An 86,916-nucleotide genomic window follows, 5' to 3' on the forward strand; every position below is an offset into this window, starting at 1 on the left:
TTGTTGCGTCGCCGCCTTCGAAAAGGTTGGCGTAGATCGACGCGGTGAAGGGTGGATCGTCGAGTCAAGGAGATGACGTGGCAAAGCAAAGTGCTGATCAGGTGGGTGACTGGAATGGTCAAAGCGGGGAGCGCTGGGTCGCCAACCAGGCCCGGCTCGACGCGCTGGTGGCGGTGTTCGGCCAGGCCGCGATAGAAGTCGCCGCGCCCGCGACGGGTGAGCGCGTGCTGGACATCGGCTGCGGCGCAGGCGCGTCGAGTCTGGCTTTGGCCGCCCGTGTCGGCGCGGGGGGCCAAGTGCTGGGCGTGGACATATCCGAACCCCTGATCGACCGAGCGCGCGCGCTTGCGCGACACGATACGCCGGCCCTGTTTCAGGTGGCCGACGCCAGCAGCGCAGAGCTGCCCGAGGGCGCGTTCGATATCCTGTTCTCGCGTTTCGGCGTGATGTTCTTCGACGATCCGACAGCGGCGTTCACCCATATGCGACGCGCACTCCGGCCGGGCGGCCGGGTCGCCTTCGTCTGCTGGCGCGGTGCGGCTGAGAACGATTGGATGCGCCTGCCGGTGGGCGCGCTCGAGGGCATCCTCCCGCCGAGTGCGCTGCCCGATCCCGAAGCGCCCGGCCCGTTTTCGTTCGGCGACCGGGAGCGCGTGGCACGCATCCTGACGACGGCCGGCTTTACCGATATCGCTATCTCGCCCTTCGACGCGGTCGTCCCATTCGGCGAGGGCGAAACGCGGGACGCTGCGATCGACGACGCAGTGAAGATGACGCTTGAGGTCGGCCCGCTCTCGCGTGCGCTCGCTGAGCAGCCCGACGACATCCGCGCCCGCGCCTCGGCCGCGGTTCGTGCCGCCTTCGCGGGCCTCCCCGGCGACCGGTCGGTGATGATCAAAGGCGCGGCGTGGATCGTCATGGCACGCAATCCGGCAAGCTGACAGGTTACGTCGACCAATGTGTCAGAACCGGCAACTCCTCGTGTCTCGGGGAGGGTCTACCTTGAGCGCCGAACGGCCGGAACGCGGCGCTGATTGGCCATTGAGGGCGAAAAGAGCAGTGGCTCTTGATGGCCGAACGCCGACGTTCCTCCCCGGCGTTCCCCGGAATTCCGCGATGAACCTCTTTTTTGAGGTCTACGACTGTTCCGAATGGCTGACGTCGCCGCTCGAGTCGCAATTCTCGTATCGTCAGTGCGATGGATCTCGGATGGCCGGTGGCAACGCCACATGTGATACAAGTGCGAAGAAAATTTGCATCATGCGGCACGTTCGCCGGACGAGTACGGCATGCTGGATGGACCTCAATCCCCATCGGTTCAAACCGCTCGGATGGCGTCATCGCGCTGTACTAAAGTGTCCCCGGATCGGACGACCAACTCGCTGAGGAGGTGCTCCAGCTTTGTGTGGCATCGTGCGAAGAGCCCCGACGATATACCGCCAAGCTGGCTGTTGTAGATACAAACGATTTTCTCGAGAATGCACCTGGCTTTCTCACTGAGCGTCCACGGCCCGCCACTTGCGTGACCAGCCGCGATAGCCTCTATCTCGCGCTCAGCGTCACAGTAAAGCTGATAGTTGCCGCCGCCCAATCCTTCGTTCCACATCAAATATGAGAGATACGTCGTTCGGATCAGTTGATATACCAGATGCTGGCTACCATGACCGGATTGAAACGAAGCGAGGGCGAGGTGCGAAACCGGTGACCACTCTTTGACGAACGATAACGGAAGCGGGAGAAGCATCTGTCGCGACTGCGTTGGCCCGTGCCGTGTTTTTTTGAGATTCCGTTTTGTCGTTACCATCGCGAATACCAACGCCCGTCGAATTTCATTGAGACATATGCTGTGAGTCCATGACTGTCAGGAGGGGTAGACAATTCTGAGAAGATTGCTGACGCCGGGCGTGCCAAACGGGACCCCTGCGGCGATCAATAGCGGTTTGTGGCGGGCGACACCGATCCGATGCGCCGCAGCTATAGCTTTCGTGACCATATCTTCGATGTTGTCCGCGCCGTCGACACGCAGAGGACAGACGCCCCACGTCAACGCAAGTTGACGCGCAACGACCTCATCAGGCGTGAGTGACAGAATGCGAGAGCCGGGACGCTCGCGAGCAATTCTCGCTGCGGTTGCGCCGGAAGTGGTATAGGCAACGATCGCTGAAACCGACAACATCGAGGTAATGGTAAAAATCGCTGCACTGATCGCTTCTGGTGTGTCGGCGGTGGCAGGCGGTGCCACCGCTTTCAGCAATTGACGATATGTCGGTGCATTCTCCGTGTGCTCGATGATTCTATTCATCATCGAAACCGCTTCGAGGGGAAAGGCACCGGACGCGGATTCCGCGGACAGCATGACGGCATCGGCACCGTCAAAAACGGCGGTCGCGACATCGGACGTCTCTGCTCGGGTGGGCATGGCAGAACTAACCATCGACTCCAGCATTTGCGTCGCCACAACGACTGGTTTTCCTGCCTCCCGACATAGACTCACGATTCGCTTCTGGATGACAGGGACTTCCTCCGGTGGCAACTCAACACCCATATCGCCACGCGCGATCATGATTCCGTCGGAGGCCTCGATAATCTCTTCGATCGAATCGACAGCGGATGGCTTCTCGATTTTCGCCATGATCTTCGCCCGGCCTCTAATCAGATTACGCGCATCGCGCACATCGTCCGGCCGCTGTACAAATGACAGTGCGATCCACTCTACGCCTTGCTCAAGGCCAAATTGCAGATCTTGCCTGTCCTTATCGGTCAGTGCCGGAATGGGGAGGACGACGCTCGGAACATTGACTCCTTTTCGGTCCGAGAGGACTCCACCGACAACGACTTCGGTCGTAATGCGGGTGAGCGACGTGTCGACAATCCTGAACGTCAGCAGGCCGTCGTTGGCGAGTAGAGTATCGCCATTCGCGGCGACTGCGAAGATTTCCGGGTGCGGCAGGCAGACCCGCGACGCGTCGCCTGAGGCGCTATCAAGGTCGAAGCTGAAAGTCTGTCCTGGCCGCAGCTCGACTTTCCCATCTTTGAATCGCGCCACACGTAGCTTTGGTCCTTGCAGATCGAGCAGTACGCCGACCGGCCGCCCATGTCGGGCCTCGATGCGTCGAATTGCAAGCAGTCGTTGAGCCTGCTCCGCGTGGCTGCCGTGACTCATGTTCAACCGGAAGACATCGGCGCCGGAGATATAGAGGCTCTCAATCAAGCTTTCGGACGAGCTAGACGGTCCGAGCGTCGCCACGATTTTCGTGGAGCGGTTTCTATTCATCGATGAAAATCTTTACGTTGAGGTGAGACTTTCTGCGGGAGAGGCGAGACGAGATGTTCGCGCAAGCAGAGATGAGGCTACTCGGCATTGCGAGCAGCCTTCTAACTTCGAGATGCGACGCGATATTGCAACTGGTCCATATCCGTACGGTAAGAGGGCCGACCGACGTGGTGCAGCGCCTAGGTCCTGCTGCTTTCAATCACCGTAAGGTCGACCGTCTTCCCACATTTCTGGGTGATGCAGTGGGGGCATGCTTTCCGTGGCGGTTCCCGATGTGAGGCTCCACTTTACGGAGCAAGCAATGTTGCAGCATCGCGCCGGAGTCATCTCGTGATGCCATCGCGTGCGATGACAAAAAAGTTTTGGTCGCCCATTTGCCCACCTTTCAGAGCAAGCTGAAGGTTTCGCAAATGAGGCTTTTCGGAAATTACACGGCACAGCGGTGCGCCCACGGCCAGGCGACCGGCAATCTCAAGCGCGTCAGGGCCAAGGACTTGTGTGACCTGGCTGGACGTATCTCCGCCTGAGAGAACCAGTCGTTGCAGGTGAGTGGCTTCGAGGACATCATTCGCAATTGCGCCAAGCCGTTGCCCAAGCAATCGACCACCTTGATGCCGAGCGTCGTCCTGGGTCAGTCCGCGAGCGGTAAAGTACTCGAGCATTTCGACGATGCGTGCATCGCTCGGGCCACGGGCGGTATGCAAAATGACGCTGCGCCCTTCACTGAGCAGCGCAATCGCGCGGACGGCGATATCTTGAGCTGTCCGTTGCCAAGAATCTTCTCGAACGAGCGCTTTTGCGTCGATGGCGATTTCGGCGAAGCCTGCAGTGATCGCCGCGTCGATCTGTGCGGACGACAGCGGTGAGGCGCTCCCGGAAATGGCAAGGATCTGATTCGTCGGCGCAATACGGTCATAACACCGCTGCGTTTCGGGAAGGCTACCGAGTTCCCGCCACCATTGAGTCAGCGCATATTCGACACCAGACGAGCCGATTGTAAATACGGAGCCGACCGCCGTAGCGTAGTTGTCGAGGAGCCGGCCGACTTCGGTTAGATGACGTGGAGTCACTGAATCGAGCAAGATTCCCGAGTCGCCCGTTGAAATTGCTTTCGACCATGCCAGGTCGACTTCTTCGCGAGTACCTTCCAGATTCGGCAGCTGGAAGCCGGAGAGAGGCAAAGCGGTCTGCAGGGCCAGATGACGCAGAAGATCTCCCTCGGCCATCGGTGTGACCGGGTGGGCGCTCATAATTGGATGGCGATCGATTCGATAAGTCTTGTTGTCGGTACCGGACCGAGCGAACAAGTTGCCAAATGCGCAGTAGCGCTTCAATGCCGGCGTACCGGCAACAATCGGAACTGGATTCCGAGTGATGCCCGCCCGGGCTATCTCCAAGACTCTTCCGATGCTTCCTATCGTCGGGCCGCTATCGAAAGTCGAACAGACTTTGTAGTGAAGGATCGGAGCATCGAGGGCGTGCAGAGCTTCGAAAAGCGGTGGAAGAGACCGGTCCATTTCGGACGGACTCATGCCTCGGCTGTCGCCTGCGACACCGATGGCGTCGAATCCGCCGAGTTGCGATAGTTTTTCGGACGAAGGCGCTTTCAAAAAAAGCGCGCACCTAAGCCCCGCGAAGGCCAGGACCTCGAGAGCGTCCGTCGATCCGGTAAAGTCGTCGCCGTAGAAAGCCAGCCTCAGTGCCGCAGCTGATTGTTCGGATTTTGCGCTCATCCGGGTCACGCCGATTGAAAGTGAGACAGCGCAGCACGCAGCGCAGGTCGGGACTCCGCGAAGGTGTTCAGGTCGATCCCTTCGACAGCTGCTTCCCACCCTTCCCGCATACTTGCAACGCCCGCGGCAATTCCATGCGGATGTCCGATGATTCCGCCGCCCGCCAAATGCATAAGGTCTACGGAACCCAACTGAGCATAAAGATCAGGGGCTTGCGACGCCCACTGGCCAGATGAAAAAACGGGCATCAACGGCTGCACGCCCGCGAATGGTGTCAGGCAGGCACGGGCCGATTCGATGACGGACGCGTCTGGTTCCCAGAACTTGCTGCGAATGCCGTTGACGTGCAGTTGATCCACCCCAGCAAGTCGCCACAGCTTCTGATACGCCTTAAAGGAGAACCCGAGTTGCGGATAGCGGGTGAGTGCGCCCCAACCATTGCGGTGACCGTGGATGGGCAGCTGGGCATGCTTGCGAAGGTGCTCGACGCCAGCAAAGCCGACCCAATTAATGCAAACCATCACGCATGTACCGCCCGCCCGTACCACCGCATCGTGTCGCTGGAGCATCTCGTCGATTGTGCCCGAGATGTTGATTGCGTACATGGGCATACGTCCCATGCGGTCGGCGTGCCGATGCAGGACGGGCATGACGGCTGCGAGACGCTCGTCGAAGCTCGCGTATGTGGGATCAGCGAGAAGCTCGTCGTCCTTGATGAAATCGATGTCTGCGGCACAGAGACTGTCGACGATCTCCGCCGTCTGTGCAGGAAGCAAGCCAATGCTCGGCTTAATGATGGTGCCGATCATTGGTCTGTCGTAGACCTTAGCGAAGTCGCGGGTTCCGCTAATGCCGAATTGAGGGCCGGGGAACTGGGCGGCGTAGGTTACTGGCAGATCGATATCGAGCAAGCGTAGCCCTGTCACTTCTCCCAACTCAAACAGATTACCCGCGACCGTTGACAGGAGGGTCGGCAAGTTAGGACCAATGTTGTCGACCGGAAACGCGATCTCGATCTCACCCCGGAAATAGACACTCGGGGATCCCTTGCGTTCGACATGAGCACTGTACAGGGAGGGCTCCAGAACAGGAGAGTGCGAATCCACCTTCACTACGCGGGCCCTGGCACGGTTCTTCAGCGCATCAGTCTCCCCGGGCAGCGCAAGAAACGTCCCGCTGGACTGTTCGCCTGCGATTACCTCTGCGGCTTTTGCAATCGGTACTGAACTCTCGACGAAATAGCGCGCAGTGAATTCGGCTCTTCGATGGGGGATTTCGACCATGTTTGTCTCTTCGTACTAGGTATTCGAGCTGAAACCGGGCACATGAGGCCTGCGTGGCCGCGTGCGCTTTAGCCGGGGGATGAGCAGAATATAGATTTGACGTCTCGCGACATCAAACGATATGATTTCTTGACCCTGAGCGAAAAACTCACAATAGGCAGCTTCCGCAAGCAGTGGGCTTCGGGCCCAACAGGAGTCCAGGTGCCTCGTCTTTCATTGAATGCGCTGCGAGCTTTTGAAGCCACGGCGCGCCTGCGAAGTTTCGGTGCTGCCGCTGAAGAACTCAACGTGACTCACGGCGCGGTGAGCAGACACATACGCGCACTTGAAGACCAACTGGGTGTCCTGCTGCTGTCACGCAATGCACACTCGACGGAGCCGACGCCCGAAGGTGCCCAGATGGCGGAAGGCCTGAGCGTAGCGTTCAACCTCATCCAAAAGACCGTCGATCAGTTGAAGCCGGGTCCGTTGACGCTCTCGTGCTCGGCTTCGATCATGATGTACTGGTTGCTGCCACGCCTCTCAAAGCTGAAGAATGCGATCCCGTCGCTTGACCTGAGTTTCAACACCGGTCATGGTGAAATCGACTTCACGCGGGACAAGATAACGGTAGCGATACGGCTGTCCTCCATCCCTGTACCCAAAGGCGTAACCCCTGTTCCGTTGATTGAGGAATGGATCGGCGCGGTTTGCTCCCCGGAATACATGCGCACGAACCGGATCGAAAAACCGGGCGACCTGGCGCGCGCGCGGCTTTTGGCAACCAATACACGACCGTCCGCGTGGGCCGACTGGTACAAAGCGACCTCGACCGTACTCGAGCCTCCGCCCGATATAGCTGAATCGTTTGATCATTTCTATCTTCAGATTCAGGCCGCCAAGTGCGGGTTGGGGGTTGCGGCAGTGCCGAGAATGCTCGTCCGAGACGAACTGGACTCAGCTGGTCTTGTCGCGCCGTTCGGTTTCGTCCCGGGACCGGTGCACCTTGTGCTCTGGGTTGCTCCTCATGCCGAAAATCAGCCGAAGACAGTCGCCCTAGTTGAATGGCTGAGGAACGAGTTGCGTGAGATGGAGACATGAAGCCAGCTGCGGCGTGCTTTCTTGCAGACGAAATCTCTGCATCCTGGCTGTGACTTTTTCTCACTGCCTGCTGCTTTATTATCCTTTGACCTAGCCCGCTGCGGCTTCAATAATCTGCTCATGAGATGGCGCGTAGCGCCATCATTCGATCCGCTTCCAGGCATCGGAATCGAAGCCTGCAGCGGTCTTACGCTAAAGGAGACAGCGTGGAGCAGATGAAGCAAAGCGACGCGAGCCGCGTTGCAGTGGTTACAGGTGGCGCGATGGGCATCGGGGCCGATTCGGCGGAACAGCTCGCGAAACGTGGCTATCACGTTGTTCTTGCCGATATCAATAAGAGCGCGGCTGAAGAGGCGGCGTCGAGATTTCAGCGCGCGGGCCTGTCAGTGTCGGCCATTGAGATGGACGTTTCAAATTCAGAGTCGATTGCCGCTGCGTTTGGTGAACTTGACAAAAGACATGGGCGTTGCGACGTGTTGGTCAACGGCGCCGGTATTGCGAAGCTGGTGCCGTTCATCGACTACCCACTGGACACGTTTCTTAAAACGATGCAGGTCAATGTAACGGGGGCGTTCTTGTGCTCCCAGCACGCCGCACGTCTGATGGTAAAGAATCGCTGGGGCCGCATAATCAATATCGCCTCGGTGGCAGGCATGCGAGCGGTCGGTAAAGGCCGCACGGCATACGGCACCTCGAAAGGGGCCGTTATTGCTTTAACCCGCCAGATGGCAGTGGAGCTCTGCGATTACGGCATTACAGCTAACGCAATCGCGCCAGGCCCAGTCGATACGCCGATGACCAAGGCGCTGCATAGTGAAGAGTTCCGCGCCGAATATTCAAATGCGATTCCTATGAAGCGCTACGGCACGACGTCGGAAATCGCTGCGGCGGTGTGCTATCTGGCGTCGGAGGAGGCGGGGTATACGAACGGAATTGTGCTTCCGGTGGACGGCGGATTCCTTGCGTGGGGAGCGGGTGCGGTTTGAACGGGACATGACGACGCTGGCTCGAAGCGCGTCGGAACAATCTGCTGGTTGTGACGTGGTTGTCGCTCGCCAATCACCTTCAGCCGTCTCCGATATCAAGGCTCTGTGAATAATTTGCCCACCGAACGAATGCTCGATGACGATCATTCGACAATCGTCTTTCCGAGCACGCGAGGCGGTGGCATCTTTTAGCCGTGGTTCCCGAGAAGAACCTTTGTTAGCTTCCGGCTGCGGCTATAAGGTCTCGGGATGGATTTGTAACGGAGGAGCGCGTTCCAATAGAGCACGTGAGGCGATGAGGACGCGTCCTACATTTTCTCGGCCAGCACGGCCTTTTGCCGTCGCAAGTGCGCTAGAAAAAGGGCCTGATAATCTACAGAAACGGCGCCGATCACACTAGCTCTTCCTCGGAGATTTCTACGCCAGGCGTTGATGTTGGGAACGTCCGCGAAAATTGACGCGACACCATCTATCTCTAAGGTGTCGAAGTAGCGAAAGATGGGGGCAAAGACCGCGTCTACCATGCCAAAGGTCTCACCGTCGAAGTACGGACCGAGGCCTGGGACGTTTTCGAGTTGGACCAGCCGTTCTTTGAACGACGTGGCTTTTACTTCGGCGCTGGCATGGTCCTTGGCGTTCAAGTACCCCCACGCCTCGCCCAGGGTCGCTGAGCCAAATTCGATCCAGGCTCGATGCTTGGCGCGTGCCAATGGATTGGCCGGGTAGAGATGTGGGCCGGGTTGCGTTTCGTCCAGATATTCGCAAATCGCCATACTTTCACACAAGATATCTTCTTCGCCGTCGGGCTGCTGGATTTGGAGCAAAGGGACCTTGGCAGTCGGTGACAGTGCCAAAAACCAAGCCGGCTTGGCGTTGAGATCCACGTTGATACGCTCGAACGCAACTTGCTTTTCAAGCAAAACGATGGCGGCCCGCTGGACGAACGGGCACAGAGGGTGACTGATCAGAGTAAGCGAGGGCATTGTCATGTAAGGCTCGAATGGTCTGTATGCAGCGGGCAGTGCACCAGGATGTTTTCCGTGTTTCTGCTCTCTTTGCTTCGCGGGAGGGGAAAGCGTGATGCCGAGCGCAGCACCTGCCACTCGTGCGCGAACAGAAGACGCATTCCCCGGCTTCGGCGTTGCTCGATCAGCGGTTGAGCATGCGGCCCCCATCCACGACGATTTCCGATCCGACCGTCCAACGGGACTCGTCGGAGGCCAGGTACAGCACGGCTTTGGCCACCTCCTCCGGAGTACCGAAGCGGCCGAGTGGGATGGTGGCGGCAATATCCCTGTTGACTTGTTCGCGGTAGGCGTCGGGGATGCCGAGCTTGTCGTACAGCGGCGTGTCGACCGGGCCGGGGCTGACCGCATTGACGCGGACGCCGCGTCCAAGCAGTTCCGCCGAAAGCGTCTTCGACATATTCAGCACCGCAGCCTTGGTGGCCGCATAAACGGAGGAGCGCTCTGCGCCAACATGCGCACTGACGGACGTGTTGAGCACGACCGACGCCGGGCGAGCGAATACCGGCAGCAACGCCTGGAGCAAGAAGTACGGTCCCTTGACATTGACATCGAACGAGCGATCGAACATCTCTTCCGTCCATTCCTCGATCGGCAACCAGACGGATACACCAGCATTGAGAAAGGCAACGTCTAGTTGGCCATAGTGGTCCTTGACGGCTTGTGCCAGTTCCTTTTGGGCAGCGACGCTGGCCGAGTCGGCCCGTAGAACCGGAACCTCGGGTCCAAGTTCGGCTTGCGCCTTGGCGATCGAATCGGGATTGACTCCCGTGACGACGACGCGGGCGCCCTCGGCCAAAAACTGCTTCGCGGTTTCCAGACCGATGCCGCTGGTGCCGCCGGTGATAAGGGTGCGTTTACCTTGCAAGCGCGACATTGACTTCTCCTGTAAGTGACAACCAACCGTGGTCGACAGGGAGAAATGTGCACCTATGCCGATGTGGCGATAAGATGTCTGCTTTGAATATATTTCATGCTTCCGTTGCATGAATTGGGGGCCGCGTGGACCGATTTCTCTTGATGACGTGCTTCGCACGGGCCGTCGAGACGGGGAGTTTTTCTGCTGCAGGGCGAGATTTGGGATTGGGCCAACCCAACGTCAGCCGCTATGTAGCCGCGCTGGAGGACCATCTCCAAACGCGGCTGCTGCACCGATCCACACGAAAGCTTGCCCTGACGCCCGAGGGTGAACGCTACTATGCAGATATCCGCCGGATTCTTGACGCGGTGGACGAATCTGAATCGTCTTTCAGGAACAGTGTCGATCCATCGGGACTCTTGCGCGTGGCCTGTCCCACGGCGTTAGCGCATGCATATGTGTTGCCTCAGGTCCCGGTCTTTCTGGAGCGGTATCCCAGATTGACGCTGGATCTTCAGATCAGCGATCGCTACGTGAACCTTGTAGACGAGGGAGTCGAGCTCGCGATTCGCATTGGACATCTGGAGGACAGTGCGCTACGCGCCAGGCGCATAGGAATGTACGAGCGTGTGGCCGTGGCCAGCAAGGACTATCTGGCGAAACGCGGAGTTCCGGACACACCTGATGACCTGCGCGAACATGATTGCGTGGTCTACACTTTGCTGTCGTCCGGTGCGACATGGCGCTTTCGTGACGCCGATATTCCGGTCTCTGGGAGATTGCGGGTCAACTCACCCGAGGCCGTTCGAGCAGCGGTCACAGCTGGGTTAGGGGTCGGGCATGGGCCGGAATGGCTGTTCGAGGAAGGGTTAAAAAGCGGTCGTTTGCAGTTAATTCTGACCGGGCACTTTGCTCCGGCCGTCCCTGTTCAGATTGTCTATGTTGCAAACAGGTTGCTTCCAACACGGGCCATAGTGTTTATTGAATTCATTTCCGACGTATTTTCAAGGATTTCGGCTTTCAACAAAATCGCATTTCCGAAGCCTTAGGGGATTGATTGCGGCCAATCTGGGAGCATCCAGCAAAACCGAAGCCCGCGAAGCTGCGTCCAGCATATGGCGGTCGTGGATTCCGGGATAGATGAAGGCAGCTTCGTTATGCCGACAGTCGATGGAAGCGTGGCTTTCGCTCGGAATTCCAGAAACCTGATCAGTGTGTACCGTATCGGGGCAAACTACTCTCGAAGTCGCCGGCAAGCGAGGCGAATCAGCCTATTCATACTACGAGCTCGACCTCGGCGACACATGGATCGAAGGTCAACGTGACGACGGCGAATATTACTGGTAACCCGTTCATCCAGACGGTCAGCAGAAAAGGGGTTGTCAGACACTTCGTGTTCGGGGCGGGTCGAAAATCACACCGTTGGCCCGACGACACGGGATGGTCGGCTCCGATCACATCAGCAGCCTGCCGGAAAAATCGCCGCATCACATGCCGCAGACGGGTAATCTCTCATACCATTCTGCAGCAAGCAGGATCAGCTGCGGCGGACGCTATCAGATACTCGGCTTCTTCCTGCACGACGGACCATCCCTCGCGCAGCATCCGCACGACTTCGTCGACCACGTCATAGCTCAGTCCGCAGCGCTCGATGTCCGTGACGCCCTTGAGCGCGAGATCGGAGGCCGATGCTTCTCCACAGGAAATTTTGAGGAACAGGGAATCCGCCATAGCGCCGGTATCCTCCGTCTCACCGCTCGGGATTTCTTCGACCAACAGGCCAGACATGCCGACGAGCATTTTCCAGTTCGCAGGTAGCTCGGGAACTGCAAACCCATGTTTCAACGCCACCTTGTGCCTCTCCTCGGGGCAGGTGCGAGGACGGAACTGGCCGAGCCACGCGCACTCTTCGGAATTGCCACTCTCGTTTTTCCACACGACTGCGTCGCCAGCGCCGCCGAAGCGCTCGTAGAGCAACTTGTGGCCCGCTTCGTGGTATGCGGTGTTTCGGAGTTCTCTGGCAGCTATCCACATCTAATCGAAAGTCGTATCCGCATCTAATCGAAGGCTACATCTGGCCTCCGCCCCCCGTATTAACCCTGATTAATAAATCTTATCGCGGTGAAAAATTCCGCATCTTATTGAACCGATATCGGCTCGCTATAGTGGCTCGCTTTCCCGCACGCAACCGTTCGCGTGCGGCTGACACGCTGACGATCAGCAGGAGCCGCTTGATGACCACCGACGTCCGATTCACCGAAATCGAGGATCTGATGCCCGCCGCCGGCGGGCTGCGCGAGATTCGCCATCACATTCACCATCATCCGGAGCTCGCGTACGAGGAGCACGAGACGGCCGCGCTCGTCGCGGACAAGCTCGAGCAATGGGGCTGGCAAGTGACGCGCGGGGTCGGCAAGACGGGGGTGGTCGGCACGCTGCGCGTCGGCGGCGGCACGCGCAGCATCGGCATCCGTGCGGACATGGACGCGCTGCCGATCCTGGAGGCGACCGGCCTGCCGTACGCGAGCGGCACGCACGGCAAGATGCACGCATGCGGCCACGACGGCCACACGACGATGCTGCTCGGCGCCGCGCAACACCTCGCGAAGACGCGCAACTTCTCCGGCACCGTGCACCTGTATTTCCAGCCGGCGGAGGAGCACGGCGTCGACAGCGGCGCGAAAAAGATGATCGACGACGGCCTGTTCGAGCGCTTTCCGTGCGATGCGGTGTTCGGCATGCACAACCATCCGGGCGCGGCGCCCGGCGTGTTCCTCACGCGGCGCGGCCCGTTCATGTCGGCCGGCGACAAGGCGATCATCTCGATCGAGGGCGTCGGCGGCCACGCGGCGCGGCCGCACCTGACGGTCGACCCGGTGGTCGTCGCGGCGAGCATCGTGATGGCGCTGCAGACGATCGTCGCGCGCAACGTCGACCCGTCGCAGCCGGCGGTCGTCACGGTCGGCTCGATGCACGCGGGCACCGCGAACAACGTGATCCCGAACGGCGCGCGCCTCGAACTCAGCGTGCGGTCGTTCAGCCCCGACGTGCGCGCGCTGCTCAAGCGCCGCATCGTCGAGCTCGCCGAGTCGCAGGCCGCGAGTTACGGTGCGACCGCGCACGTCGAGTACATCGAGGGCTATCCGGTCGTCGTCAATACGGATGCCGAAACGGATTTCGCTGCGCAGGTCGCGCGCGAGCTGGTCGGCGACGCGCACGTGATCGAGCAGGCCGACCTGCTGATGGGCAGCGAGGATTTCGCGTTCATGCTGCAGCAGCGGCCGGGCTCGTTCGTGCGGCTCGGCAACGGCGAAGGCGAGGACGGCTGCATGGTGCACAACCCGAAGTACGACTTCAACGATCGCAACCTGCCGATCGGCGCGGCGTTCTGGACGCGTCTGGTCGAGCGATACCTCGGGCAGTAACCCCGGCGGCGGCGCGCGGCCGGCGCTTCCGGCCGCATTGAGAGGAGAAACGAACGATGCAGAAAGACCATCTCGCGCTGCACCCCGCGTCAACGGGGGCTGCCGAAACCGATGCGCGCGGCGCACCGGCCGTCACGAAGCGCGGCGCGATCGCGGCGGCCGTGATCGGCAACTGGCTGGAGTTCTTCGATTTCACCGTGTACGGCTTTTTCGCGGTGCTGATCGGCACGCTGTTCTTCCCGTCGAGCGATCCGACCACGTCGCTGCTGCTGTCGGTCGCGACGTTCGCCGCCGGCTTCTTCACGCGGCCGCTCGGCAGCGTCGTGCTCGGCGTCTACGCGGACCGCAAGGGCCGCAAGGCCGCGCTGAACCTGACGATCATGCTGATGGCGCTCGGCACCGGCCTGATCGCGATCGCGCCGACCTACGCGCAGGTCGGCGTGGCCGCGCCGCTGCTGGTCGTCTGCGCGCGGCTGATGCAGGGCTTCTCGCAGGGCGGCGAGTTCGGCGCGGCGACGTCCACGCTGATCGAGCAGGGCGGCACGTCGCACCGCGCGTTCCGCGCGAGCTGGCAGCTGGCGACGCAGGGCGGCGCGGCGCTGATGGGGTCGGGCTTCGCGGCGCTGCTGTCGAACACGCTGACGAAGGACGCGCTCGAGGGCTGGGGCTGGCGCCTGCCGTTCCTCGTGGGCGTGCTGATCGCGCCGGTCGGCATGTATCTGCGCCGCCGGCTCGCGGACGATGCGCCCGGCGACAGCCATCACGGGATCGAACGCGGTGTGCTGCGCGAGCTGTTCTCGCAGCACACGCGCACGGTGCTGCTGCTGATGCTGACGGTAATGGGCGGCACGGTGTCGACCTACATCCTGACGTTCTACATGCCGACCTATGCGATCCATACGCTCGGGCTGCCGATGAAGCTGTCGATGTTCGTCGGCGTGGCGTCGGGTTGCGTGATGCTGGTGACGTGTCCGCTGTTCGGCTGGCTGTCGGACCGCCTCGGCAGCCGGCGCCTGCCGATCTTCGTCGGACGCGGCGTGCTGGTCCTGCTGCTGTTCCCGGCGTTCTGGCTGATGAACCATCATCCGACGCTGCCGGTGATCCTGCCGCTGACCGCGCTGATGCTGCTGTTCTATTCGCTCGGTTCGGCATCCGAAATGGCGCTGATGTGCGAATCGCTGCCGCGCCACGTGCGCGCGACGGGCATCTCGATCGCGTATGCGCTCGCGGTGACGATCTTCGGCGGCACCGCGCAGCTGATCGCGACCTGGCTCGTGAAGACGACGGGCAGCAAGCTCGCGCCGGCCGGCTACGTGGCCGCATGCGTGGTGCTGTCGCTGATCGCGGTCGCGATGCTGCGCGAGACGGCGCGGGATTCGATGGACTGACGCACAGCATGGCGCAGCACGACGGGCGACAAGCGGCGATACGCGCTTACCGCCCGCGCACCACCCTCAGGTACGACGCGCGCCCCTTCGCTCATCCGCGCCGTGCCACCAGCTCCGACACCGTCTGCGCGGCCTGCTGCAGCGGCCCGAGAAACTCCTTCACCATCTGCTTCGCGGTGTGCCGCTGCGCGTTGCCGCTGATGTTCATCGCGGCGATCACCTGCCCGCGCCGGTTGCGGATCGGCGCCGAGATCGACATCAAGCCCACTTCGAGTTCCTGGTCGACCACGGCCCAGCCTTGTTGGCGCACCTGTGCGATCGTCGCCTTCAGCTCGCCGATGTCGGTGATCGTGCGCGGCGTGTGCGCGCGGATGCCGCTCTGCGCGAGCGTTTCGTCGAGCGCCGCGTCGTCGAGCGCGGACAGCAGCACACGGCCCATCGACGTGCAGTATGCGGGCAGGCGGCTGCCAATCGACAGGTTGATCGTCATGATCTTGCGGGTCGGCACGCGCAGCACGTAGACGATCTCGGTGCGGTCGAGCACGGCGGCCGAGCAGCTTTCGTGGATCTGCGCGGACAGCTGCTCCATGACCGGATCGGCGAGATTCCAGAACGGCATCGACGTGAGATACGCGAAGCCGAGTTCGAGGATCTTCGGCGTGAGCCGGAACAGCCGGCCGTCGGCCTCGACATAGCCGAGCGTCTGCAGCGTCAGCAGGATCCGGCGCGCGCCGGCGCGCGTGAGCCCGGTGGCCGAGGCGACCTCGGTGAGCGTCTGCTCCGGGCGCTGGGCGTCGAATGCGCGGATCACCGCGAGGCCGCGCGCGAACGACTGCACATAGGAGTCGCCCGGTTTCGTCTGGATGTCTTCGGTTGTCATGAACGGTCGGATTGTCGTGCAGCCGAGAAGATAGCGCATGGGGCCTGACACGCCAACCGCACTGCGGACCGGGCGCTTGACAGGTCGTCCCCGCACTCCCTATGATGCTCTGAACGTTCGATACACGATCTTATGTTCGTATATAGAACATTTAAGCGCATCCCGGCGGGCAATGCAAGGGGCGCGTTTCATTCACTTCCCAGCCTTGCATGAGACCGGAGACACTGATGACCGAAGCTTTTCTGTGTGATGCGATTCGTACCCCGATCGGCCGTTACGGCGGCGCGTTGTCCGGCGTGCGCGCCGACGACCTCGGCGCGGTGCCGCTCAAGGCACTCGTCGAGCGTAACCGCGACGTCGACTGGACGGCGATCGACGACGTAATCTACGGCTGCGCGAACCAGGCCGGCGAGGACAACCGCAACGTCGCGCGCATGTCCGCGCTGCTCGCGGGTCTGCCGGAGGGCGTGCCGGGTTCGACGATCAACCGCCTGTGCGGTTCCGGGATGGACGCGGTCGGTGTGGCCGCGCGTGCGATCAAATCGGGCGAAGCCGCGCTGATGGTGGCCGGCGGCGTCGAAAGCATGACGCGCGCGCCGTTCGTGATGGGCAAGGCTGCCAGCGCATTTGCGCGTCAGGCCGACATCTACGACACGACGATCGGCTGGCGCTTCGTCAATCCGCTGATGAAACAACTGCATGGCGTCGATTCGATGCCGGAGACGGCCGAGAACGTCGCGGTCGATTACAACATCAGCCGTGCCGACCAGGACCTGTTCGCGCTGCGCAGCCAGCAGAAGGCCGCGCGAGCGCAGCAGGACGGCACGCTCGCCGAGGAAATCGTCCCGGTGACGATTCCGCAGAAGAAGGGCGATCCGGTCGTTTTTTCGCGTGACGAGCATCCGCGCGAAACGTCGCTCGAAACGCTCGCGAAGCTGAAGGGCGTCGTGCGTCCGGACGGCTCGGTGACGGCCGGCAACGCGTCGGGTGTCAACGACGGCGCCGCCGCGCTGCTGCTCGCGAACGAAGCCACTGCGAAGCGCTTCGGCCTGACGCCGCGCGCACGCGTGCTCGGCATCGCGACGGCCGGCGTCGCGCCGCGCGTGATGGGTATCGGCCCCGCGCCGGCCACGCAGAAGCTGCTCGCACGGCTCGGGATGACGATCGACCAGTTCGACGTGATCGAGCTGAACGAAGCGTTCGCGTCGCAGGGCCTCGCGGTGCTGCGCATGCTGGGCGTCGCCGACGACGATCCTCGCGTGAACCCGAACGGCGGCGCGATCGCGCTCGGCCATCCGCTCGGCGCCTCGGGCGCGCGCCTCGTGACGACCGCGATGTATCAGCTGCATCGCACCAACGGCCGCTTCGCGCTGTGCACGATGTGCATCGGCGTCGGCCAGGGCATCGCGATCGCGATCGAGCGCGTCTGATCGCGTCACCCGGTCACGCGGCGAGGTTCACGCCGCTTGACCGGGTTTCCTCTCCAAACGATGTGGCTGGCACGCGATCATCGTGCCGGCCACATCGTCATTCAGCTTGCGATCGTTGCGCGAGGCGTGCGACGAGCGCGTCGATCTCGGTGTCCGCGAACACCTCGATGCCATGCTCGCGCAGCAGCGCCGCCGTCACACCGGCGCCGGCATGCCGCCGGCCCGCAAAACTCCCGTCGTAAATGAAACTGCTTCCGCACGACGGACTTCCGTCCGCCAGGATCGCGTAGCGGCAGTCGTGCGCGCGTGCCAGCGCGAGCGCGGTGCGCGCGCCGTCGACGAACGGCGCCGTCACGTCGGTGCCGTGCACGTCGACGATGCGTGCGGCACCCGACAGAACGCGTTGCCCTGATTCCCCGTCTGCGATTTCGGCGGGCGGACGCGGCACGCTCAATCCCCCTGCCAGTTCCGGACACACGGGCACCAGGCGCCCTTCGCGCTGCCATCGTGCGAGCGTTTCGTGCGCGGCGGTCTTCGCCGAGCCGTTGTAACGGACGGGGTGACCGAGCACGCACATGCTGACGAGGATCTTCGGCGAGGCGAGTGGCGGCGACGCGTTCTGCAATGTCGTTCTCCGAGCGGGCGGTGGTGGTGAGCGAGCGGAAATTCTACGCACGGGTTGCGTTCGCGCGCGTACGGATGACGGATGATCTCGCGCCGAGCGGCATGTCCGCCACCGCATTCCGACACGACCGATTCCATTGATCGCCGGATTATTGCTTCGAATTCATATGCCGGTTGAATGGAGCCGATCAGGCCGAATCGTTTCGCTGTGTGCAATGGTTGTCTGAACCGATGCGTCGCGTGACGTAATCCCACCAAGCATCGGGCTGTATCCGCGAAGCGCTGGACGCGATTATCGCTGGAATACTTGATCGAAATCATGTCGATGACGGAATCCGATATTTCATCCGCGTTCGGACTAAGGATTTTCCGGTGGTTGCCGACAGTAAGGACGAGACCGTCGTAAAGCGATAAACCGTTTTTCGGCTACTGAGCGTGATTTTCGCGCCGCGCGGATCCCGCAGACGGATCCGCCTTTCGGAGCCTTGCATGCGCAACAACCAACCTGTTACCCAACAAGAATTCGAATTTCCCGATGACGTCACGCTGATGTCGACCACTGATGCCGACAGCATCATCACCTACGCGAACACGACGTTCGAATACGTGAGCGGCTTCTCGAACGACGAACTCGTCGGTCAGCCGCACAACGTCGTGCGGCACCCGGATATGCCGAAGGAGGCATTCGCCGACATGTGGGCGACGCTGAAAAACGGCGAACCGTGGACCGCGCTCGTGAAGAACCGCCGCAGGAACGGCGACCACTACTGGGTGCGCGCGAACGCGGTGCCGGTGATGCGCGACGGCGTGCCGCGCGGCTACCTGTCGGTGCGCACCAAGGCGCCGCGCGACGAGATCGCCGCGGCCGACGCGTTGTATCGCGCGTTTCGCGAAGGCAAGGCGGGCAATCGCCGGTTCCACAGGGGGCTGATCGTCCGGACCGGGTTGATGCGGATCCTGTCGCTGCCGCAGACGATGTCGGTGCGCGCACGCGTGCATTCGACGCTGTGCGTGCTGGCGTCGGCCGTCGTCGGCGCGGGCTGGGCATGCGGGTTGGCCGGCGGCGAGCTCGCGGCGTTTGCCGCCGCGACGGCCGGCGTGTCGGTGGCCGCTGGCCTGTGGCTCGATGCGCAGATCGTGCGTCCGCTGAAACGGCTGCACGACCAGGCGCTGAACGTCGCGACCGGCGAAAGCCGCCGCGGCGTGCGGATGAACCGCGTCGACGAGATCGGCATGACGCTGCGCACGATCAACCAGCTCGGGCTGATGTTCCGCTGGCTCGTCGACGACGTCAGCGAGCAGGTGCACAACGTGCAGCGCGCGAGCAACGAGATCGCGCAGGGCAACAACGACCTGAGCGCGCGTACCGAGCAGGCGGCGTCGAGCGTGCAGGAAACCGCCGCGTCGATGGCCGAGATGACGGCCACCGTCGACAGCAATGCCGAGACCGCGCTGCAGGCGAACCAGCTCGCCGTGTCCGCGAGCGAAGCGGCCGAGCGAGGCGGGCAGGCGGTGAGCGAGGTCGTGACGACGATGCACGACATCACGGCGAGTTCGCGCAAGATTTCCGACATCATCGGCGTGATCGACGGCATCGCGTTCCAGACCAACATTCTCGCGCTGAACGCGGCGGTCGAGGCGGCGCGCGCGGGCGAACAGGGGCGCGGCTTCGCGGTGGTCGCGGGCGAAGTGCGGGCGCTCGCGCAGCGCAGCGCGAACGCGGCAAAGGAGATCAAGACGCTGATCGGCGCGAGCGTCGAGCGGGTCGAGTCGGGCGCGCGGCGGGTCGACGATGCGGGCAGGACGATGGAGGACATCGTCACGCAGGTGAAGCGTGTGTCGGACCTGATCGCGGAGATCAGTTCGTCGACGGCCGAGCAGAGCACGGGCGTCGCGCAGGTCGACCAGGCGGTCGTGCATCTGGACAACATCACGCAGCAGAACGCGGCGCTGGTCGAGCAGAGCGCGGCGGCGTCGGAAAGCCTGAAGCAGCAGGCGACGCGGCTCGTCGATGCGGTGAACGTGTTTCGATAATCGGCGGGGGGCGGCCGCCTGCGCGTTTCGTCGCGGCGAGCTGGTTAAATCCCGGCGTTCCGATTCGATTCGAATATATAGAACGAGAAGAATTCTCATCTTCGAGCCCGGATTTATTCGCTGATCCGGGCGGAGGATATGTTTACATTAATCAGGCAATTCGCGGCCAAGTATTTGATAAGACGGTTTTTTTGATTCACCTGTAAACAAAATTTTCGGCTGAATCAAGATGATGCGAAATTAATGCATATTTACCCGTGGTCGGCATAATGTTTTCGTCAGATTTGCCGAAAGCGCAGGAGTGTGATCGAACGCATGCGGGACGACCGCGATGCGTACGGTTTCGATCCAATCCACAAGCGGACGCAAGATCCGCAACCGGGAACTCCACACCATGCGCAATAACCAGCCTGTCACGCAACGCGAATTCGAATTCCCCGATGACGCGACGCTGATGTCGACCACCGACGCGGACAGTTACATCAAATACGCGAATGCCGCGTTCATCCAGGTCAGCGGATTTTCCCCCGAGGAGATCGAAGGCCAGCCGCACAACGTCGTGCGGCACCCGGATATGCCGAAGGAGGCGTTCGCCGACATGTGGGCGACGCTGAAGAACGGCGAACCGTGGACCGCGCTTGTTAAGAATCGCCGCAAGAACGGCGATCACTACTGGGTCCGTTCGAATACGGTGCCGGTGATGCGCAACGGGCAGCCGACCGGCTACATGTCGGTGCGCACGAAGGCGTCGCGTGACGAGATCGCCGCGGCCGACGCGCTGTATCGCGCGTTCCGCGAAGGCAAGGCGGGCAATCGCCGGTTCCACAAGGGGCTGATCGTCCGGACCGGCTTGATGCGCGTCGCGTCGCTGTTCCAGACGATGTCGGTGCGCGCGCGTCTGCATTCGACGCTGTGCGTGCTGGCGCCGGCCGTCGTCGGCGCGGGCTGGGCATGCGGGCTGGCCGGCGGCGGGCTCGCGGCGTTTGCCGCCGCGACGGCCGGCGTGTCGGTGGCCGCTGGCCTGTGGCTCGATGCGCAGATCGCGCGTCCACTGATGCAACTGCGCGACCAGGCGTTGCGCGTCGCGTCCGGCGAGAGCCGTACCGGCGTGGCGATGAACCGCGTCGACGAGATCGGCATGACGCTGCGCACGATCAATCAGCTCGGGCTGATGTTCCGCTGGCTCGTCGACGACGTCAGCGAGCAGGTGCACAACGTGCAGCGCGCGAGCAACGAGATCGCGCAGGGCAACAACGACCTGAGCGCACGCACCGAGCAGGCGTCGACCAGCGTGCAGCAGACGGCCGCGTCGATGGCCGAGATGACGGCCACGGTGTCGAGCAATGCGGAGACGGCGCTGCAGGCCAACCAGTTGTCGGTTTCCGCGAGCGAGGCGGCCGAGCGAGGTGGGCAGGCGGTGAGCGAGGTCGTGACGACGATGAACGACATCACGGCCAGTTCACGCAAGATTTCCGACATCATCGGCGTGATCGACGGCATCGCGTTCCAGACCAACATCCTCGCGCTGAACGCGGCGGTCGAGGCGGCGCGCGCGGGCGATCAGGGGCGAGGCTTCGCGGTGGTCGCCGGCGAGGTGCGGGCGCTCGCGCAGCGCAGCGCGAACGCGGCAAAGGAGATCAAGACGCTGATCGGCGCGAGCGTCGAGCGGGTCGAGTCGGGCGCCCGGATCGTCGACGGCGCGGGCAGGACGATGGAGGACATCGTCACGCAGGTGAAGCGTGTGTCGGACCTGATCGCGGAGATCAGCTCGTCGACGGCCGAGCAGAGCACGGGCGTCGCGCAGGTCGATCAGGCGGTCGTGCATCTGGACAACATCACGCAGCAGAACGCGGCGCTGGTCGAGCAGAGCGCGGCGGCGTCGGAAAGCCTGAAGCAGCAGGCGACGCGACTCGTCGATGCGGTGAACGTGTTTCGTTGAAGGCGGCGGAGGGAGGTGACGCGGGCGCGGCGGAGAGGGGCACCGGCCCGCGTCGTGACCGCCCGGCTCCGGCCGGGCGGTCAGGGCCGGTCACGGACGCGACCGGCCCCGAACCGTCAGACGGCGAGACAGAGGTACTTGATCACGACGTAATCGTCGATGCCGTAGTGCGAGCCTTCGCGGCCGAGGCCGGACTGCTTGACGCCGCCGAACGGCGCGACTTCATTCGAGATCAGGCCCGTGTTGACGCCGACCATCCCGTATTCGAGCGCCTCGGCGACCTTCCACACGCGGCCGATGTCGCGGCTGTAGAAATACGCGGCGAGACCGAACTCGGTGTCGTTCGCGAGGCGGATCACCTCGTCGTCGCTGCCGAACTTGAACAGCGGCGCGAGCGGCCCGAACGTCTCTTCCTTCGCGACCTTCATCGCCGGCGTGACGCCCGTCAGCACGGTCGGCTCGAAGAAGCCGTGGCCGAGCGCGTGGCGCTTGCCGCCCGTCACGACGGTCGCGCCCTTCGCGAGCGCGTCCTCGATGTGCGCCTCGACCTTCAGCACGGCCGCTTCGTTGATCAGCGGGCCTTGCGTGACGCCCGGCTCCGTGCCGCGACCGACCTTCAGCTGGCCGACCGCCGCCGCGAGCTTCTGCGCGAACTGGTCGTACACGGCTTCATGCACGTAGAAGCGGTTCGTGCACACGCACGTCTGGCCGCTGTTGCGGTACTTCGACGCGATCGCGCCCTGCACGGCCGCGTCGAGATCGGCATCGTCGAACACGATGAACGGTGCGTTGCCGCCGAGCTCCAGCGACACCTTCTTGACCGTCGCCGCGCATTGCGACATCAGCAGGCGGCCGACCGGCGTCGAGCCGGTAAACGACAGCTTGCGCACGATCGGGTTCGACGTCAGTTCGCCGCCGATCGCCTTCGGGTCGCCCGTGACGACGCTGAACACGCCGGCCGGCACGCCCGCGCGCTCGGCCAGCACGGCCATCGCGAGCGCCGAGAACGGCGTGGCTTCCGCCGGCTTCACGACGATCGGGCAGCCTGCCGCGAGCGCCGGGCCGACCTTGCGGGTGATCATTGCCGCCGGGAAGTTCCACGGCGTGATCGCCGCGCACACGCCGATTGCTTCCTTCGTCACGACGATGCGCTTGTCGCTCGCCGGCGTCGGGATCGTGTCGCCGTACACGCGCTTGCCTTCCTCCGCGAACCACTCGAGGAACGATGCCGCGTAGCCGATCTCGCCTTTCGCTTCGGCCAGCGACTTGCCCTGCTCGGTGGTCAGGATCAGCGCGAGGTCGTCGGCGTTTTCCATCATCAGGTCGTGCCACTTGCGCAGGATCGCCGCGCGTTCCTTCGCGGTCTTCTTGCGCCATGCCGGCCATGCGGCGTTCGCTGCTTCGATCGCGTGGCGCGTCTCGGCCGCGCCCATCGCCGGCACGGTGCCGAGCAGGCCGCCGGTTGCCGGGTTGCGGACCTCGAACGACTCGCCGTTCGCCGCGCCTTGCCATTCGCCGTTGACGTACGCCTGCTGACGGAACAGCGACGGGTCTTTCAGTGCCAGGGTTTCCTGAACAGTGCTCATATGCTTCGCCTGCTTTGAAAAGGACGGATAAGGACGGATGAAAATGACCGCCGCCGTCTTCACGACGGCGGCGGCACGTTCAGTTGAAGCGGACGGGCACTCAGGCCGGCACGCCGACCGTTTCCTTCAGCACTTCCTCGAGGATCACGAGCGCTTCGTCGAACACGGCCTGCGGGATCGTCAGCGGGAACAGGAAGCGCACGACGTTCGAGTACACGCCGCACACGAGCAGCAGCAGCCCGCGCTCGAGCGCACGCGCCTGCACGCGCTTCGTGAATTCCGCGTCCGGCTCGCCCGAACCCGGCTTCAGGAACTCGACCGCGATCATCGCGCCCGGGCCGCGCACGTCGGCGATCTGCGGCACGTCGGCCTGCAGCGAATTCAGCTTCGCCTTCAGCACGTCGCCGAGCTGCGTCGCGCGTTCGCACAGCTTCTCTTCGTCGATGATCTCGAGCACCGCGTGCGCCGAAGCGACGGCCAGCGGGTTGCCCGCGTACGTGCCGCCGAGGCCGCCGGGGGCTGCCGCGTCCATCACGTCGGCACGGCCGACGACGCCCGACAGCGGCATGCCGCCCGCGAGGCTCTTCGCCATCGTGATCAGGTCGGCCAGCACGTCGTAGTGCTGCATCGCGAACAGCTTGCCGGTACGCGCGAAGCCCGTCTGGACTTCGTCGGCGATCAGCAGGATGCCGTGCTCGTTACAGATCTTGCGCAGCGCGCGCACGAACTCGGCCGGCGCCGGGTTGAAGCCGCCTTCGCCCTGGACCGGTTCGAAGATGATCGCGGCGACGCGCTTCGGATCGATGTCGGCCTTGAACAGCATCTCGATCGCCTTGATCGAGTCGGCCGTCGTCACGCCGTGCAGCGCGTTCGGGTACGGTGCGTGGAACACGTCGCCCGGGAACGGACCGAAGTTCAGCTTGTACGGGGCGACCTTGCCGGTCAGCGCCATGCCCATCATCGTGCGGCCGTGGAAGCCGCCCGAGAACGCGATGACGCCCGGACGGCCGGTCGCCGCGCGCGCGATCTTGATCGCGTTTTCGACGGCTTCGGCGCCGGTCGTGAAGAACGCGGTCTTCTTCGGGAAGTCGCCCGGTGCGCGCGCGTTGATCTTTTCGGCCAGCTCGACGTACGACGCGTACGGGACGATCTGGTAAGCGGTGTGCGTGAAGCTGTTCAGCTGATCCGCGATCGCCTTGACGATCTTCGGGTGGCGGTGGCCCGTGTTCAGCACCGCGATGCCGGCGGCGAAATCGATGAAGCGGCGGCCTTCGACATCCCACAGCTCCGCGTTTTCGGCGCGGGCTGCGTAGAAATCGCACATCACGCCGACGCCGCGCGGGGTGGCGGCGTTCTTGCGGGCCTGCAGGTCGGCATTCTTCACGGTCATCTCCTTGATGTTCTGTCCGGTGGGATAAAAAACGGCCGCGTTGGCAGCCCATGGAGGCGACTATAATCACATTTGGCTCTGGCAATCAGAGCCATTTCAATAAATATTCAGGAGCCAATCATGCGCGCAAGCGTGTTGTCGGACTGGCTGGCGCAGCGCCTCGTGCGCGGCGGCGAACAGCCGATCTACCGGCAGCTGCACCGGCTGCTGCAGCAGGCGATCCTGTCGCGCGAACTGCCGGCCGGCACGCGCGTGCCGTCGTCGCGGCTGCTCGCGGCCGAGCTGGGGATCGCCCGCAACACGGTTACGCAGGTTTACGAACAGCTTGCGCTCGAAGGCTATGTGAACTCGGCGACGGGGCGCGGCACCTTCGTCGCCGACAGCGCGCCGGACGAGATCGTCGGCGCGCCGGCTGACGCGGGTGCCGGGCCGGCGGTGGCGCCTTCTTCCGCGCGCCGGCTGTCCTCGCGCGGCACGCGGCTCGTCGAAGGCGCGGGCGTGTCGAAGCGCCAGGGCGGCGCGTTCATGCCGGGCGTGCCCGATGTGTCGCGCTTTCCGGCGCGCGTGTGGACGCGGCTGCACAACAAGTATTGGCGGCGCCTACGCCCGGACCTGCTGACCTACGCGCCGGGCGGCGGGCTCGCGCTGTTGCGCGAGGCGCTGGCCGACTACCTGCGCACGTCGCGCTCGGTGCGCTGCACGCCCGAGCAGATCGTGATCACGACCGGGATCCACCAGTCGATCGACCTCGCGGTGCGGCTGCTGACCGATCCGGGCGATGCGATCTGGACCGAGGATCCGTGCTACTGGGGCGTGCGCAGCGTGCTGAACGTGTCGGGGCTCACCACGCGGCCGATTCCGGTCGACGAAGAAGGGATCGCGCCGTCGGCCGCCGATCTCGCCGAGCCGCCGAAGCTGATGCTCGTCACGCCGTCGCACCAGTATCCGCTCGGGATGGTGATGAGCCTCGCGCGGCGCCGGATGCTGCTCGAATACGCGCGCCAGCACGGCTGCTGGATCATCGAGGACGACTACGACAGCGAATTCCGTTACGGCAGCCGCCCGCTCGCGTCGCTGCAGGGGCTCGATACGGCCGGGCAGGTGATCTACGTCGGCAGCTTCGGCAAGACGCTGTTCCCGGGGCTGCGGGTCGGGTATCTCGTCGCGCCGGAGCCGCTCGCGGAGAGCTTCGCGACCGCGAGCGCCGAGCTGTATCGCGAAGGTCAGCTGCTGCAGCAGGCGGTGCTCGCGGAGTTCATCGCGGAAGGGCACTTCGTGTCGCATATCCGCAAGATGCGCACGCTGTACGGGCAGCGCCGCGAGGTGCTGCTCGACGCGGTCGCGCGCCGCTACGGCGACACGCTTCAGGCGCTCGGCAGCGACGCGGGACTGCATCTCGTCACGCGGCTGCCGGACGGTGTCGACGATCGCGCGGTCGCGCAGGCCGCGCTCGAACGCAACATCGTCGTGCGGCCGTTGTCCGGTTATTACGCGCAGCGCGAACGTGCGGCATCGGGCTTGCTGCTCGGTTATGCGTGCGTGCCGGAGGACGAGATCGCGACGGCGTTCGCGACGCTGGCCGAGGCGATCGACGAGCGGGCGTTCGACCAGGTCGTCGCGACGGTCTGACGAGAACGGGACGGCGGCATGCGCGTGTTGCGGGGCGGGGCGTCGGCAGATTGGCCAATGAGTGTCTCCGCCGTACCGGCCCGTCGTTTCCGCACGTCAAAGCCGAATCAACGCCGCGCCCGCGACCACCAGCACGCACGCGGCGAGCCGCTGCGCGCCTGGCCGCTCGCGCATCACGAACCAGCCGATCGCGACCGCGAAGATCGAGCTCGTCTCGCGCAGCGCCGACACCGTCGCGACCGGCAGGTGCCGGTACGCGAGGATCACGATCGCATACGCGGCGAGCGAGATCGTGCCGGCGATCGCGCCCTGCGTGAGCGCGGTGCGCGAGCCGAGCACCGCGCGCGGGCCGCCGCGCAGCACGCAGACGAGCACGAGCTGCGGCACGCTCCACAGCAGGTACACCCATGCGATGTAGCCGAGCGCGCTGCCGGACACGCGCGAGCCGATCCCGTCGCAGATCGAATACGCGGCGATGAACACGCCCGTGAGCAGCGCGTACGGCACGCCTTCGCCGGAGAACCGGAAGCCGCGCCGCAGCGCGAGCGACATGATGCCGAACGACACGAGCGAGATGCCCGCGAAGCCGAACGGCGTCGGCCGCTCGTGCAGCATCGTGAGCGCCAGCACCGACACGAGCAGCGGCGAGATCCCGCGCGCGATCGGATAGATTTGCCCGAACTCGCCGTTGCGGTACGCACGCGCCAGCGTGAAGCAGTACGCGACCTCGAGCACCGCCGACGCCGCGACATACGGCCAGGCGGCGGGCGCCGGCGCGGGCAGCAGCACGGCGCCTGCGATGCCGAACGCGAGATACGGCAGCGACATCGTGCCGAGCTGGACGAGCCGGTCTTCGCTGACGTGGAGGAAGGCATTCCAGATCGCGTGCAGCAACGCGGAGCACAGCACGAGGCCGATGAACAGGTGATCCATGAACGAAGGTGCGGACGGGAGGGGGAGCGGCAAGCGCCGTCAATTATGTGGGTATCCGGCGCGCTCGCGCGGAATTGTCGATAATGGAGCGTTGTTATTCACCGGATGCCGACGATGACCGAAGCCACCCTCACCCCGCCCGCTGTTCCGCGCCTCACGAGCCTGTCCCACGGCGGCGGCTGCGGCTGCAAGATCGCGCCGGGCGTGCTGTCCGAACTGCTGAAGCGGGCCACGCCGCCAGCGCTGTTCCCGGACCTGCTGGTCGGCACCGAGACCTCCGACGACGCAGCCGTCTACCGGCTGAACGACGAACAGGCGATCGTCGCGACCACGGACTTCTTCATGCCGATCGTCGACGACCCGTTCGACTTCGGCCGCATCGCGGCCACCAACGCGCTGTCCGACGTCTACGCGATGGGCGGCAAGCCGATTCTCGCGCTCGCGCTGGTCGGGATGCCGATCAACGTGCTGCCGCACGAGACGATCGCAGCCGTGCTGCGCGGCGGCGAATCGGTGTGCGCGGATGCCGGTATTCCGGTCGCGGGCGGCCACTCGATCGATTCGGTCGAGCCGATCTACGGGCTCGCGGCGATCGGTGTCGTGCATCCGTCGCGCGTGAAGCGCAACGCGGCCGCGCGCGCGGGCGACGTGCTCGTGCTCGGCAAGCCGCTCGGCGTCGGCGTGCTGTCGGCCGCGCTGAAGAAGAACCAGCTCGACGACGCGGGCTACGCCCAGATGGTTGCGACGACCACCAAGCTGAACCGGCCGGGCGCCGAACTCGCCGCGCTGCCGGGCGTGCATGCGCTGACCGACGTCACGGGCTTCGGGCTGCTCGGCCACACACTCGAACTGGCGCGCGGCGCGCACCTCACCGCGCGCGTGCATTACGCGTCGCTGCCGTGGCTGGCGGGCGTCGAGGCGTTCGTCGCCGACGGCGTGTTCACCGGCGCATCGGGCCGCAACTGGGCCGCGTATGGCGCCGACGTGCGGCTCGCCGACGGGCTGCCGCCGGTCGCGCAGGCGCTGCTGACCGACCCGCAGACGTCCGGCGGCCTGCTGGTCGCGTGCGCGCCGGACGCGGTCGACGACGTGCTCGCGTGCTTCCGCGCCGACGGTTTCGACCGCGCGGCGGTGATCGGCGAGATGGTGGACGGCCCCGCGCGCGTCGACGTCGCCTGACGCGTTTCCTCACTGCGGATCGCTTTCGGTCGCTAGAATCGAGACCTTCCCTCGAAGGCATCGACGACCGATGAACGATTTCCTGTTCGGGCTGACGATCGCGCTGTCGGTCGGGCCTGTCGCGCTGATGATCGCGAACCACGGGATGCGCGCCGGCATCGCGAGCGGCGTTCGCGCGGCGGTCGGCGTGGCGTCGGCCGACGGCTGCTATGCGCTCGTCGCGTTCACGATCGGGGCGTTGCTCGCGAGCACGCTCGCGTCGTACCTGCTGCTGTTTCGCGTCGTCGGCGCGCTCGTGTTGCTCGCAATGGGCGCACGCATGCTGTGGCAGGCGTTGAAGGATCGGCGCCGCACGCTGGATGGCGCCACCCCGCCGCCGGGCACGCGCCCGTTCACGTCGATGTTCCTCGTCACGCTCGCGAATCCGCTGACCATCCTGCTGTTCTATGGCTATGCCACTGCCGCGGCCGGCGCGCATCGGCACTGGCTGCTCGGCGCCATGTGCGTGTTTGCCGGCAGTCTCGTCGGACAACTCGTGTTCGCGTTCGGCGGCAGCGCGATCGGGCGCATCGTGAAGTCGCCGCGATGGCTCGTGGCGAGCCATGTACTGGCGGCGCTGGTCGTGCTCGGTTATGGCGTCGCGGGGATGCTACGCGTTTATCTTTAGCGAATCGGGTGCCGTCGTCCGTCACGATCGGTAGCGGCAATGTCTCGTCGCTCAATCGAATGGCATTCCTGATTTTTTGTCGGATATCGTTCGAACCACGCGCTCAAGAACCGCGTGACCAAACACCGCAGCCCGTTTCGTAGCCGGGTTCCTCCTCGCGCACGCGCGTTCTATACTCCCTCGCGCAGTCTCCGAGAGCCGTTCTCACCCAACATCCCCGAAACAAGGAACGCCGATGCTGACTCGCTCCATCCTTTCCGCCGCTGCATTCTCGCTTGCCGCCTGTGCGACCGCGCCGTCGATCGCGCAGGACAACCAGGGCAACGACGCGGGCAACGCTGCATTCGCCGAGACCGGTGCACAGGGCCGCCCGGTCAAGGTCATGATCATCACGATGTTCGGTCCGGAAGGCCAGGCATGGCTCGACCGGCTCGGCCCGTGGCGCGACATCACCGTGCCCGGCCTGTCGCCCGACTATCCGGCCGTTCACTGCAACAAGCAGGACGTGTGCGTGGTGACGACCGGCATGGGCTATGCGAACGCCTCCGCGACGATCATGGCGCTCACGTTCTCGCAGCGCTTCGACCTGCGCCGCACGTACTTCCTCGTGTCGGGCATCGCGGGCGTCGACCCCGTGCAAGGCACGGTCGGTTCCGCCGCATGGTCGAAATATCTGGTCGACTTCAGCCTGCAGTGGGAACTCGATGCGCGCGAGATTCCGGCCGGCTGGAACACCGGCTTTCTCGGCATCAATACCAAGAGCCCGAACGACAAGCCGCCGCTCGACTATCGCACCGAAGTATTCCAGCTCAACCCGCAGCTGACGGACGCCGCCTATGCGCTGTCGCGCAACGTCGTGCTTGCCGACAGCGCGCAGGCCCAGGCCGCGCGCGCGAAGTTCACGTATGCGCCGGCGAACCGGCCGCCGACGGTGATCCAGTGCGACACCTCATCGGGCAATACGTGGTTCTCGGGCACGCTGATCGGCGAGCGCGCGCGTCAGTGGACGAAGATCCTCACCGACGGCAAGGGCACCTACTGCATGACCGCGCAGGAAGACAACGCGACGTACGAAGCGCTCAAGCGCGCGGCGAGCGTGAAGCGGGTCGACCTGTCGCGCGTCGCGGTGCTGCGCACAGGCTCCGATTTCGACCGGCCGTATGCGGGGCAGACGAGCGCGGACAACCTGCTGAACTACGCGGACCAGGGCGGCTTCGCGCCGGCGACCGAAAACCTGTATCGCGCCGGCAACCCGCTCGTGCAGGACATCGTTACGCACTGGGGCGAATGGCGCGACGGTGTGCCGCGCCGTTGACGGCCGGACGCTGTCGACGGGACGTCGGCGCGACGGTCAATGCGATTGCGGCGTGGAACGGAACGGCGTCCACACCGGCGTGGTGTCGTCCCAATGATCGAGCGGCGAAGGAAGTTGATCGTTCATCACAGACTCCTGCAACTAACTGACTAATCGAGTGTTCGACGGCGGTATCGCGACGCCGCGCGGCGGCTCATCCGCTGCGCGGCGTTGCACGTTGACCGACGTTTAGCGGCCCCCGCCTGCGAGCTGGTTGCTTTCCGGCATCGGGCGATACGGGCCTTCCGCGAGTTCAAGCCCTTGCGGATACGAATTCGCCTTGCGCAGCCAGGCCAGCGTGCCGTCGCGGCGAGCCTGCACGACTTCGGCGCTGACTTCTGCGCGCGTGCGCGGGCCGTTGTCGTGCTGCGTGTACCACGACGTGTTGCCGTAGTCGCCGGCGTGCGGGGTGTTCGTATCGGCGAAGGCCGGTGCGGACACGGCGAGTGCGAGGGCAACGGCGGAGAGAAGATGGCGGCGGTTCATGACGTAACTCCTGTGTTGGTCGGAGTTGGCGCCTGAGCGCTCGCTCCGGCCCCGTCAAACGGGGCTGTTCGATGCGCATCGAGGTGCGCGACAGGGTTTACTCTAGGTATCTGTTCGGACGCGATAAATGCGGCAGACGCGAATTGATTTGTCGTGTTCGAGGAACAATCGTGATTCGCAATGTCGTCAGGGCGATGCCGAAATCGCCCGAAGCCGCCTGCAGCGGGCCTCGCGGCGGTATGCCGCCGCTCGCGCGATGACGTGCGCGGACGATTGCCGCACGCGGCGCAAAGGTGTGATGCGGATTCGGAAAAGGCGAGGTGCGCGGCGAGGAAGGTGGCACGAAGGTGACGCCGAAGCGGCACGAAGGCGGGACGGCGCGCGGGCCGGACAGCCCGCGCGCCGCGGTTCAGGCGATTACGCGACCCACTCGTTGATGACCGGCGTGTCGAGCGCCGGTGCACGCTCGGCTTCCTCGAACGTGCGTTTGCTGCACGTCGCGTCGAGGCTGCCCTTGCCGCTCAGCAGCGGGCAGCGGTCGAACACTTCGGCGATCCAGTCGACGAACACGCGCACCTTCGGCGACAGGTGCCGGCTGTGCGGATACACGACCGAGATCGGCATCGGCAGCGGTTTCAGGCCGGGCAGCACTTCCTTGAGCCGGCCGTCGCGTAGGTGCGGCAGCACCATGAACAACGGCGGCTGGATCAGGCCGAAGCCTTCGAGCCCGCAGGTCACGTATGCATCGGCGTCGTTGACCGACACGATCGAGTTCATCTTGACCTCGACTTCCTTGCCGTCCGTGAGGAAGGTCCAGTCGATCGTGCGGCCCGTGCGGCTCGAGAAGTAGTTGACGGCCCTGTGGTCGCTCAGGTCCTCGATCGCTTGCGGCTCGCCGTGCTTCTCGAGATACGCGGGCGACGCCACCGACACGCATTCGAACAGGCCGACGCGGCGCGCGACGAGCGACGAGTCCTGCAGCGCACCGACGCGGATCACGCAGTCGACGCCTTCCTGCAGCAGGTCGACTGGCCGGTCGGACAGGCCGAGCTGCAGGTCGATGTCCGGATAGCGCGTGTGGAATTCGCACAACGACGGGATCACGAGCAGCCGCCCGATCGAGCCCGGCATGTCGATACGCAACTTTCCGTGCGGCTTCCGGTTGTTGTTCTGGAAGCTTGCTTCGGTTTCCTCGACGTCGGCGAGGATCCGCACGCAGCGTTCGTAGTATGCGGCGCCGTCAGGCGTCAGCGACAGCCGGCGCGTGGTCCGGTGCATCAGGCGCACGCCGAGGAATGCTTCGAGATTCTGGATGATCGTCGTGACGGACGCCCGCGGCAGGCTGAGCGTTTCTGCTGCCTTGGTGAAGCTGCTCGTATCGACGACGCGCGTAAACACCTGCATGGCCTGAAGCCGGTCCATCACAACCTCCGCAATCTAATTTGCCGCCGGAACAACAAGGCTGCGCCGCTTTGTAGGCGGAGCAGCCTGGGATTGTTCGGGGGTGTTGAATTGTGTTGCCGGATTATAGGCATTTATCCCGATGTCTGCCGGACCCAGAATTCGTTCCATCTCGAAATGGATGCTGCATCGTCATGGACGCTTCTGAATTCAGCAAATTCCTGAAAGCCGCATTGCCTGCCGAAGCCAGAGCCGGCGCGGCATTGACGGTCGCTGAGGTGGAAATCCCCGGCTACGCGCAGGACATCGTTCTGCGCCTCTACCGCCGCCCGGACAAGACCGGGCTGCCAGTAGTGCTTTATTTCCACGGCGGCGGTTTCGTGCGCGGCACGCTCGACGACGCCGACTTCGCCGCGCGCTTTTTAGCAGAACGCTTACCAGCTCTCGTAGTGTCGGTCGATTATTCGCTCGCGCCGGCCTTTCCTTTTCCGGCCGCGCCGGAGGATGCGTATCGCGCCGCCGTATGGGCCGCGACGCGCGCCCGTGCGTTCGGCGGCAATCCGAAGAAGATCGGCGTCGCGGGGCACGACGCGGGCGGCCAGCTCGCGAACTGTCTCGCGTTCATCGCGCGCGATCGCGGTGAAGTGTCGATCGCCGCGCAGGCGCTGTTCGGGCCGATGCTCGACCCGAGCATGACGCGCATCGGCGACGCCGAACGCCTTTCGTCGGACATCACCGCGCGCGAATGCGCGGCCTGTTATCGCGCCTATCTGCCGCAGGCGGCGCAGCGCATGCACCCGTACGCGGCACCGCTCGAATCGGTGCGCCTTGCGGGCCTGCCGCCCACGCTCGTCGTCACCGCGCAGAACGACGTGCTGCACGTCGAAGCGGAGAAATATGCGGGCTGCCTGATTTCATCGGGCGTGCTCACGCAGGTGATCCGCTACCCGGACGTCACGCACGCGGCGCTCGCGATGCACGAAGCCGCGCTCGAGGAAGCAGTGCGCTTCTTCCAGTGCCGCTTCCAGGCGCGCCAGCCGAATCGTTCCGAATAACCACACCAATCCACGCTTATTGGAGATCCACATGGCCATCCTACGCACCTCCCGTTCCCGAATCGCGACAGCGGCGATCGTGACGCTCGCCGTCGTCGGCCTCGGCACGTTCGGCGCGATGCGCGTGAACGCGAACGCACCCGAGAAAGCGGCGGCGCCGCTGCCGGAAGTCGACGTCGCGACCGTCGTGCCGCAGACCGTCACTGATTGGCAAAGCTATTCGGGCCGCCTCGAGGCGGTCGAGAAAGTCGACGTGCGCCCGCAGGTGTCGGGCACGATCGTCGCGGTGAACTTCAAGGACGGCGCGCTCGTGAAGAAGGGCGACGTGCTGTTCGTGATCGACCCGCGCCCGTATCAGGCCGAAACCGACCGCGCGGCCGCGCAGCTCGCCGCCGCGCAGGCCCGCAACGGCTACGCGCAGAGCGACTGGCAGCGCGCGCAGCGGCTGATCGGCGACAACGCGATCGCGAAGCGCGACTACGACGAGAAGCAGAACGCTGCGCGCGAGGCGAGTGCGAACCTGAAGGCCGCCGAAGCCGCGCTGGAAACGGCGCGCATCAACCTTGGCTATACGCGCATCACCGCACCTGTGTCGGGCCGCGTGTCGCGCGCGGAAATCACGCTCGGCAACGTCGTGTCGGCCGGTGCATCGGCCGCGCCGCTGACGACGCTGGTGTCGGTGTCGCCGATCTACGCATCGTTCGACGCGGACGAGCAGACCTACCTGCAATACATCAACGGCGCGCGTAACGGCCGCAAGGTGCCGGTCGAGCTCGGCCTCGCGAATGAAACCGGCTACTCGCGCAGCGGCGAGATCGACTCGGTCGACAACCGGCTCGACACGTCGTCCGGCACGATCCGCGTGCGCGCGCGTTTCGACAACGCGGACGGCGCGCTCGTCCCGGGCCTCTACGCACGCGTGAAGGTGGGCGGCAGCGCGCCGCACCAGGCACTGCTCGTCGACGACGCGGCGATCAACACCGACCAGGACAAGAAGTTCGTGTTCGTCGTCGACCAGCAGGGCCGCGTGTCGTATCGCGAAGTGCAGCAGGGCCTGCAGCACGGCAACCGGCGCGTGATCGTGAGCGGCCTGTCCGCCGGCGACCGCGTGATCGTGAACGGTACGCAGCGCGTGCGGCCGGGCGAGCAGGTGAAACCGCACATGGTCCCGATGACGGGCGGCGATGCACCGTCCGCGCCGCTCGCGGATAACGCGAAGCCGGCCGCACCGGCGAAGGCGGAATCGTAAGCGGCCCGCCGCTACGGTTTCCGCGTTCAACCAGACAGAGCCACACATGAACATTTCCAAATTCTTTATCGACCGGCCGATCTTTGCAGGAGTCCTATCGGTGATCATCCTGCTCGGCGGGGTGATCGCGATGTTCCTGCTGCCGATTTCGGAATATCCGGAAGTCGTGCCGCCTTCCGTGATCGTGAAGGCGCAGTACCCCGGCGCCAACCCGAAAGTGATCGCCGAGACGGTCGCGTCGCCGCTCGAGGAGCAGATCAACGGCGTCGAGGACATGCTCTACATGCAGTCGCAGGCGAACAGCGACGGCAACATGACGATCACCGTCACGTTCAAGCTGGGCACCGATCCGGACAAGGCCACGCAGCTCGTGCAGAACCGCGTGAACCAGGCGCTGCCGCGCCTGCCGGAAGACGTGCAGCGGCTCGGCATCACGACGGTGAAGAGCTCGCCGACGCTGACGATGGTGGTCCACCTGATCTCGCCGGACAACCGCTACGACATGACCTACCTGCGCAACTACGCGCTGATCAACGTGAAGGATCGCCTGTCGCGGATCCAGGGCGTCGGTCAGGTGCAGCTGTGGGGCTCGGGCGACTACGCGATGCGCGTGTGGCTCGATCCGCAGAAGGTCGCGCAGCGCGGGCTGTCCGCCGAGGACGTCGTGCAGGCGATCCGCGAGCAGAACGTGCAGGTCGCGGCCGGCGTGATCGGCGCGTCGCCGTCGCTGCCCGGCACGCCGCTGCAGCTGTCGGTGAACGCGCGCGGCCGTCTGCAGACGGAAGACGAGTTCGGCGACATCGTCGTGAAGACGACGCCGGACGGCGGCGTCACGCACCTGCGCGATATTGCACGCATCGAACTGGATGCGTCCGAGTACGGGCTTCGCTCGCTGCTCGACAACAAGCCGGCCGTCGCGATGGCGATCAACCAGTCGCCGGGCGCGAACTCGCTGCAGATCTCCGACGAAGTGCGCAAGACGATGGCCGAGCTGAAGCAGGACATGCCGGCCGGCGTCGACTACAAGATCGTCTATGACCCGACGCAGTTCGTGCGCTCGTCGATCAAGGCCGTGGTGCACACGCTGCTCGAAGCGATCGCGCTGGTCGTGCTCGTCGTGATCGTGTTCCTGCAGACCTGGCGCGCATCGCTCATTCCGCTGATCGCGGTGCCGGTGTCGATCATCGGCACGTTCTCGCTGCTGCTCGGTTTCGGTTATTCGATCAACGCGCTGTCGCTGTTCGGGATGGTGCTCGCGATCGGTATCGTGGTCGACGATGCGATCGTGGTCGTCGAGAACGTCGAGCGCAACATCGAAAGCGGGATGAACGCGCGGCAGGCGACCTACAAGGCGATGCAGGAAGTGAGCGGGCCGATCATCGCGATCGCGCTGACGCTCGTCGCCGTGTTCGTGCCGCTCGCGTTCATGTCGGGCCTGACCGGCCAGTTCTACAAGCAGTTCGCGATGACGATCGCGATCTCGACGGTGATCTCGGCGTTCAACTCGCTGACGCTGTCGCCGGCGCTGTCCGCGATCCTGCTGAAGGGCCATGGCGACAAGGAGGACTGGCTCACGCGCGTGATGAACCGCGTGCTCGGCGGTTTCTTCAAGCGCTTCAACAAGGTGTTCCATCGCGGCGCGGAGAACTACGGCCGCGGCGTGCGCGGCGTGCTGTCGCGCAAGACGCTGATGCTCGGCGTGTACCTCGTGCTGGTGGGCGCGACCGTGCTCGTGTCGAAGATCGTGCCGGGCGGCTTCGTGCCCGCGCAGGACAAGGAATACCTGATCGCGTTCGCGCAGCTGCCGAACGGCGCGTCGCTCGATCGCACCGAGAAGGTGATCCGCGACATGGGCTCGATCGCGCTGAAGCAGCCGGGCGTCGAGAGCGCGGTCGCGTTCCCGGGGCTGTCGGTGAACGGCTTCACCAACAGTTCGAGCGCGGGCATCGTGTTCGTCACGCTCAAGCCGTTCTCGGAGCGGCACGGCAAGGCGCTGTCGGCCGGTGCGATCGCCGGTGCGCTGAACCAGCAGTACGGTGCGATCAAGGACTCGTTCGTCGCGGTGTTCCCGCCGCCGCCGGTGCTGGGCCTCGGTACGCTCGGCGGGTTCAAGATGCAGATCGAGGATCGCGGCGCGGTCGGCTACGCGAAGCTGTCGGATGCGACCAACGACTTCATCAAGCGCGCGCAGCAGGCGCCTGAACTCGGCCCGTTGTTCACGAGCTACCAGATCAACGTGCCGCAGCTCAACGTCGATCTCGACCGCGTGAAGGCGAAGCAGCTCGGCGTGCCGGTCACCGACGTGTTCAACACGATGCAGGTGTATCTCGGCTCGCTGTACGTGAACGACTTCAACCGCTTCGGGCGTGTGTACCAGGTGCGCGTGCAGGCCGATGCGCCGTTCCGCCAGCGCGCGGACGATATCCTGCAGTTGAAGACGCGTAACGACCGTGGCGAGATGGTGCCGCTGTCGTCGCTCGTCACGGTGACGCCGACGTTCGGCCCGGAAATGGTCGTGCGCTACAACGGCTACACGGCGGCCGACATCAACGGCGGCCCGGCGCCGGGCTTCTCGTCGGGTCAGGCGCAGGCCGCGATCGAGCGCATCGCGCATGAAACGCTGCCGCGTGGCGTGCGGTTCGAGTGGACCGACCTCACGTACCAGCAGATTCTTGCCGGCGATTCGGCGATGTATGTGTTCCCGATCAGCGTGCTGCTCGTGTTCCTCGTGCTCGCCGCACTGTATGAAAGCCTGACGCTGCCGCTCGCGGTGATCCTGATCGTGCCGATGAGCATTCTGTCGGCGCTGACGGGCGTGTGGCTCACGCAGGGCGACAACAACATCTTCACGCAGATCGGCTTGATGGTGCTGGTGGGGTTGTCGGCGAAGAACGCGATCCTGATCGTCGAATTCGCACGCGAACTGGAGCATGACGGCAGGACGCCGCTCGAGGCCGCGATCGAGGCCAGCCGGCTGCGGCTGCGCCCGATCCTGATGACGTCGATCGCGTTCATCATGGGCGTCGTGCCGCTCGTCATGTCGACGGGCGCGGGCTCCGAGATGCGGCATGCGATGGGTGTCGCGGTGTTCTTCGGGATGCTCGGCGTGACGCTGTTCGGGCTGATGCTGACGCCGGTGTTCTACGTCGTGCTGCGCACGCTCGCGGGCGGCAAGATCCACGTCGCGGGCAAGGACTCGGCCGGTTACGGCGTGACGGCCCCGGGCGTGCCGGCATCGGATGCTTGAGGAAAACAAGATGGACAACATGCACAACACGAATGGCCTGATGCGCTTCGCGAAGGTGGCGGCCGCGAGCACCCTGCTCGCGACGCTGCTCGCCGCGTGCGCGGTGGGGCCCGACTACAAGCGCCCGGACGTGTCGACGCCCGCGGCGTTCAAGGAAGCGCCGACGCTCGCGGCCGGCGAACAGGCCGGCACGTGGAAGACCGCCGAACCGGCGGACGGCGAGCATCGCGGCGAATGGTGGAAGGTGTTCGGCGATCCGGTGCTCGACTCGCTCGAGTCGCAGGCGCTCGCCGCGAACCAGAACCTGAAGGCCGCGGCGGCGCGAGTCGAGGAAGCGCGCGCGGCGACCCGCACCGCGCGCTCGCAGTGGTTCCCGCAGGTCGGCGCCGGGTTCGGGCCGACGCGGGAAGGGCTGTCGTCGGCGTCGCAGTTCCAGCCGCAGGGCACGGGCCCGGCCAACGCGACGCTGTGGCGCGCGCAGGGCACGGTGTCGTACGAGGCCGACCTGTTCGGCCGCGTGAGCCGCAACGTCGAGGCGTCGCGTGCCGACCAGGCGCAGAGCGAAGCGCTGTTCCGTTCGGTGCAGCTCGCGCTGCAGGCGGACGTCGCGCAGAACTACTTCGAACTGCGCCAGCTCGACGCGGATCAGGACCTGTACCGCCGCACGGTCGAACTGCGCGACCAGGCGTTGAAGCTCGTGCAGCGCCGCTTCAACGAAGGCGACATCAGCGAGCTCGACGTGTCGCGCGCGAAGAACGAACTGGCGAGCGCGCAGGCCGATGCGGTCGGCGTCGCGCGCCGGCGCGCGGCGTCCGAGCATGCGCTTGCGATCCTGCTCGGCAAGGCGCCTGCGGACTTCGCGTTCAAGGAGACGCCGATCGTGCCGGTCGCGGTGAAGGTCCCCGCGGGCCTGCCGTCCGCGCTGCTCGAACGCCGCCCGGACGTGTCGGCTGCGGAACGCGCGATGGCGGCCGCGAACGCGCGGATCGGCCTCGCGAAATCGGCGTATTTCCCGAAGCTCGATATCACGGGCGCGTTCGGCTATGAAGCGTCGACGCTCGGCAACCTGTTCCTGTGGTCGAGCCGCACGTTCCTGCTCGGGCCGTTCGCCGGCACCGCGCTGACGCTGCCGCTGTTCGACGGCGGGCGCCGTGCGGCCGGCGTGCAGCAGGCGCGCGCGCAGTATGACGAGCAGGTCGCGAACTACCGGCAGCAGGTGCTCGTCGCGTTCCGCGAGGTCGAGGACAATCTCGCCGATCTGCGTCTGCTCGACGACCAGATTCGTGCGCAGGATGCGGCCGTCAATGCGTCGCGTCGTGCGGCGACACTGTCGCGTACGCAGTATCAGGAAGGCGAGGTCGCGTATCTCGACGTGATCGACAGCGAGCGGTCGGTGCTGCAGTCGCAATTGCAGGCGAACCAGCTGACCGGTGCGCAGGCCGTGTCGACCGTCAACCTGATCCGCGCGCTCGGCGGCGGGTGGGGCGCGGCGCCGACGGCGGTCGGCGATGCGGCGACGGCCAAGCAGGAAGTCGCCGTGCGTTGAGGCGTCGGTGCGCGTGGCGGTTCGCCATGCGTCACCGAAACCGGTGTTTGGTCGACGATCGAAAAAAACGATCCGTGGCGACGCGGATCGGTCGATCAACGGGGCAACGGCGATACGTTGACTGCAACTAACGGTCGAGCCGCCGCGCGTTGACCCTCGGCGCGGCGATGATTCGCCGCACCGTTCAGCTGCGACTGTCTTCAGCCCGCAACGCCCGCACCAGTTCGCTGGCCGCCTTGCCGAGCCCCGTGTGCTTCGGCCGGCGCAGGTACACGGGCAGCCGCAGCCCGTTGCGGATGTTCGCGAACACGAGCGGCGCCAGTTCGCCGTCGGCGACATACCGGCCGATCACCGAGTCGGGCAGGTTCGCCCAGCCGTGCCCAGCTTTCACGAGCGCGATCGCGGTGGCCATGTCCGTCACCTTCCACGTGCGGTTGCCGATCACGGGGCGCACGTCGGTGAGCGGACGTTCCGGGTCCGCGATCACGATCTGCCGGAACCCCGACAGCCGCTCGATCGCCCCGGGATGCGCGGCTTCGGCGATCGTCGGATGACCGGGCGCGGCGACGGCGATCAGCGTTTCGGTCCACAGCGCGTGGATCTGTTCCTGCGGATGAAGATCGAGCCCGCCGTACGCGACGCAGAGATCGACCGCGCCGCGATGCAATGCGTCGACGATCGCGTCCTGCGGCGCGGTGACGATGCTGATCGCGAGCGCCGGATATTTCGCGGCGACGGCGGTCAGTGCGCGCGCAACGGGCGCGCCGTCGAGCTCCGCCGCGAGGCCGAGCCGCAGCGTGTCCTCGACGCCTTCCGACAGATGCTGCGCATGCGCGCGCAATGCCTGCAACCGTTCGGCGATCGACCGCGCATCGGGCAGCAGCGCGGCCATCGCGGCCGTCGGCGTCGGCTCGCGCGTGCCGCGGTCGAACAGCACGAGGTCCAGCTCGGCCTCGAGGTTCGCGATCGCCATGCTGACCGCCGACGGTGTGCGGCCGAGCGCGCGCGCGGCCGCCGAGAACGAGCCCTTGTCGATGACCGTCAGCAGCATGTCGATATGGTCGCTGGTCAGCATCGGCGGCCTCCTGTCAGAAAAATTGAAAGGACCTGACTTTTGCGGGCGAAGTGCCCGCTGTAGTCTCGCCACCTCGTTCGACAGGAAGGTGGTGGGTCATGCAAGGATGGAAGAGACGCATAGTCTACGTCGTGATGTTCGAGGTGCTCGGCATCCTCGTCGCGTCGTCGGTGCTCGGCATGCTGAGCGGCGCGAGCGCGACGACGAGCGGCCTGCTCGGCGTGATGATCTCGACGACGGGCGTCATCGTCAATTTTCTGTACAACCTGGGATTCGAGGCGTGGGAGCGGCGGCGTGCGGAAACGACGCGCACCGTCGCGCGGCGCGTCGTGCATGCGATCGGTTTTCAGGTCGCGCTGGTGACGTTCCTGATCCCGCTGATCGCGTGGTGGCTCGACGTGTCGCTGCTGCAGGCGTTCCTGTACGACGCGGTGCTGATCGTGTTCTTCCCGATCTTCACGTTCGCGTACAACTGGTCGTTCGACAGCGTGTTCGGGTTGCCTGATGCGGTGACGCGCAAGCCCGAACCGATCATGTGACGCCGAGGCGGACGAAGCGATGCGATGCAGGCAGTCCGCATCGCATCGCTTCGAATGAGAAAGGGGAGCCGCGGGCGGCGCGCATGCCGCCCACGAGCGTTACGCGGCGACGAACTCGTGCACGTAACGGTTGAACACCGCGGGGCTCGCCGCGTTCATCCCGTGCGACGCACCGGCGACGGTCTGCCGTTGCGCAGCGCCGATCCACTGCGACAGCGTGTCGACGTTGTTGCGGAACATCTTCGGGCTGCGCTGGCCGTCGATCAGCAGCGTGCGGCACGCGATGTCCGACGCCGTGTGCTGCGAATACGCGGGCAGCGGATCCTGAAGCTGCTTCGGCAGCGTGCTCGCGTTGTCGATCGCCATCGTGCGAAAGCGCGACGTGCTCTTCTTCCATGCGCCGGGCAGGCTGACCGAATCGACGAACATCTCGAGGCCGGCTTCGACTTCGCCTTGCCCGATCAGGTTCACGGCCTTCGTGCGCAGTGCGATCGCGGCGGCCGGCAGCGCGGCTTCGCGCACGCCCGGCTGCTGCAGCGGGCCGCCCGGATCGGCGAGCGTGAGTGTGTCGACGAGCTGCGGATGCTGGCGGGCGACGTTGAACGCGACGCTGCCGCCTCGCGAGTGGCCGACGAGATGCACGGGGCCGAGGTCGAGTGCGTCGATGAATTCGGCGAGCTCGTCGACGTGGTTCTGCCAGCTGAAGTCATCCTGGATGCCCGCTTCGACGGCCGGCCAGTAGTGGCTGAGGCTCGGCGCGATGCAGCGGTAGTGGGCCGACAGCGACGCGAGTTGCGGATCCCAGTAACGGTAGTCGCACAACGATCCGTGCACGAACACCATCGGCGCGCCGCTCCCCCGCTCGACATACGGCAGGCTGATGCCCGACGAAAGCGTCGCAAATTGCAGGTCGGGGTTCGCGAGCACCGACGGCTCGATTCGCATGTTCATGACTGAAAACTCAATGGGTGCGTCATCACGTCGCAACTATGCCTCACGGCAAGCTGCAAGGAAAACGCATAATTTTCATCGTCACGATCAATTTTATTGATGGCAGGGCTGAAAACCCTTGTCGCAGCTTGGGGATGTGTCGGACCTTTCAATCGTATGACGATTGGTTGCGCGGCTGAAAGCACATGCCGACGCCTGCGCACGCGTGCATCGGAACGGGAAAAAGCGGGGGAAGGGCCGCCGAATGCGGCCCGCGCATTACCGCACCGCCAGCGCGGGCGCGGTCTGAAGCTCGACGGGAAGATCGTTGTCGGCGGCGAACTGCATCGCGAAGTCGAACGCGTCGGCGCATACGTCGCGCAATTCGTCCGACACGAACAGGCATTTGACGCCGCCGTCGACGATCGGCATCGCGAGCCGCGACAGCGCGCAGGGATAGCCGGGCCGCCGCTCGCCGACGAACAGCGTGATGACGCCCGCGAGCCGTTCGGGCCAGTCGCTCGGGCGGAAGGTCTTCTGCGCGCGCGTGACGCCGCGGATCAGGTGGCCGCGGGTTTGGCCAATGAGGCGGCCGTGTTCGGTGATGTCGATGCGATCCATGCCGGTGTGCATATCCTCGTTCGCGTCACTCGCCGCCGTCGGCAGCCGCGTCGCCGCGCGCGGGAATCCGCAGGTTGCGCAGCTTGTGATAAAGCGTCTTCTTCGGCATGCCGAGCGCGACGCTTGCGTCCGCCACGTTGCCGTGGTGACGCTGCAGCGCGTCCTCGATCAGCATCCGCTCGAAATACGCCATCTGCTCGGCAAGCGTGCCGCCTGCCGCCGGTTCGCCGCCGGACGACAGCAGGCTGTCGCCGGTCAGCCCGAGCACGAAGCGATCGGCCACGTTCTGCAGTTCTCGCACGTTGCCGGGCCACCCGTGCGTCATCAGTTCGGACACCTGCGCAGCGGTGACGACCGGCGCCGGCTGCCCGAAGCGCCGCGCGGCCGCGAGCACGAAATGCTCGAACAGCAGCGGCACGTCCTCGCGCCGCTCGCGCAGCGGCGGCAGCTCGATCTGCGCGACGTTGAGCCGATACAGCAAGTCCGCGCGGAAGCGCCCGTCGGCCGCGAGTTCGGCGAGATCGGCCTTCGACGCGGCGACGACGCGGCAATCGACCGGAATCAGTTCGTTCGCGCCGAGCCGCTCGACCACGCGCTCCTGCAGCACGCGCAGCATCTTGATCTGCAGCGGAATCGGCATCGTCTCGATCTCGTCGAGGAACAGCGTGCCGCCGTGCGCCCATTCGATCTTGCCGATGCGCTTCTTGATCGCGCCGGTGAACGCGCCGGCCTCGTGGCCGAACAGCTCGCTCTCGAACACCTGCTCGGGCAGGCCGCCGCAATTCAGCGCAACGAAATGCGCATCGCGCCGGCCGCCGAAGTCGTGCAGGCTGCGCGCGATCAGCTCCTTGCCGGTGCCTGTCTCGCCGGTGATCAGCACCGAAACCGACGTATCGGCGAGGCGCAGGATCTTCTTGCGCACGTCGGCCATCGCGGGCGACTTGCCGAGCACGAACGCCTCGATGCCCTGCCAGTTGTTGAGCGCCGCGCGCAGCCCCTGCACCTCGAGCGTGAGCCTGCGCTTCTCGACCGCGCGCGCGACGCGGCCGGCGATCACGTCCGACGAGAACGGCTTCTCGATGAAGTCGTATGCGCCGTCCTGCATCGCGCCGACGGCCGTCGAAATGTCGGCGTGGCCGCTGATCAGCACGACCGGAATCTGCGTATCGACGGCCATCACGCGTTCGAGCAGCTGCAGCCCGTCGATGCCCGGCATCCGCACGTCCGACACGATCACGACGGGTGCGCCGGGCGCGACGTGCGCGAGTGCGTCGGCCGCCGACGCGAATGCGTCGACCGGGAACCCGGCGAGCGCGACGGCCTGCTCGACGCCGATCCGGACGTTTTCATCGTCCTCGACGACCAGCACGCGAATCTCATCTTCCATGCTCTGTCCTTTGTTGCGGCGTGACCGCCGCGAATTCGATGGTGAACTGCGCGCCGCCGCCGTCGCGGTTCGTCGCGGCGATCTTCGCGCCGAACGCCTCGACGATGCGCGACGTGATCGCGAGGCCGAGGCCGAGGCCCTGGCCGCGCGGCTTGGTGGTGACGAACGGCTCAAACAGGTGCGGCAGCACCTCGGGCGCGATGCCGGCGCCGCTGTCGGCGACCGTGAAGCGCACGCGGCCGCCTTCGTCCGCATCGTCCGCATCGTCGGCTTTGGCGGCTTCGATCACGATGCGCCGCACGGGCGCGTCATGCACCGCGTCGAGCGCGTTGCCGAGCAGGTTCACGATCACCTGCTGCAACTGGCTCGACTCCGCGGACACCGTCGTGCCAGGCGCGATGTTCACCTCGAGCTGCACGCCTTCGTCGCGGATCCGCGCATCGTAGATGAGCCGCGCGTGCGCGACGGCTTCGTTCAGCGACACGGCGACACGCTCGACGTCGGGCTTGCGCGCGAAGGTCTTCAGCTCGCCGGTGAGCACGGCCATGCTGTCGACCAGCTTGCCAACCCGTTCGAGATTGGCGTACGCCGGTGCCGGCTGGCCGCGCTCGAAGAACGTGCGCGCGTTGTCGCACAGCGTGCGGATCGCGACGAGCGGCTGGTTCAGCTCGTGCGTGAGGCCGGCGGCCATCTGCCCGAGCACCGCGAGCTTGCCGGCGTGCACGACTTCCTGCTGCGAATCGCGCAGCCGCTGCTCGGTGCGTTCGCGTTCCACGATCTCGCGCTGCATCCGCTCGTTCGCGGCCGTCAGCGCGGCCGTGCGCTGCGCGACGGTCAGTTCGAGCTGGTCGTTCGCGCGGCGCAGCGCGTCCTGCGCGTTCAACCGCGCGACGATCGCCCGGCGGCGCTGGATCGCGTAGCCGACCAGCAGCGCGGCGATCAGGAACGCGCCGGTGACGAACACGAACGCGGTCTGCTGCTGGCGCCGCGCGCCGGCGATGTCGAGCAGCACCATCAGCGAATCGCCGGCCTGCGGCGCGGGCCGCGACATCACGAGATAGCGTGTGCTGCGGCCGGTGTGACGCGGATCGGGGAACGTGCCGAACCAGGCGGCGGCGCTGCGGTCGCCGATGTGGCGGTACGGCAGCACGTCGACCGTGCGCCCCGCGTATTGCCGCGACGCCTGGATGTCGCGCTGCTGCTGCGCGGTGATCGGACGCAGCGCGGTGAACTTCCACGCCGGCTCGGTCGAGATCACGACCACGCCGTTGCCGTCGACCACCATCGCGGCGACGCCCGGCGCGCGCCACGCGGACTCGAGCGGGTCGACGCTGATCTTCACGGCCGTCGCGCCGATCGGCACGCCGTCGTCGCGCACCGCGCTCGCGAAGTAGACGCCGGGCACGCCGGTGTTGGTGCCGATTCCGAAGAAGCGGCCGCTGCCGTGTGCCAGGGCATCCTTGAAGTACGGCCGGTACGACACGTTGGTACCGACGAAGCTGATCGTCTCGTTCCAGTTGCTGGCGGCGATCACTTCGCCCTGCAAGTCGATCACGTCGACGGCACCGCTGCCCGCGTCGCGGTTCACGGCTTCGAGATACGTGTTCACGGTGTGCGTGAGCGCGGGCCGGTCTCGCGGCGCGGCCCGCAGCAGCGCGCGCACGCCGTCCTGACGGGCGACCAGGCCGGGCAGGATCTCGAAGCGGCCGAGTTCGCTCTTCAGGCTCGATGCATACAGGTCGAGCCGATGCGCGCCGGTTTCCTCGAGCGCGTCGATCGCGCGTTCCCACGCGAAATCGACGGCCGCGCCCGCCACGCCGACATACAGCACGGCGGCCGACGCCCAGCCCCACCACGGGATTCCCTTGAAGCTCTTCTGCACGTTCGCCCTCATCGAAGCCCGCAACCGGTCGTCCGCGACCGGTCGTCCGCAACCGGCCGTCCGCAACCGGCCGTCCGCAACCGGCCGTCCGCAACCGGCCGTCCGCAACCGGCCGTCCGCGACCGGCCGCCCGGAGCGACGCCCCGAACGACGCGCGCCGCGCACCGGCAAGGCCGGCGGCGGCGCGTGCGAAGCAGCCTGCGCGACGGTGCGCGCAGCGGCGCGTCATCCGAAGTGCGCGACCAGGATCAGCGTCACCGTGACGACGATCGCGCCGCCGATGCGCGTCGCGATCTGCGCGAACGGCATCAGCTGCATCCGGTTCGCGGCGGTCAGGATCGCGACGTCGCCGGTGCCGCCTTGCCCGCTGTGGCAGGCGTTCACGATTGCGGTGTCGATAGGGTACATCTTCAGCAGGCGGCCGACCACGAAACCCGTGCCCATCAGCGTCGCGACGGTCGACACGATCGTGACGACGTTGACGATCGTGAAGGCGGCGGTCAGCTTGTCCCACGGCGTCATCGCGACGCCGATCGCGAACAGCAGCGGATACGTGACGGCGGTCGAGAAGAACTTGTAGACGACGAATGCGCCTTCCTGCAGCGGCGGCGACACCGCGCGCGCGAGCTTCACCAGCACCGCGAGGAACAGCATCGCGACCGGCGCGGGCAGGCCGAACAGCTTGTGCGCCATCAGGCCGACGAGGTACAGCGTGATCGCCGTGATGCCGGCGCCCGCGATGTGCGTGACGTCGACGTGGCCGCGGATTTCCTCGTTCTCGGGCGTCATGTCGCCCGATTCGCCGACTTGCAGGCGGCCGTTGCCGGTCAGGTGCGGCAGGCGCTTGCCGAGCATGTCGAGCGCGCCCGACAGGATGATCGCGGTCAGGCTGCCGAGCATCACCGGCGGCAGCACCATCGCGAACATCTCGCCCTGCGGCAGGTGCATCAATTCCGAATAGCCGATCGACAGCGGAATCGCGCCTTCGCCGACGCCGCCGGCCATGATCGGCACGACGATGTACAGGAGCGTGTGGCGCGCGCCGAGGCCGAGCGCGGTGCCGACCGCCGTGCCGACGATCGCGGCCGCGACCGAACCGGCGGCGAGCGGAATGAAGATCTTCACGAAGCCCTGGATCAGCACGCGCCGGTCCATGCTCAGGATGCTGCCGACGATGATCGACGCGATGAACAGGTACAGGAAGTTCGTCGACTTCGTGAACTCGACGGTGAGGTTCAGCACCGGCTTCGGCAGCACGTGGTAGTAGGTGAGCGCCGACGGCACGAAGGTCGCGAAGATCGCGGCCGCGCCGATGTTGCGCAAGAGCGGCAGGCGCTTGCCGAGTTCCGCGCAGGTGAAGCCGAAGAACGCGAGCACGGCGATCGCCATCGAGATCTCGCCGGGCACCTTGCCCGTCACCGCGAAGCCGACGATCAGCCCGAACAGGATCACGTAGACCGGCAGCGGGATGATGCCGATACGGATTTCCATCAGCTTCCACCAGCCTTCCGGCCAGAAGCGCTCGCGCGTGGCGGGACCGGCTGCGGCAATCGGCTCGGGTTGGGACGGGGTATGGATAGAGGTCTGCAAGACGTGTCTCCTGATGTTTGGAATGCCTGCATCGCTTCGCGGCATCGTGTGCCGTCTATTACGCAACCCCCGTGCCAGGATTCCGGCCTGCCGGAATATTTTCAATGCATTGATTCATAAGGGATTTGTTTCGTCTGCGGAAAGGGTTTGCCAAGCGGGATGGCCGAGATTTCGGAATCGGCGCGGCGGGCAGGCCGAAATTTCGGCCTGGCGGCGGCCCGGGCAGCCGGCCATGTCCGCCGCCCGCCATATCGCCGCACGCGATTTTCTTCGCACAATCGCTTCGTAGACCGCCCTCCCGCCGCTCTCTATCATCGGCTGATCTTTTTCCGATGCGACGACGACTGTCCGGAGAACGCCCGCGCGTTCGCCGCGGCGCCGCTCATCCGTCGATACCGTCTTTGGACAGGAGAGTGGTTTCCATGCTGCATCCCGTTTTTTCCGCCCGCTTTTCCGCCGGCCGCGTGGCCAGCCTGGTCCGCCTGCTGGCGGCCGCGCTGCTCGGTGTCGCGCTGCTGAACGGCGCGCGCGCCGACACCGCGCCGCTGAAGGTCGGCATCTCGACGAGCCCGCAGATCGAGGCGCTGAAGATTGCCGCCAAGGAGGCGAAGGAGCAGGGCCTCGACGTGAAGATCGTCGAATTCACCGACTGGAATACGCCGAACGCGGCGCTCGCGAACAAGGACATCGACGTCAACTACTTCCAGCACATCCCGTTTCTCGAGAACGCGAAGAAGCAAGGCGGCTACAACTTCATCTCGATCGCGCCCGGCACGATCATGAAGATCGGCCTCTATTCGAAGAAGGTGAAGCGCTTCGACGAGCTGAAGGACGGCGCGCGCGTCGCGATCGCGAACGATCCGGTGAACGGCGGGCGCGGGCTGTTGCTGCTTCAGCGCGCGGGCCTCATCACGCTGAAGCCGGGCGCCGACTACCGCGCGACGACGCACGACATCGTGTCCAACCCGAAGCACCTGAAGATCATCCCGCTGGAAGCGTCGCAGCTCGCGCGCTCGCTCGACGACGTCGACCTCGCGCAGGGCTACCCGAGCTTCATCAAGCTCGCCGGCACGACCGACCCGAACAGCGCGCTGCTGTTCGACGGCACCGAGAACAAGAACTTCGCGATCCAGTGGGTCGTGCGGCCGGAGAGCGCGAACGACGCGCGCATCCGCAAGTTCATCGCGATCTACCAGCACTCGCCGGCGGTGCGCCGGGCGCTCGACAACGCATTCGGCTCGCTGTACGCGATCGCGTGGTGACGGGGGCGACATGACGACGGCGAACCGCAAGAAGATCCTGCTCAACGCGTTCAACATGAACTGCGTCGGGCACATCAACCACGGGCTCTGGACGCATCCGCGCGACCGCTCCGCGCACTACACAGATCTCGACTACTGGGCCGACCTCGCGAGGACGCTCGAACGCGGCAAGTTCGACGGGATCTTTCTCGCGGACATCGTCGGCGTATACGACGTGTTCGGCGGCGGCCCGGACGCCGCGCTGCGCGAATCCGTGCAGGTGCCCGTCAACGATCCGCTGCTGCTCGTGCCCGCGATGGCGCAGGTCACGCAACATCTCGGCTTCGGCGTGACCGCGAACCTGACCTATGAGCCGCCTTACCTGTTCGCGCGCCGCATGTCGACGCTCGACCACCTGACGAAGGGGCGTGTCGGCTGGAACATCGTGACCGGCTATCTCGACAGCGCCGCGCGCGGGATGGGCCTCGCGCAGCAGATCGGCCACGACGACCGCTACGAGCGCGCGGACGATTACATGGAGGTCGTCTACAAGCTGTGGGAACAGAGCTGGGACGACGACGCGGTGATCCGCGATGCGCACGCGCGCGTGTTCGCGCAGCCGGGAAAGGTGCGGCGCGTGAAGCACGACGGGCCGTTCTATTCGGTTGACGCGATTCACCTGAGCGAGCCGTCGCTGCAGCGCACGCCGGTGCTGTACCAGGCCGGCTCGTCCGCGCGCGGCGTCGAGTTCGCGGGGCGACATGCGGAATGCGTGTTCGTGAACGGGCAGAGCAAGGCCGCCGCGCGCGCGGCCGCGCTCGACATTCGCGCGGCTGCCGCACGGCAGGGCCGCGACCCGGCGTCGATCAGGATCTTCGCCGGCGTGAGCGTCGTCACGGCCGAGACCGAACTTCTCGCGCGCGAGAAATTCGACGAATACCGACGCTACGCGAGCCCGGAAGCCGGCCTTGCGCATTTCGCGAGCTCGACCGGCATCGACTTCGCGAAGTACGGCCTCGACGAGCCGATCTCGTACGTGAAGACCGACTCGATCCAGTCGGCCGTCGACGCGATCTCGCGCAAGAGCACGACCGGCACGTGGACCGTGCGCCGGATGCTCGAACAGATGTCGCTGGGCGGTCGCTATGCGCCGATCGTCGGTTCGCCATCGCAGGTCGCGGATGAACTGCAGTCGTGGATCGACGAGACGGGCATCGACGGTTTCAATTTGACGCGCACCGTGATGCCCGAGTCGTTCGAGGATTTCGTCGACTGGGTCGTGCCGGAACTGCAGAACCGCGGCATCTACAAGGAAGACTACGATCCCGCCCCGACGCTGCGCGAGAAGCTGTTCGGCGCGGGTGCGCGCCTGCCGGCGTGGCACACCGGCGCGCAGCATCGGCCGGCCGCCGTGCCCGAACCCGCGCATCCCGCGCATGCCTGAACGTGACGGAGCGAAGCGATGACGCAATTGTTCGATACGCTGGGTTTCATCGAGGCTTCGGCCGTGCGGGCCGGCGCAGGCGCGCACGCACATGGGGCGCTTGACGAAGCGGCCGGACGTGCTGACGGAGTCGCCGTGTCGCTCGCGCACGTCGGCAAGGTGTTCGCGACGCCGCGCGGCCAGGCCGCCGCGCTGCGCGACGTGACGCTCGACGTGCGGCGCGGCGAGGTGTTCGGGATCATCGGCCGCAGCGGTGCAGGCAAGTCGACGTTGCTGCGGCTCATGAACGGCCTCGAACGGCCGAGTTCGGGCCGCGTGTGCGTGCAGGGCGTCGATGTCGGCGCGCTCGACGAGGACGGGCTCGTCGCGCTGCGGCGTCGCACCGGCATGGTGTTCCAGCATTTCAACCTGCTGTCCGCGAAGACGGTGTTCGAGAACGTCGCGCTGCCGCTGAAGATCGCCGGCGTGCCGAAGGCCGAGCGCGTGCGCAAGGTCGAGGCGCTGCTCGAACTCGTCGGGTTGACCGCGAAGCGCGACGCATATCCTGCCAGCCTGTCGGGCGGGCAGAAGCAGCGCGTTGGCATTGCCCGTTCGCTCGTGCACGATCCCGAGGTGCTGCTGTGCGACGAGGCGACGTCGGCGCTCGATCCGGAGACGACGCAGTCGATCCTCGCGCTGCTTGCCGACATCAACCGCCGCCTCGGGCTGACGATCGTGCTGATCACGCACGAGATGGAAGTGATCCGCGCGGTGTGCGACACGGTCGCGGTGATCGAACAGGGTGAGGTCGTCGAAACGGGCCCCGTGTGGCGCGTGTTCGGCGATCCGCGCCACGGCGCGACCCGTGCGCTGCTCAGCACGATCGTGCACGACCTGCCGGCCGACCTGGCCGCGCGCGTGCGGCCGTTGCCCGAGCAGGCCGCGCTGCCCGACGGCGCGCAGGTGTTGCTCGACGTCCGCTATACGGGCGAGAGCGGCGGCGAGCCGGACGTCGGTGCGCTCGCGGCGGCGCTCGGCGGCTCCGTGCGCTTCCTGCACGGCGGGATCGACCGGATCCAGGGGCATGCGCAGGGGCGTCTCGTGATCGCGGCCACACCGCGCGCGGATGAAGCCGGCCAGTCGTCGGCTCGCGGCGGCGCGGTCGCGGCACTGCTCGAACGCGCGCGCCGCCACGCGAACCACGCGGAGGTGCTCGGCTATGTTTGAACTCTGGTGGCCCGAACTGCTCGACGCGATCCGTGACACGCTGTCGATGGTCGCGGCGTCGGCCGCGATCGCCGCGCTGATCGGCATCCCGCTCGCGGTGATCCTGGTGACGACCGCGCCCGGCGGCATCTACGCGCGGCGCGGCGTGAACGCGGTGCTCGGCGCGCTCGTCAACGTGTTCCGCTCGACGCCGTTCATCATCCTGCTCGTCGCGCTGCTGCCGTTCACGCGCGTGCTGATCGGCACGACCATCGGCGTGTGGGCGGCCGTCGTGCCGCTGTCGATCGCCGCGATTCCGTTCTTCGCGCGGATTGCCGAGGTGAGCCTGCGCGAAGTCGATCGCGGGCTGATCGAGGCCGCGCTCGCGATGGGCGCGAAACGCCGTCACATCGTGTGGCACGTGCTGCTGCCGGAGGCGCTGCCCGGCATGCTCGGCGGCTTCACGATCACCGTCGTCGCGCTGATCGGCTCGACCGCGATGGCGGGCGCCGTCGGCGCGGGCGGGCTCGGCGATCTCGCGATCCGCTATGGCTATCAGCGCTTCGACACCACCGTCATGGTGACAGTGATCGTGATCCTGATCGCACTCGTTTCGGCCGTGCAAATCACGGGCGACCGCCTGGTCCGACGCGTGACCCGGCGTACCTGAGCGGCGCCACGAGCGCCGGCTCTTTTCATTGAAGACCCTGAGAGAACGATACCCATGACCTTACCCACCGGCGCGCCGCGCGAATGGAACGGACAATTCGAGGAAGCGCTATTTCTGGACGTCGCGCGACGTCATCGTCCCGGCTTCCCGGACAAGCTGGCGACACCGCCGCGCGAGCCGCGCGATGAAGACGAACTGGGCGCCGTCGCCGACTACTACACGAAGATGGCGTCGCACGACCTGTTCATCGTTCAGGTCGTCGCGAAGGCGATCGACACGCTGTTCCGCGACGACCCGCACTTTCAGCTGATCCTGTCGCGTCAGCTCGGCGACGACGGCGCGCACGCCGTGATTGGTCGCGAACGCGTAACCGAACTGACCGGCCGCGATCCGCTGCCGGAAGTCGAGCGGCTCGTCGCCGCGCACTGGGAACGCATCGGCGATATCGCGGTGCGCGACGTCGCGGGCTTTCTCGCGTTCGAATGGCATTACGAACTGCACATCCTCGCGAAGCTGTGGATCCAGCGCAAGACCGGCCGCATCGCGGATGGCGCGATGCGCGAGCATGGCGAAAATCGGATTCGCCCGGACGAGGAGTGGCATCGCGTGCAGATCGTCCAGTGGTGGTTCGACAGGTTGAAGACGCTGCCGGCCGCCGAGCGCGAGGTGCTGATCGATCGCGTGATCGCGGCCGACGAGGAAACGCAGGCACGGCTCGACGGTTATCTGCACGACGAATACGCGCATACCGCGCACGTGTTCGGTGCCGATATCGCCGAATACCGCGCGATCTATGACGACTGGCGGCGCGAGATCCTGTCGCGGCTGACCGGCCGCCGACTCGGCGCGCTGGTGCCGCTGTCGAACGACGCCGTTGCGCACGCATCGCTTGCACGGGAAGCCGTCGCATGAACGATCCTGGCAACCTGGCGAAGCTGGCGCCGGACGCCGACGCACGCGCGATCAACGCCGATGCGCTGGCGCGTGCGATCGACGCGCTGCGTGCGACGGCCGTCGCGCGCGACCGCGCTGGCGGTCATGCGGCCGACGAGAAGCAGCGGCTCGCCGACGCAGGCCTGCTGACGCTCGCGGTGCCGCGCGAATTCGGCGGACAGGAAGCCGAGTGGCCCGCGATCTACGACACGATCCGGCGGATCGCGCGCGTCGACAGCGCGCTCGCGCATCTGGTCGGGTTCCAGATCCTGCAGGTGGTGAGCGTCGACGTGTGGGGCAGTGCGGCGCAGCGCGAACGCTTTCTGCGCGGCACGGTCGAGCATCGCTGGTGGTGGGGCAATGCGGTGAACCCGCTCGACACGCGGCTGGTGGCGACCGCGACGCCGGACGGCGGCTACCGGCTCGACGGCGTGAAGGGATTCTGCTCGGGCACGCGCGGCTCGCAGCGGATGACCGTCTCCGCGCACGATCCGGAAACGGGCCGCACCGTGTTCGGCGTCGTGCCGACCGATCGCGACGGGATCACCGTCAACGAGGACTGGGATCCGGTCGGCCAGCGCCAGACCGACAGCGGCAGCGTGCGCTTCGACGGCGTGACGCTCGCGCCGGACGACGTGCTGCACCGGTCCGAGACGCCGCCGACGCCGCGCGCGACGCTGCGCACGCTGGTGTCGCAGCTCGTATTGACGAACCTGTTCGTCGGGCTTGCGGAAGGCGCGCTGGCCGAGGCGCGCGAGTACGTGCTGGCGCACGGCCGGCCGTGGATCAACTCGGGCGTCGCGCAGGCGGGCGACGATCCCTATACGCTGCAGCGCTTCGGCAACATGCGCGTGCAGGCGGTTGCGGCGGCGTCGCTGGCCGATCGCGCGGCTGTCGCGTTGCAGCGCGCATGGACGCGGCGCGACGCGCTGACGGCCGACGAACGTGCCGAAGCGGCGCTCGCGGTGTCGGAAGCGAAGATCGTCGCGCAGCGCGCGGCGCTCGACAACGGCGAGGCGCTGTTCGATGCGTGCGGCGCGCGCGCGACGGCCGCGTCGCTCGGCCTCGACCGCTTCTGGCGCAACGCGCGCACGCATACGCTGCACGATCCGCTCGACTACCGGCTGCGCGACGTCGGCCGGTTCGCGTTGACGGGGGAATTGCCGCAGGCGTCGCTGTATACGTGACGACGGTCAGCCATCTGCGCCGTGGCGCCGATGGCTGACCGCCCGGCGTCAGGAACAGTGTCCTGACGCGTCGCTGCCGCAGCCCGATTACCAGCGGTAGCCGACGCCCGCGCCGGCGCCGAACGAGCCGTGACCCGATACCGCCGTCGTGACCGAGCCTTTGACGAGCCATTTCGTCGTCGCAACGGACAAGCCGACCGCCATGGCGCTTTGACCGCCGTACGTGCCGCCGCCGAGCGCGACGACCTTCTCGCCAGGCAGCACGGCTTGCGGCAGGTTCGCCATCGCGATCGCGCTCGCCGTGCCCGCGTTCGCGTCCTTGCGGTACTTCGACATTTCCTCGCGCACCGAGTTGATCGCCCCGTTCAACTGGCGCACGTTCACGCCATCCGTCGGCGCGGTGCCGTCCGCCACGTTGGTCAACTGACGCTCGGCACCGGGCGAACCGATCGACACCGTGTTGTCCCGATCGGCAACCGAATTCGCGCCCAGCGCCACCGCGTTGTTCGCCGTGGCCCGGCTGTTCGTGCCGATGGCGGTCGAGTCCGTGCCGGACACATTCGAGCCCGTGCCGATTGCCGTTCCGTTTGCCGCCGTGACCTTCGAATTCGTGCCAATGGCCGTTCCGTTCGTTGCGGTGACCGTGGAATTGACGCCGACAGCAGTACCGTTGTCGCCTGAGACGTTCGAGCCGTTGCCGACCGCGGTGCCGTTCGCCGCGGTGACCGACGTATTCGGGCCGATCGCGGTGTCCGTCGGGTCCGTCACCGTGCCGCTCGGGACGCTGGACGAGATCTTGCCGACGGTCGTCGTGAGATTGGCCAGGTCCGTCGTCAGCGTCGACACCTGATTGGCGATCGAGAAGAGCTGCGAGCCGTTCACCGCATCCGTGCTGGTCGCGCTGATTGCTCCGGCCGCGACGTTGACGATCTGACGCTCGGCGCCCGCGCTGCCGACGCTGACCACGCCCACCGGCGTGCCCGCGAAGCCGCTGTAGGTCACGCCGTTGAGCGCCACGCTGTTGACGGTCGTATAGGCGCGCGTCGTCGCATTCGAGCCCAGTGCGACGGAATTCGCGTCGGCGGCGTTCGCCCCTTCGCCGATGGCGACCGCGTTCACGGCGGAGGCCGTCGCACGGGCAATGGCGACGCTGCCCGTCGCGGATGCCGAGCTGTCGACACCGAGCGCGACCGCATCGGCCGCGCCGGCATTTGCCTGGAAGCCGAGGGCCGTACCGCCCGCTGCAATGCTGCCCTTGCCGATGGCGGTCGAGAACGTCGTGGTGGCGCTCGCGCTTTGGCCGACCGCTGTCGACTGGTCGACGGCGAATGCGCCCTGACCGAAGGCGGACGCCGTGGCGCCGTTCGCGATCGCGCCGTTACCGACCGCCGTGGCCTGGGTGCCAACCGCGCCCGAAGCCGTCCCGATCGCCGTCGCCTGGTCCCCGGTTGCCACGGCGTTTCCGCCGACGGCCGTCGCGAACGTCCCGGTCGCGGCCGCCATGCGGCCGATCGCGACGGTCTCGCTATAGGCGCCGGTCGACGAGCCCGAATTCGCGACGGCCGCCGTGCCGATCGCGATGTTGTCGCAGCCGGTTGCCGCGGCCGGATACGTGCTGCTGCCCGAAATGGCGATGTTGCCGACGCAGCCCGCCGACGTTTCGGTCGACGTGCCGTTCTGCACATAGTCGGCTCGCGCGGGCGCGGAAACGGTGAATGCGGCCATGGCTGCGCTGACCGTGACGGCAAGCGCGACCTTCGACTTGCGCGGTGCGCGTTGTACGGAATTTCCCAACCCTCGTTGATGCTTGTTCATTTGTTTTCCTGAGCTCGATGTAAAAATCGTGTTGCGGTTTGCATGGCTCCGCTCGCGATATCCCGGTCGCATCGATTCGTTCGTGTCTCTTTCGTGACAGGCATCGATTTTTCGATCTGTAAAAATGAAAGGTCTACTAACAAAATTGAACATTCGTCGGTCTCGACGCGACGGGAGCCGGGCACGGATTGCGGTTACTTGCTTGCTGTCGTCACGGCTACGTCAAAAACTTCGCGAATCCGAAGCTCGGGTCGCGACGACGCATTTTGATGGGTTTGAGTCGCGCACATGTTTGCCGCAGCCGCTGAACGCTATGTTTCGGCGGACATTCGTTCGGGGGTGTGCATGAGGAAACGGCAAGGGATTCCCCGCGCCGAGCAGCCGGTTGCCCGATGATCACGGGCGGGCCGGTGACGAGGAGAGGGCGACGCTGCCCGAACGCATTTGCTCACGCGACAGGCGGCATCGACCTTCGCTTGCAGGCCGTCCACTCGACGCAGGTATCCGTGCGTCGAAACCGCCTGGTCTGCGTTGTCCTGGCGTTACTTCGCCGGCAGCGCGTCCGCCAGCGCCCGCATCGCATCCACCGTCTCCGGATTCGCCGGGAAAAATGCCTCGATCGCGAGTTCCGACAGCGTCACGTCGACCGGCGTGCCGAACACCGTCGTCGTGCTGAAGAACGTCAGCTCGCCGCTCGCCGTGCGCAGCCGAAGCGGCACGGCGATATCCGCGAAATCGGTGCGCGCGTGCGAATCGTCGGGCTGGCCGGCCGGAGCCGGATAGGCGGCGAGCTCGTCGCGCAGCGCGTGCAGCGTGCGGTCGCCGCTCGCGTCGATTTGCCGTTGCAGCCGGTGCAGGATATGCGCGCGCCATTCGTGCCAGTTGACGATCTGCGGCGCGAGGCCGTCAGGATGCAGGCTCAGGCGCAGCACGTTGACGGGCGGCTGCAGAAGCGCCGGATCGGCCTGCGCGACCAGCGCGCCGAGCATCCGGTTCGCGGCGAGCAGCGTCCAGTGGCGATCCACCGCGAGTGCCGGGTAGGGCTCGTGGCCGCGCAGCACGGCTTCGACCGCGTGGCGCGCCGCATCGAGCTGCGGATCGGAGAAGGGCCGCTCGCGAAACAGCGGCGCATAGCCGGCCGCGACGAGCAGCGCATTGCGCTCGCGCAGCGGCACGTCGAGGCGCTCGGCGAGATGCAGCACCATCTCCCGGCTCGGCTGTGCCCGCCCAGATTCGACGAAGCTCAGGTGCCGCGCGGACACCTCGGCCTCCAGCGCGAGGGCCATCTGGCTAAGGCGCCGGCGTTGACGCCAGGTGCGCAGCAGCGAGCCGATGCCGGACGCGCGTCCGGCTGACGGGGGGAGCGATTGAAGGGCCGCGGTCGAGTTCATGACGAGGATGATAGGCAATCCCGCGCGCCCCGGACATTACCTGCGACGTAAGCATTCCGGATCGATGTATATCGGGTGTGCATCGCCGACTCCGCCCGCTGCCGCCCGCGGCGCCCTTCCGCCCCCGCATTTCGTGCCCGGCGCGGCCCCGACGCTGCGATACCATAGCCCCCGTGCCACCTGAGAGGCGGTACCGGACCCGCGACCACAACGCCCCGGGCCGGATGCCGCGCACATTCACAACAAGGCATTCCAGGGGAATCCAACAATGAAAAAACTCGCCGTCCGCGTCGCCTGCATGGCGATGCTCGCGCTCGCCGCAACCAGCGGCCATGCGCAGACCGAAGCCGCGCAGGTCGAAATGAGGGCCGCCGCCGCGGCCGCCAACAAGGCCGTCGTGAACGGGCCGGCCGATATCGACGTCAAGCACGAAGCCGTGCTGAAGCTGAAGGAAGGCGAATCGTTCGTGCCGGCCGCCGAAGCCGGCCGCTACCTGCGCTCGATGGGCAACTCGATCGACGAATCGAAGCTGGTCGGCCTCGTGCTGCCCGAGGACCCGGACGCCGACTGGATCTCGGTCGTGTCCTTCGAGCCGAGCGGCTACATCCGCGACGACGACGCGAAGGACTGGAAACCCGACGAATTGCTGAAGAGCCTGCAGGCCGGCACCGAGGAAAACAACCCGGCGCGCAAGGAGCGCGGGCTGCCCGAGACCGAGGTGGTCGGCTGGGCGCAGGCGCCCGCGTACGACGCCGCCACGCACCGGCTCGTGTGGTCCGCGATCATCCGCGACAAGGGCGCGGCCGCGAACGCGGAGAGCGACGGCGTGAACTACCGGACGCTCGTGCTCGGCCGCGACGGCTACCTGTCGCTGACGATGGCGTCGACGCTCGCCGATCTGCCGAAGTACAAGGCCTCGGCCGACGGCCTGCTCGCGAACATCCGCTTCAACGACGGCAAGCGCTATGCCGATTTCAACAAGTCGACCGACCACGTCGCCGAGTACGGGCTCGCGGCGCTGATCGTCGGCGTCGGCGCGAAGAAGCTCGGGCTGCTCGCGCTGATCGGCGCGTTCGCCGTGAAGTTCTTCAAGATCGGCGCGGTCGCGATGCTGGCGGGCGGCGCGGCGCTGAAGCGCTTCTTCGGGCGCAAGCCGAAGCCGGCCGCCGTGCCGGTCGTCGCCGATGCAACCGACGCAGCCGCCGTGTCCGGCACGGAGCGCAAGGAATGACGAAGCTGCTGCTGCTGATCTTCGGCGGCCTGAAGCTCGGCAAGGTGCTCATGTCGGCGGGCACCATGCTGGCGTCGATCGCGGTCTACGCGCTGTTCTACGGGTGGCGCTTCGCGGCCGGTTTCGTCGCGCTGCTGCTGGTCCACGAAGCCGGTCACTACGTGGCCGCGCAGCGGCGCGGGCTCGACGTCGGGCTGCCGACGTTCATTCCGTTCGTCGGCGCGTGGATCCAGCTGAAGGAGATGCCGCACGACGCCGAAACCGAAGCGTACGTCGGGCTGGCCGGGCCGTTCGTCGGCACGCTCGGCGCGCTGGCCTGCTACGCGGCCGCGCGGCACTACGACAGCAATCTGCTGCTCGCGCTCGCCTATACGGGTTTCTTCCTGAACCTGTTCAACATGATTCCGCTGTCGCCGTTCGACGGCGGGCGCATCACGGCGGTGCTGTCGCCGCGCATCTGGTTCGCGGGCGTGCCCGTGCTGATCGCGCTGTTCGCGTATCGGCCGAGCCCGCTCCTGATCGTGATGGCGATCCTCGCGCTGCCGCAGTTGAAACGTGCCTGGCGCTACGATCCCGACGCGCCGGAGAACCGTGCGTACTACACGACGTCGGTGGAGACGAAGACGACCTACGCGCTTTTCTACGTCGGCCTGCTCGCGTTTCTCGCGCTGATGACGTCCGGCGTGCATGACATGCTGCGCGTCGCCCATTCTGCAGCCTGAGCGATGTAAGAACGGCGGCCGCTCATGCGCGGCCGCCGTCGTTTTCCCGCCATTCCCGCCGAAGGTCACGCGTCGCGATGACGCAGCTCGACGCGCGTAATGTCCTTCACGATCACGAGATAGCTGAGCACCGTGACGAGCGCGTTCAGCCCGACGAACACGAGCGCGCCGTTGAACGAGCCGCTCGCGCCGACCAGGTAGCCGATCGCGATCGGCGCGACGATGCCGGCCGTGTTGCCGAACATGTTGAACAGGCTGCCCGACAGGCCGATCGCTTCCTTCGGCGCGGTGTCCGCGACGACGGCCCAGCCGAGCGAACCGATTCCCTTGCCGAAGAACGACACGGCCATCAGCACGATCACCAGCGCTTCGCTGTCGACGTAATTGCAGCCGATGATGACCATCGACAGCAGCATTCCGCCGACGATCGGGATCTTGCGCGCGAGCGTCAGCGACACGCCGCGGCGGATCAGCATGTCCGACAGCATCCCGCCGAGCACGCCGCCGAGGAACCCGCAGATCGCCGGCAGCGACGTCATGAAGCCGGCCTTCAGCAGCGACATTCCGCGCGCCTGTACGAGGTAGATGGGGAACCACGTCAGGAAGAAATACGTGAGCACGTTCACGCAGTACTGGCCGAGATAGACGCCGAGCAGCATCCGGTTCGACAGCAGCTGGCGCACGTAGTACCAGCCCGCGACGCGGCGGCCTCCGGATACCGATCCCGCGCCGGCGCCGCGCGCCCCGGTCGATCGGTCCGTGGTGCGCACGAGGCCGCCGCCTTGCTCGATGTGCTCGAGTTCTGCGCGGTTCACCGCCGGATGGTCGACCGGATCCTTCATCACGCGCAGCCACAGGAACGCGAGCGCGATGCCGGCGAGGCCGAGCCACAGGTACACGTGGTGCCAGCCGTACGCATGCGTGAGCCACGCCATCAGCGGCGAGAAAACCACCGCCGCGAAATACTGCGCGGCATTGAAGATCGCCGACGCCGTGCCGCGCTCGGCGGTCGGGAACCAGCTCGCGACGACCTTCGCGTTCGCGGGAAACGCGGGCGCCTCGGCGATGCCGACCGCGAAGCGCATCACGAACAGCGCGGTCACCGCGAACGCGGCGCTGCCGCCGAGGCCGATCGTGCTTTGCAGCAGCGTGAACGCCGACCACAGGAAGATGCTGGTCGCATACACGCGGCGCGCGCCGAAGCGGTCGAGCAGCCAGCCGCTCGGCAATTGCGCGAGCACGTACGCCCAGCTGAACGCCGAGAAGATGTAGCCCATCGTCACCGGATCGATGCCGAAAGCCTTGCGGATCGGCGTGCCGGTGATCGACAGCGTCGCGCGGTCCGCATAGTTGAGCGTCGTGACGACGAACAGCATCGCCAGGATCCAGTAGCGCACGGCGGTGCGGCGCGCGGTGCGCGCAAGGTCGATCGGAAGATCGCGAGGAGCGGTTTGATTGGACACTTTAATGTACGTCGTCGTATAACATGGGTGGAAGTTTATGAGGGTTGGTCGGGCTCAGAAACCTCGGGTTTTCCCTTGAGGCACCACGCAAATTGGTCAAAGTGTGGGCAAAAGCTGAATCAATAAGGGATTCATGCATGGTGTGGCAAGATCGACGGGCGGCACGATTTATGAAATGCTGTCAGCAGACATCGTATCTGTTGAGCTACAATGAACCATCATTCCCGAAACACGGAGCACACCCCATGCAACTGACTGGAGAGATGCTGATCGGCGCCGAAGCGGTAGCCGGCTCGGCCGGTACCTTGCACGCGTTCGACCCGACGAGGGGCGCACTGATCGATGCGCCGGCCTTCGGCGTCGCGACGCAGGCCGACGTCGAGCGCGCGTGCGAACTCGCACGCGACGCCTTCGATGCGTACCGCGCGCAGCCGCTCGCGGCCCGCGCGGCGTTTCTCGAAGCGATCGCCGACCAGATCGTCGCGCTCGGCGACGCGCTGATCGAGCGCGCACACGCCGAAACGGGGCTGCCCGTCGCGCGGCTGCAGGGCGAGCGCGGCCGCACCGTCGGCCAGCTCCGGCTGTTCGCGCGCGTCGTGCGCGACGGGCGCTTCCTCGCCGCGTCGATCGATCCCGCGCAGCCCGCACGCACGCCGCTGCCGCGTTCGGACCTGCGGCTGCAGAAGGTCGGCCTCGGGCCCGTCGCGGTGTTCGGCGCGAGCAACTTCCCGCTTGCGTTCTCGGTGGCCGGCGGCGATACCGCGTCGGCCCTCGCGGCCGGCTGCCCGGTGATCGTGAAGGCCCATGAGGCGCACCTCGGCACGTCCGAGCTGGTCGGCCGCGCAATTCGCGCCGCGGTGGCGCAATGCGGGATGCCGGCCGGCGTGTTCTCGTTGCTGATCGGCCCCGGCCGTGTGATCGGCGCGGCGCTCGTCAGCCATCCGGCGGTGCAGGCCGTCGGCTTCACCGGGTCGCGGCAGGGCGGCATGGCGCTCGTGCAGCTCGCGAACGCGCGCCCGCAGCCGATTCCTGTCTATGCGGAAATGAGCAGCATCAACCCGGTCGTGCTGTTCCCGGCCGCGCTGGCCGCCCGCGGCGACGCGATCGCGACCGGCTTCGTCGATTCGCTGACGCTCGGCACCGGCCAGTTCTGCACGAACCCGGGCCTCGTGCTGGCGGTCGACGGTCCCGACCTCGACCGCTTCGAGTCCGTCGCCGCGCATGCACTCGCGAAGAAGCCTGCCGGCGTGATGCTGACGCGCGGCATCGCCGACGCGTATCGCAATGGCAGCGCCAAGCTGGCCGAACTGCCGGGCGTGCGCGAAATCGGCGCGGGCGAGGCGGCGCAGACCGAATGCCAGGCAGGCGGCGCGCTGTACGAAGTCGCCGCGCAGGCGTTCCTGGCCGAGCCGGCGTTCAGCCACGAAGTGTTCGGGCCGGCATCGCTGATCGTGCGCTGCCGTGATCTCGACGAAGTCGCGCGCGTGCTCGACGCACTCGAGGGCCAGCTGACGGCCACGCTTCAGATGGACGCCGACGACAAGTCGCTCGCGCGCCGCCTGCTGCCGATCCTCGAGCGCAAGGCCGGGCGCCTGCTCGTCAACGGCTATCCGACCGGCGTCGAAGTGTGCGACGCGATGGTGCACGGCGGGCCGTTCCCGGCGACGTCGAACCCGGCCGTCACGTCGGTCGGCGCGACCGCGATCGAGCGTTTCCTGCGGCCCGTGTGCTATCAGGATTTCCCGGACGACCTGCTGCCGGAGGGGTTGCAGGAACGCAATCCGCTCGGCATTCCGCGGCTGCGGGACGGGAAGGCGGAGTGACGGTGCGGCGGCGCGGCGCGAAGCCGGGCCGCATGCTGAAGGAATGAAAGCGGGGGCGGCCGGCTGGCTGCCTCCGCTTTTTTCATGATGGCTTCCGCGTCACCGGAATTTCTCCTACAGTAGCGGGGCCTCGGGCCGCACGGCCCGCAGGCGAGCCTGAGAGACCACAACATTCCAAGCGGGAACCATCCGATGAACATCAGCAAGCGCGGCGACCACCTGTTCGCCGCCGGATTGTGGAAGGCGATCGGCGACGTCGCGCATTCGGTGCGCAGCCGGATCGGCCAGTACAGCGAAGGGCGCGTGCTCGCGAATGCGTTGCTGGAATTCCAGCGCGACCTGGGCGGCAGCGAATTCGACGTGACCATCAACCAGGGGCGGCCCGTTACCGGCTCCGACGCGCATTCGCTCATGTTCGGTCTCGCCGTGCGCCGTTTCCGGCAGGACATGGAAGCGCTGGTGTTCGCGCTCGAGCATCGCCGCGGCATCGACGAACACGACCAGGGCCTGCGCACCGAAGCGCTGATGCAGGCCAACAGCGCGCTTCTGACCGCGAAGCAGTCGGCAACGATCACGGTCGGCCGGTTCTTCGATGCGGTCGTCGATCGCGACGTGCTGGGGCAGATTCTCGGTGACGAGCCGAACGCACGCGTGCGTGCGGGCGCGCAAGGGCAGATCGAGGCGACCCGGATCAAGCTCGGCAACGTGCGTCACCGGATCATCGGCGTCATCGCGCAGATGTGACCGCGCGCATCGCGGCGGGATGCGTGGCATGGCCGCCGCTGCAAACGACTGCGGCCGGCAGGTGCCGGCCGCGATGCAACACGGGCAACAAACCGGTCGCGGTGCCATTGAAGACGCCGCGCCGGCCGTACGCGCTTACTGCGGGCCCATCTTCTTGATCAGCACGTCCAGTTCGGCCATTTCGGCGTCGGTGAGGTCGACGAGCGGCGCGCGCACCGGGCCAGCGTCATGGCCGACGAGCTTCGCGCCCGCCTTCACGATGCTGACCGCGTAGCCCGCGCGACGGTTGCGGATCTGCAGGTACGGCAGGAAGAATTCGTCGATCAGGCGGCCGACCGTTGCGTGGTCGTCCTTCGCGATCGCTTCATAGAACGCCATCGCCGTCTTGGGGATGAAGTTGAACACGGCCGACGAGTACACCGGCACGCCGAGCGCCTTGTACGCGGCTGCGTAGACTTCGGCCGTCGGCAGGCCGCCGAGATACGCGAAGCGGTCGCCGAGGCGGCGGCGGATCGTGACCATGCTCTCGATTTCGCCGACGCCGTCCTTGAAGCCGATCAGGTTCGGGCAGCGATCGGCGAGGCGCTCGAGCATGTCGGCGTTCAGCTTCGAATTCGCGCGGTTGTACACCACGACGCCGATCTTCAGCGCGCGGCACACCTGCTCGACGTGTTCGGCGATGCCTTCCTGGCTGGCTTCCGTCAGGTAGTGCGGCATCAGCAGCACGCCGCTCGCGCCGAGGCGCTCGGCTTCCTGCGCGTATTCGATCGCGACGCGCGTCGCGCCGCCGGCGCCGGCCAGGATCGGCACCTTGCCCTTGCAGGTTTCCGTCGCGACGCGGATCACGTCCGAATACTCGCGCTGCGTGAGCGAGAAGAATTCACCGGTGCCGCCGGCCGCGAACAGCGCGGTCGCGCCATACGGTGCCAGCCATTCCAGACGCTCGGCATAGGTGGTCGGGCGGAAGCTGCCGTCCGCGTCGAAGTCCGTCAGCGGAAACGACAGCAGGCCGTGGGAGATGATCTGTTTGAGTTCTTGCGGTGAAGTCATGGTTGGGTCGTCCGTCTAGCGCGAGTGCTGGGTTCGTCGGGTACGGCATCCGAGCCATATTGGCGATGTCGTTGTATGTCATCGTACAACGAGGCAAAAGGTGACGCAAGCGATTTGCTGGCGGGCGGGGGTTAGGGTCTTTCCGGATAAGGGTTTACTCAGCATCCCGGTTGGTGTTGAATGTCGTATGATGACTAACGATTTGACTGGTGGCCTTCCAGGAATTCCGATGACTGCTTCCCCGCTTTATATCCGCGTGCATCCCGACGACAACGTCGCGATCGTCGTCAACGACGGCGGCCTGCCCGAGGGCGCGACGTTCGCCGACGGCCTGACCCTGCGCGAAGGCGTGCCGCAAGGGCACAAGGTCGCGCTGGTCGACCTTGCGGCCGGCGACCCGATCGTCCGCTACAACGTCGTGATCGGCTACGCGCTCACCGAGCTGCGCCGCGGCAGCTGGGTCAACGAGCGCACGATGCGCATGCCCGAGCCGCCGGGGCTGGACAACCTGCCGCTCGCCACCCGTGCCGCGCCGCCGCTGGCGCCGCTCGAAGGCTATACGTTCGAGGGCTTCCGCAATCCGGACGGTTCGGTCGGCACGCGCAACATCCTCGCGATCACGACGACCGTGCAGTGCGTGTCGGGCGTCGTCGAGCATGCGGTGAAGCGGATCAAGGACGAACTGCTGCCGCGCTACCCGAATGTCGACGACGTGGTCGGGCTCGAGCACACATATGGCTGCGGCGTCGCGATCGATGCACCCGATGCCGACATCCCGATCCGCACGCTGCGCAACATCAGCCTGAACCCGAACTTCGGCGGTGAGGTGATGACGGTGAGCCTCGGCTGCGAGAAGCTGCAGCCCGAGCGCCTGCTGCCACCCGGCGCGATTCCGCTGGCGGCCGACGGCGCGACGGACAACGGCGGCGTGGTGTGCCTGCAGGATGCCGCGCACGTCGGCTTCAACTCGATGATCGACTCGATCATGAAGATGGCCGAATCGCACCTCGAGCGGCTGAACCGCCGCCGTCGCGAGACGTGCCCGGCGTCCGATCTCGTCGTCGGCGTGCAGTGCGGCGGCAGCGATGCATTCTCGGGGCTGACCGCGAACCCGGCGGTCGGCTTCGCGGCCGACCTGCTCGTGCGTGCGGGCGCGACGATCATGTTCTCGGAAGTGACCGAAGTGCGCGATGGCGTCGCGCAACTCACGTCGCGCGCGGCGAACGAGGACGTCGCCCGCGAGATCATCCGCGAGATGGACTGGTACGACCGCTACCTGCAGCGCGGCCGCGTCGATCGCAGCGCGAACACGACGCCCGGCAACAAGAAGGGCGGCCTGTCGAACATCGTCGAGAAGGCGATGGGTTCGATCGTGAAATCGGGCAGCGCGCCGATCGCCGGCGTCGTGCGGCCCGGCGATCGGGCGCGGCAGAAGGGGCTGCTGTACGCGGCGACGCCCGCGAGCGATTTCATCTGCGGCACGCTGCAGCTCGCGGCGGGGATGAACCTGCACGTGTTCACGACCGGCCGCGGCACGCCATACGGCCTCGCGCAGGTGCCGGTGATCAAGGTCGCGACGCGCAGCGATCTCGCGCGCCGCTGGCACGACCTGATGGATCTCGACGCGGGGCAGATCGCGACCGGCGCGGCCTCGATCGAGGACGTGGGCTGGGAGCTGTTCCGGCTGATGCTCGATGTCGCGAGCGGCAAGCGCCGCACCTGGGCCGAGCAATGGAAGCTCGCGAATGCGCTGACGCTGTTCAACCCGGCGCCGGTGACCTGACACGCGCGGTTGCGACGGGCAGACGATGCGGGCGCCTTCGAGCGCCCGTTCTTGATTGCGGCGGCGCGATTTCCTTACCTCGAACGTAATCGACCGCCCATGCGAGGCCGGTGACGATGACGGCACGCGAACACGAAACGTCCGCGGCGCCGTCCTTCCTTCATCCAGACCAGGAGCCTCGCATGAACACCGCCCAAACCGCCCAGTCCGCTCACGCCGACCTGATCGACCGCTATTTCGACGCCTGGAACGAGCCCGACGTCGCACGCCGGCGCGCGCTGATCGATGCGACCTACGCGAGCGACGCGGCCTATCGCGATCCGCTGATGGCCGGCGACGGCCACGCGGGCATCGACACGATGATCGCCGCGGTGCAGGCGCGCTTCCCCGCGTTCCGGTTCCGCCGCACGACCGACGTCGACGGCTTCGGCCAGCACCTGCGCTTCTCGTGGGCGCTCGTGTCGCCCGACGGCGCGGCGATCGTGAAGGGTTCGGATTTCGGCACCGTCGATGCGTCGGGCCGCCTGAAGTCGGTCACGGGTTTCATCGACGAAATGCCGGCCGCGGCATCGTGACGTGAGCGATGCACGCCCGGTGGCCGCCGGGATCGGGTAACTTATGCAATTCGTTCCCGATCCCGGAGATTTGCCCACATGCTGAAGAATCTCGATCCTCTGCTGCACGCCGACATCCTGCACACGCTGCGCGCGATGGGCCACGGAGATGAAGTGGCGATTTGCGATGCGAATTTTCCCGCGGAGTCCGTCGCCGAGCACACGGTGGTCGGCCGCGCGCTGCGCATCGACGGCGCCGACTCGGCGCGCGTCGCGCGCGCGGTGCTGTCCGTGCTGCCGCTCGACACGTTCGTCGATACGCCCGCGTGGCGGATGGAAGTGGTCGGCGACCCCGCCGCGGTGCCGCCCGTGCAGCGTGAAGTGCAGGCCGAAATCGATCGCGCGGAAGGGCGCGCCGTGACGCTCGCGGGCGTCGATCGATTCGCGTTCTACGAGCGCGCGCAACAGGCGTACGCGGTGATCGTCACCGGCGAGCTGCGCGGCTACGGCTGCTTCCTGTTCAAGAAAGGCGTGCTGTTGAGCGACGCCGGTTAGGGCCAGTTCCCTTTATTCGCGGCGACGGCCGGGCGTCGTTCTTCATGGCGCCGTCATGCTTGCGTCGCCGCCGCAGCGTAAAGATTTGCTACAACCTTTTTCTTGGACACCGCGAAAAGACCCTCTATGCTGGCCCATTTGCCGCGGGCCCGACAGGGCCGCGCGGCGCCGAACCGCACGGGCACGCCCCGCGCGGACGGCCGAACTGCATACGAGGAGAGAGGCATGACGCGTTCCGTCGATTCCGGCGTCATTTTTTTCGCACGCCTGGCGCTGGCGGCGTTGTTCTTGTGGGGCGGCGTGATGAAGCTGCTCGGCTACAGCGATTTCATCGGTTATCTGCATGGGCTGAACGTGCCCTATCCGCAGGTGATGGGCCCGGTCGTCGTCACGATCGAGGCACTCGGCGGCCTGCTGCTGATCGTCGGCTACAAGGTGAAGCCGCTCGCGTTGCTGATGGCGTTCTATACGATCGCGACCGCGATGGTGGGACACAATTTCTGGGATGCGACGGACGCCGCGGTCCAGCACGACATGGTGATCCACTTCTGGAAGAACGTTGCGATCGCCGGCGGGTTCCTGCTGCTGTTCGTGACCGGTGCGGGCGGCGCGAGCATCGACGCGCTGCGCCGGCCGAGTTCGTCGTACGGCGCGCTGCGCTGAGTCGAACCGGGCTGAACGGCGCGACGCACGCACGTCGCGCGCTGCGCTGAAGCAAAACAAAAGGGCCGAATCCCGCACGCAGCGGGATTCGGCCCTTTGTTCATCCGGCCGACGCGTGCGCGCCGGCGTTCAGCGTGCGTCCTTCAGGTCCTTCGCATCCTTCGAGAACTGCACGGCGATCGCGCCGAGCACGCAGATCGTCGCGACGTACACGACCGGCGCGAGCGGGTTCGACTTCATCATCAGCGACACGATTACCGGCGTCAGGCCGCCGAAGATCGCATACGCGACGTTGTACGAGAACGAGATGCCCGAGAAGCGCACGACCGCGGGGAAGCTCTTGACCATCACGAACGGCACCGCACCGATCGTGCCGACCGTGAAGCCGGCAATCCCGTAGTACAGCGGCAGTGTCGACGCGTCGGCCGCGACCTGCGCGAACAGCAGGTAGTAGCACGCGGCCAGCACGAGGCCGCCGATGCCGAGCACGCGCTTCGCGCCGATCCAGCCCGCGAGCGAGCCGGCGGTGATGCAGCCGGCCGTCAGGCACAGCGTTGCGATGCTGTTCGCGAACAGCGTGGTCGCGGGCGTCAGGTGAAACTGCTTCTGCAGCAGCGCGGGCGTCATCAGGATCACGACGACGATCGCCGCCGACAGCATCCACGTGAGCAGCATCGACACGATCACCGCGCGGCCGTGGTCGCGCAGCACGGCCTTCAGCGGAATCTCGGCCGCGAGCGCCTTCTTCGCCTTCATCTCGGCGAACACCGGCGTCTCGTGCAGCCAGCGGCGCAGGTAGACGGAGAACAGGCCGAACACGCCGCCGAGCAGGAACGGAATGCGCCAGGCGAATGCGGTGACTTCGGCGCCCGAGTAACGGCTGTTGATGCCGGCGGCGACCAGCGAGCCGAGCAGGATGCCGGCCGTGAGGCCCGCGGTCAGCGTGCCGCACGCATAGCCGATGTGGCGCGACGGCACGTGCTCCGACACGAATACCCATGCGCCCGGCACTTCGCCGCCGACCGCCGCGCCCTGCAGCACGCGGAACAGTAGCAGCAACACCGGCGCGAGGATGCCGATCGAGTCGTAGGTCGGCAGCAGGCCCATCAGCAGCGTCGGCACCGACATCATCAGCACGCTCAGCGTGAACATCCGCTTGCGGCCGAACAGGTCGCCGAAGTGCGCCATGATCACGCCGCCGAGCGGACGCGCGAGATAACCGGCCGCGAAGATGCCGAACGTCTGCAGCTGGCGCAGCCAGTCGGGAATGTCGTGCGGGAAGAACAGCTGTCCGATCGCGGGTGCGAAGAACACGAAGATGATGAAGTCGTAGAACTCGAGGGCGCCGCCGAGTGCGGCAAGGCCAAGAGTTTTATAGTCGCTGCGCGTGAGCGCGCGTTCGGCGGCGCGAGGCGCGCCGCTCAATTCGGAAGCTTGCATGGTCAGGACGATCGGTTTTCGAATGTTGTTGTCGGTGCTGCGTCTCCAGAACCCGCTATCGGCATGGACTGGCAAGGCGCGGCTTGCGTCGTCGAGCGTGTGCCGAGCGCCGGATGGGGCACGCGACACGCACCGTCGCACCGGGATGGGGCACGACGCAGACGAAGCGTCAAAGCGGGTGGGGGGATTCTACAGGAGCGCGAAATGCGCGCGCGCGGGGCCGCGCCGAGGAATGCTTCGGACTTCGTCGAACCGAAACGCACGCGGCGCGGCAGGCGGGTGAACCGCATGCCGCGCCGCACGTGACAGGGACTGCGCGATCAGTTGCCGGCGATCGTATCGACCGGCTTGAACGCGCCGTGCTCGACCTTGTAGATCGTCACCGGCGCATCCTTCAGGTCGCCCTTCGCGTCGTATGCGATGCTCGGCGCCGACACGCCCTTGATCGACACCTTGCCGAGATACGGCGTATAGACCTTCGGATCGGTCGAGTTCGCGTTCTTCATCGCGGTGAGCAGCGCGATCGTGCCGTCGTACGAGTAGGGCGAATAGGTGATGACGTCTTCATTGAAGCGTGCCTTGTAGCGCGATGCGTAGCCGGCGAAGCCCGGCATCTTTTCCTTCGGCAGCCCGCCCATGTAGACGATCGCGCCTTCGGCCGCGTCGCCGCCGACCTTCAGGAACGTCGGCGAGCGCGACATCTCGCCGGTCACGAAGGCGGACTTCATCCCGAGCTGGCGCATCTTGCGGATCATCGGCGAAGACTGCGCGTCGCCGCCGCCGTAGAAGATCGCGTCGGGGTTGATGCCCTTCAGGTTGGTCAGGATCGCCGAGAAGTCGAGCGCCTTGTCGTTCGTGAAGTCGCGCTTGACGATCGTGCCGCCCGCGGCCTGCACGGCCTTCGCGAATTCGTCGGCGATGCCCTGGCCGTAGGCCGTGCGGTCGTCGATGATCGCGATGCGCTTGTAGCGCAGCGTCTTCACCGCGTACGAGCCGACGATGCGGCCGGCCTGCGCGTCGCTCGTCAGCAACCGGTAGGTGGTCTTGTAGCCGCGCGCCGTGTATTGCGGCGACGTCGCCATCGAGATTTGCGGCAGCCCCGCGCGATCGTACAGGTCGGACGCCGGAATGCTCGTGCCCGAGTTGAAGTGGCCGATGACGCCGCGGACGTTGTCGTCGATCAGCCGCTGCGCGACCGTCGTGCCGGTGCGCGGGTCGGCCTGGTCGTCCTGCGAGTCGAGCTGGAACGTGACCGGCTGTCCACCGATCGTCGGATGCGTCGCGTTGAAATCGGCGATCGCGAGTTGCACGCCCTTCTGCATGTCCGTGCCGTAGTTCGACTGCGGCCCCGTCAGCGGTGCGGCGAAACCGATCTTGACGACGTCGGCGGCGATGGCGTGTGCGCCCGACAGTGCGCAGGCAGCGGCCAGCGCGACGTGCGATACCTTCAGCTTCACTTTCACTTCCCCTTGATGGCGTGGTTGGGCCGCCGCCGGCCAGCGGGCCGGTGCGGTAAACCGGGCGAGACGTATCGGTCTGCAGGCCTGTGCGACAGCCGTGCGGGGTGTGCCATGCGCCGCGCGGGTTATGCCGGAATCGGCGTGCGTGGTGTTGGCGGGATATCGTCTCGTTACCGTTGATCGAAGTCTAGGTAGCGAAAATGCGCGCGTCTTGCGCGTTCGGTGCGCGACCGGCGACGATTTCGGCATATCGTCGATAACCCTGATATATGCCGAAATCGTCATGTAGAACGCGTAATCGCGCCAAGACGTGACGCGCCGGCATTTCTAGGATGGCGGGTCCGGCGCAGGTTGTCTCGGCGTCAGTTGGGTGCATCGATATCGCCGACGTTGCCGACCGATGCCCGGCGCCATGCAGCGGGCCGATGCGTATTCGACGCCGCCCGGCAAGCGCGCGGCGCAGTGGTTGCACGCACAACAGCACGGCGTACGATGCGCCGCCGCATGCGGCCACCCGATCGTCGCCAATCGTCGCCGATCGGCGGCGCGTTGCGCGGACCGCCGTTCGCCGAGCCGCCCGATCGCTTGCCCGAGATCGCCACGACGTGTTCTCGGGCGCGCTCCTATAATCGACGCCATCAGCCACTCCCTTCGCAGATGCCGGGATGACGACCTTCCTTGCCGCACCGCCCATGAGCCTGTCCGACACGCTGCGCTACCAGCCCGACAACGCCGATCTCGGCGCGATGCTCGCGCACTTCCGCCTGCTCGAGCCGGTGTTCGACGCGCTGCCCGACGTTGCATTCTTCGTGAAGGACGCGAACGGCCGCTACGCGCTCGTCAACCGCACGCTGGCGATGCGCTGCGGCTACAAGGACAAGCGCGACCTGCTCGGCAAGACGACCGACGAAGTGTTTCCGCGCCGCTTCGGCAGGACCTATTTCGAGCAGGACATGGCGACGATCACCGCCGGCCAGCAGCTGATGGACCAGCTCGAGCTGCATCTGTATCCGGGCCGCCAGCCGGGCTGGTGCCTGACCTGCAAGGAGCCGCTGCGCGACGCGGCCGGCAAGGTGGTCGGTCTCGCGGGCATCTCGCGCGACCTGAAGGCGCACGAGGGGTCGCATCCGGCCTACAGCAAGCTCGCCGACGTGGTGCAGCACATCCAGGATCACTACGTGCAGCCGCTGAACCTGAAGCAGCTTGCGCAGATGGCCGGGATGTCGGTCGCGCAGCTCGAACGCTACTTCCACAAGGTGTTTCACCTGACGCCGCGCCAGGTGCTGCTGAAAACGCGGCTCGACGCGGCCACGGCGCTGCTCGTCACGCACGACAAGGTGACCGACGTCGCGGCGCTATGCGGTTATACGGATCACAGCGCGTTCACGCGCCAGTTCAAGGCGACGGTCGGCATGACGCCGACGGAATATCGGCTGATGCTGCAGGATCGGGCAGGGTGAAGTGTCGCGCCGGGCGGGCCGGCGGGTCTGAAGGATCGGGGCGATGCGGGGAAGCGGTGAAAACCGTGGCTCAGCGGTAGCCGAGCCCTTTCAGGACGGCCGTGCCGTCTTCGGTCAGCCGGAAGCTGGGGGCCGTATCGGGGTCGAGCCTGACCATCTCGACGAGACCGGCTTCCTGCAGCGCAGGCAATTCGGCTTTGGCGTTCGCGCCGATCGGCGCATGCAGCAGCACGAGCAACGTCGCGATTTCGTGATGACTGAGCAGGCGGCGCAGCATCGTCTTCTTTGCAGAGGGCGCGGCCGGGCGGCCCGCGGGTGCTTCTACGGCGCTCATCGCTTTCCTCCTTTTCGAGATAACCATCGGGTACTGGCTGCGGATGGTGCCGTCGAAGACTTAAGCGATTCTTAAAACCGCGGTGGCCGAGCGGATGCTGCAGTGCGGCGTGCGTTACGGGATGTAACCCCAGCCGGGCGGCCGCTTCCGGCCCCGCTTCCGGCCCCGAGCGGCCTGCCTTGCCGGGCGGTGCACCGCCGCGGCATTCACCACGATGGTGCGTCCGCGCGACGCCCGTCGCGGGGTCGTCGTGATTTTCTCGTTCGATTCGCCCATGCGCGAAATTTGCTTGCTCCCTTATTTCCTGCGCTGGGCCTGCGCGGCGAGCCGCACGGCCGCGTTGGCCGCGCCGTAACCGTCGTAGCCGCCGCGCCGCTCGACGATTTCGAGCGAGAAGCGGTTGTCGACCAGTTCCGTATACGCATGCAGGAATTCGCCGCCGTTTTCGTCGCGGTCGTACAGCAGATGGTGAGCGCTCAGCGTGTCGATCAGCTCGTCCGGCAGCGCGTAGCGCGCGGCGAGATCGTCGTAATAGTTCGGCGGGATCCGCAGGAACGGCACGCCGTCGGCCGCGAACGTGGCGACCGTCTGCACGATGTCGTCGGTCCGGAACGCGACGTGGTTCAGCCCCGTGCCGTGATAGCGTTCGAGCGATTCGGCGACGGCCGTATGGCGGTCGACCGACGCATTCAGCGCGATCCGCACCGAGCCGTCGGCGCTGCGCACCGCGCGGCTGCGCATCAGGCCGTACGGATCGGGCACGAGCCAGCTGCGCTCGGCCTCGAAGCCGAAGGCGGTCTTGAAGAACAGGATCCACGTATCGAGCGCGTCGGCCGGCAGCGCGAGGCAGACGTGATCGATGCCCGTCAGCGGGCCGACCTCGGTCGGGCCGTCGATGTCGGTCAGCACGAAATCCGACTCATATAGCGTTGGCGCGTTCGGCGTCTCGTCGACGAAGTATTCGAGGCTGCCGTCCGGCGCCTGCACGCCCGGCAGCACGCGCTCGTTCGGGCCGACGCGCCCGGAAAACGGCGCGTAGCCGAAGCCGGCCGCGCGTTCGAATGCCACTTTCGCATCGTCGACGCGGAACGCCGACGCGCACAGCGACAACCCGTGCTGCTGGAAGAACGCGTCGGCGAACGAGTCGCGCTCGGCGTTCAGCACGATCGATGCGGCGCCGTGCTGGAACAGTGTCACGTCCTTCGATCGATGACGGCCCGCGAGCCGGAACCGCATCCGGCCGAGCCATTCGCCGACGGTGGCCGCCGCCTGCGCGTCGACCGCGAATTCAATGAACTGGAACCCGACGTGCGCGGGCGGCGCCGGCGGCGCGAACAGTGGCTGGCCGGCGGCGGGCGCGTGGCCGTCCTGTGCGAGCCGCGCGCGCGTCAGCTCTTCCAGATAAAGCAGCGAGCGGTGGCCGTCGGCGGCCGTGATCGCGGTCGGCGCGGCGCGGAAGCCGTCGTTGAAGATCTCGAGCGACAGCGGCCCCGTATAACCGGACTCGATCACGCGGGCCGTGAAGCGCGTGAGGTCGAAGTCGCCCTGGCCGGGGAACGAGCGGAAGTGGCGGCTCCATTCGATCACGTCCATCGCGAGCTTCGGCGCGTCGGCGATCTGCACGAACGCGATCCGGTCGCCGGGGATGTCGGCGATCGCGTCCGGCGAATCGTCGAGCGACAGCGTATGGAAGCTGTCGAGCGCGAGGCCGAGATGCGGGCTGTTCACCGCGTTCACGAGCTGCCATGCGTGGCTGTACCGGTTCACGACGCGGCCCCACGCGAGCGCCTCGTACGCGGCGACCACGCCGGCCTGCCGCGCGGCTTCGGCGAGCGCGCCGAGCTGGTCGACCAGCAAAGCATCGTCCGCGATCGTGTCGGGCGACACGTTGCTGCACACCAGGATGCGGTCGGTGCCGAGCGCGTGCATCACGTCGAACTTGCGGCGGATGCGGTCGAGATTGCGGGCGAGCTGGGCCGGGCTCACGCCCTCGAAGTCGCGAAACGGCTGGAACAGCACGATGTCGAGGCCGAGATCGGCGGCCATGCGCCGCACGTCGGCGGGCGATCCGTCGAAGTAGACGAGGTCGTTCTCGAAGATTTCGACGCCGTCGAAGCCGGCGGCCTGGATGGCGGCGAGCTTCTCGGCGAGCGTGCCGGACAGTGACACGGTGGCGATCGAGCGCTGCATGGGCGAATCCTGCGGATGAGCGGGGCGTGGCGTCGGCCGGACCGGGCCGGAATGAACCAGTCGTTGAATTACCTGCGGGCGCCACATCCCGAATTTACTAGGGGAGTATGGGGAATTATACAAACTAACTAGATGGTACAAATTAGCGAAAACCCGAAAAGACATTGCGCTTGCGCAAGCGCACACTAGCGCCAAATCTTGACGTCAAGGGGCGCAGTCGGCTAGCGATTCGCCCCTGTTTTAGGAGCAGAAACACCATGAGCAAGCACAAGGTGCTGGTGCTGAACGGCCCGAACCTGAATCTGCTGGGGACCCGCGAGCCCCATATCTACGGCGCGGAAACCCTTGCCGACGTCGAGCAGCGTTGCCGCACGGCGGCTGAAGGGCTCGGGCTGGAGATCGACTTCCGCCAGTCGAACGCCGAGCACCAGCTGATCGACTGGCTGCATGCCGCGCGTCACGATACGCACGGCATCGTGATCAACCCGGCCGCGTATACGCACACGTCGGTCGCGCTGGCCGACGCGTTGTCCGCGATCGCGAAACCCGTGATCGAGGTGCATATCTCGAACGTGCATCGTCGCGAGGCATTCCGTCACCACTCTTATGTGTCGGCGGTGGCCGAAGCCGTGATCTGCGGCTGCGGCACCGAAGGCTACGTATTCGCGCTGCAGCGCCTGTCGACCCTTTTTGCGCAGGGAGCTGCACGATGAGCCGCCCGTCTTTTCTGATCGGCCTGATCGGCCAGGGCATCGGCGGTTCGCTGTCGCCCGCGATGCATGAGGAAGAAGGCTTCCGCCAGGGTTTCGGCTACGTATACCGGCGCATCGATCTCGACGTGCTCGGCGTGACCGCCGACGCGCTGCCGGAACTGCTCGATGCCGCGCAGCGCATGGGCTACAACGGGCTCAACATCACGCATCCGTGCAAGCAGCGCGTGATCGAGCACCTCGACTCGCTGTCGGACGACGCGCGCGCGCTCGGCGCGGTGAACACCGTGCTGTTCAAGGACGGCAAGCGGATCGGCCACAACACCGACTGGTCGGGTTTCGCGAAGTCGTTCCGCCGCGGGTTGCCCGATGTGTCGCTCGAGCGTGTCGTGCAGCTGGGCGCGGGCGGCGCGGGTGCGGCCGTCGCGCATGCTGCGCTGCAGATGGGCGCCGCCGAGCTGACGATCTTCGACGTCGACGGCACGCGTGCCGCCACGCTCGCGGGCGAACTGCAGCAGCGCTTCCCGGCCGCCCGGGTTACACCGGGCAGCGATCTCGCGGCCGCGATGCATGTCGCGACTGGCCTGATCCACGCCACGCCGACCGGCATGACCAAGCATCCAGGCCTGCCGCTGCCGGCCGAGCTGCTCCGCGCGGGAATGTGGGTTGCCGACATCGTGTATTTCCCGCTCGAAACCGAACTGATCCGCGCCGCGCGCGCGGCCGGCTGCGCGACGCTGCCCGGTGGCGGGATGGCCGTGTACCAGGCCGTCGATGCGTTCGAGATCTTCACCGGACGCACGCCGGACGACGAGCGAATGTTCGAACACTTTCAGTCGCTCGTCGCGCGCTGACCTTTTACCGACTAGCTGAAAAAGAGACCAGGAGACGACCATGCAGCACACCACCCACACGAACGCCGCGCCCGCGGCGGCCGGCACGGTCCGGCGGACCTCGGCGCGCTACAAGATCCTCGCGCTGCTCGCGATCGGCACGATGATCAACTATCTCGATCGTACCGTGCTGGGGGTGGCTGCGCCGCAGCTCACCAAGGAGCTTGGCATCAACGCGGCGGTGATGGGCATCATGTTCTCGGCATTCTCGTGGACGTACGTCGCGATGCAGGTGCCCGGCGGGCTGTTCCTCGACCGCTTCGGCAGCAAGATCACCTATTACTGGTCCATGACGCTGTGGTCGCTGTGCACGTTGCTGCAGGGCTTCGTGCCCGGTGTCGGGACGTTGCTCGCATGCCGGCTCGGCCTCGGCGTGACGGAAGCGCCGTGTTTCCCGACCAACAGCCGGGTCGTCGCGACGTGGTTCCCGCAGAACGAGCGCGCGATGGCGACCGGCACCTACACCGTGGGCGAGTACATCGGTCTCGCGTTCTTCAGCCCCGTGCTGTTCGCGCTGATGGGTGCGTTCGGCTGGCGCTCGCTGTTCTGGGTCGTCGGCACGATCGGCATCGTGTTTGGTCTGGTCTGGTGGAAGTTCTATCACGAGCCGCGCAACCATCCGGCCGCCAATTCGGAAGAACTCGCGTACATCGAAGCGGGCGGCGGTCTCGTGCACGGCGCGCGCAAGGACGGGGACAAGAGCGGCAAGCCCGCACAGGCCAAGTTCAGCTGGTCGATGGCCGGCCGGCTGCTGAAGAAGCGTCAGCTCGCGGGTATCTGCCTCGGCCAATTCGCCGGCAACTCGACGCTCGTGTTCTTCCTGACCTGGTTCCCGACCTATCTCGCGACCGAGCGCCATATGGGCTGGCTGAAGATCGGCTTCTTCGCGGTGATGCCGTTCATCGCCGCGTCGGTCGGTGTGATGTTCGGCGGGATCTTCTCCGACTGGCTGCTGCGCCGCGGCAAGTCCGCGAACCTCGCGCGCAAGCTGCCGATCATCGCGGGCCTGCTGCTCGCGTCGACGATCATTCTCGCGAACTACGTGAAGAGCAACGAAGCCGTGATCGCGATCATGTCGGTCGCATTCTTCGCGCAGGGGATGGCGGCGCTCGGCTGGACGCTCGTGTCCGACATCGCGCCGGACGGCCTGCTGGGCGTGACCGGCGGCATCTTCAACTTCGCGGCGAACCTCGCCGGCATCATCACGCCGCTCGTCGTCGGCTTCATCGTCGCATCGACCGGATCGTTCGTCGGCGCACTCGTGTTCATCGGCGTGATCGCGCTGATCGGTGCGCTGTCGTATATCTTCGTCGTCGGCGACATCAAGCGGATCGAACTGTAAGTACCGGCTCCACGCACACTCGGTGCGTTCGCCCGGCGACCTGTGGGTCGCCGGGCTTTTTTGTTTCTGCCGTCCCCGCTTGCGGGCCGGGGCATACGTCAGCGCTCACGCGCGCTGCATGGCAATCCCGAGCGATTCGACCGCCTGCGCGATCGCCGCGACCGCACGCCGGATGTCGCCGGCATCGATCGCGCCGATGCAGCCGACGCGGAACGTCTCGAGTTGCGTCAGTTTGCCCGGATACAGGATGAAGCCCGCGTCGCGCACTGCGTCGTAGAAGCGGCGGAAATCGTAAGCCGGATGGTCGGGCGCATGAAACGTGACGATCACCGGCGCCTGCACGCTTGCGTCGAGGAACGGCGTGAAGCCGAGCGCGCGCATCGATTCGATCAAGGTCCGGCAGTTCTCCGCATAGCGCGCACCGCGCGCCGGCTGGCCGCCTTCGGCCAGATACTGGTCGAGCGCGGCGCGCAGCGCGGCGATCACGTGGGTCGGCGGCGTGAAGCGCCACTGGCCCGTCTTGCGCAGGTATGCGTACTGATCATGCAAGTCGAGCGCGAGCGACGGCGAGTTGCCTTCGCTCGCGTCGAGTACATCGCGCCGCACGATCGCGAACCCCATCCCCGGCACGCCTTCCAGGCATTTCCCGCTTGCCGAGATCAGCGCGTCGATTCCGCTGTCCGCCAGCGCGATCGGCAACGCGCCGAACGAACTCATCGCGTCGACGATCAGCCGCTTGCCGTGCCGCCGGCACGCGGCCGCGATCGCGTCGAGCGGATTGAGGATGCCGGCGCTCGTTTCCAGGTGCACCAGCGCGACGTGCGTGATGCGTGGCTCGCGCGCGAACGCGGCTTCGATCGCCGCCGGGTCGACCGCGGCGTCCTCATCGAACGGCAGCGCGATCGCCGCGATGCCGAGCCGGCCGAGGATCTTCAGGATGCGCGCGCAATACGCGCCGTTGTCCGGCACCAGCACGACGCCGTCGCGCGGCACGAGCGTGCCCAGCGCGGCCTCGACCGAAAACGTGCCGCTGCCTTGCATCGGCACGCACACGTATTCGTTGCCGCCGCGCGCGATCGCGACGAGATCCGCGCAGACACTGGCCGTCAATTGATTGAAAGCGGCGTCCCACGAGCCCCAGTCATGTTGCATTGCGTGGCGTGTTGTGGCGGACGTGGTGAGCGGACCGGGCGTGAGCAGAATCGGGTCGGGCATGGCTTTTTCTCCAGCAAAGGTCGGGCGAAACGCCGGGGCGGCATTTCTGGGTGATTTGCATGATATTGGCAAAATGTGTCATTTTTTGGAAATTGTGGCACTCGTCACGGCGTTGTCATCGAACGCTGTGATCCTTCGGTTGCCGCGCGAGACCACCCGCAGCGCGGCAGCGAGGCAGGCCGGTTGTCGGTCTGTCCGACTGAAAGGAGCCGGATCGTGCCCCGGCCGTTTGGTGTTCCGCCTACGGAGAAGTGAGATGACACTGCAGAATTCCTCGCGCGCCGCTGCCGGCGCGTTCCGCAAGCTCGCGCTGGCCGCCTGCGCCGCCGGTCTGCTGCAAGGCGCCGCGATGCCCGCACATGCGGCAAACGCGGTCGTGCTGTATACGGCGGACGGTCTCGAGAATCTCTATCGCGATGTGCTGCCGGCCTTCGAGAAGAAGGAAGGCGTCAAGGTCAACATCGTGACGGCGGGCAGCGGCGAGGTCGTCAATCGCGCGAACATCGAGAAGAATTCCCCGAAGGCCGACGTGATCGTCACGCTGCCGCCGTTCATTCAGCAAGCCGGCCAGATGGGCCTGCTGCAGCCGTACCAGAGCGTGAACTACAAGAACGTGCCGGCGATCGCAAAGGCCGAGGACGGGACGTGGGCGACGTTCGTGAACAACTACTTCTCGTTCGCGATCAACCCGGACGTCGTGAAGAACCAGCCGAAGACGTTCGCCGACCTGCTGTCGCCGGCCTACGCGGGCAAGGTCGCGTACTCGAACCCGGCGACCGCCGGCGACGGGATGGCCGTGCTGATCCTGACGACCTCGCTGATGGGCGAGGACAAGGCGTTCGACTACCTGGCGAAGCTGTCGCAGAGCGTGAAGTTCCACACGAAGGGCACGGGCTACCTGAACGTGCTGCTGTCGCGCAACGAGATCAGCGTCGCGAACGGCGACCTGCAGATGGACCTCGACGACGCCGAACACGGGGCGCTGTCCGTCAAGCCGATCTTCCTGTCCGCGAAGGACGGCGACCAGCCGACCACGTTCCAGCTGCCGTACGGCATCGGCCTGATCAAGAGCGGCCCGAACCAGGACGCCGGCAAGAAGCTGATCGACTACCTGATGTCGACGGAAGTGCAGTCGAAGGTGCCGGACATGTACGGCATCCCGGGCCGCACCGACGTGCCGCTGGCCGGCAAGAACGGAGAAGCGGTCAAGAAGGCGATTGCGGGCGTGAAGCTGATCCCGGTCGACTGGACCCAGGTGATGGCGAAGAAGCCGGTGTGGATCGAGCGCTGGAAGAAGGACGTGATCGGCAGCTCGGGCAAGCAGCTCGACGTCGTCAAGCCGAAGTGATCGGCACACGCCGCCTGTATTAGCGAGCAAGAGGATGAACCCGGTGGAAACCACCCTGACCCATCCCGGCGCATTCGGCGCCGCCGAACCGCACGCCACGCTGCGGTCCGGCGCGCCGGGCGGCGTGCAGATCGAACACCTGAGCGTGCGCTATGGCGCACGTACTGTGCTGGAAGATCTGTCGCTGTCGATCGGCGCCGGTGAATTTCTGACCGTGCTCGGCAAGAGCGGCTGCGGCAAGACCACGCTGCTGCGCTTCATCGCCGGGTTCGTGAAGGCCGATGGCCTGACCGGCACGCTGACCGTGGCCGGACGCGACCTGACCCATGCGCCGCCGCACAAGCGCAATCTCGGTCTGTTGTTCCAGAATTACGCGCTGTTCCCGCACCTGTCGGTGTTCGAGAACGTCGCATTCGGGCTGCGCGCCCGCGGGATGGCCTCGTCCGAAGTGACGCGTCGCGTCGCCGACGCGCTGAAGCTCGTGCAACTCGGCGATGCGGGCCACCACCTGCCCGCGCAACTGTCGGGCGGGATGCAGCAGCGCGTTGCGCTGGCCCGCGCGCTCGTGATCGAGCCGGACGTGCTGCTGCTTGACGAACCGCTGTCGGCGCTCGACGCCAACCTGCGCGCGTCGGTGCGCAGCGAGCTGAAGGCGCTGCACGAGCGCCTGCCGAACCTGACCGTCGTCTGCGTGACGCACGACCGCGACGACGCGCTCGTGCTGTCCGACCGCGCGCTGCTGATGCGCGACGGCCGCATCGCGCAGCTCGGCACGCCGCAACAACTGTACGACGCGCCGCAGGACGGCTACGTCGCGCGCTATCTCGGCCCGGCGAACCTGCTGCCGCCGCGCGTGATCTTTCCGCTCGGCGATCCGCGTCACGAAGTGCGCGACAAGGTCGCGTGCGTGCGCCCCGAGCGCCTGACCGTGATGCCGCTCGCGGCGGGCGGCCTGCACGGCACGGTGTCTTCCGTCGAATGGCAGGGCGCGGACCTGTCGATTGCGGTCGTGATCGATGCGGCGCCCGACGAACCCGTGCGCGTGACGATGCAACGCGGCCGCGGCGCGGCCCCCGAGCGCGGGGCGCGCGTTTCCCTGCATTGCGAGGCAGACGATGTCGTCCTTATCGAGCCCTGAAGCCGGCCTGCCGCCGCATGTGCTCGCGTCGGCCGCCGCGCATGCCGCTGCCGCGCGGCGCCGCAAGCGCATGGGCGACCTGCACCTCGCCGTGCTCGCGATCGTCGTGCTCGGCCCGCTCGTCGTCTATCCGCTGGTGCGGCTCGTGCTGCTGAGCGTATCGGGCGATCACGGGCTGAGCTTTGCCGCGTACCGGACGTTCTTCGGCAACCCCGATACGCGCAACGTGCTGCTGACGACGCTCGGCGTGCTGTTCGCGAGTGCCGGCACCGCATCGGTGCTCGGCGTGCTGCTGGCCGCGCTGCTGTTCTTCAAGCCGTTTCCGGGCGCGTCGCTCGTCACGCGCTTCCTGGAACTGTACGTCGCGTTCCCGTCGTTCCTCGTCGCGTTCACGCTGATCTTCCTGTACGGCTCGCAAGGCTCGATCAGCATCGCGCTGCAGCACCTGTTCCATCTCGAGAGCGCGCCGCTCGATTTCCTGTTCGGCATCGGCGGTGTGATTCTCGCGCAGACCGTGTTCTATACGCCGTTCGTCGTGCGGCCGACGCTCGCGTCGTTCGCGACGCTCGACCTGCGCCTGATCGAAGCCGCGCGCAGCCTCGGCGCGTCGGGCTGGATGCTTGCACGTCGCGTCGTGCTGCCGCTCGCGTGGCCGGGCATCGCCGCCGGCACCGTGCTGTGCTTCCTGCTGACGCTGAACGAATTCGGGATTCTGCTCGTGCTCGGCAGCGCGCGGCTCGTGACGCTGCCGGTCGCGATCTACAGCAGCGCGACCGTCGACCTCGACCTGCCGACCGCGTCGGCCGGCGCGGTCGTGATGCTCGCGCTGTCGCTGGCGCTTTATGCGGTTTATCGCCGGGTAAACCGGCGTGCGACGGGAGGAAACGATGTCCGCTGAATTCCGTATCGGGCAAGCCGTGCCGCGCCATCAGATCGGCTGGGGCGACACGCTGCTCAAGCATGCGTCGCGCGCGGCGCTCGCGCTGGCCGCGTTCGCCTGCTTCTGGCTGTTCGTGCTGCCGGTCATCGTCGTTGCACTGTCGAGCGTGTCGACGCAGTGGTCGGGCACGATCCTGCCGGCCGGCTACAGCCTGCGCTGGTTCGAGCGGCTCGGTTCGCCGGAATACGACGCGCTGCTGACGAGCCTCGAGATCGGCTTCGGCGTGTCGGCGATCGGCACGATCCTCGGGCTGTGGCTTGCACTCGCGCTCGAAGGGCGCGACCGGCGCGGCCTCGGCGCTGTTGTCGATGCGCTCGTGATGGTGCCGAATGGCGTGCCGAGCGTTGTGCTCGGACTCGCGGTGCTGATCGCGTATCACCAGAAGCCGCTCGACCTGTCGAGTTCCGCCGCGATCGTCGTGCTCGTGCAGCTCGCGCTGATTCTGCCGTTCTGCTACCGCTGCGCGGCCGCCGCGCTGCGCCCGGAGCTGACCGTGCTGCGCGAAGCCGCGGCGAGCCTCGGTGCGCCGCCCGCGATGGTGCTGCGCCGCGTACTGTTGCCGCAGCTCGTGCCGGCGCTGCGTGCGAGCCTCGCGCTCGGCTTCGCGCTGTCGCTCGGCGAACTCGGCGCGACGCTGACCGTCTACCCGCCGGGTTTCGCGACCGTGCCGATCGTCGTGATCGGCCAGGTCGAGCGTGGTTATTACCTTCCGGCATCGGCGCTGTCGCTGCTGATGCTCGGCGCGTCGCTCGCGGCGCTGCTGCTGATCGCCGCGCGTGTGCCGCGCGGCAAGCGGGCGGCATCATGAACGCCGCGTTTGCATTGCGCCATCCGGGTGAAGCGTCGGCGAACGGCGCATCGCCGGATCTCGCGGGACGCTCCGTCGACGTCAACGGCCGGCGCTACCGGCTGCCGGTCGAGCCGACCGTGGTCGTCTGTGTCGACGGCTGCGAGTACGACTATCTCGAACGTGCGGTGGAAGCGGGCGTTGCGCCGTTCATCGGCCGGATGATCGCCGAAGGCACGGCGTGGCGCGCCGATTGCGTCGTGCCGACCTTCACCAACCCGAACAACCTGTCCATCGTCTGCGGCGCGCCGCCGTCGGTCCACGGGATCTGCGGCAACTATTTCTGGGATCCGGCCGCCGACGGCGGGCGCGGCGCCGAAGTGATGATGAACGACCCGGCCTATCTGCGTGCCGGCACGCTGCTCGCGGCGGCGTCCGACGCCGGCGCGCGGGTGGCCGTCGTGACGGCGAAGGACAAGCTGCGCCGGTTGCTAGGCTGGCAGATGAACGGCATCTGCTTTTCCGCGGAGAAGGCCGCGCAGGCGAATCTCGCGGAAAACGGCATCGTCGACGTACTCGACTGGGTTGGCCTGCCGTCGCCGGATGTCTATAGCGCGGCGCTTTCCGAATTCGTGTTCGCGGCCGGCGTGCGGCTTGCGCAGACGCGGCAGGTCGACCTGATGTACCTGTCGACCACCGATTACGTGCAGCACAAGTGCGAGCCGGGCAGTGCCGGCGCAAACGCGTTCTACGCAATGATGGACGGCTATCTCGCGCAGCTCGACGCGCTTGGCTGGGCAATCGGGCTCACGGCCGACCACGGGATGAACGCGAAGCACGATCCCGCAACCGGTCGCCCGAACGTGATCTATCTGCAGGATGCGTTCGACGGCTGGTACGGCGCGCAGGCCGCGCGCGTGATCCTGCCGATCACCGATCCGTACGTCGTGCACCACGGCGCGCTTGGCTCGTTCGCGACCGTCTACCTGGCGCCGGACGTCGACCGGACCGAAGCGATGTGGCGCGTCGGCGGGATCGACGGCGTCGAGCTCGTGCTTGACAACGCGGAAGCCGCCGCGCGCTTCGAATTGCCGGCCGACCGGATCGGCGATCTCGTCGTGATCGGTCGGCGGGACATGACGCTCGGCACGCGCGAGCGCGAACACGACCTGTCCGGCCTGACCGTGCCGCTGCGTTCGCACGGCGGCGTGTCCGAGCAGGAAGTGCCGTTGCTGTTCAACCGTCGGATCGAGCGGGACGATCCTGCACGTCGTCCGCGCAATTTCGACGTCTTCGATTTCGTGCTGAACCGGGTCGCGTCATGATGGCTCATCCCCGACAGGATCACCTCGCCTTTCGCGCCGAGGCGCTGCGCTGGTGCGGCACGCGTGCGACGCGGGATCGTGTTCTCAACGTTACCGATCCGTACACCGGCACGCGTGTCGGCACGGTGCCGCTGGCGAGCGTCGACGACGTGCGCGCCGCGTTCGACTACGCGATGGCGTACCGGCCTGCGCTCACGCGTTACGAGCGTTCGCAGATTCTCGAACGCGCGGCGGCGCTGCTGCGCGAACGTACCGAGGAAGCATCCGACCTGATCACGCTCGAATCGGGATTGTCGAAACGGGATTCGCGCTACGAGATCGGCCGCGTTGCCGACGTGCTGAAGTTCGCGGCGGTCGAGGCGCTGCGCGACGACGCGCAAAGTTTCTCCTGCGACCTGACGCCCCACGGCAAGGCGCGCCGCGTGTTTTCGCAGCGACAGCCGCTCGACGGCGTAATCGTCGCGATCACGCCGTTCAATCATCCGATGAATCAGGTCGCGCACAAGATCGCGCCGGCGATCGCGACCAACAACCGCGTGATCGTGAAGCCGTCGGAGAAGGTGCCGCTGTCGGCGTTCTATCTGGCGGACCTGCTCTACGAGGCCGGCCTGCCCGAGCCGATGCTGCAGGTGTTGACCGGCGACCCGCGCGAAATCGCGGACGAGCTCGTCACGCATCCGCACGCATCGTTGATTACCTTCACGGGCGGCGTGTCGATCGGCAAGGCGATCGCTGCGCGGGCCGGCTACCGGCGCATCGTGCTGGAGCTCGGCGGCAACGATCCGTTGATCGTCCTTGACGATGCCGATCTGGAGCGTGCCGCATCGCTGGCCGTGCTCGGCTCGTACCGGAATTCGGGGCAGCGCTGCACGGCCGTCAAGCGGATCCTGGTACAGCGCTCGATCGCGCCGGCATTCACCGAGTTGCTCGTCGAGAAGACGCGTGCATGGAAATATGGCGATCCATTCGATCCCGCGAACGAAATGGGCACGGTGATCGACGGCGCGGCGGCGCGGCTGTTCGAGGCGCGGGTCCGCGAGGCGGTCGCACAGGGTGCGCGCTTGCTGATCGGGAACGTGCGTCGGGGGGCGCTCTATTCGCCGACCGTGCTCGACAACGTCGATCCGTCGATGACGATCGTGCGCGAGGAGACCTTCGGCCCCGTATCGCCCGTCATCGCGTTCGACACGATCGACGACGCGATCCGGATCAGCAACGGGACGGCATTCGGGCTGTCGTCGGGTGTCTGTACGGACAGCACGGCGGCCGTCGTGCGCTTCGTGAACGAGCTGAACGTCGGGACCGTGAATGTATGGGAAGTGCCCGGATACCGGATCGAGCTTTCTCCGTTCGGCGGGATCAAGGATTCGGGGCTCGGTTACAAGGAAGGCGTTCAGGAGGCGATGAAGAGCTTCACGAACCTGAAGACGTTTTCGCTGCCTTGGGAGTGAGCGGATGGCACTGACGGTGGAAGAGATTCATGGGCTGTATCGCGAGCACGGCCATGTGGCCTATAGCGGTGAACCTGTCACGCAGCTCGAGCATGCGTTGCAAAGCGGGTTGCTGGCGGAAGAGGCGGGCGCAGACGAAGCGCTGGTTGCGGCCGCGTTCCTGCACGACCTGGGGCATCTGCTGAATCGACAGGGCGAGACGCCGAGTGCGCGCGGTATCGACGATCTGCATCAGTATTTCGTGCTGCCGTTCCTGCGGCCGCTGTTTTCGGACGCGGTGCTGGAACCGATCCGGCTGCATGTCGACGCGAAGCGTTGCCTGTGCCGCACGGACGTCGGCTACTTCGAGAGCCTGTCGCCGGATTCGGTGCGTAGCCTCGCGCTGCAGGGCGGTATCTTCAGTGAAGATGAGACGGTGGCATTCATGCAGCGCCCGTTTGCGGAGGACGCGCTGCGTCTGCGCCGCTGGGACGATACCGCGAAGGAAGAGGGCAAGGTGACGCCTGGTCTCGATCACTATATGGAGATAGTGGCGCGCCAAGTGCGTGTGGCCTGACGATTCGGCTGCTTCTATATAGGGCCCCGTACGCGGCAGCGTGCGGGGCCTTATATTTTTTACGAAACCCCTTGCGCGATTGCCGGGCGCTGCTTAGAATCACGCCTCTTTCGCGCTAACGGAAACGCGGCGCGGGGGAAGAAGGGAAGCGGTGCGATGGAGGGTCA

At 66.1% G+C, this 86,916-nt stretch carries 71 protein-coding genes; 43 read left to right on the forward strand and 28 right to left on the reverse strand.

The window, feature by feature from the left end; genetic code table 11:
* Positions 1-77 precede the first annotated feature (77 nt).
* On the forward strand, positions 78-941 hold the full coding sequence (locus DIE08_RS28785) for a class I SAM-dependent methyltransferase (RefSeq protein ID WP_124904957.1): 864 nt from the start codon (positions 78-80) through the stop codon (positions 939-941).
* Between the two features lie 920 nt (positions 942-1,861).
* On the opposite strand, the gene pyk is transcribed toward DIE08_RS28785, so the two are convergent.
* From pyk to DIE08_RS28800, 3 genes are all read right to left on the reverse strand, one after another.
* Positions 1,862-3,274 carry a pyruvate kinase gene (gene pyk / locus DIE08_RS28790; protein WP_124904959.1) on the reverse strand — a complete coding sequence of 471 codons (1,413 nt, stop codon included), beginning with the start codon at positions 3,272-3,274 and terminating at the stop codon, positions 1,862-1,864.
* A 323-nt stretch (positions 3,275-3,597) separates the two neighbouring features.
* On the reverse strand, positions 3,598-5,007 hold the full coding sequence (locus DIE08_RS28795; RefSeq protein ID WP_124904961.1) for a four-carbon acid sugar kinase family protein: 1,410 nt from the start codon (positions 5,005-5,007) through the stop codon (positions 3,598-3,600).
* A 5-nt stretch (positions 5,008-5,012) separates the two neighbouring features.
* Entirely contained in the window at positions 5,013-6,290 is a 1,278-nt protein-coding gene (locus DIE08_RS28800) for a ribulose-bisphosphate carboxylase large subunit family protein (RefSeq protein ID WP_124904963.1), read from the reverse strand.
* 129 nt (positions 6,291-6,419) lie between these two features.
* On the opposite strand from DIE08_RS28800, the gene DIE08_RS28805 reads away from it, so the two are divergent.
* Both DIE08_RS28805 and DIE08_RS28810 read left to right on the forward strand, forming a co-directional pair.
* Entirely contained in the window at positions 6,420-7,370 is a 951-nt protein-coding gene (locus DIE08_RS28805; RefSeq protein WP_012366934.1) for a LysR substrate-binding domain-containing protein, read from the forward strand.
* Positions 7,371-7,585: 215 nt separating this feature from the next.
* On the forward strand, positions 7,586-8,356 hold the full coding sequence (locus DIE08_RS28810; RefSeq protein WP_041490210.1) for an SDR family NAD(P)-dependent oxidoreductase: 771 nt from the start codon (positions 7,586-7,588) through the stop codon (positions 8,354-8,356).
* A 308-nt stretch (positions 8,357-8,664) separates the two neighbouring features.
* Here the strand turns inward: DIE08_RS28810 and DIE08_RS28815 are convergent, their stop codons facing one another.
* Together DIE08_RS28815 and DIE08_RS28820 are read right to left on the reverse strand one after the other, a co-directional pair.
* Positions 8,665-9,345, reverse strand: a complete 681-nt coding sequence (locus tag DIE08_RS28815) for a glutathione S-transferase family protein (RefSeq protein ID WP_124904965.1) — start codon at positions 9,343-9,345, stop codon at positions 8,665-8,667.
* 160 nt (positions 9,346-9,505) lie between these two features.
* A complete protein-coding gene (locus tag DIE08_RS28820) occupies positions 9,506-10,258 on the reverse strand; it encodes an SDR family oxidoreductase (RefSeq protein WP_124904967.1) in 753 nt (250 codons plus the stop codon).
* Between the two features lie 143 nt (positions 10,259-10,401).
* Here DIE08_RS28820 and DIE08_RS28825 point away from each other — a divergent pair, with 143 nt between their 5' ends.
* Complete coding sequence (locus tag DIE08_RS28825; protein ID WP_012366930.1) at positions 10,402-11,289, forward strand: LysR family transcriptional regulator; 888 nt, start codon at positions 10,402-10,404, stop codon at positions 11,287-11,289.
* 463 nt (positions 11,290-11,752) lie between these two features.
* On the opposite strand, the gene DIE08_RS35790 is transcribed toward DIE08_RS28825, so the two are convergent.
* A complete protein-coding gene (locus DIE08_RS35790) occupies positions 11,753-12,274 on the reverse strand; it encodes a hypothetical protein (protein ID WP_185633752.1) in 522 nt (173 codons plus the stop codon).
* Between the two features lie 200 nt (positions 12,275-12,474).
* Here DIE08_RS35790 and DIE08_RS28835 point away from each other — a divergent pair, with 200 nt between their 5' ends.
* Positions 12,475-13,665, forward strand: coding sequence for a M20 aminoacylase family protein (locus tag DIE08_RS28835; protein WP_124904969.1), 1,191 nt, complete (start codon positions 12,475-12,477; stop codon positions 13,663-13,665).
* Between the two features lie 56 nt (positions 13,666-13,721).
* Positions 13,722-15,053 carry an MFS transporter gene (locus tag DIE08_RS28840; protein ID WP_124904971.1) on the forward strand — a complete coding sequence of 444 codons (1,332 nt, stop codon included), beginning with the start codon at positions 13,722-13,724 and terminating at the stop codon, positions 15,051-15,053.
* Between the two features lie 91 nt (positions 15,054-15,144).
* Here DIE08_RS28840 and DIE08_RS28845 read toward each other — a convergent pair whose 3' ends face one another.
* On the reverse strand, positions 15,145-15,933 hold the full coding sequence (locus tag DIE08_RS28845; protein WP_059599073.1) for an IclR family transcriptional regulator: 789 nt from the start codon (positions 15,931-15,933) through the stop codon (positions 15,145-15,147).
* A 227-nt stretch (positions 15,934-16,160) separates the two neighbouring features.
* Between DIE08_RS28845 and pcaF the strand changes: the two genes are divergently transcribed.
* The gene (gene pcaF / locus DIE08_RS28850) at positions 16,161-17,363 is read left to right on the forward strand and encodes a 3-oxoadipyl-CoA thiolase (RefSeq protein ID WP_059599074.1); all 1,203 of its coding nucleotides are present in this window, start codon (positions 16,161-16,163) and stop codon (positions 17,361-17,363) included.
* A 97-nt stretch (positions 17,364-17,460) separates the two neighbouring features.
* Here pcaF and DIE08_RS28855 read toward each other — a convergent pair whose 3' ends face one another.
* Positions 17,461-17,940 (reverse strand): DUF523 domain-containing protein, encoded by a 480-nt coding sequence (locus DIE08_RS28855; protein ID WP_409360416.1) that lies wholly within the window; start codon positions 17,938-17,940, stop codon positions 17,461-17,463.
* Positions 17,941-18,476: 536 nt separating this feature from the next.
* Here DIE08_RS28855 and DIE08_RS28860 point away from each other — a divergent pair.
* Positions 18,477-20,021 carry a PAS domain-containing methyl-accepting chemotaxis protein gene (locus tag DIE08_RS28860; protein WP_124904975.1) on the forward strand — a complete coding sequence of 515 codons (1,545 nt, stop codon included), beginning with the start codon at positions 18,477-18,479 and terminating at the stop codon, positions 20,019-20,021.
* Positions 20,022-20,415: 394 nt separating this feature from the next.
* The gene (locus DIE08_RS28865) at positions 20,416-21,960 is read left to right on the forward strand and encodes a PAS domain-containing methyl-accepting chemotaxis protein (protein WP_124624273.1); all 1,545 of its coding nucleotides are present in this window, start codon (positions 20,416-20,418) and stop codon (positions 21,958-21,960) included.
* Positions 21,961-22,076: 116 nt separating this feature from the next.
* On the opposite strand, the gene gabD is transcribed toward DIE08_RS28865, so the two are convergent.
* On the reverse strand, positions 22,077-23,546 hold the full coding sequence (gene gabD, locus DIE08_RS28870; protein ID WP_059449015.1) for an NADP-dependent succinate-semialdehyde dehydrogenase: 1,470 nt from the start codon (positions 23,544-23,546) through the stop codon (positions 22,077-22,079).
* Between the two features lie 100 nt (positions 23,547-23,646).
* Positions 23,647-24,930: a 4-aminobutyrate--2-oxoglutarate transaminase gene (locus DIE08_RS28875; protein WP_124624267.1), complete on the reverse strand. Its 1,284-nt coding sequence runs from the start codon at positions 24,928-24,930 to the stop codon at positions 23,647-23,649.
* A 126-nt stretch (positions 24,931-25,056) separates the two neighbouring features.
* Here DIE08_RS28875 and DIE08_RS28880 point away from each other — a divergent pair, with 126 nt between their 5' ends.
* Positions 25,057-26,565, forward strand: a complete 1,509-nt coding sequence (locus DIE08_RS28880; protein ID WP_124624265.1) for a PLP-dependent aminotransferase family protein — start codon at positions 25,057-25,059, stop codon at positions 26,563-26,565.
* 96 nt (positions 26,566-26,661) lie between these two features.
* Here the strand turns inward: DIE08_RS28880 and DIE08_RS28885 are convergent, their stop codons facing one another.
* A complete protein-coding gene (locus DIE08_RS28885) occupies positions 26,662-27,498 on the reverse strand; it encodes a DMT family transporter (protein ID WP_124904977.1) in 837 nt (278 codons plus the stop codon).
* A 114-nt stretch (positions 27,499-27,612) separates the two neighbouring features.
* On the opposite strand from DIE08_RS28885, the gene selD reads away from it, so the two are divergent.
* The 3 genes from selD to DIE08_RS28900 all read left to right on the forward strand — a co-directional run bounded on the left by selD (position 27,613) and on the right by DIE08_RS28900 (position 30,659).
* The gene (gene selD, locus DIE08_RS28890) at positions 27,613-28,677 is read left to right on the forward strand and encodes a selenide, water dikinase SelD (protein WP_082729556.1); all 1,065 of its coding nucleotides are present in this window, start codon (positions 27,613-27,615) and stop codon (positions 28,675-28,677) included.
* A 70-nt stretch (positions 28,678-28,747) separates the two neighbouring features.
* Positions 28,748-29,344 (forward strand): LysE family translocator, encoded by a 597-nt coding sequence (locus DIE08_RS28895; protein ID WP_124904979.1) that lies wholly within the window; start codon positions 28,748-28,750, stop codon positions 29,342-29,344.
* A 235-nt stretch (positions 29,345-29,579) separates the two neighbouring features.
* Entirely contained in the window at positions 29,580-30,659 is a 1,080-nt protein-coding gene (locus DIE08_RS28900; protein ID WP_124904981.1) for a purine nucleoside permease, read from the forward strand.
* Between the two features lie 228 nt (positions 30,660-30,887).
* Here DIE08_RS28900 and DIE08_RS28905 read toward each other — a convergent pair whose 3' ends face one another.
* Both DIE08_RS28905 and ceoR read right to left on the reverse strand, forming a co-directional pair.
* Positions 30,888-31,184, reverse strand: coding sequence for a DUF4148 domain-containing protein (locus tag DIE08_RS28905; protein WP_124904983.1), 297 nt, complete (start codon positions 31,182-31,184; stop codon positions 30,888-30,890).
* A 417-nt stretch (positions 31,185-31,601) separates the two neighbouring features.
* A complete protein-coding gene (gene ceoR, locus DIE08_RS28910) occupies positions 31,602-32,606 on the reverse strand; it encodes a putative multidrug efflux transcriptional regulator CeoR (RefSeq protein ID WP_124624250.1) in 1,005 nt (334 codons plus the stop codon).
* A 173-nt stretch (positions 32,607-32,779) separates the two neighbouring features.
* Here ceoR and DIE08_RS28915 point away from each other — a divergent pair, with 173 nt between their 5' ends.
* The 4 genes from DIE08_RS28915 to opcM are packed head-to-tail and all read left to right on the forward strand — an operon-like array spanning position 32,780 to position 39,682.
* Positions 32,780-33,640, forward strand: a complete 861-nt coding sequence (locus DIE08_RS28915; RefSeq protein WP_059599086.1) for an alpha/beta hydrolase — start codon at positions 32,780-32,782, stop codon at positions 33,638-33,640.
* Positions 33,641-33,671: 31 nt separating this feature from the next.
* Entirely contained in the window at positions 33,672-34,889 is a 1,218-nt protein-coding gene (gene ceoA, locus DIE08_RS28920) for a multidrug efflux RND transporter periplasmic adaptor subunit CeoA (RefSeq protein ID WP_059528484.1), read from the forward strand.
* 46 nt (positions 34,890-34,935) lie between these two features.
* The gene (gene ceoB, locus DIE08_RS28925; RefSeq protein WP_124624247.1) at positions 34,936-38,136 is read left to right on the forward strand and encodes a multidrug efflux RND transporter permease subunit CeoB; all 3,201 of its coding nucleotides are present in this window, start codon (positions 34,936-34,938) and stop codon (positions 38,134-38,136) included.
* 10 nt (positions 38,137-38,146) lie between these two features.
* On the forward strand, positions 38,147-39,682 hold the full coding sequence (gene opcM, locus DIE08_RS28930) for a multidrug efflux transporter outer membrane subunit OpcM (RefSeq protein WP_124904985.1): 1,536 nt from the start codon (positions 38,147-38,149) through the stop codon (positions 39,680-39,682).
* A 184-nt stretch (positions 39,683-39,866) separates the two neighbouring features.
* Here the strand turns inward: opcM and DIE08_RS28935 are convergent, their stop codons facing one another.
* Positions 39,867-40,757, reverse strand: coding sequence for a LysR family transcriptional regulator (locus DIE08_RS28935; protein ID WP_124904987.1), 891 nt, complete (start codon positions 40,755-40,757; stop codon positions 39,867-39,869).
* 98 nt (positions 40,758-40,855) lie between these two features.
* Between DIE08_RS28935 and DIE08_RS28940 the strand changes: the two genes are divergently transcribed.
* Positions 40,856-41,296, forward strand: a complete 441-nt coding sequence (locus DIE08_RS28940; protein WP_124904989.1) for a PACE efflux transporter — start codon at positions 40,856-40,858, stop codon at positions 41,294-41,296.
* Positions 41,297-41,395: 99 nt separating this feature from the next.
* On the opposite strand, the gene DIE08_RS28945 is transcribed toward DIE08_RS28940, so the two are convergent.
* From DIE08_RS28945 to DIE08_RS28965, 5 genes are all read right to left on the reverse strand, one after another.
* The gene (locus DIE08_RS28945) at positions 41,396-42,247 is read right to left on the reverse strand and encodes an alpha/beta fold hydrolase (protein WP_059599090.1); all 852 of its coding nucleotides are present in this window, start codon (positions 42,245-42,247) and stop codon (positions 41,396-41,398) included.
* 258 nt (positions 42,248-42,505) lie between these two features.
* Complete coding sequence (locus tag DIE08_RS28950; protein WP_059599091.1) at positions 42,506-42,847, reverse strand: DUF3579 domain-containing protein; 342 nt, start codon at positions 42,845-42,847, stop codon at positions 42,506-42,508.
* A 25-nt stretch (positions 42,848-42,872) separates the two neighbouring features.
* Positions 42,873-44,234, reverse strand: a complete 1,362-nt coding sequence (locus DIE08_RS28955; RefSeq protein WP_124904991.1) for a sigma-54 dependent transcriptional regulator — start codon at positions 44,232-44,234, stop codon at positions 42,873-42,875.
* The gene (locus tag DIE08_RS28960; RefSeq protein ID WP_124904993.1) at positions 44,224-46,128 is read right to left on the reverse strand and encodes an ATP-binding protein; all 1,905 of its coding nucleotides are present in this window, start codon (positions 46,126-46,128) and stop codon (positions 44,224-44,226) included. The genes DIE08_RS28955 and DIE08_RS28960 overlap by 11 nt, the downstream gene beginning before the upstream one ends.
* A gap of 213 nt (positions 46,129-46,341) precedes the next feature.
* Positions 46,342-47,706 (reverse strand): 2-hydroxycarboxylate transporter family protein, encoded by a 1,365-nt coding sequence (locus DIE08_RS28965; RefSeq protein WP_124624225.1) that lies wholly within the window; start codon positions 47,704-47,706, stop codon positions 46,342-46,344.
* A 422-nt stretch (positions 47,707-48,128) separates the two neighbouring features.
* On the opposite strand from DIE08_RS28965, the gene DIE08_RS28970 reads away from it, so the two are divergent.
* Genes DIE08_RS28970 through DIE08_RS28995 form a run of 6 tightly spaced genes read left to right on the forward strand, consistent with a single transcriptional unit; the run spans position 48,129 to position 54,366 of the window.
* Positions 48,129-48,968 (forward strand): MetQ/NlpA family ABC transporter substrate-binding protein, encoded by an 840-nt coding sequence (locus DIE08_RS28970; RefSeq protein ID WP_124904995.1) that lies wholly within the window; start codon positions 48,129-48,131, stop codon positions 48,966-48,968.
* 10 nt (positions 48,969-48,978) lie between these two features.
* Positions 48,979-50,391: an LLM class flavin-dependent oxidoreductase gene (locus tag DIE08_RS28975; protein WP_124904997.1), complete on the forward strand. Its 1,413-nt coding sequence runs from the start codon at positions 48,979-48,981 to the stop codon at positions 50,389-50,391.
* Positions 50,392-50,409: 18 nt separating this feature from the next.
* Positions 50,410-51,597, forward strand: coding sequence for a methionine ABC transporter ATP-binding protein (locus tag DIE08_RS28980; RefSeq protein ID WP_124904999.1), 1,188 nt, complete (start codon positions 50,410-50,412; stop codon positions 51,595-51,597).
* Positions 51,590-52,246 (forward strand): methionine ABC transporter permease, encoded by a 657-nt coding sequence (locus tag DIE08_RS28985; RefSeq protein WP_047902352.1) that lies wholly within the window; start codon positions 51,590-51,592, stop codon positions 52,244-52,246. Before DIE08_RS28980 ends, DIE08_RS28985 begins: the two co-directional genes overlap by 8 nt.
* A 54-nt stretch (positions 52,247-52,300) precedes the next feature.
* A complete protein-coding gene (locus DIE08_RS28990; protein WP_124905001.1) occupies positions 52,301-53,158 on the forward strand; it encodes a hypothetical protein in 858 nt (285 codons plus the stop codon).
* Positions 53,155-54,366, forward strand: a complete 1,212-nt coding sequence (locus tag DIE08_RS28995; RefSeq protein WP_124905003.1) for an acyl-CoA dehydrogenase family protein — start codon at positions 53,155-53,157, stop codon at positions 54,364-54,366. The genes DIE08_RS28990 and DIE08_RS28995 overlap by 4 nt, the downstream gene beginning before the upstream one ends.
* An 87-nt stretch (positions 54,367-54,453) precedes the next feature.
* Here DIE08_RS28995 and DIE08_RS29000 read toward each other — a convergent pair whose 3' ends face one another.
* Positions 54,454-56,181 carry a YadA family autotransporter adhesin gene (locus DIE08_RS29000; RefSeq protein ID WP_124905005.1) on the reverse strand — a complete coding sequence of 576 codons (1,728 nt, stop codon included), beginning with the start codon at positions 56,179-56,181 and terminating at the stop codon, positions 54,454-54,456.
* Between the two features lie 542 nt (positions 56,182-56,723).
* Positions 56,724-57,572: a helix-turn-helix domain-containing protein gene (locus DIE08_RS29005; RefSeq protein WP_124905007.1), complete on the reverse strand. Its 849-nt coding sequence runs from the start codon at positions 57,570-57,572 to the stop codon at positions 56,724-56,726.
* 268 nt (positions 57,573-57,840) lie between these two features.
* Here DIE08_RS29005 and DIE08_RS29010 point away from each other — a divergent pair, with 268 nt between their 5' ends.
* Positions 57,841-58,803 (forward strand): DUF2167 domain-containing protein, encoded by a 963-nt coding sequence (locus tag DIE08_RS29010; RefSeq protein WP_124905009.1) that lies wholly within the window; start codon positions 57,841-57,843, stop codon positions 58,801-58,803.
* Complete coding sequence (locus DIE08_RS29015) at positions 58,800-59,525, forward strand: site-2 protease family protein (RefSeq protein WP_059508586.1); 726 nt, start codon at positions 58,800-58,802, stop codon at positions 59,523-59,525. Before DIE08_RS29010 ends, DIE08_RS29015 begins: the two co-directional genes overlap by 4 nt.
* Positions 59,526-59,590: 65 nt before the next feature.
* Here DIE08_RS29015 and DIE08_RS29020 read toward each other — a convergent pair whose 3' ends face one another.
* Positions 59,591-60,988 carry an MFS transporter gene (locus DIE08_RS29020; protein ID WP_124905011.1) on the reverse strand — a complete coding sequence of 466 codons (1,398 nt, stop codon included), beginning with the start codon at positions 60,986-60,988 and terminating at the stop codon, positions 59,591-59,593.
* A gap of 245 nt (positions 60,989-61,233) precedes the next feature.
* On the opposite strand from DIE08_RS29020, the gene DIE08_RS29025 reads away from it, so the two are divergent.
* Together DIE08_RS29025 and DIE08_RS29030 are read left to right on the forward strand one after the other, a co-directional pair.
* Positions 61,234-62,811 carry an aldehyde dehydrogenase (NADP(+)) gene (locus DIE08_RS29025; protein ID WP_124905013.1) on the forward strand — a complete coding sequence of 526 codons (1,578 nt, stop codon included), beginning with the start codon at positions 61,234-61,236 and terminating at the stop codon, positions 62,809-62,811.
* 192 nt (positions 62,812-63,003) lie between these two features.
* Positions 63,004-63,555: a hypothetical protein gene (locus DIE08_RS29030; RefSeq protein WP_124905015.1), complete on the forward strand. Its 552-nt coding sequence runs from the start codon at positions 63,004-63,006 to the stop codon at positions 63,553-63,555.
* 135 nt (positions 63,556-63,690) lie between these two features.
* On the opposite strand, the gene kdgD is transcribed toward DIE08_RS29030, so the two are convergent.
* The gene (gene kdgD / locus DIE08_RS29035) at positions 63,691-64,605 is read right to left on the reverse strand and encodes a 5-dehydro-4-deoxyglucarate dehydratase (protein ID WP_059599108.1); all 915 of its coding nucleotides are present in this window, start codon (positions 64,603-64,605) and stop codon (positions 63,691-63,693) included.
* A gap of 229 nt (positions 64,606-64,834) precedes the next feature.
* Here kdgD and garD point away from each other — a divergent pair, with 229 nt between their 5' ends.
* The 4 genes from garD (at position 64,835) to DIE08_RS29055 (ending at position 68,160) form a co-directional block, all read left to right on the forward strand.
* Positions 64,835-66,388, forward strand: coding sequence for a galactarate dehydratase (gene garD, locus DIE08_RS29040; protein ID WP_059599109.1), 1,554 nt, complete (start codon positions 64,835-64,837; stop codon positions 66,386-66,388).
* Positions 66,389-66,570: 182 nt separating this feature from the next.
* Positions 66,571-66,963, forward strand: coding sequence for a nuclear transport factor 2 family protein (locus tag DIE08_RS29045; protein WP_124905021.1), 393 nt, complete (start codon positions 66,571-66,573; stop codon positions 66,961-66,963).
* Positions 66,964-67,041: 78 nt separating this feature from the next.
* Positions 67,042-67,497 carry an RbsD/FucU family protein gene (locus tag DIE08_RS29050; RefSeq protein ID WP_059599111.1) on the forward strand — a complete coding sequence of 152 codons (456 nt, stop codon included), beginning with the start codon at positions 67,042-67,044 and terminating at the stop codon, positions 67,495-67,497.
* Between the two features lie 225 nt (positions 67,498-67,722).
* The gene (locus tag DIE08_RS29055) at positions 67,723-68,160 is read left to right on the forward strand and encodes a DoxX family protein (protein WP_124497162.1); all 438 of its coding nucleotides are present in this window, start codon (positions 67,723-67,725) and stop codon (positions 68,158-68,160) included.
* A gap of 129 nt (positions 68,161-68,289) precedes the next feature.
* Here the strand turns inward: DIE08_RS29055 and DIE08_RS29060 are convergent, their stop codons facing one another.
* The gene (locus DIE08_RS29060; protein WP_124905023.1) at positions 68,290-69,600 is read right to left on the reverse strand and encodes an MFS transporter; all 1,311 of its coding nucleotides are present in this window, start codon (positions 69,598-69,600) and stop codon (positions 68,290-68,292) included.
* Between the two features lie 320 nt (positions 69,601-69,920).
* Entirely contained in the window at positions 69,921-71,057 is a 1,137-nt protein-coding gene (locus DIE08_RS29065; RefSeq protein WP_124905025.1) for a branched-chain amino acid ABC transporter substrate-binding protein, read from the reverse strand.
* A gap of 668 nt (positions 71,058-71,725) precedes the next feature.
* Here DIE08_RS29065 and DIE08_RS29075 point away from each other — a divergent pair.
* Positions 71,726-72,520 carry an AraC family transcriptional regulator gene (locus DIE08_RS29075; protein WP_059528381.1) on the forward strand — a complete coding sequence of 265 codons (795 nt, stop codon included), beginning with the start codon at positions 71,726-71,728 and terminating at the stop codon, positions 72,518-72,520.
* 70 nt (positions 72,521-72,590) lie between these two features.
* Here DIE08_RS29075 and DIE08_RS29080 read toward each other — a convergent pair whose 3' ends face one another.
* Both DIE08_RS29080 and DIE08_RS29085 read right to left on the reverse strand, forming a co-directional pair.
* Positions 72,591-72,854, reverse strand: a complete 264-nt coding sequence (locus DIE08_RS29080; RefSeq protein WP_124905029.1) for a hypothetical protein — start codon at positions 72,852-72,854, stop codon at positions 72,591-72,593.
* Between the two features lie 297 nt (positions 72,855-73,151).
* Positions 73,152-75,044 (reverse strand): bifunctional sugar phosphate isomerase/epimerase/4-hydroxyphenylpyruvate dioxygenase family protein, encoded by a 1,893-nt coding sequence (locus DIE08_RS29085; protein WP_124905031.1) that lies wholly within the window; start codon positions 75,042-75,044, stop codon positions 73,152-73,154.
* Between the two features lie 257 nt (positions 75,045-75,301).
* Here DIE08_RS29085 and aroQ point away from each other — a divergent pair, with 257 nt between their 5' ends.
* From aroQ to DIE08_RS29100, 3 genes are read left to right on the forward strand one after another with little or no spacing between them, the layout of a single operon-like run.
* On the forward strand, positions 75,302-75,757 hold the full coding sequence (gene aroQ / locus DIE08_RS29090; protein WP_059528374.1) for a type II 3-dehydroquinate dehydratase: 456 nt from the start codon (positions 75,302-75,304) through the stop codon (positions 75,755-75,757).
* Complete coding sequence (locus DIE08_RS29095; RefSeq protein ID WP_059599120.1) at positions 75,754-76,608, forward strand: shikimate dehydrogenase; 855 nt, start codon at positions 75,754-75,756, stop codon at positions 76,606-76,608. Before aroQ ends, DIE08_RS29095 begins: the two co-directional genes overlap by 4 nt.
* Positions 76,609-76,648: 40 nt before the next feature.
* Positions 76,649-77,989 carry an MFS transporter gene (locus DIE08_RS29100; RefSeq protein WP_124624172.1) on the forward strand — a complete coding sequence of 447 codons (1,341 nt, stop codon included), beginning with the start codon at positions 76,649-76,651 and terminating at the stop codon, positions 77,987-77,989.
* 105 nt (positions 77,990-78,094) lie between these two features.
* Here the strand turns inward: DIE08_RS29100 and DIE08_RS29105 are convergent, their stop codons facing one another.
* A complete protein-coding gene (locus DIE08_RS29105) occupies positions 78,095-79,204 on the reverse strand; it encodes a 2-aminoethylphosphonate--pyruvate transaminase (RefSeq protein WP_124905033.1) in 1,110 nt (369 codons plus the stop codon).
* A 256-nt stretch (positions 79,205-79,460) separates the two neighbouring features.
* Here DIE08_RS29105 and phnS point away from each other — a divergent pair, with 256 nt between their 5' ends.
* The 7 genes from phnS to DIE08_RS29145 are packed head-to-tail and all read left to right on the forward strand — an operon-like array spanning position 79,461 to position 86,749.
* Positions 79,461-80,552, forward strand: coding sequence for a 2-aminoethylphosphonate ABC transporter substrate-binding protein (gene phnS / locus DIE08_RS29115; protein ID WP_059599123.1), 1,092 nt, complete (start codon positions 79,461-79,463; stop codon positions 80,550-80,552).
* Between the two features lie 34 nt (positions 80,553-80,586).
* Positions 80,587-81,690, forward strand: coding sequence for a 2-aminoethylphosphonate ABC transport system ATP-binding subunit PhnT (phnT, locus tag DIE08_RS29120; RefSeq protein WP_059680396.1), 1,104 nt, complete (start codon positions 80,587-80,589; stop codon positions 81,688-81,690).
* A complete protein-coding gene (locus DIE08_RS29125; protein ID WP_124905035.1) occupies positions 81,668-82,588 on the forward strand; it encodes a 2-aminoethylphosphonate ABC transporter permease subunit in 921 nt (306 codons plus the stop codon). The genes phnT and DIE08_RS29125 overlap by 23 nt, the downstream gene beginning before the upstream one ends.
* Positions 82,578-83,438: a 2-aminoethylphosphonate ABC transport system, membrane component PhnV gene (gene phnV / locus DIE08_RS29130; protein WP_124611544.1), complete on the forward strand. Its 861-nt coding sequence runs from the start codon at positions 82,578-82,580 to the stop codon at positions 83,436-83,438. The genes DIE08_RS29125 and phnV overlap by 11 nt, the downstream gene beginning before the upstream one ends.
* On the forward strand, positions 83,435-84,742 hold the full coding sequence (gene phnA, locus DIE08_RS29135; RefSeq protein ID WP_124905037.1) for a phosphonoacetate hydrolase: 1,308 nt from the start codon (positions 83,435-83,437) through the stop codon (positions 84,740-84,742). Before phnV ends, phnA begins: the two co-directional genes overlap by 4 nt.
* A complete protein-coding gene (gene phnY / locus DIE08_RS29140; protein ID WP_124905039.1) occupies positions 84,739-86,193 on the forward strand; it encodes a phosphonoacetaldehyde dehydrogenase in 1,455 nt (484 codons plus the stop codon). Before phnA ends, phnY begins: the two co-directional genes overlap by 4 nt.
* Positions 86,194-86,197: 4 nt before the next feature.
* Positions 86,198-86,749 (forward strand): phosphonate degradation HD-domain oxygenase, encoded by a 552-nt coding sequence (locus DIE08_RS29145; protein WP_124905041.1) that lies wholly within the window; start codon positions 86,198-86,200, stop codon positions 86,747-86,749.
* The last annotated feature ends 167 nt before the right edge of the window (positions 86,750-86,916 follow it).

This window comes from Burkholderia sp. Bp9004, from assembly GCF_003858025.1.
In the GTDB taxonomy this organism is placed as follows: Bacteria; Pseudomonadota; Gammaproteobacteria; order Burkholderiales; family Burkholderiaceae; genus Burkholderia; species Burkholderia diffusa.

Bases quoted from the DNA above. Each gene is read 5' to 3' on its own strand.
- DIE08_RS29010 (WP_124905009.1), top strand. From the start codon at position 57,841: ATGAAAAAACTCGCCGTCCGCGTCGCCTGCATGGCGATGCTCGCGCTC.
- DIE08_RS28825 (WP_012366930.1), top strand. From the start codon at position 10,402: ATGACGTGCTTCGCACGGGCCGTCGAGACGGGGAGTTTTTCTGCTGCA.
- DIE08_RS28915 (WP_059599086.1), top strand. From the start codon at position 32,780: ATGGACGCTTCTGAATTCAGCAAATTCCTGAAAGCCGCATTGCCTGCC.
- garD (WP_059599109.1), top strand. From the start codon at position 64,835: ATGACTGCTTCCCCGCTTTATATCCGCGTGCATCCCGACGACAACGTC.
- DIE08_RS28935 (WP_124904987.1), bottom strand. From the start codon at position 40,757: ATGCTGACCAGCGACCATATCGACATGCTGCTGACGGTCATCGACAAG.
- ceoR (WP_124624250.1), bottom strand. From the start codon at position 32,606: ATGGACCGGCTTCAGGCCATGCAGGTGTTTACGCGCGTCGTCGATACG.
- DIE08_RS29005 (WP_124905007.1), bottom strand. From the start codon at position 57,572: ATGAACTCGACCGCGGCCCTTCAATCGCTCCCCCCGTCAGCCGGACGC.
- DIE08_RS29085 (WP_124905031.1), bottom strand. From the start codon at position 75,044: ATGCAGCGCTCGATCGCCACCGTGTCACTGTCCGGCACGCTCGCCGAG.
- DIE08_RS28840 (WP_124904971.1), top strand. From the start codon at position 13,722: ATGCAGAAAGACCATCTCGCGCTGCACCCCGCGTCAACGGGGGCTGCC.
- DIE08_RS29125 (WP_124905035.1), top strand. From the start codon at position 81,668: ATGTCGTCCTTATCGAGCCCTGAAGCCGGCCTGCCGCCGCATGTGCTC.
- phnT (WP_059680396.1), top strand. From the start codon at position 80,587: ATGAACCCGGTGGAAACCACCCTGACCCATCCCGGCGCATTCGGCGCC.
- DIE08_RS35790 (WP_185633752.1), bottom strand. From the start codon at position 12,274: ATGTGGATAGCTGCCAGAGAACTCCGAAACACCGCATACCACGAAGCG.
- DIE08_RS28960 (WP_124904993.1), bottom strand. From the start codon at position 46,128: ATGAGGGCGAACGTGCAGAAGAGCTTCAAGGGAATCCCGTGGTGGGGC.
- pyk (WP_124904959.1), bottom strand. From the start codon at position 3,274: ATGAATAGAAACCGCTCCACGAAAATCGTGGCGACGCTCGGACCGTCT.
- DIE08_RS28815 (WP_124904965.1), bottom strand. From the start codon at position 9,345: ATGACAATGCCCTCGCTTACTCTGATCAGTCACCCTCTGTGCCCGTTC.
- DIE08_RS28810 (WP_041490210.1), top strand. From the start codon at position 7,586: ATGAAGCAAAGCGACGCGAGCCGCGTTGCAGTGGTTACAGGTGGCGCG.
- DIE08_RS28955 (WP_124904991.1), bottom strand. From the start codon at position 44,234: ATGGAAGATGAGATTCGCGTGCTGGTCGTCGAGGACGATGAAAACGTC.
- DIE08_RS29045 (WP_124905021.1), top strand. From the start codon at position 66,571: ATGAACACCGCCCAAACCGCCCAGTCCGCTCACGCCGACCTGATCGAC.
- DIE08_RS29025 (WP_124905013.1), top strand. From the start codon at position 61,234: ATGCAACTGACTGGAGAGATGCTGATCGGCGCCGAAGCGGTAGCCGGC.
- DIE08_RS28980 (WP_124904999.1), top strand. From the start codon at position 50,410: ATGACGCAATTGTTCGATACGCTGGGTTTCATCGAGGCTTCGGCCGTG.
- DIE08_RS28970 (WP_124904995.1), top strand. From the start codon at position 48,129: ATGCTGCATCCCGTTTTTTCCGCCCGCTTTTCCGCCGGCCGCGTGGCC.
- phnV (WP_124611544.1), top strand. From the start codon at position 82,578: ATGTCCGCTGAATTCCGTATCGGGCAAGCCGTGCCGCGCCATCAGATC.
- DIE08_RS29105 (WP_124905033.1), bottom strand. From the start codon at position 79,204: ATGCCCGACCCGATTCTGCTCACGCCCGGTCCGCTCACCACGTCCGCC.
- kdgD (WP_059599108.1), bottom strand. From the start codon at position 64,605: ATGACTTCACCGCAAGAACTCAAACAGATCATCTCCCACGGCCTGCTG.
- opcM (WP_124904985.1), top strand. From the start codon at position 38,147: ATGGACAACATGCACAACACGAATGGCCTGATGCGCTTCGCGAAGGTG.
- DIE08_RS28905 (WP_124904983.1), bottom strand. From the start codon at position 31,184: ATGAACCGCCGCCATCTTCTCTCCGCCGTTGCCCTCGCACTCGCCGTG.
- DIE08_RS28820 (WP_124904967.1), bottom strand. From the start codon at position 10,258: ATGTCGCGCTTGCAAGGTAAACGCACCCTTATCACCGGCGGCACCAGC.
- phnA (WP_124905037.1), top strand. From the start codon at position 83,435: ATGAACGCCGCGTTTGCATTGCGCCATCCGGGTGAAGCGTCGGCGAAC.
- DIE08_RS29000 (WP_124905005.1), bottom strand. From the start codon at position 56,181: ATGAACAAGCATCAACGAGGGTTGGGAAATTCCGTACAACGCGCACCG.
- gabD (WP_059449015.1), bottom strand. From the start codon at position 23,546: ATGAGCACTGTTCAGGAAACCCTGGCACTGAAAGACCCGTCGCTGTTC.
- DIE08_RS28945 (WP_059599090.1), bottom strand. From the start codon at position 42,247: ATGAACATGCGAATCGAGCCGTCGGTGCTCGCGAACCCCGACCTGCAA.
- DIE08_RS28800 (WP_124904963.1), bottom strand. From the start codon at position 6,290: ATGGTCGAAATCCCCCATCGAAGAGCCGAATTCACTGCGCGCTATTTC.
- DIE08_RS28950 (WP_059599091.1), bottom strand. From the start codon at position 42,847: ATGGATCGCATCGACATCACCGAACACGGCCGCCTCATTGGCCAAACC.
- DIE08_RS29055 (WP_124497162.1), top strand. From the start codon at position 67,723: ATGACGCGTTCCGTCGATTCCGGCGTCATTTTTTTCGCACGCCTGGCG.
- DIE08_RS28940 (WP_124904989.1), top strand. From the start codon at position 40,856: ATGCAAGGATGGAAGAGACGCATAGTCTACGTCGTGATGTTCGAGGTG.
- DIE08_RS28865 (WP_124624273.1), top strand. From the start codon at position 20,416: ATGCGCAATAACCAGCCTGTCACGCAACGCGAATTCGAATTCCCCGAT.
- pcaF (WP_059599074.1), top strand. From the start codon at position 16,161: ATGACCGAAGCTTTTCTGTGTGATGCGATTCGTACCCCGATCGGCCGT.
- DIE08_RS28895 (WP_124904979.1), top strand. From the start codon at position 28,748: ATGAACGATTTCCTGTTCGGGCTGACGATCGCGCTGTCGGTCGGGCCT.
- DIE08_RS29100 (WP_124624172.1), top strand. From the start codon at position 76,649: ATGCAGCACACCACCCACACGAACGCCGCGCCCGCGGCGGCCGGCACG.
- DIE08_RS29060 (WP_124905023.1), bottom strand. From the start codon at position 69,600: ATGCAAGCTTCCGAATTGAGCGGCGCGCCTCGCGCCGCCGAACGCGCG.
- DIE08_RS28985 (WP_047902352.1), top strand. From the start codon at position 51,590: ATGTTTGAACTCTGGTGGCCCGAACTGCTCGACGCGATCCGTGACACG.
- DIE08_RS28990 (WP_124905001.1), top strand. From the start codon at position 52,301: ATGACCTTACCCACCGGCGCGCCGCGCGAATGGAACGGACAATTCGAG.
- DIE08_RS29015 (WP_059508586.1), top strand. From the start codon at position 58,800: ATGACGAAGCTGCTGCTGCTGATCTTCGGCGGCCTGAAGCTCGGCAAG.
- selD (WP_082729556.1), top strand. From the start codon at position 27,613: ATGACCGAAGCCACCCTCACCCCGCCCGCTGTTCCGCGCCTCACGAGC.
- DIE08_RS29030 (WP_124905015.1), top strand. From the start codon at position 63,004: ATGAACATCAGCAAGCGCGGCGACCACCTGTTCGCCGCCGGATTGTGG.
- DIE08_RS28900 (WP_124904981.1), top strand. From the start codon at position 29,580: ATGCTGACTCGCTCCATCCTTTCCGCCGCTGCATTCTCGCTTGCCGCC.
- DIE08_RS28860 (WP_124904975.1), top strand. From the start codon at position 18,477: ATGCGCAACAACCAACCTGTTACCCAACAAGAATTCGAATTTCCCGAT.
- phnY (WP_124905039.1), top strand. From the start codon at position 84,739: ATGATGGCTCATCCCCGACAGGATCACCTCGCCTTTCGCGCCGAGGCG.
- ceoB (WP_124624247.1), top strand. From the start codon at position 34,936: ATGAACATTTCCAAATTCTTTATCGACCGGCCGATCTTTGCAGGAGTC.
- DIE08_RS29145 (WP_124905041.1), top strand. From the start codon at position 86,198: ATGGCACTGACGGTGGAAGAGATTCATGGGCTGTATCGCGAGCACGGC.
- DIE08_RS28795 (WP_124904961.1), bottom strand. From the start codon at position 5,007: ATGAGCGCAAAATCCGAACAATCAGCTGCGGCACTGAGGCTGGCTTTC.
- DIE08_RS29080 (WP_124905029.1), bottom strand. From the start codon at position 72,854: ATGAGCGCCGTAGAAGCACCCGCGGGCCGCCCGGCCGCGCCCTCTGCA.
- phnS (WP_059599123.1), top strand. From the start codon at position 79,461: ATGACACTGCAGAATTCCTCGCGCGCCGCTGCCGGCGCGTTCCGCAAG.
- DIE08_RS28995 (WP_124905003.1), top strand. From the start codon at position 53,155: ATGAACGATCCTGGCAACCTGGCGAAGCTGGCGCCGGACGCCGACGCA.
- DIE08_RS28880 (WP_124624265.1), top strand. From the start codon at position 25,057: ATGCGCGCAAGCGTGTTGTCGGACTGGCTGGCGCAGCGCCTCGTGCGC.
- DIE08_RS29095 (WP_059599120.1), top strand. From the start codon at position 75,754: ATGAGCCGCCCGTCTTTTCTGATCGGCCTGATCGGCCAGGGCATCGGC.
- DIE08_RS28835 (WP_124904969.1), top strand. From the start codon at position 12,475: ATGACCACCGACGTCCGATTCACCGAAATCGAGGATCTGATGCCCGCC.
- DIE08_RS28845 (WP_059599073.1), bottom strand. From the start codon at position 15,933: ATGACAACCGAAGACATCCAGACGAAACCGGGCGACTCCTATGTGCAG.
- aroQ (WP_059528374.1), top strand. From the start codon at position 75,302: ATGAGCAAGCACAAGGTGCTGGTGCTGAACGGCCCGAACCTGAATCTG.
- DIE08_RS29050 (WP_059599111.1), top strand. From the start codon at position 67,042: ATGCTGAAGAATCTCGATCCTCTGCTGCACGCCGACATCCTGCACACG.
- DIE08_RS28975 (WP_124904997.1), top strand. From the start codon at position 48,979: ATGACGACGGCGAACCGCAAGAAGATCCTGCTCAACGCGTTCAACATG.
- ceoA (WP_059528484.1), top strand. From the start codon at position 33,672: ATGGCCATCCTACGCACCTCCCGTTCCCGAATCGCGACAGCGGCGATC.
- DIE08_RS28885 (WP_124904977.1), bottom strand. From the start codon at position 27,498: ATGGATCACCTGTTCATCGGCCTCGTGCTGTGCTCCGCGTTGCTGCAC.
- DIE08_RS28855 (WP_409360416.1), bottom strand. From the start codon at position 17,940: ATGTGCGTGCTCGGTCACCCCGTCCGTTACAACGGCTCGGCGAAGACC.
- DIE08_RS29075 (WP_059528381.1), top strand. From the start codon at position 71,726: ATGACGACCTTCCTTGCCGCACCGCCCATGAGCCTGTCCGACACGCTG.